General features: G+C 61.5%; 122 protein-coding genes and 1 riboswitch (1 of these 123 running past the window's edge). Of the genes, 72 read left to right on the plus strand and 50 right to left on the minus strand.

Annotated features, from left to right (window positions below):
• The 6 genes from AC13C2_RS02775 to AC13C2_RS02800 form a co-directional block, all read left to right on the plus strand.
• Positions 1-141: EF-Tu C-terminal domain-related protein (locus AC13C2_RS02775; protein WP_480723619.1), on the plus strand; the 141-nt coding region annotated here is incomplete at its 5' end.
• 131 nt (positions 142-272) lie between these two features.
• Positions 273-1,244 (plus strand): CorA family divalent cation transporter, encoded by a 972-nt coding sequence (locus AC13C2_RS02780; protein WP_482885884.1) that lies wholly within the window; start codon positions 273-275, stop codon positions 1,242-1,244.
• Between the two features lie 191 nt (positions 1,245-1,435).
• On the plus strand, positions 1,436-1,744 hold the full coding sequence (gene rpsJ / locus AC13C2_RS02785; protein ID WP_055681395.1) for a 30S ribosomal protein S10: 309 nt from the start codon (positions 1,436-1,438) through the stop codon (positions 1,742-1,744).
• Positions 1,745-1,757: 13 nt separating this feature from the next.
• Positions 1,758-2,630: a 50S ribosomal protein L3 gene (gene rplC, locus AC13C2_RS02790; protein WP_482885885.1), complete on the plus strand. Its 873-nt coding sequence runs from the start codon at positions 1,758-1,760 to the stop codon at positions 2,628-2,630.
• Positions 2,627-3,244, plus strand: a complete 618-nt coding sequence (rplD, locus tag AC13C2_RS02795) for a 50S ribosomal protein L4 (RefSeq protein WP_339647254.1) — start codon at positions 2,627-2,629, stop codon at positions 3,242-3,244. Before rplC ends, rplD begins: the two co-directional genes overlap by 4 nt.
• Complete coding sequence (locus AC13C2_RS02800) at positions 3,241-3,525, plus strand: 50S ribosomal protein L23 (protein WP_339647251.1); 285 nt, start codon at positions 3,241-3,243, stop codon at positions 3,523-3,525. The genes rplD and AC13C2_RS02800 overlap by 4 nt, the downstream gene beginning before the upstream one ends.
• A gap of 55 nt (positions 3,526-3,580) precedes the next feature.
• Here AC13C2_RS02800 and AC13C2_RS02805 read toward each other — a convergent pair whose 3' ends face one another.
• Positions 3,581-4,648 (minus strand): RelA/SpoT domain-containing protein, encoded by a 1,068-nt coding sequence (locus tag AC13C2_RS02805; protein WP_482885886.1) that lies wholly within the window; start codon positions 4,646-4,648, stop codon positions 3,581-3,583.
• A 348-nt stretch (positions 4,649-4,996) separates the two neighbouring features.
• On the opposite strand from AC13C2_RS02805, the gene rplB reads away from it, so the two are divergent.
• From rplB to AC13C2_RS02835, 6 genes are all read left to right on the plus strand, one after another.
• A complete protein-coding gene (gene rplB / locus AC13C2_RS02810; RefSeq protein ID WP_092764367.1) occupies positions 4,997-5,839 on the plus strand; it encodes a 50S ribosomal protein L2 in 843 nt (280 codons plus the stop codon).
• A 1-nt stretch (position 5,840) separates the two neighbouring features.
• Positions 5,841-6,119, plus strand: a complete 279-nt coding sequence (rpsS, locus tag AC13C2_RS02815; protein ID WP_092764370.1) for a 30S ribosomal protein S19 — start codon at positions 5,841-5,843, stop codon at positions 6,117-6,119.
• A gap of 3 nt (positions 6,120-6,122) precedes the next feature.
• A complete protein-coding gene (rplV, locus tag AC13C2_RS02820) occupies positions 6,123-6,503 on the plus strand; it encodes a 50S ribosomal protein L22 (protein ID WP_092764372.1) in 381 nt (126 codons plus the stop codon).
• Entirely contained in the window at positions 6,503-7,240 is a 738-nt protein-coding gene (gene rpsC, locus AC13C2_RS02825; RefSeq protein ID WP_092764374.1) for a 30S ribosomal protein S3, read from the plus strand. Before rplV ends, rpsC begins: the two co-directional genes overlap by 1 nt.
• A gap of 12 nt (positions 7,241-7,252) precedes the next feature.
• Positions 7,253-7,666, plus strand: a complete 414-nt coding sequence (rplP, locus tag AC13C2_RS02830) for a 50S ribosomal protein L16 (protein ID WP_092764377.1) — start codon at positions 7,253-7,255, stop codon at positions 7,664-7,666.
• 158 nt (positions 7,667-7,824) lie between these two features.
• Complete coding sequence (locus AC13C2_RS02835; RefSeq protein WP_092764379.1) at positions 7,825-8,445, plus strand: TIGR02466 family protein; 621 nt, start codon at positions 7,825-7,827, stop codon at positions 8,443-8,445.
• A 91-nt stretch (positions 8,446-8,536) separates the two neighbouring features.
• On the opposite strand, the gene AC13C2_RS02840 is transcribed toward AC13C2_RS02835, so the two are convergent.
• Positions 8,537-9,322, minus strand: a complete 786-nt coding sequence (locus tag AC13C2_RS02840) for a DUF4145 domain-containing protein (RefSeq protein ID WP_482885887.1) — start codon at positions 9,320-9,322, stop codon at positions 8,537-8,539.
• Positions 9,323-9,478: 156 nt separating this feature from the next.
• Here AC13C2_RS02840 and rpmC point away from each other — a divergent pair, with 156 nt between their 5' ends.
• From rpmC to rpmD, 11 genes are all read left to right on the plus strand, one after another.
• Positions 9,479-9,715 carry a 50S ribosomal protein L29 gene (gene rpmC / locus AC13C2_RS02845; protein WP_482885888.1) on the plus strand — a complete coding sequence of 79 codons (237 nt, stop codon included), beginning with the start codon at positions 9,479-9,481 and terminating at the stop codon, positions 9,713-9,715.
• A gap of 4 nt (positions 9,716-9,719) precedes the next feature.
• Positions 9,720-9,950: a 30S ribosomal protein S17 gene (gene rpsQ / locus AC13C2_RS02850; RefSeq protein ID WP_482885889.1), complete on the plus strand. Its 231-nt coding sequence runs from the start codon at positions 9,720-9,722 to the stop codon at positions 9,948-9,950.
• A gap of 99 nt (positions 9,951-10,049) precedes the next feature.
• Positions 10,050-10,418 (plus strand): 50S ribosomal protein L14, encoded by a 369-nt coding sequence (gene rplN / locus AC13C2_RS02855; protein WP_092764388.1) that lies wholly within the window; start codon positions 10,050-10,052, stop codon positions 10,416-10,418.
• Positions 10,418-10,723, plus strand: a complete 306-nt coding sequence (gene rplX / locus AC13C2_RS02860; protein ID WP_092764390.1) for a 50S ribosomal protein L24 — start codon at positions 10,418-10,420, stop codon at positions 10,721-10,723. The genes rplN and rplX overlap by 1 nt, the downstream gene beginning before the upstream one ends.
• Complete coding sequence (gene rplE / locus AC13C2_RS02865; RefSeq protein ID WP_092764392.1) at positions 10,723-11,286, plus strand: 50S ribosomal protein L5; 564 nt, start codon at positions 10,723-10,725, stop codon at positions 11,284-11,286. The genes rplX and rplE overlap by 1 nt, the downstream gene beginning before the upstream one ends.
• 10 nt (positions 11,287-11,296) lie before the next feature.
• The gene (gene rpsN, locus AC13C2_RS02870) at positions 11,297-11,602 is read left to right on the plus strand and encodes a 30S ribosomal protein S14 (protein ID WP_092764394.1); all 306 of its coding nucleotides are present in this window, start codon (positions 11,297-11,299) and stop codon (positions 11,600-11,602) included.
• A gap of 12 nt (positions 11,603-11,614) precedes the next feature.
• Complete coding sequence (rpsH, locus tag AC13C2_RS02875) at positions 11,615-12,007, plus strand: 30S ribosomal protein S8 (protein ID WP_482885890.1); 393 nt, start codon at positions 11,615-11,617, stop codon at positions 12,005-12,007.
• A 10-nt stretch (positions 12,008-12,017) separates the two neighbouring features.
• A complete protein-coding gene (rplF, locus tag AC13C2_RS02880; protein WP_092764398.1) occupies positions 12,018-12,551 on the plus strand; it encodes a 50S ribosomal protein L6 in 534 nt (177 codons plus the stop codon).
• 11 nt (positions 12,552-12,562) lie between these two features.
• Positions 12,563-12,922, plus strand: a complete 360-nt coding sequence (rplR, locus tag AC13C2_RS02885) for a 50S ribosomal protein L18 (RefSeq protein ID WP_092764400.1) — start codon at positions 12,563-12,565, stop codon at positions 12,920-12,922.
• Between the two features lie 107 nt (positions 12,923-13,029).
• Positions 13,030-13,617 carry a 30S ribosomal protein S5 gene (gene rpsE, locus AC13C2_RS02890; RefSeq protein ID WP_474521433.1) on the plus strand — a complete coding sequence of 196 codons (588 nt, stop codon included), beginning with the start codon at positions 13,030-13,032 and terminating at the stop codon, positions 13,615-13,617.
• A 3-nt stretch (positions 13,618-13,620) separates the two neighbouring features.
• On the plus strand, positions 13,621-13,809 hold the full coding sequence (gene rpmD, locus AC13C2_RS02895; RefSeq protein ID WP_092764404.1) for a 50S ribosomal protein L30: 189 nt from the start codon (positions 13,621-13,623) through the stop codon (positions 13,807-13,809).
• Between the two features lie 104 nt (positions 13,810-13,913).
• Here the strand turns inward: rpmD and AC13C2_RS02900 are convergent, their stop codons facing one another.
• The 3 genes from AC13C2_RS02900 to AC13C2_RS02910 all read right to left on the minus strand — a co-directional run bounded on the left by AC13C2_RS02900 (position 13,914) and on the right by AC13C2_RS02910 (position 15,325).
• Positions 13,914-14,579 (minus strand): hypothetical protein, encoded by a 666-nt coding sequence (locus AC13C2_RS02900; protein WP_482885891.1) that lies wholly within the window; start codon positions 14,577-14,579, stop codon positions 13,914-13,916.
• Between the two features lie 201 nt (positions 14,580-14,780).
• Entirely contained in the window at positions 14,781-15,173 is a 393-nt protein-coding gene (locus AC13C2_RS02905) for a group III truncated hemoglobin (protein WP_482885892.1), read from the minus strand.
• Positions 15,170-15,325, minus strand: a complete 156-nt coding sequence (locus AC13C2_RS02910; protein ID WP_482885893.1) for a hypothetical protein — start codon at positions 15,323-15,325, stop codon at positions 15,170-15,172. The genes AC13C2_RS02905 and AC13C2_RS02910 overlap by 4 nt, the downstream gene beginning before the upstream one ends.
• Before the next feature lie 80 nt (positions 15,326-15,405).
• On the opposite strand from AC13C2_RS02910, the gene AC13C2_RS02915 reads away from it, so the two are divergent.
• The gene (locus tag AC13C2_RS02915; protein ID WP_482885894.1) at positions 15,406-15,852 is read left to right on the plus strand and encodes an RrF2 family transcriptional regulator; all 447 of its coding nucleotides are present in this window, start codon (positions 15,406-15,408) and stop codon (positions 15,850-15,852) included.
• Here the strand turns inward: AC13C2_RS02915 and AC13C2_RS02920 are convergent.
• Positions 15,849-16,589, minus strand: a complete 741-nt coding sequence (locus AC13C2_RS02920; protein ID WP_482885895.1) for a vWA domain-containing protein — start codon at positions 16,587-16,589, stop codon at positions 15,849-15,851. The genes AC13C2_RS02915 and AC13C2_RS02920 overlap by 4 nt on opposite strands.
• 177 nt (positions 16,590-16,766) lie before the next feature.
• Here AC13C2_RS02920 and rplO point away from each other — a divergent pair, with 177 nt between their 5' ends.
• The 7 genes from rplO (at position 16,767) to rplQ (ending at position 22,020) form a co-directional block, all read left to right on the plus strand.
• The gene (rplO, locus tag AC13C2_RS02925) at positions 16,767-17,234 is read left to right on the plus strand and encodes a 50S ribosomal protein L15 (protein ID WP_092764414.1); all 468 of its coding nucleotides are present in this window, start codon (positions 16,767-16,769) and stop codon (positions 17,232-17,234) included.
• A gap of 117 nt (positions 17,235-17,351) precedes the next feature.
• On the plus strand, positions 17,352-18,710 hold the full coding sequence (secY, locus tag AC13C2_RS02930; protein ID WP_092764417.1) for a preprotein translocase subunit SecY: 1,359 nt from the start codon (positions 17,352-17,354) through the stop codon (positions 18,708-18,710).
• Positions 18,707-19,381 carry an adenylate kinase gene (locus tag AC13C2_RS02935; RefSeq protein ID WP_482885896.1) on the plus strand — a complete coding sequence of 225 codons (675 nt, stop codon included), beginning with the start codon at positions 18,707-18,709 and terminating at the stop codon, positions 19,379-19,381. Before secY ends, AC13C2_RS02935 begins: the two co-directional genes overlap by 4 nt.
• 166 nt (positions 19,382-19,547) lie before the next feature.
• Entirely contained in the window at positions 19,548-19,916 is a 369-nt protein-coding gene (gene rpsM / locus AC13C2_RS02940) for a 30S ribosomal protein S13 (protein WP_092764421.1), read from the plus strand.
• Between the two features lie 15 nt (positions 19,917-19,931).
• The gene (gene rpsK, locus AC13C2_RS02945; protein WP_092764424.1) at positions 19,932-20,327 is read left to right on the plus strand and encodes a 30S ribosomal protein S11; all 396 of its coding nucleotides are present in this window, start codon (positions 19,932-19,934) and stop codon (positions 20,325-20,327) included.
• Between the two features lie 118 nt (positions 20,328-20,445).
• Complete coding sequence (locus AC13C2_RS02950; RefSeq protein WP_092764426.1) at positions 20,446-21,462, plus strand: DNA-directed RNA polymerase subunit alpha; 1,017 nt, start codon at positions 20,446-20,448, stop codon at positions 21,460-21,462.
• A 138-nt stretch (positions 21,463-21,600) separates the two neighbouring features.
• Positions 21,601-22,020, plus strand: coding sequence for a 50S ribosomal protein L17 (gene rplQ / locus AC13C2_RS02955; protein ID WP_339640476.1), 420 nt, complete (start codon positions 21,601-21,603; stop codon positions 22,018-22,020).
• A gap of 68 nt (positions 22,021-22,088) precedes the next feature.
• Here rplQ and AC13C2_RS02960 read toward each other — a convergent pair whose 3' ends face one another.
• Entirely contained in the window at positions 22,089-22,274 is a 186-nt protein-coding gene (locus AC13C2_RS02960) for a hypothetical protein (protein WP_482885897.1), read from the minus strand.
• Between the two features lie 138 nt (positions 22,275-22,412).
• On the opposite strand from AC13C2_RS02960, the gene AC13C2_RS02965 reads away from it, so the two are divergent.
• The 12 genes from AC13C2_RS02965 (at position 22,413) to AC13C2_RS03020 (ending at position 32,869) form a co-directional block, all read left to right on the plus strand.
• A complete protein-coding gene (locus tag AC13C2_RS02965; protein WP_482885898.1) occupies positions 22,413-22,967 on the plus strand; it encodes a helix-turn-helix transcriptional regulator in 555 nt (184 codons plus the stop codon).
• Positions 22,968-23,041: 74 nt separating this feature from the next.
• Complete coding sequence (locus AC13C2_RS02970) at positions 23,042-23,629, plus strand: acyl-homoserine-lactone synthase (protein ID WP_092764434.1); 588 nt, start codon at positions 23,042-23,044, stop codon at positions 23,627-23,629.
• A gap of 72 nt (positions 23,630-23,701) precedes the next feature.
• The gene (locus AC13C2_RS02975; RefSeq protein ID WP_482885899.1) at positions 23,702-25,030 is read left to right on the plus strand and encodes a replication-associated recombination protein A; all 1,329 of its coding nucleotides are present in this window, start codon (positions 23,702-23,704) and stop codon (positions 25,028-25,030) included.
• Positions 25,031-25,061: 31 nt separating this feature from the next.
• Complete coding sequence (crcB, locus tag AC13C2_RS02980; protein ID WP_092764438.1) at positions 25,062-25,427, plus strand: fluoride efflux transporter CrcB; 366 nt, start codon at positions 25,062-25,064, stop codon at positions 25,425-25,427.
• Complete coding sequence (locus AC13C2_RS02985) at positions 25,424-26,464, plus strand: RluA family pseudouridine synthase (protein WP_482885900.1); 1,041 nt, start codon at positions 25,424-25,426, stop codon at positions 26,462-26,464. The genes crcB and AC13C2_RS02985 overlap by 4 nt, the downstream gene beginning before the upstream one ends.
• A 1-nt stretch (position 26,465) precedes the next feature.
• The gene (locus AC13C2_RS02990; protein WP_175495912.1) at positions 26,466-27,131 is read left to right on the plus strand and encodes an HAD-IA family hydrolase; all 666 of its coding nucleotides are present in this window, start codon (positions 26,466-26,468) and stop codon (positions 27,129-27,131) included.
• Entirely contained in the window at positions 27,128-27,838 is a 711-nt protein-coding gene (locus AC13C2_RS02995) for an ATP12 family chaperone protein (protein WP_482885901.1), read from the plus strand. Before AC13C2_RS02990 ends, AC13C2_RS02995 begins: the two co-directional genes overlap by 4 nt.
• A gap of 225 nt (positions 27,839-28,063) precedes the next feature.
• Positions 28,064-29,083, plus strand: coding sequence for an amino acid ABC transporter substrate-binding protein (locus AC13C2_RS03000; RefSeq protein WP_092764446.1), 1,020 nt, complete (start codon positions 28,064-28,066; stop codon positions 29,081-29,083).
• 150 nt (positions 29,084-29,233) lie between these two features.
• Positions 29,234-30,454, plus strand: a complete 1,221-nt coding sequence (locus AC13C2_RS03005) for an amino acid ABC transporter permease (protein WP_092764448.1) — start codon at positions 29,234-29,236, stop codon at positions 30,452-30,454.
• 1 nt (position 30,455) lies between these two features.
• Positions 30,456-31,754: an amino acid ABC transporter permease gene (locus tag AC13C2_RS03010; protein ID WP_092764450.1), complete on the plus strand. Its 1,299-nt coding sequence runs from the start codon at positions 30,456-30,458 to the stop codon at positions 31,752-31,754.
• A 41-nt stretch (positions 31,755-31,795) separates the two neighbouring features.
• Positions 31,796-32,545 carry an amino acid ABC transporter ATP-binding protein gene (locus AC13C2_RS03015; protein ID WP_092764740.1) on the plus strand — a complete coding sequence of 250 codons (750 nt, stop codon included), beginning with the start codon at positions 31,796-31,798 and terminating at the stop codon, positions 32,543-32,545.
• A gap of 30 nt (positions 32,546-32,575) precedes the next feature.
• Positions 32,576-32,869, plus strand: coding sequence for a hypothetical protein (locus tag AC13C2_RS03020; RefSeq protein WP_482885902.1), 294 nt, complete (start codon positions 32,576-32,578; stop codon positions 32,867-32,869).
• A 149-nt stretch (positions 32,870-33,018) separates the two neighbouring features.
• On the opposite strand, the gene AC13C2_RS03025 is transcribed toward AC13C2_RS03020, so the two are convergent.
• Positions 33,019-33,603: a DUF6151 family protein gene (locus AC13C2_RS03025; RefSeq protein ID WP_482885903.1), complete on the minus strand. Its 585-nt coding sequence runs from the start codon at positions 33,601-33,603 to the stop codon at positions 33,019-33,021.
• Positions 33,603-34,934, minus strand: a complete 1,332-nt coding sequence (phaZ, locus tag AC13C2_RS03030) for a polyhydroxyalkanoate depolymerase (protein WP_482885904.1) — start codon at positions 34,932-34,934, stop codon at positions 33,603-33,605. The genes AC13C2_RS03025 and phaZ overlap by 1 nt, the downstream gene beginning before the upstream one ends.
• 124 nt (positions 34,935-35,058) lie before the next feature.
• Between phaZ and AC13C2_RS03035 the strand changes: the two genes are divergently transcribed.
• From AC13C2_RS03035 to phaR, 3 genes are all read left to right on the plus strand, one after another.
• Entirely contained in the window at positions 35,059-36,900 is a 1,842-nt protein-coding gene (locus AC13C2_RS03035) for a PHA/PHB synthase family protein (protein ID WP_482885905.1), read from the plus strand.
• 152 nt (positions 36,901-37,052) lie between these two features.
• Entirely contained in the window at positions 37,053-37,496 is a 444-nt protein-coding gene (locus tag AC13C2_RS03040; protein ID WP_092764461.1) for a phasin family protein, read from the plus strand.
• Between the two features lie 124 nt (positions 37,497-37,620).
• Positions 37,621-38,193, plus strand: a complete 573-nt coding sequence (gene phaR / locus AC13C2_RS03045) for a polyhydroxyalkanoate synthesis repressor PhaR (RefSeq protein ID WP_092764463.1) — start codon at positions 37,621-37,623, stop codon at positions 38,191-38,193.
• 62 nt (positions 38,194-38,255) lie between these two features.
• Here the strand turns inward: phaR and AC13C2_RS03050 are convergent, their stop codons facing one another.
• Both AC13C2_RS03050 and AC13C2_RS03055 read right to left on the minus strand, forming a co-directional pair.
• Positions 38,256-39,485 carry an ABC transporter substrate-binding protein gene (locus AC13C2_RS03050; protein ID WP_482885906.1) on the minus strand — a complete coding sequence of 410 codons (1,230 nt, stop codon included), beginning with the start codon at positions 39,483-39,485 and terminating at the stop codon, positions 38,256-38,258.
• Positions 39,486-39,551: 66 nt separating this feature from the next.
• Complete coding sequence (locus AC13C2_RS03055) at positions 39,552-40,922, minus strand: aminotransferase (RefSeq protein WP_482885907.1); 1,371 nt, start codon at positions 40,920-40,922, stop codon at positions 39,552-39,554.
• A 207-nt stretch (positions 40,923-41,129) separates the two neighbouring features.
• Here AC13C2_RS03055 and otnK point away from each other — a divergent pair, with 207 nt between their 5' ends.
• A complete protein-coding gene (gene otnK, locus AC13C2_RS03060) occupies positions 41,130-42,401 on the plus strand; it encodes a 3-oxo-tetronate kinase (RefSeq protein WP_482885908.1) in 1,272 nt (423 codons plus the stop codon).
• A gap of 128 nt (positions 42,402-42,529) precedes the next feature.
• Here the strand turns inward: otnK and dtd are convergent, their stop codons facing one another.
• The 9 genes from dtd to AC13C2_RS03105 form a co-directional block, all read right to left on the minus strand.
• A complete protein-coding gene (gene dtd / locus AC13C2_RS03065) occupies positions 42,530-42,967 on the minus strand; it encodes a D-aminoacyl-tRNA deacylase (protein ID WP_339640492.1) in 438 nt (145 codons plus the stop codon).
• A gap of 10 nt (positions 42,968-42,977) precedes the next feature.
• Complete coding sequence (locus tag AC13C2_RS03070) at positions 42,978-43,859, minus strand: carbohydrate kinase family protein (protein WP_092764475.1); 882 nt, start codon at positions 43,857-43,859, stop codon at positions 42,978-42,980.
• Between the two features lie 26 nt (positions 43,860-43,885).
• Positions 43,886-44,911, minus strand: a complete 1,026-nt coding sequence (locus AC13C2_RS03075; protein ID WP_245737650.1) for a TFIIB-type zinc ribbon-containing protein — start codon at positions 44,909-44,911, stop codon at positions 43,886-43,888.
• 95 nt (positions 44,912-45,006) lie between these two features.
• Positions 45,007-45,552 carry a cytochrome b/b6 domain-containing protein gene (locus AC13C2_RS03080; protein WP_482885909.1) on the minus strand — a complete coding sequence of 182 codons (546 nt, stop codon included), beginning with the start codon at positions 45,550-45,552 and terminating at the stop codon, positions 45,007-45,009.
• 129 nt (positions 45,553-45,681) lie between these two features.
• On the minus strand, positions 45,682-46,791 hold the full coding sequence (locus tag AC13C2_RS03085) for an SPFH domain-containing protein (RefSeq protein WP_424337806.1): 1,110 nt from the start codon (positions 46,789-46,791) through the stop codon (positions 45,682-45,684).
• 164 nt (positions 46,792-46,955) lie between these two features.
• On the minus strand, positions 46,956-47,882 hold the full coding sequence (locus AC13C2_RS03090; protein WP_339640496.1) for a DUF2927 domain-containing protein: 927 nt from the start codon (positions 47,880-47,882) through the stop codon (positions 46,956-46,958).
• 29 nt (positions 47,883-47,911) lie between these two features.
• A complete protein-coding gene (locus AC13C2_RS03095) occupies positions 47,912-49,105 on the minus strand; it encodes a toxic anion resistance protein (RefSeq protein ID WP_482885910.1) in 1,194 nt (397 codons plus the stop codon).
• 3 nt (positions 49,106-49,108) lie between these two features.
• Positions 49,109-50,008: a 5-bromo-4-chloroindolyl phosphate hydrolysis family protein gene (locus AC13C2_RS03100; protein ID WP_339640498.1), complete on the minus strand. Its 900-nt coding sequence runs from the start codon at positions 50,006-50,008 to the stop codon at positions 49,109-49,111.
• 199 nt (positions 50,009-50,207) lie between these two features.
• Entirely contained in the window at positions 50,208-50,915 is a 708-nt protein-coding gene (locus tag AC13C2_RS03105) for a glutathione S-transferase N-terminal domain-containing protein (RefSeq protein WP_339640499.1), read from the minus strand.
• Positions 50,916-51,015: 100 nt separating this feature from the next.
• A riboswitch (SAM riboswitch) is annotated at positions 51,016-51,092 on the plus strand.
• Positions 51,093-51,144: 52 nt separating this feature from the next.
• Here AC13C2_RS03105 and metZ point away from each other — a divergent pair.
• From metZ to chrA, 4 genes are all read left to right on the plus strand, one after another.
• Complete coding sequence (metZ, locus tag AC13C2_RS03110) at positions 51,145-52,350, plus strand: O-succinylhomoserine sulfhydrylase (RefSeq protein WP_482885911.1); 1,206 nt, start codon at positions 51,145-51,147, stop codon at positions 52,348-52,350.
• A complete protein-coding gene (locus AC13C2_RS03115; RefSeq protein WP_092764493.1) occupies positions 52,347-52,826 on the plus strand; it encodes a GNAT family N-acetyltransferase in 480 nt (159 codons plus the stop codon). Before metZ ends, AC13C2_RS03115 begins: the two co-directional genes overlap by 4 nt.
• Positions 52,827-52,922: 96 nt before the next feature.
• Positions 52,923-53,963, plus strand: a complete 1,041-nt coding sequence (folE2, locus tag AC13C2_RS03120) for a GTP cyclohydrolase FolE2 (protein ID WP_092764518.1) — start codon at positions 52,923-52,925, stop codon at positions 53,961-53,963.
• A gap of 262 nt (positions 53,964-54,225) precedes the next feature.
• Positions 54,226-55,458 (plus strand): chromate efflux transporter, encoded by a 1,233-nt coding sequence (gene chrA, locus AC13C2_RS03125; protein ID WP_482885912.1) that lies wholly within the window; start codon positions 54,226-54,228, stop codon positions 55,456-55,458.
• Here chrA and glmM read toward each other — a convergent pair.
• From glmM to ilvC, 13 genes are all read right to left on the minus strand, one after another.
• Complete coding sequence (gene glmM / locus AC13C2_RS03130) at positions 55,455-56,798, minus strand: phosphoglucosamine mutase (protein WP_482885913.1); 1,344 nt, start codon at positions 56,796-56,798, stop codon at positions 55,455-55,457. The genes chrA and glmM overlap by 4 nt on opposite strands.
• On the minus strand, positions 56,779-57,771 hold the full coding sequence (gene folP / locus AC13C2_RS03135; RefSeq protein ID WP_424337812.1) for a dihydropteroate synthase: 993 nt from the start codon (positions 57,769-57,771) through the stop codon (positions 56,779-56,781). Before folP ends, glmM begins: the two co-directional genes overlap by 20 nt.
• Positions 57,771-58,712 carry a dihydroneopterin aldolase gene (locus tag AC13C2_RS03140; protein WP_092764526.1) on the minus strand — a complete coding sequence of 314 codons (942 nt, stop codon included), beginning with the start codon at positions 58,710-58,712 and terminating at the stop codon, positions 57,771-57,773. The genes folP and AC13C2_RS03140 overlap by 1 nt, the downstream gene beginning before the upstream one ends.
• Before the next feature lie 100 nt (positions 58,713-58,812).
• Positions 58,813-59,589, minus strand: coding sequence for a cell wall hydrolase (locus tag AC13C2_RS03145; RefSeq protein ID WP_482885914.1), 777 nt, complete (start codon positions 59,587-59,589; stop codon positions 58,813-58,815).
• A 107-nt stretch (positions 59,590-59,696) separates the two neighbouring features.
• On the minus strand, positions 59,697-62,228 hold the full coding sequence (locus AC13C2_RS03150; RefSeq protein ID WP_092764528.1) for a putative PEP-binding protein: 2,532 nt from the start codon (positions 62,226-62,228) through the stop codon (positions 59,697-59,699).
• A 184-nt stretch (positions 62,229-62,412) separates the two neighbouring features.
• Positions 62,413-64,635: a glycine--tRNA ligase subunit beta gene (glyS, locus tag AC13C2_RS03155; RefSeq protein WP_482885915.1), complete on the minus strand. Its 2,223-nt coding sequence runs from the start codon at positions 64,633-64,635 to the stop codon at positions 62,413-62,415.
• Between the two features lie 2 nt (positions 64,636-64,637).
• Positions 64,638-65,180, minus strand: a complete 543-nt coding sequence (locus tag AC13C2_RS03160) for a DUF6446 family protein (RefSeq protein WP_092764532.1) — start codon at positions 65,178-65,180, stop codon at positions 64,638-64,640.
• A gap of 80 nt (positions 65,181-65,260) precedes the next feature.
• On the minus strand, positions 65,261-65,521 hold the full coding sequence (locus AC13C2_RS03165; RefSeq protein WP_482885916.1) for an FkbM family methyltransferase: 261 nt from the start codon (positions 65,519-65,521) through the stop codon (positions 65,261-65,263).
• Between the two features lie 90 nt (positions 65,522-65,611).
• A complete protein-coding gene (locus AC13C2_RS03170) occupies positions 65,612-65,761 on the minus strand; it encodes a hypothetical protein (RefSeq protein ID WP_482885917.1) in 150 nt (49 codons plus the stop codon).
• Complete coding sequence (locus tag AC13C2_RS03175; protein ID WP_474521462.1) at positions 65,758-66,693, minus strand: glycine--tRNA ligase subunit alpha; 936 nt, start codon at positions 66,691-66,693, stop codon at positions 65,758-65,760. The genes AC13C2_RS03170 and AC13C2_RS03175 overlap by 4 nt, the downstream gene beginning before the upstream one ends.
• A 157-nt stretch (positions 66,694-66,850) precedes the next feature.
• Complete coding sequence (locus AC13C2_RS03180; protein ID WP_482885918.1) at positions 66,851-68,299, minus strand: TrkH family potassium uptake protein; 1,449 nt, start codon at positions 68,297-68,299, stop codon at positions 66,851-66,853.
• A 60-nt stretch (positions 68,300-68,359) separates the two neighbouring features.
• On the minus strand, positions 68,360-69,277 hold the full coding sequence (locus AC13C2_RS03185; protein ID WP_092764540.1) for a DMT family transporter: 918 nt from the start codon (positions 69,275-69,277) through the stop codon (positions 68,360-68,362).
• A 240-nt stretch (positions 69,278-69,517) separates the two neighbouring features.
• Positions 69,518-70,540, minus strand: coding sequence for a ketol-acid reductoisomerase (ilvC, locus tag AC13C2_RS03190; protein WP_339640514.1), 1,023 nt, complete (start codon positions 70,538-70,540; stop codon positions 69,518-69,520).
• 133 nt (positions 70,541-70,673) lie between these two features.
• Between ilvC and AC13C2_RS03195 the strand changes: the two genes are divergently transcribed.
• The 3 genes from AC13C2_RS03195 to AC13C2_RS03205 all read left to right on the plus strand — a co-directional run bounded on the left by AC13C2_RS03195 (position 70,674) and on the right by AC13C2_RS03205 (position 72,791).
• Positions 70,674-71,129: an Lrp/AsnC family transcriptional regulator gene (locus AC13C2_RS03195; protein ID WP_339640515.1), complete on the plus strand. Its 456-nt coding sequence runs from the start codon at positions 70,674-70,676 to the stop codon at positions 71,127-71,129.
• The gene (locus AC13C2_RS03200; RefSeq protein WP_339640516.1) at positions 71,126-71,584 is read left to right on the plus strand and encodes an Lrp/AsnC family transcriptional regulator; all 459 of its coding nucleotides are present in this window, start codon (positions 71,126-71,128) and stop codon (positions 71,582-71,584) included. The genes AC13C2_RS03195 and AC13C2_RS03200 overlap by 4 nt, the downstream gene beginning before the upstream one ends.
• 76 nt (positions 71,585-71,660) lie before the next feature.
• Positions 71,661-72,791: an aminotransferase class V-fold PLP-dependent enzyme gene (locus tag AC13C2_RS03205; protein WP_482885919.1), complete on the plus strand. Its 1,131-nt coding sequence runs from the start codon at positions 71,661-71,663 to the stop codon at positions 72,789-72,791.
• Positions 72,792-72,800: 9 nt separating this feature from the next.
• Here AC13C2_RS03205 and AC13C2_RS03210 read toward each other — a convergent pair whose 3' ends face one another.
• Positions 72,801-73,991 (minus strand): FAD-dependent monooxygenase, encoded by a 1,191-nt coding sequence (locus tag AC13C2_RS03210; RefSeq protein ID WP_092764747.1) that lies wholly within the window; start codon positions 73,989-73,991, stop codon positions 72,801-72,803.
• Between the two features lie 25 nt (positions 73,992-74,016).
• Positions 74,017-74,676, minus strand: coding sequence for a pyrimidine 5'-nucleotidase (locus tag AC13C2_RS03215; RefSeq protein ID WP_482885920.1), 660 nt, complete (start codon positions 74,674-74,676; stop codon positions 74,017-74,019).
• A 140-nt stretch (positions 74,677-74,816) separates the two neighbouring features.
• Here AC13C2_RS03215 and AC13C2_RS03220 point away from each other — a divergent pair, with 140 nt between their 5' ends.
• A complete protein-coding gene (locus AC13C2_RS03220) occupies positions 74,817-75,452 on the plus strand; it encodes a GntR family transcriptional regulator (protein ID WP_092764550.1) in 636 nt (211 codons plus the stop codon).
• A 67-nt stretch (positions 75,453-75,519) separates the two neighbouring features.
• Here the strand turns inward: AC13C2_RS03220 and AC13C2_RS03225 are convergent, their stop codons facing one another.
• Both AC13C2_RS03225 and carA read right to left on the minus strand, forming a co-directional pair.
• Positions 75,520-77,430: a glycosyltransferase family 2 protein gene (locus AC13C2_RS03225; RefSeq protein ID WP_482885921.1), complete on the minus strand. Its 1,911-nt coding sequence runs from the start codon at positions 77,428-77,430 to the stop codon at positions 75,520-75,522.
• 219 nt (positions 77,431-77,649) lie between these two features.
• Entirely contained in the window at positions 77,650-78,795 is a 1,146-nt protein-coding gene (gene carA, locus AC13C2_RS03230) for a glutamine-hydrolyzing carbamoyl-phosphate synthase small subunit (RefSeq protein WP_482885922.1), read from the minus strand.
• Between the two features lie 190 nt (positions 78,796-78,985).
• Between carA and AC13C2_RS03235 the strand changes: the two genes are divergently transcribed.
• The 4 genes from AC13C2_RS03235 (at position 78,986) to AC13C2_RS03250 (ending at position 83,557) form a co-directional block, all read left to right on the plus strand.
• Positions 78,986-79,438: a GatB/YqeY domain-containing protein gene (locus tag AC13C2_RS03235; RefSeq protein ID WP_092764556.1), complete on the plus strand. Its 453-nt coding sequence runs from the start codon at positions 78,986-78,988 to the stop codon at positions 79,436-79,438.
• Positions 79,439-79,516: 78 nt separating this feature from the next.
• Positions 79,517-80,632, plus strand: coding sequence for an AI-2E family transporter (locus AC13C2_RS03240; RefSeq protein ID WP_482885923.1), 1,116 nt, complete (start codon positions 79,517-79,519; stop codon positions 80,630-80,632).
• Complete coding sequence (locus AC13C2_RS03245; RefSeq protein WP_092764560.1) at positions 80,629-81,279, plus strand: P-loop NTPase family protein; 651 nt, start codon at positions 80,629-80,631, stop codon at positions 81,277-81,279. The genes AC13C2_RS03240 and AC13C2_RS03245 overlap by 4 nt, the downstream gene beginning before the upstream one ends.
• Before the next feature lie 79 nt (positions 81,280-81,358).
• On the plus strand, positions 81,359-83,557 hold the full coding sequence (locus tag AC13C2_RS03250) for an RNA degradosome polyphosphate kinase (RefSeq protein WP_482885924.1): 2,199 nt from the start codon (positions 81,359-81,361) through the stop codon (positions 83,555-83,557).
• Between the two features lie 94 nt (positions 83,558-83,651).
• Here the strand turns inward: AC13C2_RS03250 and AC13C2_RS03255 are convergent, their stop codons facing one another.
• The 3 genes from AC13C2_RS03255 to AC13C2_RS03265 all read right to left on the minus strand — a co-directional run bounded on the left by AC13C2_RS03255 (position 83,652) and on the right by AC13C2_RS03265 (position 86,672).
• Entirely contained in the window at positions 83,652-85,154 is a 1,503-nt protein-coding gene (locus AC13C2_RS03255) for a tripartite tricarboxylate transporter permease (RefSeq protein ID WP_482885925.1), read from the minus strand.
• Positions 85,151-85,633 carry a tripartite tricarboxylate transporter TctB family protein gene (locus tag AC13C2_RS03260; RefSeq protein WP_482885926.1) on the minus strand — a complete coding sequence of 161 codons (483 nt, stop codon included), beginning with the start codon at positions 85,631-85,633 and terminating at the stop codon, positions 85,151-85,153. The genes AC13C2_RS03255 and AC13C2_RS03260 overlap by 4 nt, the downstream gene beginning before the upstream one ends.
• 61 nt (positions 85,634-85,694) lie before the next feature.
• Positions 85,695-86,672, minus strand: a complete 978-nt coding sequence (locus AC13C2_RS03265; RefSeq protein ID WP_092764566.1) for a Bug family tripartite tricarboxylate transporter substrate binding protein — start codon at positions 86,670-86,672, stop codon at positions 85,695-85,697.
• Between the two features lie 186 nt (positions 86,673-86,858).
• On the opposite strand from AC13C2_RS03265, the gene AC13C2_RS03270 reads away from it, so the two are divergent.
• The 3 genes from AC13C2_RS03270 to AC13C2_RS03280 are packed head-to-tail and all read left to right on the plus strand — an operon-like array spanning position 86,859 to position 89,626.
• Positions 86,859-87,740: a LysR family transcriptional regulator gene (locus AC13C2_RS03270; protein ID WP_424337678.1), complete on the plus strand. Its 882-nt coding sequence runs from the start codon at positions 86,859-86,861 to the stop codon at positions 87,738-87,740.
• A 3-nt stretch (positions 87,741-87,743) separates the two neighbouring features.
• Entirely contained in the window at positions 87,744-88,487 is a 744-nt protein-coding gene (locus AC13C2_RS03275; RefSeq protein ID WP_092764570.1) for a sulfite exporter TauE/SafE family protein, read from the plus strand.
• Positions 88,487-89,626, plus strand: a complete 1,140-nt coding sequence (locus AC13C2_RS03280) for a mandelate racemase/muconate lactonizing enzyme family protein (RefSeq protein ID WP_482885927.1) — start codon at positions 88,487-88,489, stop codon at positions 89,624-89,626. Before AC13C2_RS03275 ends, AC13C2_RS03280 begins: the two co-directional genes overlap by 1 nt.
• Here the strand turns inward: AC13C2_RS03280 and AC13C2_RS03285 are convergent.
• From AC13C2_RS03285 to AC13C2_RS03315, 7 genes are read right to left on the minus strand one after another with little or no spacing between them, the layout of a single operon-like run.
• A complete protein-coding gene (locus AC13C2_RS03285; protein WP_482885928.1) occupies positions 89,623-90,288 on the minus strand; it encodes a fumarate hydratase C-terminal domain-containing protein in 666 nt (221 codons plus the stop codon). The genes AC13C2_RS03280 and AC13C2_RS03285 overlap by 4 nt on opposite strands.
• Positions 90,285-91,415 (minus strand): CaiB/BaiF CoA transferase family protein, encoded by a 1,131-nt coding sequence (locus AC13C2_RS03290; protein WP_482885929.1) that lies wholly within the window; start codon positions 91,413-91,415, stop codon positions 90,285-90,287. Before AC13C2_RS03290 ends, AC13C2_RS03285 begins: the two co-directional genes overlap by 4 nt.
• Positions 91,412-92,371 carry a fumarate hydratase gene (locus tag AC13C2_RS03295; protein ID WP_482885930.1) on the minus strand — a complete coding sequence of 320 codons (960 nt, stop codon included), beginning with the start codon at positions 92,369-92,371 and terminating at the stop codon, positions 91,412-91,414. Before AC13C2_RS03295 ends, AC13C2_RS03290 begins: the two co-directional genes overlap by 4 nt.
• Complete coding sequence (locus tag AC13C2_RS03300; protein ID WP_482885931.1) at positions 92,368-94,122, minus strand: L-aspartate oxidase; 1,755 nt, start codon at positions 94,120-94,122, stop codon at positions 92,368-92,370. Before AC13C2_RS03300 ends, AC13C2_RS03295 begins: the two co-directional genes overlap by 4 nt.
• Positions 94,122-94,463 (minus strand): succinate dehydrogenase, cytochrome b556 subunit, encoded by a 342-nt coding sequence (gene sdhC, locus AC13C2_RS03305; RefSeq protein WP_482885932.1) that lies wholly within the window; start codon positions 94,461-94,463, stop codon positions 94,122-94,124. The genes AC13C2_RS03300 and sdhC overlap by 1 nt, the downstream gene beginning before the upstream one ends.
• Positions 94,460-94,789 (minus strand): succinate dehydrogenase, encoded by a 330-nt coding sequence (locus AC13C2_RS03310; RefSeq protein WP_339641795.1) that lies wholly within the window; start codon positions 94,787-94,789, stop codon positions 94,460-94,462. Before AC13C2_RS03310 ends, sdhC begins: the two co-directional genes overlap by 4 nt.
• Positions 94,786-95,493: a succinate dehydrogenase/fumarate reductase iron-sulfur subunit gene (locus AC13C2_RS03315; protein WP_092764585.1), complete on the minus strand. Its 708-nt coding sequence runs from the start codon at positions 95,491-95,493 to the stop codon at positions 94,786-94,788. Before AC13C2_RS03315 ends, AC13C2_RS03310 begins: the two co-directional genes overlap by 4 nt.
• A gap of 187 nt (positions 95,494-95,680) precedes the next feature.
• On the opposite strand from AC13C2_RS03315, the gene AC13C2_RS03320 reads away from it, so the two are divergent.
• Both AC13C2_RS03320 and AC13C2_RS03325 read left to right on the plus strand, forming a co-directional pair.
• Positions 95,681-96,295, plus strand: coding sequence for a glutathione S-transferase family protein (locus AC13C2_RS03320; RefSeq protein ID WP_482885933.1), 615 nt, complete (start codon positions 95,681-95,683; stop codon positions 96,293-96,295).
• Between the two features lie 16 nt (positions 96,296-96,311).
• The gene (locus tag AC13C2_RS03325; RefSeq protein WP_482885934.1) at positions 96,312-97,115 is read left to right on the plus strand and encodes a nitroreductase family protein; all 804 of its coding nucleotides are present in this window, start codon (positions 96,312-96,314) and stop codon (positions 97,113-97,115) included.
• Here AC13C2_RS03325 and AC13C2_RS03330 read toward each other — a convergent pair.
• Together AC13C2_RS03330 and AC13C2_RS03335 are read right to left on the minus strand one after the other, a co-directional pair.
• A complete protein-coding gene (locus AC13C2_RS03330; RefSeq protein WP_482885935.1) occupies positions 97,112-98,713 on the minus strand; it encodes a thiamine pyrophosphate-binding protein in 1,602 nt (533 codons plus the stop codon). The genes AC13C2_RS03325 and AC13C2_RS03330 overlap by 4 nt on opposite strands.
• 510 nt (positions 98,714-99,223) lie before the next feature.
• On the minus strand, positions 99,224-99,907 hold the full coding sequence (locus AC13C2_RS03335) for a fumarylacetoacetate hydrolase family protein (RefSeq protein ID WP_474521477.1): 684 nt from the start codon (positions 99,905-99,907) through the stop codon (positions 99,224-99,226).
• A gap of 164 nt (positions 99,908-100,071) precedes the next feature.
• On the opposite strand from AC13C2_RS03335, the gene AC13C2_RS03340 reads away from it, so the two are divergent.
• From AC13C2_RS03340 to AC13C2_RS03370, 7 genes are all read left to right on the plus strand, one after another.
• Positions 100,072-100,764, plus strand: coding sequence for a FadR/GntR family transcriptional regulator (locus tag AC13C2_RS03340; RefSeq protein WP_092764596.1), 693 nt, complete (start codon positions 100,072-100,074; stop codon positions 100,762-100,764).
• Between the two features lie 85 nt (positions 100,765-100,849).
• Positions 100,850-101,824, plus strand: a complete 975-nt coding sequence (locus AC13C2_RS03345; protein ID WP_482885936.1) for an ABC transporter substrate-binding protein — start codon at positions 100,850-100,852, stop codon at positions 101,822-101,824.
• A gap of 74 nt (positions 101,825-101,898) precedes the next feature.
• Positions 101,899-102,660, plus strand: a complete 762-nt coding sequence (locus tag AC13C2_RS03350; protein ID WP_092764598.1) for an ABC transporter permease — start codon at positions 101,899-101,901, stop codon at positions 102,658-102,660.
• A complete protein-coding gene (locus tag AC13C2_RS03355) occupies positions 102,647-103,447 on the plus strand; it encodes an ABC transporter ATP-binding protein (RefSeq protein WP_482885937.1) in 801 nt (266 codons plus the stop codon). Before AC13C2_RS03350 ends, AC13C2_RS03355 begins: the two co-directional genes overlap by 14 nt.
• Positions 103,448-103,456: 9 nt before the next feature.
• Positions 103,457-104,209 carry an ABC transporter permease gene (locus tag AC13C2_RS03360; RefSeq protein WP_339641770.1) on the plus strand — a complete coding sequence of 251 codons (753 nt, stop codon included), beginning with the start codon at positions 103,457-103,459 and terminating at the stop codon, positions 104,207-104,209.
• A 27-nt stretch (positions 104,210-104,236) separates the two neighbouring features.
• On the plus strand, positions 104,237-105,769 hold the full coding sequence (locus AC13C2_RS03365; RefSeq protein WP_482885938.1) for an acyl--CoA ligase: 1,533 nt from the start codon (positions 104,237-104,239) through the stop codon (positions 105,767-105,769).
• Positions 105,766-106,746: a 2-dehydropantoate 2-reductase gene (locus AC13C2_RS03370; protein ID WP_482885939.1), complete on the plus strand. Its 981-nt coding sequence runs from the start codon at positions 105,766-105,768 to the stop codon at positions 106,744-106,746. Before AC13C2_RS03365 ends, AC13C2_RS03370 begins: the two co-directional genes overlap by 4 nt.
• Positions 106,747-106,789: 43 nt before the next feature.
• On the opposite strand, the gene AC13C2_RS03375 is transcribed toward AC13C2_RS03370, so the two are convergent.
• Positions 106,790-108,997 (minus strand): NADP-dependent isocitrate dehydrogenase, encoded by a 2,208-nt coding sequence (locus AC13C2_RS03375; RefSeq protein WP_424337676.1) that lies wholly within the window; start codon positions 108,995-108,997, stop codon positions 106,790-106,792.
• Between the two features lie 354 nt (positions 108,998-109,351).
• Here AC13C2_RS03375 and AC13C2_RS03380 point away from each other — a divergent pair, with 354 nt between their 5' ends.
• Positions 109,352-109,607 carry the start of a fumarylacetoacetate hydrolase family protein gene (locus AC13C2_RS03380; protein WP_424337675.1) on the plus strand. Its footprint extends 626 nt past the window's final position, so the window shows 256 of its 882 coding nt (coding positions 1-256); the start codon lies at positions 109,352-109,354; its stop codon lies beyond the right edge, outside the window.

Here is a 109,607-nt window from a genome sequence, read left to right on the forward strand (position 1 = left end):
GAGATGGTGATGCCGGGCGACAACGTATCCTTCGGGGTCGAGCTGATCGCGCCGATCGCGATGGAGCAGGGCCTGCGCTTCGCGATCCGCGAAGGCGGCCGCACGGTCGGCGCGGGCGTGGTGTCGAAGATTACCGAGTAATCGTCGGAACACCAGGACAACGCGATTGCGTCACCGACCCGATAACAAACGGCCGTCCCAAAAGGCGGCCGTTTTTCGCTGACGGCGATGACACTTGCGTCGCGCAGCCCTGATGGTAACGATCCACCCGCATGACAGCCCTGTACGGATATACTCTTTCCGCACCCCGCCGCGGGGAACGCCTTTCCGGCGCGGCGCTGGAATCCGCCTGTCTGTCCAGCGATCTGGCCTGGGCCCATCTGTCCGCGGAACCCGAAGATGTCGCCGACGCGCAGACCTGGCTTGCCCGCGTTCTTCCCGAACTCGACCCATCGACGGTGCAGGCCCTGACCGGAGCCGGGACACGGCCGCGTTCGGTCCATGTCGGGCAGGGCGCGATGATCCTGCTGCGCGATGTCCCCGATGACACCATCGAGGATGGCGGCGACATGCCGTCGCTGCGCCTGTATGTCGACGCACGGATGGTGATCAGCCTGTCACGTCGGCCAGTCGGCGCGCTGACCGTTCAGTCCGAAAGGATCGCTTCGGGAACGGGGGCCGTCACGACGGGCGCCTTCCTGCACGATCTTGTCGAAATCATCGCCGAGCGGATTGATACTACCGTCGACATTCTGACCCGCGCGACAGACACTCTGGAAGATGCGCTGGACGATGGTCGCCCGACCGAAGACGAACGTCAGGAAGCGACCCGGCTGCGCCGTGCGGTGCTGGGTCTGCGCCGTCACGTTTCCCCTCAACGCGACGCGCTGGAGGCGCTGCGCCTGTTGGACCTTGTGCCCAAAGGCGAACGGCGGCGTCTGGCCGAGTTGCACGACCGCCACGTCCGCGCGGTCGAGGAACTGGACCTGCTGATCCAGCGGCTTGTGCTGGCGCGCGAAGGCATTGCCGGATCGCAGGCCGAACGCCTGAACCGGCAGCTTTACATCCTGTCCATCGTGTCGGTCCTGTTTCTGCCGCTGGGGTTCCTGACCGGATTGATGGGTGTCAATCTGGGCGGCATTCCGGGGGCCGGAAGCCCCGTGGCGTTCTGGATATTCGTCGGGTTGCTTGCCGGGGTCTTCGGCGGGCTCGGACTGATCCTCTGGCGGATGCGCTGGCTTTAGAAAATAGGCAGGCGCGGGGGGTTGCGGTGCGACCCGACTCGGGCTATTCGCCGCGCTCCACGAACGGGGATGCGATGCGTCCCCCTGTTCGTATGGGTTCGACGAGGGGGCCGGGTGGTCCGATCTCCTCCTCTCAACTCAAATGACCGCCCCCCGGACTCCGGGACGTGGCGGCTTGTCAGGCGAATGACATGAAAAGCCAGAATATCCGTATCCGGCTCAAGGCGTTCGATTATCGCGTGCTGGATGCCAGCACTGCCGAGATCGTGGCCACGGCCAAGCGGACCGGCGCGCAGGTGCGCGGCCCGATCCCGCTCCCGAACAAGATCGAGAAGTTCACCGTCCTGCGCGGCCCGCATATCGACAAGAAGTCGCGCGACCAGTGGGAAATCCGCACGCACAAGCGGATGCTCGACATCGTTGACCCGACCCCGCAGACCGTGGACGCGCTGATGAAGCTCGACCTGGCCGCTGGCGTCGACGTCCAGATCTCGGTCTGAGGAGGGCACGACTATGCTGCGTTCCGGAGTGATCGCGAAGAAGGTGGGCATGACCCGCATCTTCCAGGAAGACGGGAAACAGATCCCCGTCACAGTGCTGCAACTCGATGGCCTTCAGGTCATCGGCCAACGCACGGATACATCGCATGGCTATACGGCCGTGCAACTGGGTGCCGGCGCCGCCAAGGCCAAGCGCACCAGCCAGGCGATGCGCGGCGTCTTCAAGGCCGCCAACGTCGAACCCAAGCGCAAGATCGTGGAATTCCGCGTCGATGCGGACGCCATGATCGAAGTGGGCGAGGAAATCATCGCCGACCATTACTTCGAAGGTCAGTTCGTCGACGTGTCGGGCACCTCGATCGGTAAGGGGTTTGCCGGTGCGATGAAGCGCTGGAACTTCGGCGGTTTGCGCGCCACGCACGGCGTGTCGATCAGCCACCGGTCGCACGGCTCCACCGGCCAGTGTCAGGACCCCGGCAAGGTGTTCAAGGGCAAGAAGATGGCCGGTCACATGGGGGCCGCCCGTGTCACCACGCAGAACCTGCAGGTCATCAAGACCGACACCGACCGTGGCCTGATCATGGTCAAGGGCGCCGTTCCCGGCTCCAAGGGCGGATGGGTTACGATCAAGGATGCGGTGAAGAAGCCGTTCCCCGAGAGTGCCATCGTTCCCGCCGCGCTGCTGTCTTCCAAGAAGGAAGCCCAGAAGGCCGCCGAGGAAGCTGCATCCGCCGCCGAAGCCGAAGCCAAGGCCGCCGAGGAGGCGCAGGCCGCCGAACAGGCCGCCGCCGAGGAAGCCGCGCTGAAAGCCGCGGAAGCTGAAATCTCCGACGAGTCCGCAGATACGGACAATTCGGACGCCGATAAGAAGGAAGATGACGCATGAAACTCGATGTCATCACCCTGGACGGCGGCAAAGCCGGTTCCGTCGAGCTGAGCGACGACATTTTCGGTCAGGAGCCGCGCCGCGACATCCTGTACCGGGTCGTCCGCTGGCAGCGGAACAAGGCGCAGGCCGGAACCCACAAGGTCAAAACCCGTACCGAGGTCAAGTATTCGACCAAGAAGATCGTTCGTCAGAAGGGGTCCGGCGGCGCACGCCACGGCTCCCGCAAGGCGCCGATCTTCCGCGGCGGCGGTGTCTACAAAGGCCCGACGCCTCGCAGCCATGGCCACGAGCTGACCAAGAAGGTCCGCAAGATGGGTCTGATGCACGCCCTGTCGTCCAAGGCGCAGGCGGGCAAGCTGGTCGTCCTCGACGAGCTGTCGGCCGCGGGCAAGACCGGTGCGCTGGCCCGGCAGGTCAAGGATCTGGGCTGGAAGCGCGCGCTGATCATCGACGGCGCGACCGTCAACGAGGATTTCGCGCAGGCCGCGCGCAACCTCGGCAACGTGGACGTTCTGCCGACGATGGGCGCGAACGTCATGGACATCCTCAAGCGTGATACGCTCGTTATCACCAAGGCGGGTGTCGAAGCTCTGGAGGCTCGGTTGAAATGAACACCTATGACGTGATCCGCAAACCGATCATCACCGAAAAGGCCACCATGGCGTCCGAAGCGGGCGCAGTGGTCTTCGAAGTGTCCATCGACGCGAACAAGCCGCAGATCAAATCGGCGGTCGAAGAACTGTTCGGCGTGAAGGTGAAGGCCGTGAATACGTCCATCACCAAGGGCAAGACCAAACGTTTCCGGGGCCAGATGGGCCGCCGCAAGGACGTGAAGAAAGCCTATGTCACGCTTGAGCCGGGCAACACGATCGACGTGACCACCGGGCTGTAAGGTTCGGTTTGAGTTGAGAGATCAGGAGGCCCCGCTGGAAACGGCGGGGCCTTTTCTATCCTACGTTGCCTTCTTCTTGAATGATCTGCACAAAATCCACAGGGTCGTTGAAATAGTTTCGGTAGGCTGAACGAAGCTGTTTAGGATTGTCAGACCGGACATATACCGCGTTGAGACTATCATCACTTGACTCAAGCTCACTCGCCTTCTCAATCGCTGCTGACGGGCTGCTGAACGGAAGAACGTCCAAAGCCAACCCTCCCCACTCATCGCGATAGATGTTTAGGACATTGTGTCTAGACAGCTTCTCCTCATCTTCGAATTGGCGAAGTACTTTCAATCGTCTCAAGATGCCCATATTGTTCTCGAGCGTCTGTAATTCAGATCGTAGACTTTGGTTTGAGCGGTCTGAATAGGCCTTACTTAGGTTCTCGTGTTGACGAGCAATTATCTCACTTGAGAGCGCGAAAAATCGCCCACGATCCGACTGATCCAATTCAAATTTTGTTTGCTCGCCATCCAAAAGGTCCGAAATTTCGACAGCTGTGGCCCAAGCGTGTTGCGCACGAGTGCGATACTGGATCTCAACTAGTAGACTATCCCACGGTTTTTTTGTTTGGCTTCGTTCGCTTCCACGTGGGAAGTGCCGGTACACATCATGAATACCACGATATCCTGTGAATTTGGGATGCTCGATGTAGTTGTACTTCTCTGGGTTGTCCTCGTGCCGTAGCTGATGTGCTACATTTCTCATTGTAGCAGTTGAGTGAATGTGGCTGCGGAAATCGACGAGTTCATCAATGTTATCGAAAATCATTCGGCAACCGGCAAAATCGTGCATGCTAGACACGTCGGAGATCAATAACTTCCCTTCTGAGTTTCGACGTTCCAGTTTGCCTAGAACCGTATTTCGCCGCTTTAGCCGTTGAGCAAATTCTACGGAATACGACTTCTTGTTGATGTGGCCCTTGAGCCATGCCTGAAAAGTATTGATCACGTATCCATGCGAAGCCCGCCAGCGATCAACAAGATCGAAGTCTTCAGTTGTCGCTCGGTTCTCAGATATCGCGATGCCTGCACGTTTGACAGCTGACTTGCTATTTGGAGGTTCAGGATATGCCATGTTCCAATGTTGCTGCGAAAGTTTGAGGATGCACAAGAGCTAGTGTTGGAGATAGCAATTTCTCTGGGGGCAACCCCTCCCAATGTCCGACCCAGATCACCCGTAGATCACCCGTAGATCACCCGTGCATCACCCCTGAAATCCGCCGTCCGGAAACTCCTTGCCGCCAACCCTTGACCCCACTCCCCACCCCTCCTAAACCGCCCCATCGGCAGGCCCCGGATTCGTCCGGGGCTTTGACGTTGTTCGCTCCGGTCCAGGCCTGCGCGGACAGATCACCGGGGACCTTCGGGGCCCTATACCTTCGGTGGGGAAACCCACCGTTATGCAAAACGGAAGACAGGTAACATGGCACTCAAGTCGTATAAGCCGACGACGCCGGGCCAGCGTGGGCTGGTTCTGATCGACCGTTCGGAGCTCTGGAAAGGCCGCCCGGTCAAGGCCCTCGTCGAGGGATTGACCAAGAATGGCGGACGGAACAACACCGGACGGATCACGATGCGCCGCAAGGGCGGGGGCGCCAAGCGTCTCTATCGGATCGTCGATTTCAAACGTAACAAACTGGACGTTCAGGCGAATGTCGAACGGATCGAGTACGATCCGAACCGGACCGCCTTCATCGCCCTGATCCGCTACACCGACGGGGAGCAGGCCTATATCCTGGCGCCCCAGCGTCTCGCGGTCGGCGATCGCGTCGTGGCCTCGGCCAAGGCCGACATCAAGCCCGGCAATGCGATGCCGTTTCAGGGCATGCCGATCGGTACGATCATCCACAACATCGAGCTGAAGCCCGGCAAGGGCGGTCAGATCGCACGCGCCGCGGGCACCTATGCCCAGTTCGTCGGTCGTGACGGTGGATATGCGCAGATCCGTCTGTCCTCGGGCGAGCTGCGTCTGGTGCGTCAGGAATGCATGGCGACGGTTGGCGCGGTCTCGAACCCCGACAACTCGAACCAGAACCTCGGTAAAGCGGGCCGCAACCGTCACAAGGGCATCCGCCCGTCCGTGCGCGGTGTGGTCATGAACCCGATCGACCACCCGCATGGTGGTGGTGAAGGCCGGACCTCGGGTGGTCGTCACCCGGTCACGCCCTGGGGCAAGCCGACAAAGGGTGCGCGCACCCGCAACAAGAACAAGGCGTCGTCGAAGCTGATCCTGAGATCGCGTCACGCCAAGAAGAAAGGCCGCTGATATGAGCCGTTCCGTATGGAAAGGGCCGTTTGTCGACGCCCACGTCCTGAAGAAGGCCGAAGTTGCCCGCGAAGGCGGCCGCAACGACGTGATCAAGATCTGGTCGCGCCGGTCCACCATCCTGCCGCAATTCGTCGGCCTCACCTTTGGCGTCTACAATGGCCACAAGCATATCCCGGTGAACATCACCGAGGACATGATCGGTCAGAAGTTCGGTGAGTATTCACCGACGCGGACCTACTACGGTCACGCCGCCGACAAAAAAGCCAAGAGGAAATAAGTCATGGGCAAGGAAAAAAATCCCCGCCGCGTGGCTGACAACGAAGCCATGGCCAAGTTGCGGTCGCTGCGCACCAGCCCGCAGAAGCTGAACCTCGTTGCCTCGATGATCCGTGGCAAGAAGGTCGAGAAGGCAATCGCCGATCTGACCTTCTCCAAGAAGCGGATCGCCATCGACGTGCGCAAGTGCCTCCAGTCGGCCATCGCCAACGCGGAAAACAACCATAACCTGGATGTTGACGCGCTGATCGTGGCCGAGTCCTGGGTCGGCAAGAACCTGACGATGAAGCGGGGCCGTCCGCGGGCCCGTGGCCGGTTCGGCAAGATCACCAAGCCGTTCGCGGAACTTACGATCATCGTTCGCCAGGTAGAGGAGCAAGCCTGATGGGTAACAAAGTCAACCCGATCGGCATGCGGCTTCAGGTCAATCGCACCTGGGACAGCCGTTGGTACGCCGACACGAAGGACTACGGCAATCTTCTGCTTGAGGACCTGCGTATGCGCGAGTTCATCGAGGAAGAGTGCAAGCAGGCCGGCATCAGCCGCGTCATCATCGAGCGTCCGCACAAGAAGTGCCGCGTGACGATCCATACGGCCCGTCCGGGTGTGATCATCGGCAAGAAGGGTGCGGACATCGAGGTGCTTCGCAAGAAGCTGGCCGCGTTGACCGACTCGGAACTGCACCTGAACATCGTCGAGGTCCGCAAGCCGGAACTGGACGCGGCTTTGGTTGGCGAAAGCATCGCCCAGCAGCTGGAGCGCCGGGTTTCGTTCCGCCGCGCCATGAAGCGTTCGGTGCAGAACGCCATGCGCATGGGGGCCCTGGGCATCCGTGTGAATCTGGCCGGTCGTCTCGGTGGTGCGGAAATCGCACGGACCGAGTGGTACCGTGAAGGTCGCGTGCCTCTGCACACACTGCGCGCCGACATCGACTATGCCGGCATCGAAGCCGTGACCCCCTATGGTATTATCGGGATCAAGGTGTGGATCTTTAAAGGCGAGATCATGGAGCACGACCCGTCGGCTCGTGATCGCAAAGCCCAGGAACTGCAGGACGGTCCTGCCCCCCGTGGCGCCGGAGGCCGTCGTGACGATCGCGGTCCCCGCGGTCCGCGCCGGTAAGGAGTAGAACCCATGTTGCAACCGAAACGGACGAAGTTCCGCAAGCAGTTCAAAGGCTCGATCAAGGGTGAAGCGAAGGGCGGGTCTGACCTGAACTTCGGCACCTACGGCCTGAAAGCGATCCAGCCGGAGCGTGTCACCGCGCGCCAGATCGAAGCCGCCCGCCGGGCCATGACGCGTCACATGAAGCGTCAGGGCCGGGTCTGGATCCGGATCTTCCCGGACGTGCCCGTCACGTCCAAACCCACCGAAGTCCGGATGGGTAAGGGTAAGGGTTCGGTCGATTACTGGGCCTGCAAGGTCAAGCCTGGCCGGATCATGTTCGAGATCGACGGCGTAAACGAAGCCACGGCGCGGGAAGCCCTGCGTCTGGCGGCGATGAAACTGCCGATCAAGACACGGACCGTGGTGCGGGAGGATTGGTAGCGCTTTGCGCTAACGATCTTTCCTGCGGGGTGTAGGCAGTTCGCTCGCAAACTTTCCGGACCCCAAGCCCTCGCAACTTACAGAACCCCCGCTGGACAACCGGCGGGGGTTTTTTCAATCTGACACCCGGTGTCCGCCCGTTCCCACGAGGTTTTCCGTTGCCCGATATCTCCTCCCTTTTCGTCACGCGCATCTACCGCGCGGCACTTTCAGAACATGCCCCAAAGATCGATCCGCAGGAGTTGGAAACATCTTGCCTGTCGATCGCCGAGGACGACGCGGCCGGGCAGGCGTGGTGCGAAGAGAACGACTTTCCCGGCTATACCAGCTACGCATCGCTGACCGACCTCGGCTGGCGGTTCCCGATCTTCAAAACGCTGGTCAAATCGCTGGACAGGCATGTCGCCGCCTTCGCCGAGGATCTGGAGTTCGATCTGGCGGGCAAGAAGCTGACGCTCGACTCGATGTGGATCAACATCCTGCCCTATGGCGGCATCCACACCGGGCACCTGCACCCGCATTCGGTGATCTCGGGCACGACCTATGTGGCGATGCCCAGTGACACGAGCGCCATCAAGTTCGAGGACCCGCGCCTGCCGATGATGATGGCGGCTCCGGTCCGGAAGACGGACGCGCGGCGCAAGCTGCGGACGTTTGCCTATGAAAAGCCGGAGGTGGGGGAGGTGCTGCTGTGGGAGTCGTGGCTGCGGCATGAGGTGCCGATGAACATGTCCGAGGAGGACCGGGTGTCGGTGAGTTTCAATTACGGGTGGGTGTGAGGCCCGATCCGCGAAGTGGCAAACGCTCCGGGGGAGCGTTTGAGGGCCGAACGGGCGGAGCCACGATAGTTGACCGACAGATCATCAAAGCTCACCCGCCAAATTCGCTGTTCCGGTTTTTGATGCTATCGCGAAGCTTCAATGCTAGTTCTTTGATGCGCTTGGAATCATTCTCATATAGTTGAACTAAAACATGAGACATAATTTCTATCGAGTCGTGATAGTCACCATGTCGAACGTCGTCTCCATGTGCGCCCAAATTTCCCACTTCTTTAAGAGCGAGAAACATCTCAGTGTAATCACCATCTTCTTTCGCCGCATATTCGATACGGCGATGTAGATCTATTCTCTTAGCCCCGCCATTCTTCTTTTCCTGTCTGGGGATCCCCATTTCATCAAGGAGAAGCTCGAGCGAGATGCGAAGGGCAGTAGCTGCAGATGAAACATCTGGCCAGAATAATGAGAAGCTTCGTCTTATTTCTTTTGCGACACGATGTGGGGTCTCACCGGGAATATGAAACAATAGTGGCGCTGGACTTATGCCATCAATGCCAAAGTCTTCGCCCCACTCCATTTCGCCATACTGCCCATAAAGAGGCAGTATAGACCCACGACCAATAGCGTGGGAAATCTCCCCGCAAGTTTTTGAGGTGCATTCTAGTTTAAAGACAAACCGGTACCTGATCCAGTCAGGATCCCAAGCCTCATGACCATGAGCGTCCTTCGAGTGCTTTGGTTCGATGCAGTCAAAACTGCCTTCGACGGGTTCGAGACGCCCATTCTCGCAGTTTGGGCAGATGTATGTCTCATATGGCTTACCGGTAAATCCGGGATCAGGTCTGTCGTTACTCTTAGCCATTTTTGCATGTCCAATCATTCTTCCGAATAGTAGTATCTAACATCACGTCTCGGTAGACACCCCCCCTTGCCAACCCCCCGCGCCTCGTCTATGCGGCCCCTTCTACCGTTGATCTCCACCGGAATCAGGGTCACCCGCGAGGGGCCCTCCGGTGATGTTGCAAAGGAACAGGCGATGAACGCCACTGAACTGCGGGGCAAGACCCCCGATGAGCTGCGCACCGAACTGACCAACCTGAAGAAAGAGGCGTTCAACCTCCGCTTTCAGGCTGCCACCAGCCAGCTAGAGAACACCGCGCGCGTGCGGACCGTCAAGCGTGGCATTGCCCGCGTGAATACCATTCTGAACCAGAAAGCGGCGGATGCCGCACACGCTGATACGCGCGCCTCTGGCGCGACCACGGAGGCCTGAGCCCATGCCCAAACGCATCCTCTCGGGCGTCGTGACGTCCTCGCAGAACGAGCAGACCGTCACGGTTTCGATCGAGCGTCGCTTCAAGCACCCGCTGCTGCACAAGACGGTTCGGAAGTCGAAGAAGTACCGCGCCCACGATGAAAACAACCAATATAGCGTTGGTGATATCGTGCGCATTCAGGAATGCCCGCCCCGGTCCAAGACCAAGCGGTGGGAGGTTATTGCCGAATAGGCAGTAACCCGCGGTCCGCCCGATGATGGGCGTGCCGAGACATAACGAAACCCTGGGGACCACGGCACGCATCGCCGCCCCAAAGGTCGGGAGAAACCAATGATCCAGATGCAAACCAACCTGGATGTAGCTGACAACAGCGGCGCTCGCCGTGTTCAGTGCATCAAGGTCCTGGGCGGGTCGCATCGCCGGTATGCCTCCGTGGGCGACATCATCGTGGTGTCGGTCAAGGAAGCCATCCCGCGCGGTCGCGTCAAGAAGGGGGACGTCCGCAAGGCCGTCGTCGTTCGCACCGCCAAGGAAGTCCGTCGTGACGACGGCACCGCCATCCGCTTCGACCGCAACGCGGCCGTGATCCTCAACAACAACAACGAGCCGATCGGCACCCGTATCTTCGGGCCGGTGGTTCGCGAGCTGCGCGCGAAGAACTTCATGAAGATCATCTCGCTCGCGCCGGAGGTGCTGTAATGGCTGCCAAACTCCGCAAGGGTGACAAGGTCATCGTGTTGTCGGGCCGTGACAAGGGCAAGGAAGGCGAGATCGTCTCCGTCGACCCCAAGGCCGGCAAGGCCGTCGTGGACGGTGTGAACATGGCCATTCGCCACACCCGTCAAAGCCAGGCGGCCCAGGGCGGCCGGATCCCCAAGTCGCTTCCGATCGACCTGTCGAACCTCGGCCTGCTGGACGCAAACGGCAAAGCCACCCGCGTCGGCTTCCGCATGGAAGACGACAAGAAGGTGCGCTTCGCCAAGACCACGGGAGACGTGATCTGATGCTGGACCAAGCCAACTACACCCCCCGGCTTCTCTCCGTTTATCGCGAGACCGTGCGTCCCGCGATGAAGGAAGAGTTCGGCTACAAGAACGACATGCAGATCCCGCGTCTGGACAAGATCGTCCTGAACATCGGCTGCGGTGCCGAAGCGGTGCGTGACAGCAAGAAGGCCAAATCGGCGCAGGACGACCTGACGACGATCGCCGGTCAGCAGGCTGTCATCACCAAGGCCAAGAAGTCGATCGCCGGTTTCCGCGTTCGTGAAGACATGCCTTTGGGCACGAAAGTCACGCTGCGCGGCGCCCGGATGTACGAATTCCTGGATCGTCTGATCACAGTCGCAATGCCCCGTATCCGGGACTTCCGCGGCGTGAACGGCAAGAGCTTCGATGGACGTGGCAACTACGCCATGGGCCTGAAGGAGCATATCGTGTTCCCCGAGATCAACTTCGACAAAGTCGACGAAGTCTGGGGCATGGACATCATCATCTGCACGACGTCGAAGACGGATGCAGAGGCGAAGGCGCTGCTCAAGGCCTTCAACATGCCGTTCAACAGCTGAGGACATAGACATGGCAAAAGTATCCATGATCGAGCGTCAGAAGAAGCGCGAGCGGCTGGTGAAGCAATACGCCAGCAAGCGCGCCTCTCTGAAAGAGATCGCCAACGACGAATCCAAGCCCATGGAGGAGCGGTTCAAGGCCCGGCTGAAACTGTCGGAACTGCCCCGCAACTCCTCGCCCGTTCGTCTCAACAATCGCTGCCAGCTGACCGGTCGCCCTCGGGCATATTACCGCAAGCTGAAGCTCAGCCGCATCATGCTGCGCGATCTGGCCAGCCAGGGGAAAATCCCCGGCATGGTCAAGTCCAGCTGGTAAGGGAGCACACACATGAATGATCCCATTGGTGATATGCTGACCCGCATCCGCAATGCGCAGATGCGTGGCAAGACCACCGTCATCACCCCCGCGTCCAAGTTGCGCGCTCACGTCCTCGATGTGCTGGCTGAAGAAGGCTATATTCGCGGATATGAGAGCAAGAGCGACCGCGCCGGTCACCCGACGCTGGAAATCTCGCTCAAGTATTATGAGGGCGTGCCGGTTATCCGCGAAGTGAAGCGGGTCTCCAAGCCGGGCCGCCGGGTCTATCTGGGCGTCGGCGATCTGCCGTCGGTCCGCCAGGGCCTTGGCGTTTCGATCGTGTCCACGTCCCGTGGCGTCATGTCTGATGCAAACGCACGCAACGCCAATGTCGGCGGCGAAGTGCTCTGCACAGTATTCTGAGGAGGGTATAATGTCTCGTATCGGCAAACGACCCGTCGACCTGCCTTCGGGCGTCGAAGCCTCGGTCTCGGGTCAGACCATTTCGGTCAAGGGTCCCAAGGGCACCCGCTCGTTCACCGCCACCGATGACGTGACCCTTTCGGTCGCGGACAACGGTGTCTCGGTGGAGCCGCGCGGCAAGTCCAAGCGCGCCCGCCAGCAATGGGGCATGTCCCGGACCATGGTGGCGAACCTCGTCACCGGCGTCTCGGACGGCTTCAAGAAAGAGCTGGAAATCACAGGCGTCGGCTATCGTGCCCAGATGCAGGGAAATACCCTGAAGCTGGCCCTCGGTTACAGCCATGACGTCAATTATGAAGTGCCCGAGGGCGTGACGGTGACTGCTCCCAAGCAGACCGAAATCACGGTCGAAGGCATCGATCAGCAACTCGTCGGTCAAGTCGCGGCCAACATCCGCGAGTATCGGAAGCCCGAGCCCTACAAGGGCAAGGGCATTCGCTACAAAGGCGAGTATATCTTCCGCAAGGAAGGCAAGAAGAAGTAAGGACCAGTCAGATGGCAAACAGCAAACGGGATCTGTTCCTCAAGCGCCGCCTGCGCGTCCGGAACAAGCTTCGCAAGATGGCTGCAGGGCGTCCGCGCCTTTCGGTTCATCGGTCGAACAAGAACATCATGGTGCAGGTGATCGACGACGTTCAGGGCAAGACGCTTGCGTCCGCCTCGACGCTCGAAAAGGACCTGGGCGTGGTCGGCAAGAACAACATCGACGCGGCGACCAAGGTCGGCACGGCGATTGCCGAACGGGCCAAGAAGGCGGGCGTCGAAGACGTCTACTTCGATCGTGGCGGCTTCCTTTTCCACGGAAAGGTGAAGGCTCTGGCCGAAGCCGCCCGCGAAGGTGGCCTGAAGTTCTAAGACAGTTGCAGGGGGCCTTTCATGGGCCCCCTCGATGATCCGGGGGTTTCATGCCCACCTGGATCGGAAATTTACGGGCGCTTGCCCAAGCTTGAAGGAATTGCTGCATGGCAGAACGTGACAACAGAGGCGGCGGCAGAGGCCGTGGCCGCGAGGAAACACCGGAATTCGCCGACCGTCTTGTGGCGATCAACCGCGTGTCCAAGACCGTCAAGGGCGGTAAGCGCTTCGGTTTTGCCGCGCTCGTCGTCGTCGGTGACCAAAAGGGCCGCGTCGGATTCGGCAAGGGCAAGGCCAAGGAGGTCCCCGAGGCCATCCGTAAAGCCACCGAGCAGGCCAAGCGCCAGATGATCCGCGTCGCCCTGCGCGACGGTCGCACGCTGCACCACGACATGGAAGGTCGCCACGGTGCCGGTCGCGTCGTGATGCGGACCGCCCCGGAAGGCACCGGTATCATCTCGGGTGGCCCGATGCGCGCCGTTTTCGAGATGCTGGGCATCAAGGACGTGGTGTCCAAATCGATCGGTTCGCAGAACCCCTACAACATGATCCGGGCAACGCTGGATGGTCTGACCAAGGAATCGAGCCCCCGGTCGGTCGCGCAGCGTCGCGGCAAGAAGGTCGCCGAAATCCTGCGCAAGGACGACGGCCCGAAGATCGACGGCGATCAAGCGCCCGTCGCAGAGGAGGCCTGATTCATGGCTAAAACAATCGTGGTCAAGCAGGTCGGCTCCCCGATCCGCCGCCCCGCCGACCAGCGCGCAACGCTGATCGGTCTGGGCCTGAACAAGATGCACCGCACACGCGAACTGGAAGATACGCCTTCCGTGCGCGGCATGGTCAACAAGATCTCGCATATGGTGAAGATCATCGAGGAGAAGGGCTGAGGCCTTTCTGGTCTGTGCTCCGGCATGAACCGCCCGTTAGAATGAAACGCCCCGGCCAGGTATGTCCGGGGCGTTTTTACGTCTATTGAGCGGACCGCAGCATGTCAGTCAGCAGGGGTCTCGACCGGCACGGGTTCGGTATAGATGACTTTGCCGATTGTCGTGTTCAGAGCGAGGTCCCTATGCTTCAGCAGGCCGTCGGCAATATAGAGGCGCGACACTTCGTAGGATCTGAGCTTGTTGGCGTCTTCAAGGTCGCGGACATAAATCACGGGTCCGTCCGCATCCTCCGGCGTTTCCATCCAGAAGTAGTCCGGGTTGGCGGTCCGTTCCATGTCCTGAAGGATGGCCAAAATCTTGTCGCTGTCGGTTACCCGATCCACGGAAAAGTAGCAGGCTCCTTCATAGCTGCCGAGTGCAACCGCGGTGACGGCACCCGCAATGAGCGTGACCGGTGCCGTCGCGATCGAGGCGAGGGTTGCGAGTATGCCAGATGCGCCGGACGCTATCGTAACAGTTTCGGTAACCGATCTGCCGGTGACCGCCCGATTCAGCAGCGACGACCCGGACTGGGTATGGATGAGCGAGTAGGACCCGACCGTTGCATTTGTCACATCGGCGCTCACCGGGACCGCGCCTGTGTCAGTCATCGTTGATGCAACCCTGCCGAAAAGCTTGCTGGGCTTGTAGTCGCAGACTGCGGCATGGCCGATGGATGGGGCGACCGCGATCAGCGCGGCCGTTACGGCAGCGGCGAATGACTTCTGCATGGGGCATCCTCGGAACAGGGTGTGGAATGAAGGCTCAGAAGGATACATAGACCGATTTCGCAGCGTTTTCAGTCTGTCTGGGTGTAGATGAGAATGGGCGGGCGGGAATGCGCCCAACGTTATGAGACGTTACCGCGTAGCGCAGCGGTTCGACGAGTGTCTGCATCGACACGGATCGCTTTGGAGATTTGAGCGCCCCGATTAGTCGGTCAGGATCGGCGGGCCATTCTGGTTGCGTTGCAGCAGGATGCCGGATCGCAGGCCACGCCCAATTCGATGGGCAAGGCGGCTCCAAGCGGCGGCCATATCGGCGGGGAGAGTGGCAAAAAGGGTGGCGTCGAACAATTCCAGCCAGCGGACGAAATGATGGGGCTCGATGTTGCCTGCCGCCATATGAACCTGCATCGGGTTGCCGGAATAGCCGCGCTCCTTGAAAATCGCGTTGCGCCAGAAGGCCGCGATCTTGGCGATATGTGTGTCCCAATCGGTGACATGGCTGGCAAATACCGGGCCGAGCAGGGGGTCAGCACGGACATCGCCATAGAACCGCTGCAGCACCCGGTCCACATCCGCAGGCGTCAGCGACTGGGTCATGCCAGGACGAGCCACAGGACCGCCAGTGCAACGGTGAGATAGATCAACATGTTGAGCATCGACCGCAACAGACCTTGGTCGCTTTCGGGGTCGATGCCCATGGCTTCGCAGATTTTCGTTCCGGGCCAGAGCAGTGCATTTACGATGACCATGACGGGCCCCTTATTGCGTAAAAATTATGCGTAATATATGCGCTCTTTTAATCCGCATTACAAATGCTAAATAAGGGGGCATGCAGCTAGATAAGTTCACCGATTATGCGTTGCGTGTCCTGATGGCCCTTACCGTTCGTGCGCCGGACCGGGTGCCTGCGTCAGAGATCGCGGCGGTCTATGGCCTGTCGGAGCATCACATTGCCAAGGTCGCTTCGGCATTGGTCAAGGCGGGGTTCGCGGTGTCGGAACGGGGTCGATCCGGGGGCCTGCAATTGGCCCGGGAGCCGTCGGAAATTACGGTCGGGCAGGTGGTTCGCGCGCTGAAGGCCGACACGCCGGTGGTGGAATGCATGGGCAGCGACAAATCCTGTCGCATCTTGCCAGCTTGTGGGCTGCGCACGCCTTTGCAAGAAGCGCGGGAGGCGTTTTTTGCCGCGCTCGATCCTTATACGCTTGAGGATATCACGGTTCGCCGCAGCACCATCCGGTTTCAGTTGTGGCCAAAGGCGGGGGCTGCGACCTAGCTGGGGGCCAGCATTACTGCCGGGGTCGATCCGCTTTTCGTCCTTGGTGCGGGTTGTATCTGTCCGATCAACGCGCACCCAAGCGTTTCCTGCAATGCCTCGACCAACTCCTCCACCGTCTGCGTCGAGACGAAGCGCCCGCCGGTCGCATCTGACAGGCATTTCGCCACGGTGTCGCCCTTGGGAATTTGCGAGGCTTCGGGATTGTTCCAGCTGAAGAAGTCGCTTTCCGCCTTATAGCCTATGACGTGGATTGTCAGATCGGCGGCGGTCGCGGCGAGAGTGCGACCCAAGGCGCAGGGGCGGCCGCCGCAGGTTTCGTTTCCGTCCGTCACCAGCACGACAATGGCCGGTTGCAGTCGATAGTTCAGAACCTCCGCCGCGCGCTGTACGGCCGCTGCCAGCGGCGTCAGGCCATTGGGTTCGAGCGCGTCGAGTTCGGCTTTCATCTGGGCTGCGGCGGCGTCGATGGGGGGAAAACGCAGACGGATGCCGTCGCAGGAGCCTTCGGGGCCGGGGCCATAGGTGACGAGACCGATGCGGCGGACCTTTTCGACATCGGGCATGACGCGGGCCATGGCGGCGCGGGCGTCGGTGATGCGGTTGGTCGCGCCGGTGTCGAATCCGATCTCGGCCATGGAGGCGGAACCGTCGAAGACCACCATCGCATCGGTCGCGCACGGGGCTTGTGCTGCGGCTGGCATGGTCAGGGCGAGGAACAGGAAGGCGGCACGCATGGGACGAGTGTGGCGTGGTCCGGCGCATCCGGCAAGCGTTTGCATCATGTCAGACGCTTGCATGAAGACGCGGCGGGGTGTAGGGCTGCGCGGTGTCCTGAGACACATCCGAGAATCAAGAAACGCCGTGTTCGTCCCACATCGCTTCGGGGGCGCTTCCGGCCAAGGAGAAGCGATATGAAACTCAACGATCTGCGCGACAACCCCGGCGCAACCAAGGCGCGCAAGCGCGTCGCCCGTGGCCCCGGTTCGGGCACCGGTAAGATGGGTGGCCGTGGTATCAAGGGCCAGAAATCCCGTTCGGGTGTGGCCATCAAGGGCTACGAGGGCGGTCAGATGCCGCTCTATCAACGTCTGCCCAAGCGCGGCTTCACCAAGCCGAATCGCAAGGAATTTGCCGTCGTCAACCTGTCCAAGCTTCAGGAATTCATCGACAACGGCAAGCTGGACGCTGCCAACATCACTGAAGAGACGCTGGTCACTTCGGGTGTGGTGCGCCGCAAGCTGGATGGTATCCGCCTGCTGGGCAAGGGCGAGCTGACCGCCAAAGCCGTCATCACAGTCACCGGTGCGTCCAAGGGCGCGGTCGAAGCGGTCGAAAAGGCGGGCGGATCGGTCACGCTTCCGGCAGTCGCTGCCGAGTGATGTCCTAAGATTGCTTGTAGGCGGGCGCAGGTCCGCTTACATGAATTCAAGTTTTCCTTGAACGCCGCCTGAGGGAAGACCCGACAGGCGGCGTTCTGCTATCCAAGAGGGGCTCGCATGGCTTCAGCCGCAGAGCAAATGGCCGCCAACATGAGCTGGGGCGCGTTCGGTAAAGCCAAAGAGCTTCGCCAACGTATCCTGTTCACGATCGGCCTGCTGATCATCTATCGTTTCGGAACCTATATTCCGGTTCCGGGCATCGACGCCGTAGCGCTGCGCGACTTTGTCGAGCAGGCGTCTCAGGGTCTGGGGGGCGTGCTGAACATGTTCACCGGCGGCGCGATCGGACGGATGGGGGTCTTCGCACTCGGGATCATGCCCTACATCAGCGCATCGATCATCATTCAGCTGATGACGGCGATGGTTCCGCAGCTGGAGCAGCTGAAGAAAGAAGGCGAGCAGGGTCGCAAGAAGATCAACCAGTATACCCGCTACGGCACCGTCGTGCTGGCGACATTGCAGGGGTATGGGCTGGCGGTATCGTTGCAATCGGGCAATCTGGTGCACACGCCGGGCTGGTTCTTCATCGCATCCAGCGTCATCACGCTGGTGGGTGGCACGATGTTCCTGATGTGGCTGGGCGAGCAGATCACTGCACGCGGCATCGGCAACGGCATCTCGCTGATCATTTTCGTGGGCATTGTGGCGGAATTGCCGGCAGCCTTCGCCCAGTTTTTCGCCTCCGGTCAGTCCGGCGCGCTGTCCACACCAGTGGTTCTGGGCGTGATCGTGATGCTGATCGCGACGCTTCTGTTCGTAGTGTTCATGGAGCGCAGCCTGCGAAAGATCCACATTCAATATCCGCGCCGACAGGTCGGGATGAAGGTCTATGACGGCGGCTCCAGCCACTTGCCGATCAAGGTCAACCCGGCGGGCGTGATCCCGGCGATCTTTGCGTCGTCGCTGCTGCTGCTGCCAACGACGATCAGTACCTTCTCGGGTCAGCAGTCTGGCCCGATCATGTCTACGATCCTGGCCTACTTCGGGCCGGGGCAGCCGCTCTATCTGCTGTTTTTCGGGGGTATGGTCATCTTTTTCACCTACTTTTATACTCACAATGTCGCCTTCAAGACCGATGATGTGGCCGACAACCTGAAGAACCAGAACGGGTTCATCCCCGGCATCCGACCAGGGCAGCGAACGGCGGAATATCTTGAATATGTCGTCAACCGCGTGCTGGTGCTGGGTGCAGGTTATCTGACGCTTGTCGTCCTGATCCCGGAAATGGTGCGCAGTCAGTTGGCGATCACGGCGTATTTCGGCGGCACCTCGATCCTGATCATCGTGTCGGTGGGCATGGACACGATCCAGCAGGTGCAGTCCCATCTTCTGGCCCATCAATATGAAGGGCTGATTGAAAAGAGTCAGCTGCGCGGGAAAAAGCGTGGTCGCAACAAGGGGGCTGCGCGTCGATGAATATCGTTCTTCTGGGACCGCCGGGTGCGGGCAAGGGCACGCAGGCCCGCATGCTGGAGGCCGAACGGGGCATGATCCAGTTGTCTACCGGTGACATGCTTCGGGCGGCCCGGTCGTCAGGCACCCCAATGGGCCGGAAGGTCGCCGCCATCATGGACGCTGGCGAGTTGGTCACGGACGAGATTGTCATCGGTCTGATCGAGGAAAGACTTGAAGGTGACCAGGGCGGTGGATTTATCTTCGACGGCTTTCCCCGGACATTACCACAGGCGGATGCCCTGGGCGAACTGCTGGCGAAGCATGGAACCACGCTGGATACAGTGATCGAAATGCGCGTAGATGACGAGGCGCTGGTCCAGCGGATCACGGCGCGTGCCACCTGCGGCAAGTGCGGCGAAGTCTATAACGACATCACCAAGCCGATTCCTGCGGATGGCAAATGCACGAATTGCAGGGCGTCCGATTTCAGACGCCGGGCGGACGACAATGCCGAAAGCCTGCGGACCCGGTTGATGGAATACTACAAGAAGACGTCGCCCCTGATTGGTTACTATTATGCCAAGGGCAATCTGGCGTCGGTGGACGGGTTGGGCGAGATCGACGCGGTCGCCGCAGAGGTCGCGCAGGCGCTGACCGAGGCCAGACCTGCCGACCTTGCAAAAACTTCTTGACAGGCGGGCATGCATCGCTTGACGCGCCCGTCAAGACTCCCTAAAGCGCAACTTCCACCGGGAATCCCGTGATTCCCGGTTTTCTGTTTGGCCCCGCAAAACAGCGGCGGCCGTTGTGAAAAAAGGTTCTGGCAGTACGGAACCGCAACGATGAAGGAATATTTACTTGGCTCGTATCGCTGGCGTCAACATCCCCACGGGGAAGCGCGTTCCTGTCGCGCTGACATACATCACGGGCATCGGCCCGTCCAAGGCGCGTGAAATCATCGAGGCCACCGGCATCGACGCTTCCCGCCGCATCAACGAGTTGTCGGACGCTGAAGTGCTGTCCATCCGTGAATATATCGACGCCAACCTGACCGTCGAAGGCGATCTGCGCCGCGACACCCAGATGAACATCAAGCGTCTGATGGACCTGGGCTGCTACCGCGGCCTGCGTCATCGCCGGAACCTGCCCGTTCGCGGTCAGCGCACCCACACAAACGCACGCACGCGCAAAGGCCCCGCAAAGGCCATCGCCGGCAAGAAGAAGTAAGGGAGCGCATAGGCAATGGCACGTGAAGCAACTCGTCGCGCCCCCAAGCGCAAGGAACGCAAGAACATCGCCGCTGGTGTGGCGCATGTGAACTCGTCGTTCAACAACACCAAGATCCTGATCTCCGACGTTCAGGGTAATGCCATCAGCTGGTCGTCGGCTGGCACCTGTGGCTTCAAGGGTTCGCGCAAGTCGACGCCCTATGCCGCTCAGATGGCCGCCGAAGATGCTGCCCGCAAGGCGCAAGAACACGGGCTGAAGACCCTTGAAGTCGAGGTTCAGGGCCCCGGTGGCGGTCGCGAATCCGCGCTGCGTGCGCTGGCGGCTGCCGGCCTGCAGATCACTGCGATCCGCGACGTCACGCCCATGGCGCACAACGGTGTACGTCCGCCGAAGCGCCGCCGCGTCTGACGCGACTTAACGAACAGGGCAGGGGGCGCATATCGCGGTCCCTGTTTCGCCGTATATTTACCTCGGGGTTTCTGCGCCAACCGCCCCGGCGCAGGACGGAATTGGAGGGACAGGGCACATGATCCACAAGAATTGGCAAGAACTCATCAAGCCGTCGCAGCTTGACGTTCGTCCGGGGAACAACCCCGCCCGTCAGGCCACCGTCGTGGCCGAACCGCTCGAGCGTGGTTTCGGTCTGACGATGGGCAACGCGCTGCGGCGCGTCCTGATGTCGTCGCTGCAGGGCGCAGCCATCACGTCGGTCCAGATCGACAACGTCCTGCACGAGTTTTCGTCGGTATCGGGCGTCCGTGAGGATGTTACCGATATCGTCCTGAACCTGAAGGGCGTCAGCCTGAAGATGGACGTCGAGGGGCCCAAGCGCGTCTCGATCTCGGCCAAAGGCCCGATGGTCGTCACCGCCGGTGACATCAGCGAGACCAACGGTATCGAGGTTCTGAACCGCGATCACGTCATCTGTCACCTCGACGATGGCGCGGACCTCTACATGGAGCTGACGGTGAATACCGGCAAAGGCTACGTGTCCGCCGACAAGAACAAGCCGGAAGACGCGCCCATCGGTCTGATCCCGATCGATGCGATCTATTCGCCGGTCAAGAAGGTGTCCTACGAAGTGCAGCCGACCCGCGAAGGTCAGGTGCTCGACTATGACAAGCTGACTCTGAAGCTGGAAACCGATGGCTCGCTGGCTCCCGACGATGCGGTCGCATATGCGGCCCGCATTCTTCAGGACCAGTTGCAGATCTTCGTGAACTTCGACGAGCCCGAGGCCGCCCGCGGCGCCGAGGCCGCCGACGATCTGGAGTTCAACCCGCTTCTGCTGAAGAAGGTCGACGAACTGGAGCTTTCGGTCCGGTCCGCCAACTGCCTGAAGAACGACAATATCGTCTACATCGGCGATCTGATCCAGAAGACCGAAGCCGAAATGTTGCGCACGCCGAACTTCGGCCGCAAATCCTTGAACGAGATCAAGGAAGTGCTGTCGGGCATGGGGCTGCATCTGGGAATGGATATCGTCGATTGGCCGCCAGAGAATATCGAGGACCTGGCCAAGAAGTTCGAAAACGAGTTTTGAGTTCGATGCCCCCGAAAGGGGGCGTCTACGACAAATGCCCGCAATTGGCGGGGAAGATCGGGCAAATGCCCCAAGGTGAGGGACCCGCCACGCAGGGGACCCCGGACAAAGTATAAAGACTAGCTACGGAGAAAACCCATGCGCCACGCCCGCGGATACCGCCGCCTTAACCGTACCCATGAACACCGCAAGGCGATGTTCGCCAACATGGCCGGATCGTTGATCGAGCACGAGCAGATCAAGACGACCCTGCCGAAAGCCAAGGAATTGCGCCCCATCATCGAAAAGATGGTGACGCTGGCCGGACGTGGCGATTTGCACGCCCGTCGTCTGCTGCGCTCGCGCCTCAAGGAAGACCGTCATCTGGCCAAGCTGATGGATATCCTCGGACCGCGCTACAAAGATCGCCAGGGTGGATACGTCCGCATTCTGAAGGCCGGTTTCCGGTATGGCGACATGGCCCCGATGGCCATCATCGAATTCGTCGAACGTGACGTCGATGCCAAGGGCGCCGCAGATCGCGCCCGCGTCGAAGCGGAAGACGCCGCCGGGGCCTGATCCTGACCGATATGACATCCTGAAGGCCCCGCCCGATCCGGCGGGGCCTTTTTCGTTTGTCGCCCTCATCACGAGGTGCGCAGTCCTCCGGCTGCCGTTTCGATATCCGCTCCGGTTTGCAGGTCGGAGATCAGACGCTCAAGCTCGTCTTCATCGATCCGCGTCGTTCCCAGAAATTCCAACAGATCGACGCGAGCTTTTGCGTTGAGTTTTAGAACACGCACGAAAAGACGGGGATTCATCTGTTTGTTCATAATACATTAACCAATTTCACCGTTTAAATGGGTTCAAGATACAGTTGACGATGAATTTCTCAACCATTCTAAAAAGACATGCTCGAGAGACGACGCCTCATGGTTCGCTATTTGCAGAGATTGGAACAGCTTGCCCCCATGGGGTACACTGCCGGTATCCATATCCGCTTTGCATCGCCACTGTATCTCCGCAGCACATACCCCAAAGCGTGGCAGGATCTTTATGCCGCCAACAACTACTCGCTTCGCGACCCCCTTGTGTTCTGGGGTGTCAGCAAGTCCGGGCAGATTCGTTGGAGCGAGATCAATTTGCCCGACCCCTTCGGCGTCATGAAACTGGCAGCCGAGCACGGGTTGACCTTTGGCGCCGTGTGTAGCTGCGGCAAGATCACATCCCGCACGATCGTGGGGGTGGCTCGTTCGGATCGGGAGTTTACCGACGCCGAAATCACCGAGATCGCGTCCATTGCCGACGCCCTCCACGAAGTCACAGAGCCGCCCGAGGACCTGACCCCCGCCATGATCGAGGCGCTGCGCCTTGTGGGTGCGGGCGTCCGCCACACGACCGCCGCCGCGGAGATCGGAATTTCGGAAAGCGCGCTGACGGCACGCCTTTCGTCCGCCCGGGATAAACTGGGCGTAAAGACCACGGCCGAGGCACTAAGAATGGCGAGAGAGTTCAGGCTGATCTAGCAGCCCATCCCACAGAGCGAGCATTCCACGGTCCCCTGGTGTCAACGACAACCCGGCAGAGGAAGATATTGTCCATGCAAGTTACCACTCTCTCGTTCCAGAACCTCCACACTTACGGCCCGCTGTTCGCCGACTTGCTGCGCGCGCGCCACAGGACCTTCATCGAGCAGGCCCAATGGGACCTGCCGCAGGCAGACGGAATGGAATTCGATCAATACGACACGCCAGCCAGCCGTTGGGTCGCGGTCCATGAATACGGTCGCATCCTTGCGGGTGTCCGCCTGACGCCGACGACGCATCGCTGCGGCATCTACAGCTACATGATCCGCGATGCCCAGAACGGGCTGCTCGACACCATTCCGACAGACCTTCTTTATGACGAGGCACCGGTCGCTGATAATGTCTGGGAGTCCAGTCGGGTATTCGTCTGCGACGATGTTCCCGCCAAGCTCCGGGTGCGCGTGCAGATGCAGCTAATCGCCGAAATGGTCCGCGCGGGCCGGGAACTCGGTGCGACGTCGGTTCTTGGACTGATCCCGGCGACGTCGCCGCGGCTGGCCCGGCGCGTCGGGCTGGATTGCGTGGCGGCGGGGCCGGTGCTGGACATCGGCGGGTCGGAATCCGTCTGCGTCAACATCTCGATGGCGACCAAGATGCACTGACCGGCGTCTTGCTGCACCGAACGTGAAGCGCGGCGGCTTTATCCGCCGCGCTCGACAGACTACATCATCGTCATGACCGACCTTTTCGACAGCCCTTCGGACAAGTCCGCCGTGCAATCCACGGCCAAGCCCGCCCGCCCCGCGCCGCTGGCCGACCGTTTGCGGCCTGCAACGCTGGATGACGTGATAGGGCAGGACCATCTGCTGGGGCCAGACGGAGCGTTGAGCGTAATGCTGAACGGCGCGATGCCCAGCCTGATCCTCTGGGGGCCGCCGGGTGTCGGCAAGACCACGATCGCGCGACTGCTGGCCGACCGGACCGGCCTTCACTTTGTACAGATCAGCGCGATCTTCACCGGTGTGGCCGATCTGCGGAAGGTGTTCGAGACGGCGCGGAACCGCCGTGCCAACGGCACCGGCACGCTTCTGTTTGTCGATGAGATCCATCGTTTCAACAAGGCGCAGCAGGACGGCTTTCTGCCGCATATGGAAGACGGGACGATCACGCTGGTCGGGGCCACCACCGAAAACCCGTCATTCGAATTGAACGCCGCGCTTATGTCGCGGGCGCAGGTTCTGACGCTGCAAAGGCTGACCCTGCGCGATATGGAGCTGATGACCCAACGCGCCGAGGCGGAGTTGGGCACAAAACTGCCGCTGGATGGGCCCGCCCGTGAGGCGCTCCAGGAAATGGCCGACGGCGACGGGCGCGCGTTGTTGAACCTGGTAGAGCAGGTGGCCGCATGGGGGGCGAAAACGCCCATCGACCGCGATACGCTTGCAAAGCGGCTGCAACGGCGTGCGGCGCAATATGACAAATCGGGCGACAGCCACTACAACCTGATTTCAGCGCTGCACAAATCGGTTCGCGGGTCCGACCCCGATGCGGCACTCTATTGGCTGGCACGGATGCTGAAGGGCGGCGAGGATCCGCGCTACCTGATGCGCCGGATCACTCGCATGGCGGTCGAGGATGTCGGGCTTGCCGACCCGCAGGCGCAGGCGTTCTGCTTGCAGGCGTGGGAGACATATGAGCGGCTGGGATCGCCGGAGGGCGAGCAATCGCTGGGCAACGCAGTCGTGTATCTGGCGCTCGCACCGAAATCGAATGCGGGATACGCCGCGTTCAAGGCTGCGATGAAACAGGCCGGAGAAACCGGGTCCGAGCCGCCGCCCAAACACATCCTGAACGCGCCGACCCGGATGATGAAGGAACAGGGATATGGCGCAGGCTATGCTTATGACCACGATCAGGCGGATGGGTTTTCGGGCCAGAACTATTTCCCCGATGGCATGAAGAGACCCGTGTACTACGTTCCCGTGGATCGCGGGTTCGAGCGGGAGCTGGGACGTCGCGTCGATTGGCTGGTCGACCAGCGCGCCAAGCGTGGCAAAGGTTGACAGTCGTGCGCCGGGGGCAGACAGGACCGCGATGACTTTCTCGCTTTTCTCTGTCGCGCTCGGGGGCGCGCTTGGCGCGTCGTTGCGCTTTCTCGTCGCCACTGCGCTGATCCGCGACGGGTTTCCGGTCGCCATCCTGTCGGTGAACGTTCTGGGCAGCCTTCTGATGGGTCTGGCGGTTATCGTGCTCGATCGGCTTGGCCTGACGAGCTGGCAGCCGTTCCTGCTGATCGGCGTCCTGGGCGGTTTCACGACGTTTTCGGCGTTTTCTCTGGAGACGATCATTCTGATCGAGCGCGGCCTGCCGGGGCAGGCCCTACTTTACGTCCTGCTGTCGGTTGGCTTTTCGCTTCTGGCCCTGATGACGGGCCTCATCATTGCAAGGAGCCTGACATGAGCGGCGTCCAGACTATTACTGTGGCCGCGGGCGAGGGGGATCAACGGCTGGACCGCTGGCTCAAGCGACGCTTTCCGCAGCTCAATCAGGGCAATGTCGAAAAGGCGTGTCGCAAGGGCGAAATCCGCGTGGATGGCGGACGGGTCAAGGCCAACAGCCGTGTGCAGGAAGGTCAGGAGGTGCGGGTGCCGCCGTTGCCCGAGGACCGTGCGCCTGCAGCACCCCGCCGCGACAAGGTGACGGCAGCCGATGCCGAGATGATCCGCTCCTGCGTAATCTACCGCGACGATCATATCATCGCCCTGAACAAGCCGCCCGGTCTGGCGTCGCAGGGTGGCTCGGGTCAGACGCGGCATGTCGACGGGCTGGGCGATGCCCTGCGTTTCGACAGCGACGAACAGCCCCGGCTGGTGCATCGACTGGACAAGGATACGTCCGGCATCATGCTGATGGCGCGTAACCGGTTGACCGCGGCACAACTCTCCGAGGCGTTCCGCGACCGCGAGACGCGCAAGATCTACTGGGCCGCGGTCGCGGGCACCCCGCATCCAAGGATGGGCACAGTACGGTATGCGCTGGTCAAGGCGGGCGGCGGGGGCGACGGCGGTGAAAAGATGCGGACGGTCCACCCGGACGAGGTCGACGACATCCCCGGCGCGAAACGTGCGGTGACGGACTATGCCGTGCTCGACACTTTGGGGTCGCGGGGCGCGTGGCTGGCGCTGGTGCCGGTCACCGGGCGCACCCACCAGTTGCGCGTCCATATGGCCGAGATGGGGCATCCCATCGTCGGCGACGGCAAATACGGCGGATCCGGGCAAGAGAACCAGGGCGATGGCTGGGGGGCAAGTTTCGGCGGCGAGATCAGCAAGAAACTGCACCTGCACGCCCGTCATCTGTCGCTGACCCATCCGATCACGGGTGCCCGGCTGAGCCTTACGGCCCCGCTGCCCGATCACATGGAGCGGACGTGGAAGATGATGGGCTGGGACGGCCTGGATGTGCCGCTCGATCCCTTTGCCGACGAAGAGGCCTGACATGCTCGTCCTGTTCGATGTGGACGGAACACTTGTCGACACCGATGCGCAGATTGGCGGCATCATGATTTCCGCTTTCGAGGCGGCGGGATTGCCACCGCCCAGCCTGGCGCAGGTCGTCGAAACTATCGGCTTGTCGCTGCCCGAAATGGTAGAACACCTGGCGGCGCAATCCACAGTCACGATCACGATCGATTGCTGTGCGAAGATCGTCGCCGGGTATCGGTTGCGCTTTGCCGACGCGCTGGCCCGCAAGGAAGAACCGCCGGTATTTCCCAATACGGAGACAACGCTCCTGCGGCTGAGGCGGGCTGGCATGACGCTTGGCATCGCCACCGGAAAGTCGCGGCTCGGTGTGGACTATGTTCTGGACGCGATGGACTGGCGCGGGCATTTTCAAACGGTGCAATGCGCAGACGACAATCCCTCCAAGCCCGATCCGACGATGGTGGAGAAGGCCCTGGCCGCAACCGGCACCGACCGGACCCAGGCCGTTCTGGTCGGCGATACATCGTTCGACATGGAAATGGCTGCGGCCTGCGGCGTTCGGGCGATCGGTGTCGCATGGGGGTACCACCGACCGGAGCGTCTGCTATCGGCCGGGGCAGAGACTGTCGTGGACGATTTCGAGACACTCGGGACCCTGTTGCTGGAGTCGAACAGATGAGCGAATGGAAGGCGAAACGATTCTGGAAAACTGCCGAGGTCGAGGTCCTGGACGGTGGGTTCACTGTCCGGCTCGACGGTCGTCCGGTGCGGACCCCGCTCAAGACGCAGATCACGATGCCGACCCGCGCGCTGGCGCAGGGTGTCGCACAGGAATGGCAGGCGCAGGGCGATGTCATCGACCCTTTGTCGATGCCATTGATGCGCGCAGTGAACGCAACGCTGGACAAGGTCGTGCCGCAGCAGGCCGAAGTGGCGCAGAACCTTGGCGATTACGGCGGATCGGACTTGTTGTGCTACCGTGCCGCCGGACCCGAGTCGCTGGTGGCACGGCAAGCGGCGGCTTGGGACCCGATGCTGGACTGGGCTGACGAACGCTTCGGTGCCAGGTTGATCGTAACACAAGGCGTTATCCCGGTCGATCAGCCCGCCAATGCGACCGAGGCATTGCGGGCGCACGTCGCGGCGCTCACCCCTTGGGAGCTGACGGCCCTGTCGGAATTCGTGACCCTGACCGGCAGCCTGATTCTCGGACTTGCCGCGATGGACGGACACACAGCGGACGATATCTGGCCACGCAGTCGCGTCGACGAGGACTGGCAAGCCGAGCAATGGGGTGTGGACGAAGAAGAGGCGACCCGTATCGCCCTCAAACGTGCGGCGTTCCTGCAAGCCGGTGAATACCTCGGGCTTCTTCGGGCCGGTTAAACTCTTGTTGGCGTGTCATCGGGCGTTGACCTTAGGGAAACGTTCATTCCTTGAGCAAATGCATCCTTTCGCGGCATCCTCCCTTGACGTTTGACCCTTCATCTAGTCTCAATTGCGCTAGTGGGGAGGGTGAACATCCTCACATCAAAACCAGCCGCGCCGATGAAACGGTGCGGTGCCGGGCGGGTTTTAGGCCGCTCGGTTCATCAGGAAGAGGTTTAACTCATGAAGAATTCCGTAATTCTCGGCACGCTGGCTGTCGCCGGTCTGGCCGCAGCCGGCGCTTCGGCTGCAACGCTGGATGACGTCAAGGCTCGCGGTACGCTGAACTGCGGCGTCACCACCGGCGTTCCCGGCTTTGCCGAGCCGGATGCCAATGGTGTGTGGCAAGGTTTCGATGTGGCCGTCTGCCGCGCCGTCGCTGCCGCCGTCCTGGGCGACGCCGAGGCCGTTACCTTCGTGCCCACGACCGGCAAGACGCGCTTCACCGCGCTGGCCTCGGGCGAAATCGACGTGCTGGCCCGGAACACGACCTGGACCTTCTCGCGCGATACTGACCTGAAGTTCGACTTCGTCGGTGTGAACTACTACGACGGTCAGGGTTTCATGGTTCCGACCGCATTGGGTGTGGCGTCGGCCAAAGAACTGGACGGCGCGACCGTCTGCATTCAGACCGGCACCACGACCGAATTGAACCTGGCCGACTATTTCCGGGTTAATGGCATGTCCTATGAGCCTGTTCCGATCGAAACCGGGGCAGAAGCCGTCCAGCAGTTCCTGGCCGGTGCCTGCGACGTCTATACGACCGACGCCTCGGCGCTTGCCGCCCAGCGTGCCGGTTTCGCGAATCCGGACGATTATGTCGTGCTGCCCGAGATCGTTTCGAAAGAGCCGCTCGGCCCTCTCGTGCGTCACGGCGACAGCGAGTGGGCGGACATCGTCCGCTGGACGCTGAACGCGCTGATTTCGGCCGAAGAGCTGGGCGTCACCAAGGAGAACGTCGAGCAGATGGCCTCGGCCCCTGGCGACAACCCGGAAATCAACCGTATGCTAGGCACCGAAGGTGAACTGGGCGCAATGATCGGTCTGAGCAGCTCCTGGGCGAAGGACGCGATCGCGGCCGTCGGCAACTACGGCGAAGTGTTCGATGAGAACATCGGTGAGTCTACGCCGATCGGCCTGCAGCGCGGCCTGAACGCGCAGTACAAGGACGGCGGCCTGATTTATTCGCCGCCCTTCCGCTAAAAACATCGGGGAAGGGCGCGGAGCGATCCGCGCCCTTCTTCCATCAACAACAATAATCTCACGGGTAAGGAGCGGCCTTTTTGGGTCCGGTCCGGGGCAAGAAGGCGAAATCGCCCTGTCCTGATACCCTACGGGACACGGGGAAAGCTAATGACCACGATGACGGACCCGCCCAAGGCGGACGGCTTCCGCTTTGGGCAGCTGATCAATGACACGCGATACCGGTCCTACACGTTCCAGTTTATCGCCATCGTTCTTCTGTTCCTGTTCTTCGGCTGGCTGATCAACAACGCGATGAACAACCCGGTGCTGCAACAGGTCGGCATCGACTTCGGCTTCCTGGCGGACCCGGCCGGATATGACATCAATCAGAAGCCGATCGAATACACCAGTCAGAGCACGCACCTGCGCGCTGCACTGGTCGGGGGCATCAATACTCTGATCGTGGCCGTACTTGCCTGTATCACGGCGACTATATTCGGTGTTATCGCGGGCGTTCTTCGCCTGTCGAACAACTGGATCATCTCCAAACTGATGGCGATATACGTCGAGATGTTCCGGAACATCCCGGTGCTGATCTGGATCATCATCATCTTTACCGTCGCGGCGAACACTTTCCCCGCGATTCAGGATTACCGTGGTGACAACCCCACCAATACGCCGCTTCTGGGAATGTTCGCCTTTACCAACCAAGGCGTTTTCATACCCAGTCTCGTCTTCGATGGCGCAGGGGGCTGGATTGTCTTTGCCGTGCTTGCCGCATCGATCCTGGGAATTTTCGCGCTGCGTGGTTATGCCCGGAAAAAGCTGTACGACGAAGGCAAGTTGGTCAAGATCCTATGGCCGTCCATCGCATTGCTGCTCGTGCCGGTGGCGCTGGCCTATTTCCTGCTGGGGCAGCCCATCTCGGTGGAAAACCCGGTCATGGGGCGCTTCCGCTTTGAAGGGGGCTTCCTGCTGCGCCCATCGCTGATCGCACTGTGGTTCGCCCTGTCGATCTATACCGGCGCATTCATCGCCGAGAACGTCCGCGCGGGCATCCTCGCCATCTCCAGCGGCCAGACGGAAGCCGCCGCGGCACTGGGGCTGCGACCCGGCCGCATCATGTCACTGGTCGTTTTGCCGCAGGCGCTGCGCGTCATCATCCCGCCGCTGATCTCGCAGTATCTGAACATCACCAAGAACACGTCGCTGGCGATTGCGGTCGGCTATATGGATCTTACCGGCACATTGGGCGGCATCACGCTGAACCAGACCGGACGGGCGCTGGAAAGCATCCTGCTGCTGATGGCTTTCTACCTCAGCTTCAGCCTGATTATTTCGGCAGTGATGAACGTCTACAACAATTCCGTCAAACTGAAGGAGCGATGACATGAGCGATACCCACGCCCAATCCGTTGCCTTCGTGCGCGACACTGAAATCCCGCCGTCCCCGCCACCCGCGCGCGAAACGGGGGCTATCAAATGGGTGCGCGAAAACCTGTTCTCGGGGCCGATGAACTCGATTCTGACAATTCTGGGGTTGCTGATCGCCTTCTGGCTGCTGTCAGGCCTGATCCCATGGGTCGTGAATGGCACATGGACGGGCAACGATATCCGGGAATGCCGCGAGATCCTGCAAGGGTCGGGCGGGGGGTGCTTTGCTGTCGTTGCCGAACGTTGGCCGCAATTGCTGTTCGGGTTCCAATACCCCGACTATCTGCGGTGGCGCCCATCGCTGGCGTTCGTCCTGTTGTTCCTGGCCGTGCCGCCGATGCTGTTCATCATGTTCCTGCCGCGCTGGACGCTGGCATTGTCAGCGGTCTATCCATTCCTGGCCTATTGGCTGATCTGGGGCGGTACGATCCTGACACCGATCTTCATCGCGCTCGCGGTGCTGTTCGGCTATTTCACATTTGCCAAAATCGAAAAGCGTGGCTTCGTGACAGGGTTGCTGGCCGGCATCGTCGTGGCCGCCGCGATCATCTGGGTCGGAGGCCTGGTGGCTGGCGAATTTTCGCGGTTCGGTCGTCTGGAAGCAGTGGAAAGCCGGGCGATGGGGGGCTTCATGCTCAACCTGATACTGGGCATCGTCTGCGTGTCGCTCTCGATCCCATTCGGCATTCTGCTGGCTCTCGGGCGGCAATCGCGTCTGCCGATCGTCAAAGGCTTCTGCGTTGTCTTCATCGAGTTCGTGCGCGGTGTGCCACTGATCACGCTGTTGTTCGTGGCGAACGTCGTGCTGGCATACTTCCTGCCACCCAATGCGAACTTCGACCTGATCCTGCGGGTGATCATCATGATCACGATGTTCTCATCGGCCTATATCGCCGAAGTGATCCGGGGCGGCCTGGCCGCCTTGCCCAAGGGACAATACGAGGCTGGCGACAGTCTGGGGCTGGACTATGCTCAGTCGATGCGGCTGATCATCCTGCCACAGGCGATGAAGATCTCCATTCCGGGCATCGTCAATGTCGCGGTCGGCCTGTTCAAGGACACGACACTCGTCTCGGTCATTTCGATGTTCGACCTGGTCGGCATGATCCGCGGACCGATCCTGTCATCGACCGACTGGGCCGGTGTCTATTGGGAACTGTGGGCCGCGGCCTGTATCCTGTTCTTCACCGTCTGCTACGGCATTTCGCAATATTCGCAGTGGCTCGAGCGCCAGCTGCGGACCGATCATCACTGAGGATTTCCGACATGGCTATGACAGATACCAACCCGAGCGCCATGACCGTCTCCGACGAGGTGGCCATTGAAATCAAGAACATGAACAAGTGGTACGGCAGTTTCCACGTGCTGCGCGATATTGACCTGACCGTGCAGCGCGGCGAACGGATCGTGATCTGCGGACCGTCCGGTTCGGGAAAGTCGACGCTGATCCGGTGCATCAATGCCCTGGAGGAACATCAGCAGGGCAGCATCATCGTCGATGGCACGCCGCTGTCGTCGGACCTGAAGAATATCGACAAGATCCGGTCCGAGGTCGGCATGTGCTTCCAGCACTTCAATCTGTTTCCGCATCTGACGATCCTGGAAAACTGCACGCTCGCGCCGATCTGGGTTCGCAAGACTCCCAAGAAGGAAGCCGAAGAGACGGCGATGTATTTCCTCGAAAAGGTGAAGATTCCCGATCAGGCCAACAAGTATCCCGGTCAGTTGTCGGGCGGTCAGCAGCAGCGTGTCGCGATCGCCCGGAGCCTGTGCATGAAGCCCCGCATCATGCTGTTCGATGAGCCGACATCGGCGCTGGACCCCGAGATGATCAAGGAAGTTCTGGACACGATGATCCAGCTTGCCGAGGAGGGGATGACGATGCTGTGCGTGACACACGAAATGGGCTTTGCCCGGCAGGTCGCGAACCGCGTTATCTTCATGGATGCCGGTCAGATCGTGGAGCAGAACGAGCCGGAGAGCTTCTTCCTGAACCCGCAGAACGAGCGCACCAAGCTGTTCCTGAGCCAGATCCTGGGTCACTGATCCGTGTAAAATCGGATGTATTACGACTGTATGGCAGAGCGTATTACCTGCGTATTACAGTTCTTTCTGTCAGGTATTGAACACCCCGGTCATTTGGCCGGGGTGTTTTCCGGATTGATGGGAACAGATCATTCTGTTTCAGGCGGCGTTTCCGCAGGCGCGTTCTTTTTCGCTTCGATCTTTTGGGCCATCTTCTTTTCCGCCGGGGTCCGGGGGGCAGGGACGGTGATCCCTTCCTCGCGCATGCGATCAAGGAACTTGTCCGAGAACGTTGCCCAATATCGCTCCGGTGGGATCGCCTCGATGACAAGTTTGATCCAGTAGATCGTCAATCCCGCCACTTCGTCGAAGATCGTGACGTTATCGGTTGTGCGGCACTGTGGAAGGATATCGGCAGTTACGATCTGAGTCCCCCGGAGAAGAGTGGCATTCTGGAGTGCGTAAGTCCGCTCGTTGCCGAGTAGTATGTCCGGCTACTTCCTGACCGCCATCAGCGCCGCGGCGCGTTCTTCTCGGGTCAGGAGCTTCGGCTCACGGGCCGGCGCGCCGTCGTCTCCGAAAAACGGCGTCCCGCGCCATTCACCCGAAAGGTTCTTGGCCGCCATGCGCGACACCATGCGACTGACCATGCGGACCATGCCCTTGTGGGTCTGTTTTCCACCGGGGCCGGGAATGAAGGCCTCGGCCATGATCCTGCCGACGTCATCGGGCTGGTCCAGCCGGTCGGCGTTCATGCCGACATGCACCAGCCGCTGCCTGAGCGGCGTGTGGAACAACGGAGTGCCGCAGCAGGTCGCATACCAGCGCAACGCGCCCCTTGGAGTGTGGCGGAAGACGCGGAGATTTTCGCCGCCCTGCTGAATGCGCACGCGATCCTGCGTGGTTTGCAGGATGTCGACCTTTTCCGGGTCGGCCAGTCCAAGGTGCGTATAGGCCGAGCGGCAATCGGCGCAGTGGCAGAGGATACGCGTGTAGGCGGCGGGAGATATGTCGTACAATTCGCCCCGGAGTTGTCCGCATATGCACGCGAAACCGAGGGTTTTGCCCCCCGTCGCCATCAGATGGCGATTGTTCCGTTGGTGTCGAGCGTTTCGGGCATGTCGTCTTTGATCGCCTGGACGGCCTTGAGCTTCGGCTTGCGACGGACAGGTTTGCTGATGCCCGAGTTGGCGTCGATGAAGTCCAGGACCAGGGGCCGGATGTTTCGCCGCCAGCTGCCCCCCGCGAAGATGCCGTAATGCCCGGCGTCAGGTTCGATGTAGCTGGCCTTCTTGTCGTCCGGCAGGCCGGTCAGCATATCGAGCGCAGCGACGCATTGGCCCGGAGCCGAGATGTCGTCCTTGCCGCCTTCGACCGTCTTGACCGCGACCGAGGTAATCTTGCCGATGTCGACCTGATGGCCGTCGACGACAAAGCGGTTCTGCGCGATCTCCAGTCCCTTGAAGATACGTTCGACCGTGGAGAGATAGAATTCGGCGGTCATGTCCATGACCGAGAGATATTCGTCATAGAACTTGTTGTGCTTGTCGTGGTCCGACGCCGTGCCGTTCGCGACGGCGATGATCTGATCGCGCATCGCCTGCCCGTGCTTTTCGGCGTTCATCGAGATGAAGGACGAAAGTTGCAGCAGACCCGGATAGACCTTGCGACCGACGCCCGCATACAGGAAGCCGACGCGTTGAATCATGCTATGTTCCAACTGGCCCATCGTCACGCGGCGGCCGAAGTCGGTGACGTCGGTGGCGGCGGCGTCCGGGTCGATCGGCCCGCCGATCAGTGTCAGGGTGCGGGGCTGGGCATCCGGGTCCTGTTCTGCCAGCAGCGCGGTCGCGGCCAGCGTCAGGGGGGCGGGCTGGCAAACGGCGATAACGTTGATATCCGGGCCGAGCGCCTTCATGAAATCCACGAGGTAGAGAGTATAATCCTCGACGTCGAACTTGCCGGCGCTGACAGGGATGTCGCGGGCATTGTGCCAGTCGGTGATCCAGACGTCGGCGTCAGGCAGCAAAGACGTGACGGTCGAGCGCAGCAGCGTGGCGTAGTGGCCGGACATCGGTGCCACAAGCAGAATTCTGCGCTGCATCGCATCGCGACCCTGAACCTTGAAATGGATCAGATCGCCGAAATCGCCCTTGACCGTTGTTTCCACTTCGACCGGGTGGTCGAGTTGGTCGTCACCCGGAATGGCGGCAAGGTTCCAGTCGGGTTTTACATTCATGCGTCCGAAGCTGCGCTCGGTCACTTCGCCCCAGGCGGCGAGCATCTTGAACATCGGAAGCGGCATAAGCGCGGTCGCAGGATAGCTGCCCATGGTCCGGGCCGTCGCACCCAGCCAGGCATTCGTGTTTCGGAGCGTTTCCATCATGTCGTAGGCAGCCATGTAGCGCATTCGTGGAACTCCTGTCTGGCGGGCCGGGACAGGCCGTGCCATTCGCTTTAGAACTTGGGTTTTTCAGGTATAGTGAACCCATATATTACTTAGCAGTTGCAGCATGGCGACGGGAAGGCAAGCAATGTCGGATGGCGATCGCGCGAATGCGCACGGACGTGACGAGACCGACACGGGTGCGGACGCACAGACTGAAGCCCTGTCGCGGCTGAACGCGAATCTGGAACGAATTGATGAATTGACCAAAAGGCTGGTCGGCGCGCTCGCGGCCAAGCGCAAATCGGACCAGGGTCTGCAGGGTCCGGGGCCCGAGCTTTATGCCAAGGCGATGGCGGCCTACTGGGCCGAAATGGCGTCGAATCCCGGCAAGCTGATCGAACGGCAGGTCGGCTATTGGGGGCAGGCATTGCGCCATGCGTTCGAAGCACAAACAGCGCTGACGTCGGGCAAGCCCGTGCCCGCGCCCGATGGCCAGCCCGAGGACCGCCGGTTCGCCAACAGGATGTGGTCCGAGCATCCGTACTTCAATTTCGTCAAGCAGCAGTATCAGATCAGCGCCGCCGCCATAAAGGACACGGTTCACGATCTGGAAGGGCTGGACCGGGCCGACAAGCAACGGGTGGAGTTCTTCAGCCAGCAAATTGTCGACCTGTTCGCGCCCACCAACTTTCTGGCGACGAACCCCGAAGCCATGCAGAAGGCCGTCGATACCGAGGGCGATTCACTAGTGAAGGGACTGGAGAACCTGGTCCGGGACATCGAAGCGAACGAGGGCGACTGGCTGGTCACCCTGTCGGACCCGGAAGCGTTTCAGGTCGGGGCCAACATCGCCACCAGCGAGGGCAGCGTCGTCTTCCGCAACCGGATGTTCGAGCTGATCCAATATGCACCGACCACCGAGACGGTGCACAAGACGCCGATTGTCCTGTTTCCGCCGTGGATCAATAAATTCTACATCCTTGACCTGAAACCGGCGAATTCGCTGATCAAATGGATCGTGGATCAGGGGTATACGCTGTTCGTGGTCAGCTGGGTGAATCCGGACGAGAGTTATTCGGACGTCGGTTTCGATACATATGTCGATGAGGGGTTCCTCACGGCCGTCGACGTCGCAAAAGAGATCACGGGTGAAGCAGCAGTCAACGCCATCGGGTATTGCATCGCGGGCACTACGCTAGCAGCCACGCTGGCGCTGATGTCGCGGCGCGGCGATACCTCCATCAAGTCCGCGACTTTCCTGACGACGCTGGCCGACTTTTCCGATCCGGGCGAGATGGGCGTCTTTCTGGATTCCGATTTCATCGACGGGATCGAGCGGGAGTCCAGGGCCAAGGGCTATCTCGACAAGTTTTTCATGGGGCGGACGTTCAGTTATCTGCGGTCGCGCGATCTGGTCTATGGCCCCGCTATCAAGAGCTACATGCTGGGCGAGGCGCCGCCGGCCTTTGATCTGCTGTACTGGAACGGCGACGGCACCAACCTTCCGGGCCCTTTCGTGACGGAATATCTGCGCAAGCTCTGCGTGCGGAACGAACTGGCCAGCACGGGCTTCGACCTGCTGGGCCAGTCCGGCCTGACGCTGGGCGACGTATCGGTGCCGCTGTGCGACATCGCCTGCGAAACGGATCACATCGCGCATTGGCGTGGTGCCTGGCAGACGGCGGCGCAGTTCGGGTCCAAGGACAAGACATTCATCCTGTCGCAATCGGGGCATATCGCAGGCATCGTGAACCCGCCTGCGCGCAACAAATATGGCCATTACGTGAACGAAGTTGCGGCCGACACCCCCGACGAATGGCTAGAGGGCGCGACCTTCCACGAAGGCAGCTGGTGGCCGCGCTGGGAGAAGTGGCTGCGGGGCAGGTCCGGTAAGAAGATCGCGGCCCGTGCCCCCGGTGGCGAGGATCACCCGGTGCTGGACGCGGCCCCCGGAAAATACGTTCTGCCCGAACGCAAATCTGCTTAATCAGCGGAAATTGGCGCAGGCGTGAAAAAATCATGCTGCGGTGCAGAAAAAAACTTGCAATGCCGCACTGCAGCATCTATCTGTCTCTCAGCCGATGAGGAACCGGCCCGATGGTCGGGCAGACCTCTCGACATAGGGATGAGGATTATATCATGACCAAGACGCAAGATTTCACCAAGTACATGACTGACATGATGGGGTCGTTCCCCGTTGACACTTCGGCCATGAGCGAAGCCTTCAAGACCCAGGCCGCTTTCGCCGAGAAAATGTCCAAGGTTGCACTTCAGGCTGCCGAGCAGTCCGCCGAGATCAGCCACAAGTGGACCCGCGAGACCCTGAACAAGATGGCGCCCGTCGCTTCGATCAAGGACGAGCCTGCCGATTACGCCAAGTCGGTCACCGACTTCGCTTCTGCCTCTGCTGAAGTCGCTGCCGAGAACATGGCTGCCTTCGCCGAGATCGCCAAGAAGGTTCAGATGGAAACCGTCGAACTGATGATGGCCGCCGGTAAGGAAGCCCAGGAAGACGCGACCGCCGCCGTCAAGAAGGCCTCGGCCGACGTGACGACTGCCACGAAGAAAGCCACCTCGAAGTAAGAGGTCGATCGACCGGGAAACTGGACGATATTGGGGGGGAGCCATAGGGCTTCCCCCTTTTTGTTTGCCCTTTCGGCGTGGTGCGGCGTAGGCTGTTCTGCACTGCAACAATGGGGGGTCGGACATGGCGGACGAATCGAAGCCGCTGCTGATCAAGCGCTACGCCAGCCGTCGGCTGTATAACACCGAGACCAGCGACTATGTGACGCTTGAAGACATCGCCGGGTTCATCCGGGCGGGGCGCGAGGTCAAGATCGTTGACCTGAAATCGGGCGCAGAACTAACGCGATCCTATCTGCTCCAGATCATTGCGGAACATGAGAGCAAGGGCGAATCGGTATTGCCACTGGGCGTTCTGACCGATCTCGTGCGCAGTTATACCGGCACCGCCCAAAGCGTTGTTCCCGAGTTTCTGGCTTCCAGTTTCGAGATGTTGCGGTCCGGTCAGTCCAAGCTGATCGAGAATATGACCACGATCAATCCGATGGCACAGATGCCGGGCTTCAAGGCCATGCAGGAACAGCAGGCCGCCTTCTTCAAGGCGATGACCGGACGCTGGGCTGAAGGCGAAGGCCCGACCGATCAGGCAGCCGCTGCCCCCGATGCGGATGCGGAAAGTCAATCCAAGGAAGAGCTGGACGCCATCCGAAAGCAGTTGGCTGACATGCAGGCGACGCTGGCCAAGATGAACAAGTAACCGGATACATGACAGTATCGGAAGGGGGCTGGCGCCCCCTTGTTCATGCCTGACAGCAGGCTTTATTGCGCCAGGACGTAGCGTTCCATCAGCAACCGCACTGGGCCGGTCTCGCCGTCGCCGACCAGTCGGATCGCCACGGTATAGCTGCCGGGCAAAAGCCGCGAGACGAGGAAGCTGTCCAGACCGTCCGGCCCGTCGTCGTTTTCTCCGATGCGCCGCCCGACACGGTCGAACAGAACGACTTCGGGGTCGAGGCCGTTGCCGATGACTTCGGTCAGCAGAAGGCCGCCTGCAGGCAGCTCGAGCCGGTACCACGTCGCGTCAGACGAAGTCTGGATCTCTTGCAGGATAGCTGTGTCGAGCGTGCCCAGATCTGTGATCGTCACGCTGTCACCCGCCGTCGGTGCGAATTCGGCGGCGTTCAGACGGCGCAGGCGATCGGCGGCGGGATCAAAGGTTTCCAGCCCGACGGTGATCGGGTTTTCGTTGCCGTTCAGATCCTCGATTTCGATGCAATAGTCACCAGGCTCCAGCCTCTGGGTCAGGTCGATTCGGGAGTTCAGTCCATCGAAATCGTCGTTCTCGGCCAGGACGTTGTGCCGGGCATCAAGCAGGCGGATCAGGGGGTCGCCGTATTCGCTGCTTGCGGTGACAGATATCGGCGTCGCCTCAGCCAAGGTGAAGCCATAGGCGGGCGTGGACCCTGCCGTGTTCGATGCGGACAGGCCTTCCGTCAGGCCTGGGATGTCGAGATCAGTGCCCAACGATGCAGTGTCGGGTTCGAAGCACCCCGCACCGGTGCCGCCGGAATCGATCGGCGCAGCGGCTGAGGGAATGGCGGGCGTGCCAAAGTCCTGATCGCCGCGGCCCAGTTTGACCGAAACATCCGTGACGCCCGATTCATAGCTGCGCGCGGCAAGGCAATAGGTGCCCTCGGCAAGTGTTGTCTGCACCGATGCGCCGAAATCGCCGGCGGAATCGTCGTCGGCGGCGACTTCGACCCCGGCGGCATCATAGACCGAGATATAGGGATCGCCTGCCGGGATGGCGCTGACATCGATCCGCACGTCGGTGTCCTGCGAGAGGGTGAACATCCGCACCAGATGGCCCGCGATGGGCACCTGACCTTCGGTATCGAAAATGTCGTCCGCGATGGTCAGGTCAGACGCGGCTTCCTCCCCGCCGACCCATTCGCCCACCAGTGATATCCCGCCGCAGATCGGCGACTGGGCCAGCGCGGGTCCGGAGAGGGCAATCAGAAGGGTGATGCCTGCGAGAATGCGTTTCATGAAATCCCTCCGAAAATTATGACGTTCCGCAACGGTAGGGGGCCGCTGCCACAAGGGCAACGGCGATCACGCCACGTCGGCGAACACCTGATCCAGCGCGGCAGAGAGCTTGTCGAACATTTCGTCCATCTGCGCGTCGGTCATGATGAAGGGCGGGCACAGCACGATGGATTGACCCAGTGGACGGCACAACAGGCCGTGATCGCCGCAGGTATTGGCGATGCGTTCCGACACCGACAGTTCCGATTCAAACGGCGTCTTGCTGGACTTGTCGCGCACCGCTTCCAGTGCGCCCATCATCCCGCGACCCCGCCATTCGCCGATGTGATCGTGTTGCGCCAGCCTGGCCAACCCGGTCTCGAACCGGGGGATCAGGCGATGGACGTTTTCGAGTAGCCCGCCGTTCAGCACGAGGTCGATGGACGCCAGCGCAATGGCGCAGCCGACCGGATGGCCCGATGCGGTGAAGCCGTGCGGAAACTCCTCAATGATGTCGGTCGCGCGTTGCAGACGGTCGGACAGGTCAGGGCCGAGGATCACCGCCCCCATCGGAAAATAACCTGCCGTCAGCGCCTTGGAGGATATGATAGCATCGGGCACGAAGCCGTAACTTTCGCAGCCCCAGACCGACCCGGTGCGCCCGAATCCAGTGATGACCTCGTCCGCGATGATGGGGATATTGTGCGCCCGCAGAACCGGCAGGATCGCGTCGAAATAGCCCTCCACCGGGGGGATTACGCCGCCTGCACCCTGCACGGGTTCGGCAAAGAACCCGGCGATGGTATCGGCCCCTTCGTTCGCGATCAGTTCTTCCAGTTCGGCCACCAGCCGGGCGAGGAAGTCGGCCTCGCTCTCACCCGGCTGACCTTCGCGCCAGTAGTGCGGGCAGGTCAGGTGCAGGAAGCCGGGCAGGGGCAGGCCGAAAACGGAGTTATAGGGCTTGCCGGTCATCGACGCGCTGACCGCCGTTACGCCGTGATAGGCGTTGACGCGGGTGATGATCTTGCGCGCGTTCGGGCGGCCTTCGCTGGCATGCATGAACCACAGCATCTTGACCATGGTATCGTTCGCCTCGGACCCGGAATTGGTATAGAATACCTTGCCGCTCTCGAAGGGTGAAACCTCGACCAGCGTTTCCGAAAGCATCACCGCCTGATCGGACATCCGTCCGAAAAATGCATGGTATCCGGGAAACCGGGCGTACTGGTCCTGCGCGGCCTTGATCAATCCGGGGTCGTCGAAGCCCGCGATCATGTTCCACAGACCGGAATTCGCATCCAGATATCGCCGGCCTTGGGTATCGAAGACATACGGCCCTTCGCCATGGGTCAGAACGGTTGTGCCGCGCGCTTCGATGGACGGCAGGTCGGTAAACCCGAAGAAGCTGTTCTGCTTGGCGCGGGCGTCCCAGGAATTGGGGCGTGTGGTATCGGACATGATAAACCTCGTGCGTGTCGCGGCGACGCTACGCTTGTCCCGATGCGCCGTCCATCGGGGACTTGGGCCGCGACCGCAGGGTGTGTCGCGACGAACGGGCGCGACCTTCCTGCATCACATGCCGGGCAAAAATACCGGGCGGTCCTGCCCCGTCCTTTCAATACCTTGTCCCTGCGGGGCACTGTGCACGCAGGGGGCGATCCGATCATGAGCAACACGTTTTTCGGCGCAATTGCGGACGATTTCACCGGGGCCACCGATCTGGCCGCGATGCTGTCGCGTGCCGGTGTTCCGGTCACCCTGCGGATCGGCTTGCCGGAGGGTCCCGTGGCAAACGAGACCGCGACCGCATTCGAAGTCATCGCCCTCAAGATTCGCACCGTGCCGCCCGAGGATGCCGTGGCCGAGGCGCGCGCCGCACTGCGCTGGCTGCGGGCGCGGGGGGCGAAGCGCATTTTCTGGAAGTACTGTTCGACCTTCGACAGCACGCCACGCGGCAACATCGGTCCGGTTGCCGATGCGCTGATGTCGGATTTGAAAATCGACCGGACGGTGCACTGTCCTGCCTTTCCGGAAAACGGGAGGCGGGTATTCATGGGCAATCTGTTCGTGAATGACATGCCGTTGAGCGAAAGCCCGATGAAGGATCATCCGCTGACTCCGATGCGCGACTCAAATCTGATGCGTCTGCTTGCGCCGCAGATAAAGCGCCAAACCGGACTGGTGACCTTTCCGACCGTCCGCCGGGGCGCCGAAGCCGTTCGCGATGCCATGGCGACGCTGTCCGGCCATGTCGTTCTGGATGCGGTGGAGGATTGCGATTTGGCCACTCTGGCCGAGGCGCTTCACGATATTCCGTTGATCTGCGGTGGATCTGCCATCGCGCAGCCGCTGCCAGCCCTGTGGCGAAACACCGGAACCATTGGACAGACGGCGACCGCGCCATTGCCCAAAGTGACAGGTGGGCAGATCGTGCTGTCGGGGTCATGTTCGGCGATGACGCGGGCGCAGGTCGGCGTTTATCTGAAGGGCGCGGCCGGGTATCGTCTGGACCCGCTAGAATTGGCCCAGGGCAATCTGGCCGATGCACGTGCCTGGCTCAAGATGCAGGACCCGAATGCGCCCAAGATCGTCTTCGCCACGGCCGAGCCAAAATCCGTGGCGGCGGCGCAAGACCGGCTGGGCGTGGCGAGGGCGGGGGCCTTGGTCGAGGACGCACTGGCGCAACTGGCTATCGACGCCCGCAATATGGGCGTGTCCCGGATCGTGGTCGCAGGCGGCGAAACAAGCGGTGCGGTGACGCGCGCGCTGAATGTCGACCGCCTGACCATCGGGCCTGAGGTCGCGCCGGGCGTGCCCTGGTGCTTTACCGGCAATGGACTGGCACTGGCACTGAAGTCCGGAAACTTCGGGGCCGAGTCGTTTTTCAACGACGCCTTCGAAATGCTGGAGCATGGAGTTGCGTCTGCGACGGGCTGACGAGAAGCTTCCCATACGATATGCGATTACACGCGCCACAGAATGCCGGTGATGCCGCGTCAGTTCTGTGTTTGACCGCCTGCGCCTCCGATCGCTTCGAAATTCAGGGCGTGGCGGCGCCGGGCATCCTAGCGTTCCATCGGAACGGTAACGGGACCGTCATTGACCAGATGCACCGCCATATCCGCCCCGAAACGTCCGGTCTCGACATGAATGCCCGTGGCGCGCAGGGCGGAAACGAAATGCTCGTAGAGCCGTTCACCTTCGTCCGGCGGGGCTGCGGCGGAGAAACCGGGGCGATTGCCGCGTGAGGTATCGGCGGCCAGAGTGAACTGACTGACAACCAGCGCGCCGCCGCCGGTTTCGAGCAGCGAGCGGTTCATGCGGCCGTTGTCGTCACGAAAGATCCGCAGTTTGGCGACACGCTCGGCCAGAGCCTTGGCATTTGGCTCGGCATCGCCCTGCATTGCGCAGACCAGAACCAACACGCCCGGTCCGATGCGACCAACGGTGTCACCTGCAATGTCGACGCGGGCTTCGGTGACACGCTGGACGATTGCTTTCATCGGGGCGGCTTCACAATTCCGATGCCCAGGGCGGGTTGGCCCCGGCCCGAGACACGGTAATCGCGGCGGCGGCGACGCCCAGTTCCAGCGCGGCGCGCAGGTCGCCGTCCGACGGGGCCTGCTTGCCCAAAACACCCGCACGATGCAGCCCGGCGAGGAAGCCCGCATTGAACGTATCACCCGCACCGACGGTATCGACGACCTCCACCCTGTGGGCGGGGACACGGACCTCTGCCTCGCGGGTGATCGCACGCACGCCCGCCGCGCCTTCTGTCAGGCACAGGATGCGTGCCCCCGCGTCCAGAACCTCGTCGGGCGTCATGCCCAGCCAGTCGATGTCGACATCCGACAGCTTGACCACATCCGCCACGGCCAGAAGCCGGTCGAGACGGGCGCGGAAGACCTGGGCATCGCGGATGAAGCCGGGGCGGATGTTCGGGTCGATCATGACCGGAAGATGCGCATTCGTGAGGGTCAACGCTTCATACGCCCGCGCGCAGGGTTCCACCGCAAGGCTGATGCCGCCGATGAACAGCGCGGTGATGCCGCCCATGTCCGGCGCATTCTCGGGCGATAGCATGCGGCCCGCAGTGCCTTCGTCATAGAACGCGTATTCGGCGTGGCCATCGGTCAGCGTCACGAAAGCCAGTGTCGTGGGCCGGTCGCTGATCGCGGCGCGGTTTTGGACGTTGGACGCCGACAGCGCGTCAGACAGACGCACGCCGAACAGGTCCGACGACAGGCCGGTGTGCAGGGCGACCGGCGCGCCAAGACGACCCAATGCGATCGCGGTATTGAAGACCGCGCCCCCGGTCGCAGGGTAGAACCCCGGTCCATCGGAGGTTTCGCGGGGCAGCATGTCGATCAGGGCTTCGCCCGCACAAAGGATCATCGGCTTGGTCTTCCTGTTGGGGTTGCCTACTTGGACTGGGCCGCGATGTAGCCCACGATTGCCGCCACGATCAACGCGGCAATGGTGGCGAATGCGATCTTCCATTTGGAATAGGGCCGTTCGCCCTGCACCCGCCCGGTCTGGCCGTTGACCACGAAGCGATAGGATTGGCCGCTGTATTTATAGGCTGCGACCCAGACCGGCAGCAGGACATGCTTGAAGGTGACGTCCGACATGCGTGTGTCAATCCGGTCAATTCGCTGCTGGTCGCCGCCGATGTCCATTCTTACGTCACGGGCGATGACAGCATCCATATGGGCGCGGGCCTCGGTCAATCCGTCTTCCAGCGTTATGCGATAGGCTTCGGCCCGGAACCCGGCCAGGTATTGCGGCGCATAGGGCGAGAGGGCGGACATGTCCCAGGGCTGCAGGCCGTCGGTATGACTCTTTGGCAGCGATGATGAGGCGAGGATGACGACGTCGTCGAAAAACCGTGCAACCCGTCCCCGGCGCGGGCTCCAACGGATCCTGGGCACCTGAACGCGGGTCGGCTTGCCATCCCGCATCACCGTCTGCGTGACGTAATAGGTGTCGCCGCGTTGCCCGGAATAGCTGCTCTCGGTCTGGGCATCGAACGTCCAGAAGGGGACATAGACGCCTGTCATCCTGCGTCCCTTGCGGGCGTATTTCTGCAAACCGTTGGGCGCAAACCACAGGCTGCCCAGCCAGTCATTCATCGCGACATGCGCCTGTCGCTCCTCGAATGCAAAGGGGATCACGGCGGCGGGTTTGATATGGCGGTTGATCCCGGTGCCGGTCACTATGGGAGTCGCGCAGAACGGACACTCGGCGGCATGGATGGCGGGGTCGAATTCGATCTGCGCGCCGCAGTTGGGACAATCGAGGACGCGCGTCTCCTCCTGTTCGGCACCGTCCGCATTCAGACCGCGTTCGATGGCGATCTCGCGGATCGTGTCTCGTAACTGGGGCAGGGGTGTCGTGTTGCCACAATAGTCGCAGATCATCTGGTTGTTACCGGGATCGAACCGCATGTCGCTGCCGCAATTATCGCAGGGGAAGCGATGTTCCTCGGTCTTTGGAACTTCGGGCGGCCGCGGTGGGGTGTCGCGACGAACGGTCGGGATTTTCACAGAAACCTCTGCATCATTTTGGGCACCATGATCCGCAGCGCATTGTCGTGCAGCGCATAGTGTCGCCAGATATGATAGAGCGCGTGGAAGCCGACAACGACAGCGAGCGCGTAGAATTCCAGCGAATGCAGCGTTCCGACCCAGGCATTCGCGTCCGGCAGGCCCAAAGGCGGCGCAATCGGCAGAATGGTCCCGGCGAGCAATACACGACTGGCGGTCAGGCCCAGCAGAAACCCGGTGAAGGCAACCCCGAACAGGCCCCATATGAGAGTCAGATGCAATGGTCTATGAATCCGCCGCGCTGCCCCCCGTAGTTTGGGTCCGGGACGGGAGGCGAGACCCTGTACCAGAAAAGACGCAGTCCAGATCAGGCATATCGTCACGAACACCAGCCCGAATACGGAATGCAGGGTCACGGCCCAATCGCCCCACCGCGCCACATCGCGAGGTTGCACCAGCAAGAACCAAATCAAGAACGGCAGAACGGACCAATGAAGAACCTTCAGCCATGTGCGCCGGGCGGGGAGGGATATGCGTTTCATCGCGGTTGCTGCACTGACTTCAGAGGGGCGAGGAGCCAGCCCCTCGCGCTCCCCGGAATATTTTCAGAGCAAAGACTGGAGACAGGTTCTGTATGACAGTGAAGCGAGAACGTCGGTCCTGTATCGTCATCACGCACCGGGCGGGGGTGGGGGCATGACCGTGAAAAGCTGCGCCAGCTCGTCCACGTCATCGGCCGTTTTCCAGCCGTCCTGACCCTGGGTCCAGACCATCGTTTCGCGCTTGACCTCACCCTCGGCGACCATGCGGCCCAGTCGTGCCTTGCTGAACGGGCCCTTGGTCTTTCCGCCTTCGGCGATATGCCAGACATGTTCTACGGGCGGCGGTGGCGGCGGCGGAGCGGCCGGGGCCTGCGCCGGTCGCGCGCCCCAGGGGCCCGATTGCATCATATTACCCATCGCCATGCCCATTCCGGCACCAAGACCCATGCCCATCCCCGAATTCGGCGTCGTCGCGGCGTCCTGCATCGCCTCGGCGGTGGCATATTGCTGATACTTGTTCAGATCGCCCAGCACGCCCATCGAGGTGCGCTTGTCCAGGGCCTCCTCGACCGCGGGCGGAAGCGAGATGTTCTCGACATAGAGTTCCGGCACGACCAACCCGTATTCTGCTGTGGTCGCGCTGATCTGTTCGGCGATGATGCGGCCCAGATCGTCGGTGTTCGCCGCCATGTCGAGAACGGGAATGCGACTGCCGGCAAGCGCGCGCGATGCGGATTGCACGATCATGTTGCGGATCTGGAACTGGATCTCGTCGCGGGTGAACTCACCGTCGGTGCCGACGATTTCGGTCAGGAAGCGGCCCGGATCGGCGATCTTGATGGCATAGGTGCCGAAGGCGCGCAGGCGGACGGGACCGAATTCCGGGTCGCGCAGGGTAATCGGGTTCTTGGTGCCCCACTTCAGGTCCGTCATCCGCGTGGTCGAGACGAAATAGATCTCGGATTTGAAGGGCGATTTGAAACCGTGATCCCAATGCTGCAACGACGTCATGACCGGCATGTTGTTGGTTTCCAACATATACAGACCGGGCAGGAACACGTCGGCCAGCTGACCTTCGTGGACAAAGACGGCGGCCTGACCTTCGCGGACCGTCAGTTTGGCACCATACTTGATTTCATTTCCCTGCCGTTCGAACCGATAGACGAGGGTGTCACGGGTGTCGTCCGTCCATTCGATGACGTCGATGAACTGGCCGGAGAGGAAATCGAGGATGGACATGAAGTGTTCCTTCGGAAGGGTCGGTCTGTATGATCCAGATGGGGATTATGGTCTCTGGTTCCATACCCGACTTCGGGCAGAGCGGCGCGATAAAATCCGCGACAGGACCATATGACCCGACCGCATGACCGAAACCGGGAGGTATGCGAAAAGCCTTCCGGACATCAGACCGGGTCCGAGCCGACAAGCTGCGCCGCGATTCGCTGGACGATGGGGCGTGCTTCCTCGGCCGTCATGCCGACGCGCAACCGACGATCATACAAAATCTTGAGCAGCAGTTCGTCGTGCCTTGTGAGAAGCGCAAATTCCTCGTCGTCGTTGAAGATCGACGGGCGCACCTGTGGGTTGTCGTTTGCGAGGCCCAGGCCCTGGACGATTTCCTCCTGATAGCACGACTGCCGGAACAGGTTGGGATGTTCGGATCGTACCAGGGCAATGGCCGAGACATAGGCATTCGGCTGATCTGAGGACGACGAGGCATAGACCGCGCAATAGGTATTGCGGTTCAGCGATGTGATGTCCCGTACGGTCTGTCGCGACAGGCCCGGTTCTGCGGCCATGATCTGCGGACCGAGCTTGCGCTGTTCGTCGATCGAGGCGACGAAGACGTGAAAGTTCCCGTTGCTGGCCACGACATCGATGGGGTGCCCGGCCGCCCGGCGCAAGCGGCGGACATAGGCTTCGATCCGCCTGCGATCCGCCTCTTTCACGGCGTCCGGAACCGAGGCTCCGAAGTGCAGTTCAATGCGAACGGGCTTTTCCCACCGTCGCAATTGCGCCCGGCTTTGCTGCGCCACATACCGCCCGCCCATCTGGGTATATTCGGAAAACAGGGCGATCCGTTCGAAGTTGCGGGCCAGGTCCGCAGCACTGAACGGGGTCCCGGCACCGCCGTCCTGACGCAGCAGGCCTTGTGCAACGAGCCGCTGCTCCAGCCGCGCATAAAACAGGGACAGTGCCCTGCTTTCTTCCGATTGGCCAACAGTCAGTGCAGCGACCGCAACAGGTGCCGCGGGCGGTCGGATCGACGTTTCCGGCCCGGCGGATGTATCAAGCGACGACTCGCAGGCGGTCACTGCAAGTACCATCATCAGGGCCGGCAAGAGGCGAAGACCGTTCATCAGGAGTTCGGAACCGCAGAGCCTGCGGTGTCACCGACCTTGTCCTTGCGCGCGCTGGCAGAAGCGAGCGTCGTGCGAAGTTCCTTTTCCATCTGCTCCAGCTCTTTCTCGGCCTCGGCGCGGCGGGCCTTGCCTTCGTCGGCAATCTGCAGGCTTTCCTCGATGGTAGCGACCAGATCCTCGTTGGCCTGACGGACGGCGGCAATGTCGAAGACGCCGCGCTCCATCTCGGTGCGGACGACCTTGTTGGCATCGCGCAGGTTCCGGGCGTTCGCGGTCAGCAACTCGTTGGTAAGGTCGTTTGCATCGCGGACGGCTTCGGCCGCCTCGCGGGAGCGTTGGATGGTGACCGCCTGCGCCAGCTGAGTTTCCCAAAGCGGCACGGTATTCACGAGGGTGGAATTGATCTTGGTGACAAGGCTTTTATCGTTTTCCTGCACCAGCCGGATCGACGGCAGCGATTGCATCGTCACCTGCCGGGTCAGTTTCAGGTCGTGCACCCGGCGTTCGAGATCGTCGCGCGCGGCACGCAGGTCGCGCAGTTCCTGCGACCCGATCATCTTGTCATCCTCGGGCAGGGCCTCGACCTGGGTTTCCTTTGCCGGGATGGTTGTGGCGTCCAGATCGGCGAGCTTGGCTTCGCCCGCGCTGATGTACAGCCCCAGCTCCTCATAGAAATCGAGCGTCTTTTCATAGAGCTTGTCCAGGGATTTGATGTCCTTGAGCAGTACATGCTCGTGCTTGAGCAGGTCATCGGTCACCTTATCGATCTGGCCTTGCACGTTCTCGAACTTGGCGATGAAATTCGAGAACGGTGCAGCCCGGCCCAACAGCTTCTCCCACCACGACCGCTTGCGGCGCACGTCCAGTTCCGACACGGAAAACCCGCGAATTGTGGACACGATGTTGCGCAGACTGTCGCCTGCCGGGCCGACGTCCTTGTTCTTCACATCCGCCAGCATGGCCTGCGAGATCTGCTGCAACTCGGTCTGCGCGTTCGACCCGAAACTGATGATCGACTGGGTGTTGGTCATGTCCAGCTCGTCCATGCGACGGCGGATTTCGGCGGCAACCGGCGCGTCGGCCTTCTCCAGCGGCACGATCTCCGTACCCGGCTCGGGCAGGGCGACGGCGGCAACCTGATCGATTTCGGCTGTAATTTCAGCGGCCTTCTGGCGGGTAACGGTATCCATGTATCAGTCTCCGGTTGGCAGGCCGTCCGCTTTCAGACGGTCCCGCAGAACTTCGATCTCGACATCCAGATCGGTGCGGTCCGAGATCAGCAGCGTTTCGCGTTTGGCCTCGATCCCGCGCTCCAGATCGTCGAGCAGGTTGAAATAATCCGCTTTCACATCGGCATCCTTGCGGGCGGCATAGAGGTCGGCGAACTTCACCGTCGCGTCGCGCGCGCCCATCAGGTAGACGCCCAGGAATTTGCGCGCCGAGGTCAGATCGCGGGGGTCGTCCTCGACCGTGCGGAACATCTCGCGGGCCTTGGCCGACAGGCTGGCGACACGGGCCGTGGCCTCGCGATCGCGGGCGCGCAACACGGCGTCGTTCATCGCGGTCAGGTGCTTTTCCGCCTCGGCAATGGACCGGGCGACCCGTTCAGTCTGGAAAGTATCGACGCCTTCCATTCCCTTGTCGGACATCGGGTCCAAACCGAACGATACGATGTGCAAGACAGCCGCCACGATGCCATACGCCAGTCCGGACAACAGCCCCGACAGGCCGGACGCGGTGGCCAATGCGACGCCGATGCCCAGTACCACTGCGCCGAAAATCTTGCGAGGCACCGCAGGGCGGCGGGCGATGCGGCGTTCGGCCCAGGCGGCCTCGGCCTTCAGGCCTTCGCGGGTCAGCACGGCACCGCCGAAAATCGCGGCGGCCGCGGCAAGGTTCATCGCCAGGCCAACCGGTCCGGGTTGCCCAAACGCGAAAATCACGGGGATCACGGACAAGGCCATCAAAATGGTCGTGCGGGCTCGTCCCTTCAGCGGCGATTTCAGGATCGGCGCGGGTGACGTCGTGATTTTGCCTCGTGCATCCGTCTTTTGCCCCGTGGGACTGAATTCACCGCCGAACCGTTGCGCCATACCTAAAGCCCCCCGCCGTCGAGCATCCCGACGCCCGCCAGGGCGACCAGAACCGCAAGCGCGGCGAAGGCGATCTTCTGTAGTCCCGGCGAACCCATTCGCGTCTTCCCCCAACCCCTGCCGACAAAAAATGAGGCAGTATCACAGTATGACAAGTGACCCCACCTGTGCCAGTGCCACATCCGGCGAATGTCCGCCGTCAGCCCTTTTGCCTGAAAAGAAGATCATGAGATGCAGTTTGCTTGCGCAGATCGCCCCTCAGATCGGCACGAAGCGCGCGACCGGCCTGTACCGCGGGGCGGTCGCCAACCTCGGCCAGCCAGCGTGCCAGATGCGGCTTGTCGTCCAGCGTCTGTTGCTGACCTTCCCATAGCGAGACCCAGCCCCAGAGGCTCATGTCGGCAATGGAGTAGAAATCTCCGGCGACATAGCGGTTGTCCGACAACTGCGTATCCAGCACCCGATACAGCCGCGCGACTTCATTGCGATACCGGTCCTTGGCATAGGGCAGGTCATTTGGCGGGTCCATCGCGGGCGCGTATTTCAGGAAGTGATGCGCCTGACCGGCCATCGGGCCGACGCCGCCCATCTGCCACATCAGCCACTGATCGACGGCGATGCGCTCGCGCTCCGTCTCGCCGCAGAACCTGCCGTGCTTGCGGGCCAGATACTGCAGGATCGCGCCACTCTCGAAGATCGGGATCGGCGCGCCATCCGGGCCATCCGGGTCGATGATGGCGGGCATCCGGTTGTTCGGGCTTATGGCAAGGAATTCCGGCTTGAACTGGTCGCCCGCACCGATATTCACGAGGTTCAGGTTATACGGCAGGTCGAATTCGTGCAGTGCGATAGATACTTTCCAGCCGTTGGGCGTCGGCCAGAAATACAATTCGATGGGTGCGGTCATTGGCGCGTCCTTCAACGGTTCGTGGCAGGTTCGGTCCGATATACGGCGTTTGCAAGCCCTGGTGCGAAGCCGGCTTGAAACCATCGGCGATATTGCGGTAATCCGGCCAGGAGGGGATTTGAACCAGCTTGCGGCCCTCGCGAAATATTCCGCTAAAGAGGTCAGGGGCGCGCGCGAAGCGTCCTCCTCCGAACATCTGGTGCCTGTCAAAGCCCCGAAGGAGGCCGCCATGAAAGATACTCCGCCCGTGTCAAACACGCGCAAGCGCAAATCCCGCACCAATGCCGTCCACGCCGGCACCCGTCGCAGCCAGTATGGAGAGGTCTCCGAAGCGATCTTCCTGACCCAGGGGTTTGTCTACGACACAGCCGAAGATGCCGAAGCGCGTTTTCTGGATGCCGGGCGCGAGGAGTTCATCTACGCGCGCTACGGAAACCCGACCGTCGCCATGTTCGAGGACCGGATCGCCGCGCTGGAAGGGACGGAAGATGCGTTCGCCTGCGCCTCCGGCATGGCCGCCGTAAACGGTGCGATGATGGCTATTCTGAAGGCGGGTGACCACGTCGTCGCGGCCCGCGCCTTGTTCGGATCTTGCCTGTATATCCTCGACGATGTGCTGCGGCGCTTCGGGGTGGAGGTGACGCTGATCGACGGCACCGATATTGACGCCTGGGCTGCGGCCATCCGCCCGGACACAAGGGTCGCTTTCTTCGAGACCATTTCCAACCCGACGCTGGAGGTCATCGACATCGCCGCCGTCGCCGACCTGGCCCATGCCGTCGGCGCGCTGGTCGTGGTCGACAACGTGTTTGCCACGCCGACCTATTCGCGGGCGATGGAGCTGGGTGCCGACGTGATCGTGTATTCAACCACAAAGCATATCGACGGGCAGGGTCGTTGTCTGGGCGGAGTGATCTGCGGCACGCGCGATTTCGTGCGCGGTGTGGCCGAACCCTATATGAAGCACACGGGCGGAAGCATGTCGCCCTTCACCGCCTGGGTGATGCTGAAGGGGCTGGAGCATCTTGATCTGCGGGTCCGCGCCCAGACCGGGACGGCGACGCAAATCGCCACTGCGCTGGAGGGTCATCCCAAATTGTCCCGTGTGATCTATCCGCACCTGCCGTCGCATCCGCAATACGACGTCGCCCTGCGCCAGATGGACGAAGGCGGCACCATGGTGGCGTTCGATCTGACCGGCGGCAAGGATGCGGCCTACCGGTTTCTGAACGCGCTCGATATCATCATCATTTCGAACAATCTGGGCGATGCGAAATCCATCGCTACACCGCCCGCGACGACCACGCACCAACGATTGCCCGACGACCAGAAGGCCGCGCTGGGCATCACGCCCGGCCTGATCCGCCTGTCGTGTGGGCTGGAGGACAGCGGCGACCTGATTGCCGACATTCTGGAAGCATTGGACGCGGCATGATGGCCGTGCGCGAAATTCGCCGGGGCCGGGCGGACGACATCCCCGCGCTGATCGACATCCTCTGGCGCGGCATGCACGAGGGTGCCGTGCCTCGGTATTCAGCGCAACAGTGCAGAGCCTGGATGCCGGTTCGGCAGACGCCCGAAAGCTATGCCATCCGGCTGGCCGGGCAGGCGGTATTCGTGGCCGAACTGGACGGCGTGCCGACCGGGTTCATGACGTTGCGCGGGGATGGCTGCGTCGACTTTGCCTATGTCGTGCCCGAGGCGCGGGGAACAGGCACCGCCGACGCGCTTTTGGCGATGCTGGTGAACCATGCGCGCATCAGTGGCATCGGCACACTGACGGCGCGTGCAAGCGACATGGCCCGCCCGTTCTTTGCGCGCCACGGCTGGACGGCCATCGCATCTGCCCCTCAGGTGCGCGATGGCGTGATGACCCCCGCGACCGATATGACCCTGCCACTTGCGGCATGATCGCCCGCAGGGTGGCTTCCTCAGGGCAGACAAGCCTTGCTATCCTGCATAAAATACCCACATAGCCGTCTGAGCGCGAACCGAAGGGAGGGGCATATGACTGTCCACGCACCGGATATTGAACGCCAGCCGACCGAAGCTGAAGCCCAGGCCGCAATGGCCTTGCTGAAACGATACGCTGCAAGCGGGCAGAAGCCCGATATCGACGATCATCCGCATCTCTCGACCAGCTATCCGCAGATTGTAACGGATGACGCCTATCGCGCGACCTTGCCGGATTTGCAGAATGGTCCCGCCACGCTGATCCGGGGTTCGGATCGCCGGATACAGCATGTCGGCATCTCGAACTTCCGCCTGCCGATGCAGATCGCGACTCGCGACGGCCCACATCTGGCGCAGGTCTCGGTCACCGGCACGGTGTCGCTGGAGGCAGGGCGCAAGGGCATCAATATGTCGCGCATCATGCGGTCGTTCTATGCCCATGCGGAAACGCAGGTAGGGTTCGATGTCGTGGACGCGGTGCTGGCCGGCTACCGCGACGATCTGGACAGCCTCGATGCCCGCCTGTTGCTGACGTTCGACCTGCCGCTGAAGGTCGAAAGTCTGCGGTCCGGCTTGACCGGTTGGCAGTATTACAATGTATCCATGGAAGTCGCTCAGACGGGCGGGACCCGTCGTCGTGTGCTGCACCTCGATTACGTTTATTCCTCGACTTGCCCCTGTTCGCTGGAGTTGTCGGAACACGCCCGCCGCACCCGCAATCAGCTTGCGACGCCGCATTCGCAACGCTCCGTCGCCCGGCTTTCCGTCGAAGTCACAGGCGATACAAGCGTCGAAGACCTTATCGAGATGTGCCGTCGTCAGGTGCCCACTGAAACGCAGGTGATGGTCAAGCGCGAGGACGAACAGGCCTTTGCCGAACTGAACGCCGCCAACCCGATTTTCGTCGAAGACGCGGTCCGGCTGTTTTCCGAAGGGCTGACCGAGCTGCCTGGCGTCGGAGACTTCCGCATTGCCGCCAGCCATCAGGAGAGCCTTCACAGCCATGACGCCGTGTCGGTTCTGACCCAGGGTGAAATGTTCGCCGCCGATACCCTGGACCCGCACCTGTTCGGAACGCTGATCCACGCGGGTTAGCCCCGCTTGACGCACGCGCCCTGTGCATGGTTTGAATCCAGACAGGGGCCGCGCATACCCGTCCGAGGCTTCGGCCCAAGTCGCGCATCCTTGACGTCGTTCATTCGGAGGATGCCCCCTTGGCCGACATATTCATTGTGCTCCCGAAGCCAATGTCGATTTTGTCCAGCACGGTCGTGATTCCGGGCGTCTCTGCTCCGTCCGAGCCCGAAGTTGCGCGGGATCCGATCGCTGATCGGTTGATGGGTCAGCAAGTGCCGGTATGACTCCCGGCTGGCCCGAGATGACGCGCGCCTTCGGGCGCATCGGGGTTCTGTCCTTTGGCGGCCCGGCGGCACAGATCGCCCTGATGCATCACGAACTGGTCGAGGAGCGGGTCTGGCTGGACGAAGATACCTTCCTGCGTGGCCTTGGCTTCTGCACGCTTCTGCCGGGCCCCGAGGCGATGCAGCTTGCGACCTATGCCGGGTGGCGTCTGCGCGGCACGGCGGGGGGACTTCTGGCTGGAGTTCTGTTCGTCCTGCAGGGCGCGCTGGTGATGGTCGCCTTGTCCGCGCTCTACCTTGGCTATGGTCGGCTGCCGCTGGTCGAGGCCGCGTTTCTCGGCATCAAGGCTGCGGCATTGGCCATCGTTGCGGGTGCGCTCTGGAAGCTCCGGGCCAAAGCCCTGAAAGGTCCGCTGGCCCTGGCTATCGCGACTTCGGCTTTCGTCGCGCTGTTCTTCTTCGCGGTGCCGTTCTGGATCGTGCTGGGCTCGGCCCTGGTGCTCGGGTTCGCTGTGCCGTCGGGCAAGACCGGATCCATGCCACCGCCCGCCCAGGCCGGCACTCTGCGGACCATCGTCACATGGCTGGCGATCTGGTGGCTGCCGCTGCTGACCGTGCTGTGGCTGGCCCCAGGATCGGTTCCGGCACAGGCCGGGCTGTTCTTCAGCTGGCTGGCCACGGTCAGCTTCGGTGGAGCCTATGCAGTGCTGGCAGCCCTCGCGCAGACGGCGGTGGAAACGAACGGATGGCTGCGACCGGATCAGATGGTCGACGGGCTTGGACTGGCGGAAACGACGCCCGGCCCTCTGATCCTGGTGACACTCTTTACGGGTTGGCTGGGTGGCGCGCAGGTCGGTGTCGGCACGGCGATCGCGACGGCGCTGGTGACACTCTGGGCGACGTTCACGCCGTGCTTCCTGTGGATATTCGCAGGTGCCCCGCATCTGGAGCGACTGACCGCCAATCCCCGACTGCGCGGCGCACTCGATATGGTATCGGCGGCGGTGGCGGGGGTCATCGCAAACCTGTCGGTCTGGTTCGCGGTCCATATCCTGTTCACTGATGTGCGGAATTCTTCTCCGCCCGTGCCATTGCCAGGATCGCTGGATGGGCGCGCGCTGATGCTGGCACTTCTGGCCTTCGTCTGGCTGCTGGTCCTGAAGCGTGGACTGCCGGAGACGCTGGCACTGGCCGCGCTGGCGGGGGCCGCACTGTTCCTGTTTGTCTAGATTGCCGCGCGCACCGCATCGGCCACATCATCGACGACACGGTTCAGCAGGCCATCGTCTTCCGCTTCGGCCATCACGCGGATCAACGGCTCGGTCCCCGACGCACGGATCAACAGACGTCCGCTGCCGTTCAGCGCGGCTTCGGCGGCGGCAATCGCAGTCTTGACGCGCGCGGTCTCCAACGGCGTGGCTCCGGCATCGTAGCGCACGTTCTCCAGCCGCTGCGGCACCGGGACGAAACTGTGCATCAGATCGGTCGCGGGCAGACCGGTGCGCACCATCTCGGCCAGAAACTGCAGCGCGGCGATCAAGCCGTCGCCGGTGGTCGTGTGGTCCGTCATGACGATGTGCCCCGATTGTTCGCCCCCCAGGTTGTAGCCGCCTGACCGCATCGCCTCGACCACGTGCCGGTCTCCGACTTTGGTGCGCAACAGGCGCAGACCCTTGTCGTCCAGATATCGTTCCAGGCCCAGGTTGGACATGACCGTGGCCACAAGCGCGTTGCCGTTCAGCCGTCCCTCGGCGGCCCAACGGGTGGCGAACAGCGCCATCAGCTGATCGCCATCCGCCACGTTTCCTTGGGCATCCAGGATCATCACCCTGTCGGCATCGCCGTCCAGCGCGATACCCACATCTGCATCATGTGCGACGACGGCCTGCGCGCAGGTGTCGGTCTGCGTCGATCCGCAGTCGAGGTTGATGTTGCGTCCGTTCGGCGCAACGCCGATGGGAATCACGGTCGCACCCAGTTCCGACAGGACGTCGGGCGCGGCGCGATAGGCGGCCCCATTGGCGCAATCGATCACCACGCGCAGCCCTTCCAGCGACATACCGGACGGAATGGTGGTCTTGGCGTATTCGACATAACGTCCGCGCCCGTCTTCGATGCGCTTGGCGCGCCCGATGCTGGGTGCCTCGGCCAGATCCACGCCATCTTTGACCATACGTTCGATCTCGGCTTCGGCCTCGTCGGACAACTTGAAGCCATCGGGGCCGAAGAACTTAATTCCGTTGTCGTCTGCCGGATTGTGGCTGGCGCTGATCATGACGCCCAGATCGGCGCGCATCGACCGCGCCAACAGACCCACGGCGGGCGTCGGCACCGGCCCCAGCAGCAGCACATTCATGCCCGTCGAGGTAAGTCCCGCTGTCAGCGCGTTTTCCAGCATATAGCCCGATTGCCGCGTGTCCTTGCCGATCACAACGCGGTGGGCGGCATATCCCGTCCCCTCGCGCCGGAAATACCGGCCCGCCGCGGCCCCGAGGCGCAGTGCCATCTCGGCTGTCATGTTGCCTTGGTTGGCGCGTCCGCGCACGCCGTCAGTTCCAAACAGGGCCATCGTAACCTCCCACTTCGCGCCACAGTGCGATGCCTTGCGCCACCGCCGTCACATCGTGAACCCGGTGCATCTGGACGCCTTGTGCCACGGCAGCGAGGGTAACCGCCAGAGTGCCCGGCATCCGATCCGCGGCCTGCGGCGCGCTGCCGATTGCGCCGATGAACCGTTTGCGCGATGCGCCCAGCAGAATCGGAAGACCCAGTCCGTGGAACAGTGCGATGCGGCGCAGCAGGTCAAGGTTGTGGTCCTGCGTCTTGCCGAATCCGATCCCCGGATCGACCATGATCCGGTCACGCGGAATGCCTGCCGCCACCGCTGCGTCGACCCGAGATGCCAGGGCGTCATACACATCCAGTGCCACATCGGCATATCGCGGATCGTCCTGCATCGTCTCGGGCGCGCCCTGCGCGTGCATCAGGCAGACCGCCGCGCCAGACGCGGCGATCGTGGCCACCATGTCGGCGTCGAAGGTCATCGCAGACACGTCGTTGACCAGCACCGCGCCCGCCGCCACAGCGGCTTTCGCCACCGGGGCCTTGCGCGTGTCGATGGACAGGGCGCGTCCGCGCAGGGCCGCGATCACCGGGTGGACCCGCTCGATTTCCACAGCGGCCGAGACCTCCGCCGCGCCGGGCCGGGTGCTTTCACCCCCGATGTCGAGAATGTCCGCCCGCGACATTGCATCGGCCTGCGTGCGCGCCGCATCGGGATGCACAAAGAGACCGCCATCGGAAAAGCTGTCGGGCGTGACGTTCAGAATGCCCATGATCGACGGGCGATCCATCGGGATGCCACACAGGGGCGGGCGCGGCGCGATCAGCGGGGCCAGTTCGGCCTCGGGCAGGTCGCCGACCGGGACAATCACGGGTCGGCGGTCACGTTCGCAGATCTCGACCCTGTCAAACCGCATCCAGCCACCGGCAAGACGCGGACCATCCGATATCGTTGCAGGCAAGGGCCGCAGATAGCGCATCAGATCGCGTCCAGCGTCACCGCCTGACGTTCAATCGCAGCGGTGGGGGCATCTGGCGTGACAAGCTCCACCGCGCCGAATGTCTGCGCGAACCACCGCGCCAGGCTGGGCGCGTCGAAACCGTCCGGTCCCTCGGTCGCATCCAGCACCAGCCGTGAGGGGGCCCAGACCGTCAATCCGGCGTGACGCATCGACCAGTCCAGTTCGGTCCGGCTGTCGACGACCACGCAGCGACGGTCGCGGGCCGCCAAGCGCCATGCAGCCTGTTCCAGTGCCAAAAGCGCGATGCGGCGTCCGGCCATCGGCTGATCCGTCGCGGGCGGCACGAAGTCGAGGCTGGCGACCAACACCGTCGGCACCGGATCTGCGGCCAGACGGTCCAGAAGTGCGGGCAAAGCGGCATCGTCCTGTGCACCCGGCGGTAACAGGACCACGCGGGGCCGGGGAGTATCGTCGGACAGGTCGATGGCGGGCGATTGCGACCGCGAACGGACAATTTCCACACCCAGAAGATGCGGCCCGCGGTCCAGCTTTTCGATCCGCACGAAGACACGGGCGGCGCGGTCGTGCTGCAGGACGCGCGCGGCCAGCCGTTCGGCCAGCGTTTCCAGCAGGTTCATGCGCTCTGCGTCCAACACCGTATCGATCGCCTCGATCAGCGTGTCATAGCTCAGGATGCCATCGACATCGTCGCTGACGATGGCTTCGGTGTCGGGGATAACTTCCGCGACGATGTCGAAGCGCACCCGTTGCGTGATGCCGCGTTCCAGCTGGAATGCACCGATCTCGACCTCGCGGATATGATCGCGCAGGGAAATGCGGTCCAGCGGCAGTCCTGTCGCGCGCGCCCGGTCCAGCGGGGCGGCGAAGGCAAGGCGCAGAGCTTCCTGCTCGGACTCAGTATCGCTGGCTGGGGCATGCGGGACGGAACGGACGGACATGGCGGACCTCGCGATCGGAGCAGACAGGGCGTCCCCCTCAGACCACGGCAGGCGCGCGGACGAAAGCCCCGGCGTGTGCCGGAGGGTCCGGAGGCGACCTTCAGGCGTCAGGACCCTGTCTGTGGAAAATGTGCCGCCCGACCTTGACCGTACGCGGATAGGCAGCTGCCCAGTAAGGGTCTACATAATCGGCGTGGTAGAGCGTTGCATTGCGGGTAAGCAGACGTGGAGCGCCATCGATCAGACGCCGGGCAACCCGCCCTGCCTTGTCCCATGCCTTGGGTTCGGTGACCCGTTCGGGGATACCATCACAGGTATAGCTGAACTGACATGCGTTCAGTTTTCCCGTGCCTTGATTGACGACCTCGCAGATCGTGTCCGGATACCGCTTGGAATCGACGCGGTTCAGAACGACTTCGGCCACGGCAACCTGACCGTCCAGCGGCTCGCCCCTGGCTTCGAAATAGATCGCCTCGGTCAGGCAACGCCATTGCGCATCGCCGGTGGCCGGGGGCGTATCAACGAGTGCGGTATCGTTTTGAACACCGGGGTCGCGGTTTTCATCGCGCAATCGTGCCTTTCCCTGTTGCGACAAAGGCTGCGCCGCTCGCACCAGTTCTGTGTCCGGCGCATCCCGCGTCAAGCTGGCGAGGCGGCTGAACCCCCGCATTTCCACCCCGCCGGCCATCGACATGGCCAGCGATTGCGCCTGCGCAGCCTGCGTGGTGGCCAGGATCAACCCGACGCAGACGAACAACAGGCCCGTAAGGGCCTTTTTCCAGATCATCGACAATTCGTACCCCTGAACCGTTTCATCCCGCGCAAGGCCTACACGGCTCGCGTTAGCGAAGCGTGAATCCGGCGCTTGTTGCGTCATGGGGGGAATTGGGACCGGCAACGATGATGCGCAATGCGACCGGTCGCCTTCGCTACGTCACGGCACCAGAGTCCGCGGTATCTTGCCGTTGCGGGCAAATTTCGGCGTCAATCCGCCTTTTTCGCTGCGAGTATCGTGGCTTGTGCTGCGGCCAGCTTGGCGACTGGCACACGGAACGGAGAACAGCTGACATAGTCGAACCCTGCAAAGCGGCAGAAGGCGATCGATTCGGGGTTGCCGCCATGTTCGCCGCACAGCCCCAGGATCACCTTTGGGTTCGCCTTGCGACCGCGTGAGGCCCCCAGCAGCAGCAACTCGCCCACGCCCTCGACGTCCAGCGTTCCGAAGGGGTCTTCCGGGTAGACGCCTTCGTTGACATAGGCCGACATGAACCGGCCAGCATCGTCGCGGGACAACCCATAGGTCATCTGCGTCAGATCATTGGTTCCGAAGCTGAGGAACGCTGCCTGTTCAGCAATTTCCCCGGCCCGCAAGGCCGCGCGCGGCGTTTCCACCATGACGCCAAGGTCATAGTCGAAATCAACGCCGGTTTCGTCACGCACCTTTGCCGCCACCCCGTCCAGCCGACGCTTGACCAGTTCGACTTCGCGTCGCGCGGTTACCAGCGGGATCATGATTTCGGGCCGCACGTCCACACCCTTGGCCAAGGCGGCGACCGTCGCTTCGAAAATGGCGCGGGCCTGCATTTCATAGATTTCGGGCAGGGCAATGCCCAACCGTACGCCGCGCATGCCCAGCATGGGGTTGTATTCCTGCATCGACTCGATCCGGGCTTTTACCTCCGACAGAGGCCGGTCCAACGCCTCGGCCAAAGATCTGATGCCGTCGGTTTCATTCGGCAGAAATTCATGCAGCGGCGGATCCAGCAAGCGGATGCAGACCGGCAGGCCAGACATAAGGCTGAACAAAGCGGTGAAATCGTCGCGCTGCATCGGCAGAAGGCGATCCAGGGCGGCGGCGCGATCGGCCCCCGTTTCAGCGAAGATCATCTCGCGCATGACGGTCAGGCGTCCGCTTTCGAAGAACATATGCTCCGTCCGGCACAGGCCGATACCGTCGACGCCAAATGTGCGCGACAAAGTTGCGTCGGCTACCGTGTCGGCGTTGACCCGGATGCCGATGTCCCGGACATCATCCGACCAGGCCATCAGGTCGCCAAAGGCCCCGTTCAGCGCCGGTTCGGTGGTGGCGACGCGACCTTCCATCACTTCGCCGGTGGAACCGTCGATCGTGATCTCATCGCCTTCGCGCAGCACACGTCCGTCGGCCAGGATCACGCGACGCTTTTTATGGCTGACGTGCAGTCCGATGGCGCCGGTAACGCAGGGCAGGCCCAGACCGCGTGCGATGACGGCTGCGTGACTGGTCGTGCCGCCGCGTTCTGTCAGCACCGCATCGGCGGCATGCATGCCGCGTACGTCGTCGGGCGAAGTTTCACGCCGAACCAGAATGCAGGCCTCGTCGCGCGATTGCGCAGCCTGCGCGGCCGCACTGTCGAATACGATCCGACCGGCCGCGGCTCCGGGCGAGGCGGCGATACCGCGCGCCAGAACAACACGTTCAGCCCCGGGATCGACCTGTCGATGCAGCAGGCGCGACAGCGTATCGGGCGACACCCGCAGCAACGCCTCGGACCGCGGAATGATTCCATCGCGAGCAAGCGCGGCGGCTATGGCGACCGACGCACGGGCCTCGCGCGGGCAGCGCACGGCGTCCAGAACGGCCAGACGACCCTGGTCGATAGTGAATTCGACCTGCATTTCCTCGCGCAGACGCTTGCGACAGCGTGCCCCGACCTTCAGCAGTTCGCCATAGACCTCGGGCAGAAGATCTTCCAGCGAAGGCCCCCGCTCGTCTCGCGTCAGATAGATCGCCTTGTCGCTGTTGCGCAAATCACGTCGGCCCATGGCCTGACCCATATAGCGGCCCGTGACCTTCGGCTCGCCGGTGGCGGGGTTGACGAATTGCACGACGCCAGACCCCGATTGCCCCGGTCCCATGCCCTGCGCCATGCGTTGAACGACCAGACCCAGTCCGGCATCGCCGGGCGCGCCCTTGGCCTGTCGCAACAGACGGGCAGAGGTGCCATCCCAAGCGCGCGCCATCGAGCGCAGAACGGCGGCCAACTGATCGGCGATGGACTGCGGGAAGGGGTCGTCGATCTCTTCCTCGTAGATGATGCAGGCCTCGGACGGAGTCTTGGCGGCGTCAAAAGGTTCTTCGTCCAAGCGCATGACTTCAATGGCAAAAGACCGGATGAATCTCAGATAGAGCTTGTCGGCAGCGGCATGGCCAAGCGTCTTCGACAACCAACCGTGCGCGGCGTCGTTCATGCCGATGTTCAGCACCGCGTTCGGCCCGCCCCAGTCCGCCGCCTCGCTCGAAGAGCGGACGGACAGCAGCATCGGCTCGCCTTCGAACAGGCCGATCAGGGTGGCAAGGTCGGGCATCTGCCCTTCGGCGATTTCACGGACGGTGGCGAAGGGGATGGCAACAGTCTGCGGAACCGGCAGGTCCATACGGATAAGGCGTTGCAGGCACTTGGCACGGTTGCCATGCCGCGCGACCCGAATGTCGGCGGTGGGCGTGACCGGGGTGAAGCCGGGTATGTCGAGCATGGTCTCAACCTCGGACAAGTGTGCAGATGCAGCATAACTTAATGTTGCGCTGCAGCATAGCAAGTTTACGAGGCCGATCCTAAGATTTCCGTAACGTCTGCCTAGCCCTCGATACGTCGAAATGCCGGTGTGTTGCCGGTATGCCGTCGGGTATTACTCCGGTATTACCCGGAGCATACCATATTTACGCGCTGATCCGCGACAGGTCGGCAATCTTGGTGCAGGTGCGCACGATTTCCGACAGCATGTTCAGGCGATTCCGGCGCAGGATCGGAGTATCGGCATTGACCTGCACCGCCTCGAAAAACGCATCCACCGGCGCGCGCAGGTCGGCCAGCGCGGTCATGGCGACGGGGTAGTCCTCGGACGCCAGCGCCGCATCGATCTTCGGACGGGCAGCTTCGATGGCATCGAACAGCGCGCGCTCCTCGTCGGTCTCGGCCAGCTTGCGCTCGGCGCCGTAGCTGTATTCGACACCGTCCTGTTCTTCGGCCTGCGTCAGGATGTTTTTCGCCCGCCGGTAACCCTGCGTTAGGTTTTCCCCGTTATCGGTGGTCAGGAAGGCATTGAGGGCGCGGGCGCGGGCCACAAGGTCGGTCAGGTCGTCGGTCCGGTCGCCGGTCAGGCAGGCGTCGATGACATCGTGACGAATCCCCTCGTCGCGGAGGTGGACCTTGAGGCGGTCGTGGAGGAAGGCGAGGAGGTTTTCTCTGCGGAGGTTTTCTTCTTCGGAAAGTCGCGGTTCTATGCGGTCTTTCTCGTCGACTGGTTCGAGAATATCCAGTGGGTCACTCTTTGGATCGGGTAAACCGTCAGCGGCCGCGAGGACGGATTGCAAAGCGATCCGAGACCGCTTCCTTGCGTTCTCTTCAGAAGAAAGGAGTGCGGAATTAATAATTCGACCGAGAGGAAGCGACAGTTCCGACTGCAACACCAACCGAATAATCCCCAAAGCCGCCCGCCGCAGCGCATAGGGATCCTTCGATCCGGTCGGCTTCTCATCAATCGCCCAAAATCCGGCCAGCGTGTCGAGTTTGTCCGCCAGCGCCACGGCCACCGAGACTGGCGCGGTCGGCACGTCGTCGGACGGCCCGAGCGGCGAATAATGCTCCTGCGCGGCAGCGGCGACTTCCGGTGCTTCGCCTGCGGCTTGGGCGTAGTAGCGGCCCATCAGGCTCTGCAATTCGGGGAACTCGTAGACCATTTCCGACGACAGGTCGGCCTTGGCCAGGCGCGCGGCGCGCTCGGCCAGATCGGGGTCGGCGTCGACGGCGGGGGCGATTTCGCGGGCGAGGGCGGCGATGCGGTCGATGCGCTCGGCCTGGCTCCCCAGTTTGGCGTGGAAGGTGACATTGCCCAGCGCGTCGAGCCAGGGCGCAGCCCAATCGTCACCGCCCGATTTGGCAATGCGCAAGTCATTCTCCCAGAAGAACTTCGCATCGGTCAGGCGCGCGGACAGCACCTTGTTGTTGCCCGCAAGGATGGTCGCGCCGTGGTCTGCCGTTTCGCGGTTGGCGACGGTGATGAAGCGGACGATCTTGCCGGATTTGTCTTTGACCGAGAAGAACTTCTGATGCTCCTTCATCGAGGTCTGGAGCACTTCGGACGGCAGGTCGAGGTAATCGGCCCCGATCTCGCCCATCAACACGACGGGCCATTCGACCAGCCCCGCGACCTCGGCCAGCAGGCCCTTGTCCTCGACCACCTCCAGCCCGGCGGCGAAGGCCTGATTGGTGGCGTCCTGCCAGATGGCGTCGGCGCGTTCTTCGGACGAGAGAACCACTTTCGCGCGTTTCAGCTTGGCCTCGTAGTCGTCGAAGGATTTCACCGCGAAGCGGCCCGGCGCCATGAAGCGGTGACCTTCGGTCGTAACGCCCGAAACGATACCGTCGATGTCCAGCGGCACGATTTCCGCCCCGTCCTCGCGCACGAGAATGCACAGGATCGACCGCAGCGGGCGCACCCATTTCAGCGACCCGGTGCCCCAGCGCATGGATTTCGGCCAGGGGAAACCGCGCACCGCCGCCTCCAGCACCTCGGCCACGATTGCGGGCGCGGCACGGCCCGGTTTCGTGATCCGGGCCATATAGACCTGACCTTTCTTGTCGTTGGCCACGACAAGCTGGTCCTGCGTCAGTCCGGTGGAGCGCAGAAATCCGTCCAGCGCTTTTTCCGGAGCGCCGACCTTGGGGCCCTTGCGATCCTCGGTGGTGGTCGGACTTTCGTCGGTCAGCCCGTGGATCGACAGCGTCAGGCGACGCGGCGTGCAATGGGCGATGGCGCCCGCATAGGTCAGCCCGCCCTCGACCAGACCGTCGGTGACAAGGCGCTTGAGGTCGTCGGCGGCGCGGCGTTGCATACGCGCCGGAATCTCTTCGGAAAACAACTCGATCAGCAGGTCGGACATATCTAGAGGCTTCCCTCGATCAGCGGCTCGTAGGTTTCGCGGTCGGGGCAGGCCTCGCCCACCGGGGTGCCGTCGTAAGCCTTGCGGCCGCAATCGTTCAGTTCGTTCCAGGCCCAGCCGCGCCCGTCGCCGGTCAGCGCGACGACGCGATCCACCCCGTAGGCGACGTTCGGATAGGCCGTGTAGGCCACCGCTTCGCCCGAGGTCAGCAATTCGCCGACATAACCAGCGTCATAACAGTCGAACCAGTCGGGTGCGATGGTTGGGCCGGGGTCGGTCCGAAGGATTACCGGAATTTCCGCGCCCAGGGTGGAGACGTCCAGAAGGTGCTGGAAACAAGCGCGAAACCCCAAGGGGGAGGCGTTGGAGATGATCGCCTCCACGTTCTGGGCCGGCAGGGTCGTCAGTGCGCCGTCCGGTGACGCCAGCGTCAGGGTCACGGGGCCGTCGGCGGGGGCATAATAGCCGCGCGTCTGGGCATACCAGATACCGCCGCCGACAAGCAGCGAGGTGACGAGGATGGCGATGACGGCGAACTTGCCCATGTTGGTCCCTTCCGGGGTTGCGGCGGTCCGGGCGGGTTACAACGAGCCTTGGGCCGGGGCAAGCGCGAGGCAGGGTGCGGTCAGTGCCAGTCCATCTCGATCCTGGGGTGTGTGCGGAATCTGGCGGCTTGCCGGAGCGCATCCGTCCGGGCGGCGAGTTCGGGCAAACTGCGCTCATGGGTCTCGACAAAGATATGGTCGATCCGGTCGCAGACGGGGTCGTTCAGCAGGCGCTCCAGCAGGGCCACTTCGGAGCCTTCTATGTCGATCTTGAGGACACCGATGTCGGTATCGAGGCGCGCCGGGTCGGCATCGAAATCGACCCGGCGATAGAGGGGCACGGTGTCGTCGCGGTCACCTGCGGCGGCGTGGCGCGCCGTGGCGACGGAATATGTGCTGATATTTGCGCCCAGATCGATGCAGACCTGCCCTTACGCCGCTTTCACTGCGGCGTCGAACGCAGCCTGGACAACCGGCTTTCGCGCCGCCTGCCGCTTGCGGGCATAGCGCCGTCCCCTGGCACCCGGAAGCTTGCTTAGCGCAGAATAGAAGGCGACGCGCAGATTGCGTGCCAAGCTCATGCCGCGTCCTCGGTCCAGCCGCCCGCGCGGGTCAGAAGGAAGGCATCCGCGCAGGCCTTGGCCAGCGCCCGGACGCGCCCGATATAGGCCTGGCGTTCGGTGACCGAGATGACGCCGCGCGCATCCAGCAGGTTGAAGATATGGCTGGCCTTGATGCACTGGTCATAGGCCGGGTGAACCATGATGATGCGTTTGCCGGTCTTGGGGTCGTCGGCCGGTTGCGACAGGATTTCGGCGCAATGCGCCTCGGCCTCATCGAAGTGGCGCAGCAGGACGGCGGTGTCGGCTGTGTCGAAATTCCAGCGGGCGTATTCTTCCTCGGTCTGTTTGAAGATGTCGCCATATGTCAGCGCAATCGCGGCGGAGGGGTCGTTGAACGGCATGTCCATGACGTGATCGATGCCAAGCACATACATCGCCAGACGTTCCAGTCCGTAGGTCAGTTCGCCCGACACTGGATGGCAGTCGTGGCCGCCGACCTGCTGGAAATAGGTGAACTGGCTGACTTCCATACCGTCGCACCAGACCTCCCAGCCCAGCCCCCAGGCGCCCAGTGTCGGGCTTTCCCAGTCGTCTTCGACGAAACGGATATCGTGCAGACCGGCGTCGATGCCGATGGCCTGCAGCGAACCCAGATACAGTTCCTGCAGGTCTGGCGGGCTGGGTTTGATCAGAACCTGATACTGATAATAATGCTGCAATCTGTTCGGATTCTCGCCGTAACGCCCGTCGGTCGGGCGGCGCGATGGCTGCACATAGGCCGCGGCCCAGGGCCTTGGCCCAAGCGCGCGCAGTGTCGTGGCCGGGTGGAACGTGCCCGCGCCGACCTCCATGTCATAGGGTTGCAACATGGCGCAGCCCTTGGTCGCCCAGTAGGTCTGAAGCCGCAGGATGATCTCCTGAAAGCTGCGGGGGGCGTCATGCACGGTCATCTGGCGTCTCCGATCCGGTCGAAACCGCGTCTAAGCGGCATGATCAGGCCCGTCAACGCAGGGTGCAGACGCGATCGAAAGGCGCTGATCAGCAGCGCGGACCGAGATCTGCCCGCAAGAGACCCCGGCGGAGCATGTTCGGTTATGAATCCTGACGCTAGGCCGTCCAGAAGCGCCGCGTGAACAATACATAGACCACCATCAGCTCCAGCCGCCCGATCAGCATCGCGGCTGCCAGCAACCATTTCGCCGTGTCGCTCAGCGACGCGAAGGTGCCCGCAGGGCCGATAATGTCGCCCAGACCCGGCCCGATGTTGGCAACCGCCGTGGCCGCGCCCGAAACGCTGGTCACAAGGTCCAGCCCGGTCATCGCCAGTGCCACCGAAAAAACGCCCAGCGTCACGACGAAGAGCACGAAGAACGCCATGACCGAAGACAGCACGTCTTCCGACACCGCCACACCGTCATAGCGCGCCCGGAATATGCCGTGGGGTGAATGCACACGGCGGATCTGTGCCTTCACCGCCGCGAACAGGATCTGGTAGCGGAATATCTTGACCGAACAGGTCGTCGATCCGGCACAGCCGCCGATCAATCCGCTGAAGAAGAAGATGGCGATGATGAATCCGCCCCACTGCATATAGTCCACACTGGCATAGCCCGTCCCGGTCAGGATCGAGGCGATGTTGAACAAGGCTTCGCGTATGGCCTGTTCGATTGAAAAGTCGTCGAACAGGATCAGCGCACCTGCCACCGTCATCACCAGTGTCGCTGCCGTACCCAGGAAGGCCCGCACCTGACTGTTCGACAGGATCGGCCGACCCGACCCGTTCACCAGTTGCACATACAGGACGAAGGGCAGGGCCGAGGCCAGCATGAAGACCGTGGCGATGTATTCCGTCGGACCCTGAAACGTTGCGAAACTGGCATCGTAGTTGGCGAACCCGCCGGTAGACACAGTGGTCATCGCATGGACGATCGCATCGAACATGCCCATGCCCGCCGCGCCATAGGCCAGCGCACAGAGCACCGTGATCCCCAGGTAGATCGAGGATATGGTGGAACTGATCTGTGCCGCACGGGGCAGAACCTTGCCCATCGTATCGAAGGCCTCGGACCGGAAAATCTGCATGCCGCCGACGCGCAGTTCCGGCAGGAATACCATGGCAACGACGATGACGCCGATGCCGCCGAACCATTGCAGCAGCCCGCGCCAGAGCAGGATGCCCGCCGGCAGATCATCCAGACCCGTGATGACGGTCGAGCCGGTGGTGGTCAGGCCGGACATCGCCTCGAAGAAAGCATCCGTATAACTGAGATCGGAGGCTCCGATCATCAGCGGCAGGGCCGCGAAGACCGGCAGCATCAGCCAGACCGCGGTGGTCAGCAGGAACGTCTGTTGCAGCGACAGCCGGTCGCGCACCGCGTTTGCCGTCGCCAGCGAGATGCACATGCCGACAAGAATGGTGATCAGGCCGGATTCGACGAAGACCGGCCAATGGCCGTTCCCTTCGATGATATCGGCGATAAGCGGCAGCGCCATCGACGCGCCGAGGGCCATCAGCAAAAGGCCGATCACGTATCCGACGGGGCGCACGTCCAGCATTCAAGCGGTGTCCGCCGCCGGGACTGCGCTGTCAAGCGAGGCGCGTGCGATGGCGCGGCGTCAGAGGCGTTTGCGCCCACCCGATTGCGACACGGCGAGACCGCTGGCGATCAGCGCCAGCGCCAGATAGAACCGGCCGGGCAGATCTTCGGACAGGATCAGCGCGCCGAACAGCATCGACCAGACCGGCACCTGATAGTTCACCAGCGTCATGAACGACGGCCCGGCCGAGCGGATGACCTGTACCCGGAGCAGGACGGCGAAGGCCGTGGGCACCAGTCCCAGAAAGACGATCGCCGCCATGATGCCGGGGTCCGCCGCGCCCGGCGCGCCCTCGACCACAAACATCGTGGGCACCAGGACAACGGCCCCGACCCCCAGCGTCAGCGCCGACAGCCACATTCCGTCGATGGGTGGGCAGCGGCGCGTCAGGATCGAGCCGACGGCGTAACAAACCGTCGCGGCGATGCAGGCCAGCCGACCCAATGCCACCAGATCGCCGCCACCCGCCGCCGTTATGCCCGGCCCGAGCAGGACCAGAGCGCCCGTCAGACCCAGTGCAAAACCACTGCCCTTGCGCCACGTCAGCCGGTCGCCGGGCACCAGCCAATGCGCCAGCGGCAATACGAACAGCGGCAGAACCGCCATCGACAGGCCCGCGAAGGCCGAGGCGACGTATTGCTGACCCCACGACAGCAGAAGAAAGGGAATCGCCGTGGTCAGCAGGCCCAGCATCACGATGTATCCGGCCAGCAGGCCCGACCATCGCGGCATCGGTCGGCCCATCATCACCACCAGCGACAGCAGCGCCACAGCCCCCAGAGTCGTGCGCGCCGTGGCAACCGTGACCGGACCGTAGCCGCGCAGGGCGATGGACACGACCATGAACGTGCCACCCCAAATCAGCCCGAGGGCGATGACCGAAGCATAGTTGCCGAGGGTCGGTTGCGAAACGGGGGTGTCGGTCGTGCTTGCCATGATCGCGGACCTAGCCTTTGGGCAGGCGGTTGGACAGGGTATGCGGCTCGGCCGCGCATGATCGCCATGCTTCAGTTGCGATCATTAGCGCCAGGGAACCTCATTTCGCCGGAGCTTGAGCATACACACGATGCGAGCAGCCGGGGATACTGGCAGACGCGGGTCCATACAGATCAGGCCCCGCCAGTAAAGAGAAAGGCCACCCTGAGGCGGCCTTTCGTCAGTCATGACTTACAGATATCAGTTGCGCGCTTTGTCGACCATCTTGCCGGCTGAAATCCACGGCATCATGCCGCGCAGCTTTTCGCCCGTCTCTTCGATCTGATGCTCGTCGTTCAGGCGGCGTGTGGCCTTGAACGAAGGTTGTCCGACCATGTTTTCGGCCATGAAGTCGCGGACGAACTTGCCGGTCTGGATGTCGGTCAGAACCTCTTTCATGCGCTTCTTGGTCTCGTCGTAGGGCAGGATGCGCGGGCCGCTGACGTATTCGCCATACTCGGCCGTGTTCGAGATCGAGTAGTTCATGTTAGCGATGCCGCCTTCGTAAATCAGATCGACGATCAGCTTCACTTCGTGCAGGCATTCGAAATAGGCCATCTCCGGGGCATAACCGGCCTCTACCAGCGTCTCGAAGCCCATGCGGATCAGCTCGACCAGACCACCGCACAGCACGGCCTGCTCGCCGAACAGGTCAGTTTCGCATTCCTCGCGGAAGTTGGTCTCGATGATGCCGGAGCGTCCGCCCCCGATGGCCGAGCAATACGACAGGCCGATTTCCAGCGCGCGACCGGAGGCATCGTTGTCGACGGCGACAAGGCAGGGCACGCCGCCGCCCTTGACGTATTCGCCCCGCACGGTGTGGCCGGGGCCCTTGGGCGCCATCATGATGACGTCGACGCCGGGCTTGGGCTCGATCAGGCCGAAGTGGACGTTCAGGCCGTGGGCGAAGGCGATGGCCGCGCCGTCCTTGAGGTTGTCATGGACGTGGTTCTTGTAGGTCTGGGCCTGCAATTCGTCGGGCATGGTGAACATGATCAGGTCGCACCAGGCGGCGGCCTCTTCAATGCCCATGACCTTCAGGCCTTCGCCTTCGGCCTTGGCGCGTGAGGGGGAGCCTTCGCGCAGGGCGACGACGACGTTCTTCGCGCCAGAATCGCGCAGATTGAGCGCATGGGCGTGGCCCTGGCTGCCATAGCCGAGGATGGCGACCTTCATGTCCTTGATCAGGTTAACGTCGCAGTCGCGGTCATAGTAAACGCGCATCGGGAGTCCTCCGTGGGGTGTATCTGGCGGGAGGGATAGCGGCGTGGATGGGGGAAGCCGAGAAGGGTTCCTTGGAAATTTTGGCAAATTTTTGCGATAGTCATTCGTCAATCAATCAAATATCGTGTTTTTCATGTTAGACGATATTGACCGCCATCTTTTGCGCCAATGGCAGGCCGATCCCGATCTGACGGCGACCGATCTTGCCGCCATCCTCGGGTTGCCCGCGGCCCGCGTGTCCCGCCGCATCGACCGATTGCGGGAAACGGGCGTGCTGCGCGGTGTGCATGGTGTGATCGACTGGGGTGCGCTGGGATATGCGGTCGAAGTCAGCCTTCGGATCCAGCTCGACAAGACCGTGCCGGGGGCCTTCGACCGTTTCATGGATGCCGCCCGCAAAGTGCCGGAGGTGACGCAGATGCAGACATTTCTGGGCCGTGTCGACCTGCGCCTGACGGTGATCGCGCGCGATATGGGACATTGGCAGACGCTGTATCGCGACCGGATTCTGACCTTGCCGCATATCGCCGAAATCGAGGCCCTGATGCATGTCGCGAACGTCAAGACCGACCAGAGCCTGCCGATATGACAGACCTTATCGACGCTACCGACCGCGCGATCCTGCGCGTGGTGCAGACCAATGCCACACTGTCTGCCGGGGCCGTGGGCCGGGCCGTGGGCCTGTCGCAACCGGCGGCGTGGCGGCGGCTGCGGCGGCTGCGCGATGCGGGCATCCTGCGGGGGCGGGAGTTGTCGTTCGATATGGAAAAGCTGGGCTTCGGGGTGACGGTCTTCCTTGGGATCAAGCTGGCCACCAAGGGTCGCGTCTCGCTGGAAGATTTCGAACGGGCGGTTGCTGCCATTCCCGAAGTGCGGCGCGTCGAACATGTCTTGGGCCGCTATGATTATCGTCTGCGGATCACCGCCCGCGATCTGGCCGATTTCGAGCGTGTCCTGCGCAGGCGGGTGATGGCCCTGCCCGGTGTCGGCGAAGTGGAGGCGAATGTCCTGCTGTCCGAGGAACGCCTGCCGGGGCCGCTTTGACGGGGTGTCGACAGGCGCATTGAAGGTCCGCGCCCGACATGAAACACTCTTGCGAAATCATTGGCGGAGACGACGCATGGCCCTTCTAGACACGGTCGACCCACAGGGTCTGGACGAATTTTCCGTGGTGTTCACCGACCGCTCGCTGAATTCCATGTCAGCCGGCTTTCAGCAGGTCATGCGCGATCTGCATGCCGGTCTGACCGAGGTCTACAATGCCGAACACCTGGCTATCATCCCCGGTGGCGGCACCTTCGGGATGGAAGCGGTCGCCCGGCAGTTCGGGCAGGGGGCCAAGGCCCTCATCGTTCGCAACGGATGGTTCAGCTATCGCTGGTCGCAGATCATCGAGACCGGAGCCTTCAGCGAGGGGACCGAGGTTCTGAAAGCGCGCCAGTCCGGCAATGACAGCCGCAGCCCCTTCGCGCCTGCCCCGATCGAGGAGGTCACGGCCCGCATCCGCGAAACCCGCCCTGATATCGTTTTCGCACCGCACGTTGAAACCAGCGCGGGCGTGATCCTGCCCGACGATTACGTCAAGGCGCTGTCGGACGCGGCGCATGAGGTGGGTGCGCTGATGGTTCTGGACTGCATCGCGTCAGGATGTATCTGGGTCGACATGGCGGAAACCGGCGTCGACGTGCTGCTGTCCGCGCCGCAGAAGGGGTGGAGCGCATCGCCCTGCGCCGGGCTGGTTCTGATGTCCGACGCCGCATACGCCCGCGTCATGGCGACCACCTCCGACAGTTTCGCCATCGACCTGAAGAAATGGACGCAGATCATGGAGGCCTATCTGGCGGGCGGCCACGCCTATCACGCCACGATGCCCACCGACGCCCTGCGCGTGTTTCGCGACACGCTGTTCGAGACGCGCGCGTATGGCTTTGCCCGGCTGAAGTCGGCGCAGTGGGAGTTGGGCACAAAGGTCCGCGAAATGTTAGCCGCCAAGGGTGTGCCGTCTGTTGCCGCCGAAGGCTTCGGTGCGCCGGGCGTGATTGTCAGCTATGCTCCGTCCGAGGAAATCAAAACCGGCAAGGCCTTCGCCGCCCACGGCATGCAGATTGCGGCGGGCGTGCCGCTGCAATGCGATGAACCGGCGGATTTCTCGACGTTCCGCATCGGTCTGTTCGGTTTGGACAAGCTGATGGATGTGGACGCGACAGTCGGGCGGCTGAAACGGGTCGTGGACCAGGTCTTTCCGGATTGAGATGTGCTTTCAGTCCGTGCCTGACCCCAGCCCCATACGCATCGTTGCGCGCCGTAGCGGGGCCAGGTCGTGCAACAGGGCAAGTCCCTTGCCGCGCAGGGCCTGAACAGGGGCCAGCCCTGCGATGGAGCTGCGGTTGAGCAGGTCGATCCCGGCCATGCGGAACGCGACATCCGCCCGCCGCGACCGGGCGTAAGCATCCAGCATTCCATCCGACCCGATTTCGGATGTGCCACCAAGATCGCGCAGGGCGGCCACATCCTTGAGAGATGTGTTCAGACCCTGCGCCCCGATCGGAGGCATCGCATGCGCGGCCTCGGCAGCCAGGGCGAACCGGCGCGCGGTCCAACGTTCGGCCAAAGCGGAGGTGATCGGCCAGGCGGCGCGGTCGGACAGCACACGCAGCGGCCCCATGACATCTGCGGACCGGTCCTGCACCTGTGCCGTGAAGGCGTCATCGTCCATTGCCATCCGATTTGCCTGCTGTGCCGCGTCGTCCATCCAGACAACGGATGAGCGGTGCATCCCGTCCCGATCCGGAAGCGGCACCAGAGTGAATGGCCCGCCGGTGCGATGCACTTCGATCGACACGTCGCCGTGCGACCGGTCGTGCCCGACGACGAAGACGAGGGCGGTCTGGCCGTAATCGACGCGGCGCACCCCGATCCCGGCCATGCGGCGCAACGGACTGTTCTTGCCATCGCAGGCCAGCACCAACCGCGCCGTCAACCGGCTTCCGTCGGACAGCGTGACGCGCGCGCCGGACGTGCGCTGCAACAGCCCGGTCACCGACCTGCCGAACCGGGTTTCGACGGTGTCCAGTGCCATGACCCGCGAGAGAAGGGCATCGCGCAGGGCCCAGTTGGGGACGTTCCAGCCGAATGGCCTGTCGGACAGGTCGCGGGCCTCGAAGTCGCGGCTCACGGGGGCCGCGCCCGCCGCATCGACGATCCGCATGGTCCAGAGCGGTGTCGCCGAGGCGGTCAGCCCATCCCAGGCACCCGCAGTCGCGAGCAGATCGCGGGCCGGTTGCAACAGCGCCGTCGTTCGCAGGTCGGCACCGGCGTCCGCTTCGCCGGTGACCGGTGGGGCGGGGTCGATCAAGGTGACCCGGTGCCCTTCGGTGCCCAGTACGCAGGCCGCCGCCAGGCCCGCGGGGCCCGCGCCCGCGATTACGATATCGGTGTCGAAAAGCGTCATGGGCAACATCTAGAGCGCGGGGGCATCACGTTCCAGTGGCCACGATAGCGCGCAGAAAGGCCGTCAGGTCGGGCGCGTGATGATGGATATGCGCGCCCGGAGCCCGCTCTGGTCCGACGTGCACCGTGACCAGGCCCAGTTCGTGCGGAACGGACAGGTTGCGGGCGCTGTCCTCGAACATGGCGCTGCGCATCGGGTCCAGCCTGTCCCGCGCGAAGACCGTTTCGAAGGCCGCGCGGTCGGGTTTCGGATGGTGGTCCGCGTGTTCGATGCCATGCACCGCATCCCACATTCCCGACAAGCCACGGGCGGCCAGCACCTTTTCGGCATAGGGCGCGGTGCCGTTGGTATAGATCACGCGTCTGCCGGGCAGGGCGGCGAGCGCGGCACGCAGGTCCGGGTCGGGGCGCAGCACGGAAAAGTCGATGTCATGCACATGGGCCAGAAACGGGGCGGGATCGGCACCATGCTCCCGCATCAGTCCGGCCAGCGTGGTGCCGTGATCGTGCCACCAGCGTCGCCGCAACGCGTCGGCCTGGGCAAGGTCGACGCCCAGTTCGGTCACGATCCATTGCGCCATCCGCGCCTCAATCTGCGGAAACAGGGGGAAGGTCGGCGGATAGAGCGTTTCGTCAAGGTCGAAGACCCAGGTGGTCACGTGATCGAAAGCGGAGGCGAGCGACATGCAGCGGGTGTGACCGGGGGGCGGACCGGGGTCAAGGTCGAGATGACGTCGTGCCGCTGTCCATTGTCCGTTCTGCCTGTCGGCTTGGTTGTCTGTGGCCGATGGCGAGTCTAGCCTGTGGCGCAACAGGGGAGCCGACCATGGGGCAGATCGCTCAGAAGGATGCGCATGCGCTGATCCTGGACGCCATCGACCGGGGTGATTTCCAGCCCGGCGACCGTCTGGTGGAAAGCGAGTTGGCAGATCGGTTTGGCGTCTCCCGGACGCCGGTCCGCGAAGCATTGCAGCGTCTGGAAACGCAATCGGTTCTGGTCCGGGATGGTCGATCCCTGATGGTGGCGACGCTGAACCATGATCAGATGGCGGAGTTATATGCCGTGCGGACCGAACTGGAGGCATTGGCCGCCCGATTGGCAGCACAACATGCCGCCCGTGAGGAAATTCGCGTGCTGCAGCGGATGGTGGACGAGGATGCGGCTTTGCTGGGCGATGCACGGGCTTTGGCGCGGGCGAACCGGCGGTTTCATGGGCAGATCCATCTGGCGTCACATAATCGCTATCTGGTTCAGCAACTGGGGTCGGTGCACCGCTCAATGGCGCTGATGGCAACGACTTCGCTGGCGGTGGAGGGGCGCGGCGCGGCGGCCCTTACGGAACATCTGGCGATCGTCGACGCCATCAAAGCCCGCGACGGCGATGCGGCGGCCGATGCGGTACGCGACCATCTCAGCCGTGCGTTCGAGACGCGCCTTCAGGAAGAAGCGCGGCGCATGTGATCCGAAGGGGCCGGGCCGCTTGCAAACCTGTATGTCGTCAGCCCGATCCGGGGACGTTCGCCGGACGTCAGGCAATCCGCGTCACTCGACCGCTGTTCCGTGTGAGGTGCCCTGCGTCGGTCAAGGCCAGGCTGTCTTCCAATGTTCCGATATCGCCCTGATCTACACCTCCGAACCCGCCATGCGCGGTCTTGTCCCAGTGAAAGGGTCGCAGGACGATTTCGGTAAGAGCCTTGAGAATGGCGATACTTGCTAAGGGAAAGTATAGCTCCATTGTTGGAATCCAGCGGCGCAGGCGACGGTGGTGAAGCGTGGAGCAGGCGATCCAGGACAGGGTGATCGACAGGACGGTTGCGGACGCCATGATCGTGCCAAGCGCAATCGCGCCGTTTCCCGGCAGCCAGTCGCTGATCGGATGCGGGATGCCGAACAGCATGATGATCGTCGACCAGAGGACGGGCAGCAGGACCGCGTTCAGGATCGATCCGAGAAACAACAGATGAAATCCGAAAAAGCGGCGCGGCCCGATGTCTTTCCAAAGCCGGGCCGGACGCCGCGAATGCACCGCCCAGGTCAGAATATAGCCCTTCATCCAGCGCGACCTCTGCTTGATCCAGGCGAACGGCGAGGCGTTCGCCTCCTCCAGTGTGGTCGTCTGGATGATTTCCGTGCGATATCCCATGCGCGCCAGCCGGACCCCGAGGTCTGCATCTTCGGTGACGTTATGCGCATCCCATGCGCCGACCCGTTCCAGAGCGGAGCGCCGGAAAAACAGCGTCGTTCCCCCCAGCGGTACAACCAGACCAAGGCGGGCGATGCCCGGCAGGATCAGCCGGAACCAGTTGGCATATTCGATGGTGAAGCAGCGGGACATCCAGTTTCGCGTCGGATTGTAATAATCCAGCAATCCCTGCAGGCAGGCGACGCGGGCGGGCGCAGCCCTGAAACGTGCGGCGACGGTCAGCAGCTGGTCTGCCGCCGGGGCATCCTCGGCGTCGTAGATGCCGACGATGGTCCCGCGGGCGAAAGTCAGGGCGTAGTTCATGGCCCGCGGTTTGGTGCGCGGATGACCATCCGGCACCGGAATGACCCGCATCCAGACCGGCAGGTCGGCCCGGTTGAGCGCGGCGCGCGTCTGCGCGTCGTCAGCCTCGACCACGAGGCAGATGTCCAGAAGTTCTCTTGGGTAGTCGAGGCGGGCCAGACGTTTGGTCAAGGGCGCTGCGATATCCGGCTCCTGGTGAAGAGGGACGAGGATGGTGATGCAGGGCAGCTTGCGCGCCGATTGCTCGGCCGGTCTGATGGAGTTGAAACCCATGGGTTTTCGCCGCATGGCCAGCGCAGCGGCGACCCGGAGGCCGAGATTGGCGGACATGACCATCAAGGCGAGCGCAGTCGCGATGCGGAGGGCACCAGTCGGCCAGACCAGCGTGGCCAACAACACCGACAACAGGAAAATCGCCAGTATCGCAGCCCCCGGCCGGGAGCCCCACAGGCGACAACTCAGCCCTTCAGGAACGCGACATTCGGCGGACCGGGCCAACGATGCACCGTGAACCTGATGCATGCGTGCGTCCAGCGCGCCATCGGTAACAACCGCGAAAAGGCAGGACCCGAAGCTTTCGGGCAGAGCCGCGCGCAGATCGTCGAGCGCTTCGGGCCGAGAGGTCGCGATCAGGGTCCGTCCGCCGACACGGTCCCAGGGAAGCGCCCGAAATGTTAATGCGACCTGTAACGGAAGTGACCGGGCCAGCGCGTCGATGGCTGGACAGTCTTGTGGCGCGGGTCCGGCACGCCCGAGGCCACGCTGGCGACCGAGCGCATCGGCCAAAACCTCATCGTCAACCAGACCGCGCCGCAGCAGGACATCGCCCAGCCGTGCAGATAACCTGCGTTGAAGAATCAGCGCGTGAGCCAGATCGGAGCCGTTGATCGCCCCCATTTCGAGCAGGATCTCACCCAATTTGGGTCGCCGCACATAAGCCTGTCGCCGGAAGCCTGGCCTACAGGCAAGGCCTGCCGCCGGTCTGACCGAGGCGAAAGACCGCAGCGGGGGAGCAGCCGGATCGCCTGGATCGACGGATGTACGTAGAGCGGCAGATGCAGTGGACGTGGCCATGGAATACCCGGAACTCGATCCGGGGTATCCTTCGCAGCCAAGTCTTAAATGTTTGTTAACAAACGAACGTCCTGATCTTCAGACAGGCCGTGCATCCATCGCGGCGGCGAAATCATCGAACAGATAGGCACTGTCATGCGGGCCGGGGCTGGCTTCGGGATGATATTGCACCGAGAAGACCGGCTTGCCCGACAGGCGGATGCCGCAATTCGACCCATCGAACAGCGAGACATGGGTCTCCTCGACGCCATCCGGCAGGCTTTGCGAATCGACGGTGAAGCCGTGGTTCATGGATGTGATCTCGACCTTGCCGTCGACGCGCCGCTGAACCGGGTGGTTCGCGCCGTGGTGGCCGTGGTTCATCTTGACCGTTCTGGCCCCCAAGGCCATTGCAAGCATCTGATGGCCCAGGCAAATTCCGAATACTGGTATTCCCGATGCGACCATTTCGCGGATCATCGGTACGGCATATTCACCGGTCGCGGCGGGATCGCCCGGACCGTTCGACAGGAACACGCCGTCGGGCGAGAGGGCCTTGACCTCCTCGGCCGTGGCGGTCGCGGGCAGGACCGTGACGTCGCAGCCGACAGATGCCAGAGACCGCAGGATGTTGCGTTTGGCCCCGAAGTCGATCGCCACGACCTTGTGACGCGGCGCATCCAATGTGCCGAAACCGTCGGGCCAGGCCCATTTCGTCTGATCCCAGCGATAGGACTGGGCGCAGGTGACTTCGCCCGCCAGATCCATACCCTCCAGACCTGCAAAGCCGCGCGCCCGCGCCACCAGATCCTCGATATCGAAATTACCTTCCGGATCATGCGCCAGCGCGACATGCGGCGCGCCCTGCTGCCGGATCGCACGAGTCAGGCGGCGGGTGTCGACGCCGCCCATTCCGATGCGCCCGGCAGAGGTCAGCCAGCTTTCGAGATCGTTGGTCGCGCGCCAGTTCGACGGGTCGGTCGGGTCCCATTTGACGATCATTCCGGCCGCTGCGGGCTGTGCCGTTTCGTCGTCGTCGGGTGTGGTGCCGGTGTTGCCGATATGCGGGAAAGTGAAGGTCACGACCTGTCCGGCATAGCTGGGGTCGGTCATGATCTCCTGATAGCCGGTCATGGCGGTGTTGAAACACAACTCGGCCACGGCAACGCCAGTCGCGCCGAATCCGCGACCCTTGAAGATCGTGCCGTCGGCAAGGGCGAGACAGGCGGTCGGGGTCTGGGGCATGGAATACTCCGGATTGGCAGGGATGAGGCAGGCATCGGGCAAACTCGCCGGGTTCTAGGGAGCGTGCGGCGGGCGGTCAACCTCTGGCGGGTGACGTTTCGGAAAAGGATTTACGATCCCGGAAAGGTTTGCCGGGACGCCCGGCTTGGTTTATCTGTCCGCGCCTCAGGCAACGGCACAGGGTGTTCGGATGGAATTGCGGGAACGACTGGGCATGCGCCTGAAAGAGGCGATGCGTGACAAGGATGCGAGACGGGTCGGGACGCTGCGGCTGATCAACGCCGCGATCAAGGATCAGGACATCGCCCTGCGCGCCGAGGGTCGCACCGTCGGCGATGCCGAGGCGACGGCGATCATGGCCAAGATGGTCAAACAGCGTCAGGAATCGGCCCGCGCGTATGAAGAGGGTGGACGACTGGAGCTGGCGGAAGCCGAGCTTGAGGAAATCGGCATCATCGAGGAATTCCTGCCCAAGCGCCTGTCGGATGCCGAAGTCGAGGCCGCCGTTGCCGCAGCCATTTCCGAGACGGGTGCCACATCGGTGCGCGACATGGGCAAGGTCATGGGCGTGCTGAAGGCAAAATATCCCGGTCAGATCGACTTTGGGGCGGTCGGTCCGTTGGTCAAGAACCGATTGAATTAGGGCGCGCCCCTGAGCCTGCGCGGCTTGAACCGGCGGGGCGGGACGGGCATCTAGGACGGGCAAACGCGAGGGACGACCATGGCGCTGCCCATTCGGCAACAGATAACCTATTGGGGCGTGGCGCTGGCCGTCCTGCTTGTCCTGATGTGGTATCTGGGGCCGGTTCTGTTGCCGTTTCTGGTGGGGGCGGCGATTGCCTATATCCTCGATCCGCTGGCGGACAGGCTGGAGAAGCTGGGCCTGCCGCGCGTCGTTGCGACGACCGTGATCACTTTGATCGGCCTGACCGTGCTGGTGATCGCCGTCGCCTTCCTGATCCCGATGCTGGTGCAACAGACCAATGCTCTGGTGCGTGTCGCCCCGGATTACTTCGCCGCCCTTCGGGCCTGGCTGACCGCGCGGTTTCCCGACATGGTTGCCGAAGGCGGCATCATTCAAACGGCGCTGGTTGACATGGGAGAGGCGATACGGTCCCGCGGCGGAGAGCTGGCGCAGCAGGTGTTGGGCTATATCTTCGGTGTCGTGAATGCGGTGGTTTTCATCGTCGTCGTTCCCGTCGTCGCATTCTATTTGCTGCTGGACTGGGACAACATGGTCGCGCGCATTGACGAGATGCTGCCCCGTGAACACGTTGGCCGCATCCGCCGCATCGCCAGCGAAATCGACGCAACGCTGGCCAGTTTCGTACGTGGTCAGCTGACTGTCTGCCTGATTCTGGGCACGTATTATTCAGTCGGCCTGATGCTGGTCGGGCTGCAATTCGGGCTGGTGGTGGGCGCGATTGCCGGGCTGATCACGTTCATTCCCTATGTCGGTGCACTGATCGGCGGCGGCCTTGCCATCGGTCTGGCGCTGTTCCAGTTCTGGGGCGATTGGGCGTCGATCGGGCTGGTGGCGGCGATCTTCGTCTCCGGCCAGTTTCTGGAAGGCAATATCCTGACGCCGAAGCTGGTCGGCAGTTCGGTCGGGCTGCATCCCGTATGGCTGCTGTTCGCCCTTGCGGCCTTTGGCTCGATCTATGGGTTCGTGGGCATGCTGATCGCGGTGCCGGTCGCCGCGGCGCTGGGCGTCGTGGCGCGCCACGGGATCGCCGAATACAAGTCCAGCCTGCTCTATCAGGGCAATCCTCCGGACCCCGAGCCGCAACTCTCCGTGCCCCGTGACGCAGACCGGACGTCAACGGGCGAACAATGACCCAGCTGAGTATCTCGCTGCCACGGTTGGACGCGCGGGGGCGGGATGATTTCATGATCTCGACATCGAATGCGACGGCGCTGGCGCTGCTGGACAGCTGGCCGGACTGGCCGGACCGCAGGCTAGCGTTGATCGGGCCCGAAGGGTGCGGCAAGTCGCATCTGGCGCAGATCTGGGCCGGCGACACCGGCGCGACAACCCTGCCTGCCACCGGACTTCGGGCTGCACAGGCTCCTGATCTGGCGAAAGGACCGCTGGTGATCGAGGATGCAGACCGGGGCGTCGACGAGGAGGCGTTGTTCCATCTGTGGAACGCCTGCGCGCAGACCGGCCATGGCCTGTTGCTGACAGGGCGGACGCCGCCATCGGATTGGCCGGTGAAGCTGCCAGATCTGAAAAGCCGCTTGTCGTCGCTGACGCCCGCGCCCATTGACGACCCGGACGATACCTTGTTGTCGGTGGTGTTGCTCAAGCTGTTCGCGGACCGGCAGTTGCAGGTTAAACCCGCGCTGATCGGCTTTCTGCTGCCCCGGATGGAGCGCAGCTTTGCCGCAGCACGCGCCTTGGTCGACCGTCTGGACGCGCAATCGCTGGAACGCGGCGTGCCTCTGAACCAGGCGCTGGCCCGCGATCTGCTGGACGGCTGAGGCGGGGGCTGCTGGACACCCGACCCAGGCCCGCCTAGCCTGTCGACTTTCCGGTACAAAGCGAAACCAGACGCCCGCCATGACAGCGATTCCCCCAGCCGACTTCCTGAATGCACCGATTCCCGATCCCATCGATCTGGACGAGGCACGCCGGACCACTCCGAAACGGTTTTTCAACCGCGAACGCAGTTGGCTGGCGTTCAACTGGCGTGTGCTGGAGGAGGCCGAGAACCCGCGTGTTCCTCTGCTGGAACGCCTGCGGTTCCTGTCGATTTCGGCGGCGAACCTCGATGAGTTCTATACCGTCCGTGTCGCCGGTCTGCGCGAGTTGGCGCGCGCCGGAAACCGCACACCCGCCGCCGATGGACGCACACCTGCCGAGCAACTGGTGATGATCGACGAGGATGCAGGCCGCCTGCTGGCGCATCAGCAGTTCGTCTGGAAAGCCATCCGCACCGAGATGGAAGGGGAAGGTCTTTCCCTTCTGGCCGCAGCCGACCTGACCGGGGCGGAACGTCGTGACATGGCGAAGCTGTTTCTGAACAGCGTATTTCCCATCGTCTCGCCGCTGGCCATCGACCCGGCGCACCCGTTTCCGTTTCTGCCAAACGAAGGTTTCGCACTTGCGGTCGAATTGCAGCGTACCTCCGACGGACGGACGCTGCGCGCGCTGTTGCCGATCCCGACACAGATCGATCGTTTCTTGCGTCTGGAGGGGGCCGGTGCCGCGGACGCCCCCCATGCAATCCGGTTCCTGCCTTTGGAAGAGCTGCTGCTGTTGCAGATCGAACAGATATTTCCGGGCTATTCCCTCAAGGGTCATTGCGCATTTCGTGTGCTGCGCGACAGCGATCTGGAGGTCGAGGAGGAGGCCGAAGATCTGGTGCGGGAATTCGAGACCGCGCTCAAGCGGCGTCGCCGTGGCGATGTGATCCGCCTGAAGATGACGGCCAACGCGCCCGCCGACCTGCGCCGCGAGATCGTCGAGGAAATCGGCATTGACGAAAACGAAGTAATCGACGTCGACGGGCTGATCGGCCTTGCCGCGCTCAAGGAGTTAGTTGTCGACGACCGCAAGGACCTGCTGTGGCCCAGTTTCACGCCGCGCGTTCCCGAACGTGTGCAGGACCACGATGGCGACATGTTCGCGGCGGTCCGGCAGAAGGACATGCTGCTGCACCACCCCTATGAGACCTTTGACATGGTCGTCCGCTTCCTGACGCAGGCGGCCAACGATCCGAATGTCCTGGCCATCAAGCAGACGCTGTATCGCACATCGCGCGACAGCCCTATCGTCGCCGCCCTGTGCGAGGCGGCCGAGCAGGGAAAGACCGTCACCGCGCTGGTCGAGTTGAAGGCCCGCTTCGACGAGGCCGCGAACATCCGGCAATCCCGTCGTCTGGAGCGGGCAGGCGCGCATGTCGTCTATGGGTTCACCCGGATGAAAACACACGCCAAGATCAGCACGGTCGTGCGCCGTGAGGGCGACAGGCTGGTGACCTATACACACTTTGGCACCGGAAATTATCACCCGATGACGGCGCGCATCTATACCGACCTGTCGCTGTTCACCTGCTCTGCGGCACTTGGACGGGATGCGACCAAGGTCTTCAACTACATCTCGGGCTATGCGCCACCGGATGGACTGGAAAGCCTGTCGATTTCGCCCAGCCAGATGAAAGATCATCTGCTGACCTCGATCGCCGCCGAGGCCGACCATGCGCGTGCCGGACGCCCGGCAGTCATCTGGGCCAAGATGAATTCGGTGATCGAGCCGGATATCATCGACGCGCTTTATGCGGCGTCGCAGGCGGGCGTGCGCATCGATCTGGTCATCCGTGGTATCTGCGGTATCCGTCCTGGTGTTCGCGGTCTGTCGGAAAATATCCGTGTGAAATCTGTCGTCGGGCGCTTTCTGGAACATTCGCGCATCGTCTGTTTCGGCAACGGGCACGGTCTTCCGGCCAAGAAAGCAAGGGTTTACATCAGTTCCGCAGACTGGATGGGCCGTAACCTGAACCGCCGGGTCGAGACGCTGGTCGAATGCGTGAACCCGACGGTCAAGGCGCAGATCGTCAGTCAGATCATGGCCGCGAATCTGGCGGATGTGGCGCAAAGCTGGGTTCTGGGGGCGGAAGGGGCCTGGACGCGTGCGGATCTGTCGACGCTGGTAAACCCGTTCAGCTGTCACCGTTTTTTCATGGAAAATCCGTCCCTGTCGGGGCGCGGATCGGCCGGGGCCAAAGACGTGCCGGAGTTGACCCACTCCAGCGACTAGCTCCGACCCTCAGGGACAGGATTTCCAAAGCATATGGTCCATGCCTGGCAGCCCGCATCCGTCAGAAACATAAGCGGGATTGGGTGACCACAGCTTAGATGTTCTTCTTCTTGAGGTCCTTCGTGGCACGGATGCCCGCACGAACGATGGCAACCATGGTCAGCAGGGTCAGCGCCCAGAAGAACCATGTGATCGGACCGCGGAACAGGATGTCTGGCGAATTGCCCGACATCAGCATCGCCTGACGGAAATTGTTTTCCAGAAGCGGGCCCAGGATGAATGCGATCAGGAACGGTGCCGCCGGAATGTCGTTGCGCAGCATTACAAAACCGACCCAGCCCATCACAAACATCACCCCGACGTCGAAGATGTTATTGTTCACCGCGAACACGCCATAGATGCATAGGACAAGAACGCCGGGAAACAGGACGCCGCGCGGAATGTCGGCCACATACTTGAAGCCACGAATGGCGACGGAGCCGATCATGAGCAGGAAGACCGAGCTGACGATCAGGCCGATGAACAGCCCGTAGATGATATCGACGTTCAGGATGAACATCATCGGGCCGGGTTGCAGGCCATGCACCATGAACGCACCAATGATGATCGCTGTAATCACGTCGCCCGGTATGCCGAGCGCGAGCAGCGGGATCAGGGTGGCCCCTGCAACGCCGTTGTTGCCAGCCTCCGAGGCGGCCACGCCTTCCAGCTCGCCCTTGCCGAAATTTTCCTTCACCGGCGATTTGCGCCGTGCCTCGCTATAGGACAGGAAGGCCGCCGGGGCCGCCCCGATGCCCGGAATCGAGCCGAGGAACACGCCGATGAAGCTGCCTCGCACGATGGATTTGAAGCATCGTCTGTACTCGGCGAAGGTCACGGAATTTTTGCCCAGACTGCGGGTCTTGCCGACATGCGGCTTCGGTTCCCAGACCATCGACAATACTTCGGGGATGGCGAACAGACCGATCAGCACGGCAATGAAATTCAGACCACCCATCAGGTTCGGATCGCCAAAAGTGAAACGGTTGGTGCCGTAGACCAGATCAAGCCCGACGGTGGCCAGAAGCAAGCCCAGCATCGCCGACAGCGCCCCGCGCAACAAGCTGTTGCCCGAAACGCCCGCAATGATCGTCAGCGAGAACAGGATCAGGGTGAAAAATTCCGGCGGTCCGAAGTTGAGTGCGAAGGAGGCCAGCCAGCCCGCGAACAGGATCAGCGCGAGGTTGGAAACCAGATCCGCCGTGCAGGAGGCCCACAGTGCCATGCCCAGCGCCTTGCCTGCCTGACCCTTTTCGGCCATCGGGTAGCCGTCGAGCACCGTGGCACTGGAGGCAGGCGTGCCCGGAGTCTTGATCAGGATGGCCGGGATACTGCCTCCGAAGATGCCGCCCTTGTAGACACCCAGCAGCAGCAGGATGGCGGTGATCGCCTCCATCGAGAAGGTGAATGGCAAGGTCAGCGCGACCGCCATAGTTGCGGACATGCCCGGAATAGCACCCGCAATGGTACCAATCAGAACGCCGAGAAACAGCGCCGCAAAGGCCTCTAGATTGCCGACCAGCGACAGCCCGGCGGCGATATTGTCCAGAAAATTCATGGAAGTCTCACATAATCGCCCTGCGGTATGGCGACGCTGGCGACATGGGCAAAGAAAGCATAGAGCGCCAGTGGCACGAGGACGGCACAGATGAGTGCGGTTTTCGGATGCGAACTGCGGATCAGGGCGGCGGTCGCAACGAAGATCAGCATCGATGTCCAGACCATGCCCAGACGAGGCAGGGCAAACATGGTGATGACCATGATTGCGCCCATGAACGCCAGTCGCCTGTATCCGCCGGGAATGTCGTTCGGTTCATGTGTCAGGTTTTCCGAAGAATAAAAGCCCGTAACCACGAGGCCCAGTCCGATCAGGACTGTCATCCCGCTTAGAATGTAGGGCCAGAAGACTGGCGATAGCACGATATTGCGCACATTACTGGGTGACGAGACCCATGTCGGAATGACGATCAGAATAATGATTGCGGACACCAGCAGCGCCGCAAGGCCGATCACGGTTTGTCTGTGAATGCTTTGCATATCCCGACCTTCTGCAACAAAATGGCGCGCGGAAGCCTCCGCGCGCCTTGCCGATCCAGGATTAACCTTCGATCCGCATGCCGAGTCTGTCGACCAGCGCCTTGAAGGTGCTGTACTGACCGCGAATGAAATCGTTGGCCTCTTCCGGGCTCATCACGTTGATGATAGATCCGACGGCCTCCATGCGGGACACGAACTCTTCGTCGTTGGCTGCGGCCTGCATCCATTCGCCCCATTTGGCGGCGATGTCATCGGGCAAATCCTTGGGACCTGCGATCCCGGTCCAGCCAACCAGCTGTTCCAGCTCGGGCTTGCCCAGATCGGCCGCGGTCGGCGCGTCGAAGCCCACGACAGGTTCGGCCGTGGTGACCATCAACGGTTTCAGCTGGCCGTTGGCCACGAAGCTCGCCAGGGCCGAGGAGTTGGTGCACAGGAACGTCGCTGTCCCCGCCAACACGGCCGTTGCCGCGGCGCCGCCACCATCCATCGGGATATGCGTGACCTGATTGACGGGATCCTCGATGCCGAATGCATCCATGACCATGACGCCACCGAGATGCAGGCCGGAACCTACGCCAGATGACGAAAAGCTGACCCCGCCTTCGCGTGCCTTGGCAACCAGATCGTCCATCGAGTTGATGTCGGAGTCGGCTGCGACGGCACAGGCGAATGGGTTGATTTCATAGACAGTCACATACCGGAAATCATCCAGCGTATAGGGCAGGGTCGCCTTCATCGCGGGGTTTACGGAGTGCGACCCGACACGGGTGAATACCATCGTATAGCCATCGGGCTTGGCATTCATCGCGGCGACCGAACCGGTTGCGCCCCCCGCGCCGGTTACGTTTGCCATGATAAGCGGCTTGCCGACGGCATTGCCGAGGGGTTCCGCGATCGTGCGCGCGGAAATGTCGGTAGCTCCCCCTGCGCCGAACGGGATAATCATGTTGATCGGACGGTCAGGGTATTCCGCCGCGGACGCCACAGTGGCTAGTCCCAGGACGACAGCGCCCAAAGCACTGAATTTCGAAAATTTCATAGTTTCCTCCCAAAAACTTCTGGCTGCTGAACTTCAGCCTCCCTTACCGACAAGTCCAGCGACATGCCGATCCTTGACAAATCCTATTGGTAAGACATTCTTGTATAAAGCGGCAATTGATTACAATTACCGAAAGCTAAACTAACAGTAAACGTGTCGCACATGTCTATCCGGATGCTCAAGACTTTGATTGCCGTCGAGGAAAACGGCACATTCAGTGCTGCGGGCGACGCAGTTTTTGTCACCCACGCCGCAGTTAGCCAACAGATGAAGGCGTTGGAGCAGGAATGGGGCGTCGCCCTGTTCGATCGCACCCGGCGGACACCTGAATTGACCCCCGTGGGCCGCGCCATTGTCACCCGCGCCCGCGAGATTGTGGCCGCTTACGATAATCTCCTTCCCTCGATACTGGGTGATGACGGCCTGCGCGGGAACCTGTCGCTGGGCAGCGTGCCAACAGGTCTGACGAGTCTGATCCCATTTGCCATCACTTCGATCAAGGCGCGCTTTCCGGATCTGCATATCGGCGTGACACCGGGGCAAACCAAGGAGCTGCTGATTGAACTGGAACGTGGAATGCTGGATGCGGCGGTGATTACCAAGCCGCATGTCGTACCCCGAAATATGCGATGGGCACCAATTAGTATGGAGCCGATGGAACTGCTGACGTCAATCAATGTCAAATCTGACGATCCGTTCGAAATTCTGGCCACACATCCCTACCTCCGCTTCACCCGCAAGGCGCTGCTGAGCGATTTCATCGACAATTGGCTGCAAGTGAAGGGGATCATGGTGAAGGACACGATGGAGCTGGAAAATCTGGAGATCATTCTGAGCATGGTCCATGCCGATCTTGGCGTCTCCATTGTCCCGCATCGAAGCGTGCTGCCACCGAACCCCCTGCCGGTAAGGCATATTCCCTTGGGTGATGACGCGCCAGTGCGCGAACTTGGGCTGATGTCACTGGCCAACACTGTGAAATTGCGGGTCCTTCAAGAAGTAGAAACCGAGCTGTTGAATGCGGTCAAAGTGGGTCGGTTTGATCCATTTCCACAGGCAACGAGCTAGGTCATGACCCTGGAATTCTTTGCGATCCTCGCCCTGGGTGCCGCATCGGGCGGTTTTATGAACGGGCTGGCTGGGTTTGGTACTGCTCTGTTTGCATTGGGCTTTTGGCTGCAGATCATGCCCCCCGCGCAAGCGGTGTCCATCGTGGTGGTCATGTCGGTCATCGCAGGCCTGCAAGGGGTCTGGTTGGTACGCGCATCGATCATGGATCAGCCACGTCGTCTCATGCGCTTCGTGCTGCCCGCGTTGGTCGGTGTCCCGCTGGGTGTTGCAGCTCTGTCGGTCCTGCAGCCGAATATGCTGAAGCTGATCATCGCCGGATTTCTGATCCTTTACGGCGGCTTCTTCACCCTGCGGTCGTCCCTGCCAAAGCTGGAGCGTCCGACGCCGGTGGTCGACGTCTTGATCGGATTTTCGGGAGGTGTTCTGGGCGGTGCGGCGTCCCTGTCGGGTGCGCTGCCGACGATGTGGTGCGCCATGCGACCCTGGACAAAATCCGAGACGCGGGCGGTGCTGCAACCGTTCAACGTGGTGGTGCTGGGCGTTGCCGCTTTGGTCTTCGCAGTCAAGGGCACATACACTGTGCAGACGCTGACCTACATCGCGATGGCTCTGCCGGTGACAATGATCTTTGCGCAGATTGGCATCACGGTCTTCAAGCGACTTACGGATGACCAGTTCCGCCGATTGCTGATCGCGATGATGCTGGTTTCGGGGTTGATCCTGATGGCGCGGGAAATTTTGTGATGACTTGCGTGATCGAACGTGTCGAAGCGGTCTGTTTTCGCGTTCCCGTTAAGGTGCCGGTGGCAACCTCGTTCGGGGTGATGCGTGATCGTCCGGCGGTTTTCGTCAAGCTGACGGCCCAAGACGGCGTGTTCGGGTGGGGAGAGATTTTCGCCAACTGGCCCGCCGCAGCCGCAGAACACCGCGCACAGCTTTTGGTGCAGGACATTTGCGATCTGGTGGTGGGTGCGCGCGTCAACAAGGCGGGGGACTTTTTTGACCGCCTCACCGAGCAGACCCATATCCGTGCGTTGCAATCGGGCGAATGGGGACCTTTCCGGCAAGTGATCGCGGGACTGGATATCGCCCTGCATGATATGTTTGCGCGTCGTGACGGCTTGTCGGTGGCGCGGTTCCTGAACAAGGATGCCGCAGATGCCGTTCCAACTTATGCCAGCGGCATCGCGATTGGCGCCGCGCCTGAGTTGACCGCGCGGGCCCGCGCGGCAGGGCATGACGCGTTTAAGGTCAAGATCGGCTTTGACGGCAGGCGCGACCTTAACGCGCTGCACACGATGGCTGAGACGTTGCACACGGGTGAGCAGTTGATGGCCGATGTCAATCAGGCGTGGTCCGTCAAGGAGGCGTTGTCTTATGCCGCCCAGATCGACGCGATGGGTCTGGGTTGGCTTGAGGAACCGGTTCGTGCCGACTTGCCGACCGCAGATTGGGCCGAGCTGGCAGCGGGGTTCAAGACTCCGTTGGCGGGTGGCGAAAACATTGCCGGCCATACGGAGTTCGTCGCCGCAATCTCCGCGCGGCATCTGTCGGTGGTTCAGCCCGATATCGTAAAATGGGGCGGCCTGAGCGGCTGCGCGTCCGTCGCCCGCAATGTCCGTGATGCGGGGCTGCGCTATTGCCCGCATTTCCTGGGTGGCGGCATCGGGCTAATTGCCTCGGGTCATCTGCTGGCGGCGGTTGGCGGGGACGGGATGCTTGAAGTCGACGTGAACCCCAACCCCTTGCGCGACGCATTTGATGCGGCAGGGGTGCAGGGCAGCGGATTGTTCGCAATCAGCGAGGCACCGGGGCTAGGCGTCGAACAGCTGCCCGAAGAGCTGGCTCAATACCAGACACTGACCCTGGAGGCGCGGGTCTAGATCACCTCGTCGCTGCGATCGTCAGTCTCGCCATATCTCTTGAGCGTTGCGGGCCGGGTCCCTTCGTAGACGCGCTCCAGATTCTTCGCGACCTTGGCGTTTTCGCGCTCGAACAGGCAATCGCCGTTCTTGTCGGAGGCGACAATGAACGGGCCCATGTTGTTGCATTTGATCACCCACATGGCCTGGGCCAACCCCAGTTCCTCGTTCCAGTGGACCGCCTCGACCTTCTCCACTCCGCGCCCCAAAAGCGCGCCGGTGCCATAGCCCACTGTCGAGAGGTAGATCGCGCCGTTGGGGACGAAGAAGGCTTTGTAGTCTTTCGACGTCATGCCGCCCTTGCCGATGATCAGCTTGGCACCGGATTTCGCCATCCATTCAGGCAGCCATTTGGCGAAGCGGAACGACGCCGTGGCGGTCACCGCCCCCATCTCGAAGGTGCCGCCAGGGTTGATCCGCGCGGCGGGGGAGCAGTGGAAGTTTGCCGCCGAGTCGCGCGGCAACTCCATCGGAATGTTGGCCTTGTCCTCCAGCGCGCGTTTGTAAACGCCCTCGCGAGCCGTATACATCAGGCCGTCCAGATAGACGATGTCGCCAAGACGCAGATCGTCAAGCGCCTCTTGCGTGGGCGTAGTGCTGAGGCGAATTTTACGCGGGCTCATTGTGCGGCCTCCGATAACAGGATTTCGGCGGTGTCGCGCCCGAACGTCGGGGCGGGCTTAAGCTGGACGGGTGCCCAGGGGGCGCGGAAGCTGAGGCCGGGCACACGGACGGTCTGGTCCAGTTCCGGCACGGGAAGATCGTGCCAGCACGGAGAGTTCTTCATTTGTGGTTGCGCCAAAGCCGCGCCCAGATCGAGGACGGGACCGGCGGGCACATCTGCCTCAGCCAGCAAAGTGTCCCAGTGGGCGACGGTCATGGTGGCAAAAACGCGCTTCAGCGTATCCGCTACGGTCTGAGCGTCGGCTTGCGCCAATTCCGGCCGCCCAAGTGCACGGCACAGTCGGTCCGTTTGCGCGACCGTGTTGGCGGTGACGACCAATTGCCCCTCGGCGCAATCAAACCGGCCGGAGAAAGGCGAGTCCGAGAACGCGCGATTGCCGTCCAGCCCGCGCAGCGCCCCGGTGGTCTGGTGGTTGACCGCATATGCGCCCATCAGGTTGGTCATCGCGTCAAGCATGGAGACGTGAAGCTCTTGCGGCACCGACGGCTGTTTCGCGCGTTGCAAAAGGGCCGCGAGAATGGCCGCAACAAGGGATTGGCCTGCGACGTAGTCCACGATCGGGATGCCAACCCGCAGCGGACCGCTTTCGGGGCTGCCGGTCATGGCCATCAACCCGCTGACGCCCTGCAAGATATGATCATAAGCGGGGCGGGAGGCGAGGGGGCCGTCCGGACCGTAGCCCGACAGGCCTGCATAGATCAGATCGGACTTGTGCGTCGTGGTGGCGTCGAAGCCCAGACCGAGACGCTCTGCCACGCCGGGACGGAAATTCTGCACCAGCACATCCGCCTGCGCGACCAGTGATAGCGCGGCATCCAGGCCCTCCGTGGTCTTCAGATCCAGCACCACGGATTTTTTTCCTGAATTCTGGCTGAGGAAGGATGCGCCAAGCCCTGCGTCGCGCATCGCCTTCGTGCCACCATGCCCGCGCACGAAATCGTCGCCACCGGGGCGTTCGACGCGGATCACTTCGGCCCCCATCAACGCCAGTTGACCAGTGGCATACGGCCCCGCCAGAACATGGGTAAGGTCGAGGATTCTTATGTCTGCAAGCGGTCCGCTCATTCCGCGGCTTCCAATGCAGGGGCGTCCCATTCGACCGTTTCGCGGCGTTGGTAGACGGTGAACCAGTCGGGGTCGGTGCGGTATTCCACTCGTCCGTCCGCATGGACCCGCGCGACCGCGCGGCGCGATGACAGACAGAAGGCGTGGACGGACATCTGCATGCCGCCCGTGTGGCAATAGCCGACTTCGATGTTGCAATCGACCACCATCGACTTGCCGACGAAACCCATTGCGCCCATGCCGATGGAGTTGCCGAGTTCCTTGAACTCCCGCTCCAGCTCTGCGATTTTCGGATCGGAATTCTCGCTGCCCACCGTGCGCAGGCAGGCGGCGCGCTTGCCCAGAACCATGCAGGTGTCCTTGCAGCCGCCAAGCCCGATACCGATGATGGCAGGCTGGCAGGCAAGCCCACGCTTGCCGAAGGCGACAAGGCTGTCGAGGTAGAACCGCTTGATCCCTTCGATCCCGTCCGACGGGAACAGCATCCGGTAGTCCGTGCCGAACAACCCGCCCTTGTGAACGGTGATCAGGTCAATCCACTCACCACCCGGCTCGTAGCCATATTCAATCTCGGGTGCGCCAATGCCCACATTGTTGTTGTGGTCCGTACGCCAGAGCGGATGCACGCGGTTCGGGCGCAGGGGCACACCGTTGGTGGCGTTTGCGGTGGCCCGGCGCAGGGCGGCTTCCAACGCAATCGGACCGCCTTCGATCTGAGTCTCGTTGCCCATTTTCACGTACCAGCGCGGGGTGCCGGTATCGCCGCACATCGCGCGGCGGTCTTCCTTGGCGGCCTCGTAATTTTCCAGCATCGCCTGCAACACGAAGGACGAAAGATCGCCGTCCTCGACCTCTGCTGCGGCTTGCAGCCCGTCCAGATAATCCTGGGGAATTTCGATGGCGGCCTTGTCCATCAGAGTCTCGGCGGTTTTCTGGATGATGTCGATCGGGATCATTCTGCGGCCTCCACCAGTGATATGGGTTCGCCTTCCGGCAAGATGGTTTCGCCGGGGCGAACAATTGTAAACTTCACGTCCTCGCGACTGACGCCGAGTTCCGCGCCAGTCTGCCTTGCAACGGTAAAATAGCTGCTCTCCATCGAGCCGCTCTCGGGGAAATCTTCGCGAAAATGCGCCCCGCGGGAATTTTCGCGGGCAAGACCCGCCTCGGTTATGACTTCGGAAATTTCGCACAGCGACGCCATGTTCAGCCAGTCGTGCCATGTCAGATTGAAGGCGAGGTTGTCGCCCGAGATGCCGGTCTTCAACAGTTCGGCCTGAATGTCGGCGATACGGGCCTGGCCGCGCCGCATGCCGGTTTCGGTGCGCATGACACCGACATCTTCCCACATCGCTTCCTGTAGCTTGTCGCGGAGCGGCTGGATCGGGGCGATCCTGTTCGACAGAGGACGCAATGCGCGGGCGACTTCGGCCTCCAGCACGGCTTCGTCAGGGTCGCGCAAGGCGCCCATGTTGCGAATGTCCGCCCCCATCACATCGCCCGCCACGCCGCCGTAAACGGTCGAGTTCGCCACCCCGTTGCCGCCCAAGCGATTGGAGCCATGCGCCCCGCCCGCATCTTCGCCCGCCACGTACAGGCCTTCCATCGCGGTGCGGGTGTCCGGATCCACGATGACCCCGCCCATGAAGTAATGTGCGGTCGGCACGACCTCGACCTTACCTGCGGCCAGGTCGAAACCGCTGTCGGCGCAGCGTTTGACCATGCCGGGGAATTTGGCGCGGACATTGTCAGGGCCAAGGTGAGACATGGAGATGTAAACGCCGCCGTTCGCGGTCGTGTTGGACTTGCGCATTTCCGCATAGATACCACGGCTGACCACATCGCGGGTCGCGCGTTCGCCTTTGGCGTCGTAGTCGAACATGAAACGGTTCTCGGCCCCGTTCAGCAACCGCCCACCCGCGCCACGCAGTCCTTCCTCCAGCACAGTGCCGGTCATCTTGGTATGGTCGCCCGCCAGCAATCCGGTCGGATGGAACTGCACCATTTCCATGTCGCGCAGCGGCAGGCCCGCCCGCAAAGCCATGGCCAGACCGTCCATCGTCTTGTCGCCACTGGGGGTGTGATATTTATACATGGTCGGCCCGCCGCCGGTGCCCATAAGAACGGTCTTGGCGCGCACGAAACGGAATTTTCCGGTGCGCATGTCAATCATCAGAACACCTGCAAGCGCGCTGCCGTCCTTGGTCGGGATCAGGCCGATGGCGCGGTGTTCCTGCAATTTCTCGACAGGGCGGGCGAGGATCTGCTCCATCAGCCGGTTGATGATCTCGATGCCGGTCAGGTCGCCTTTGTGGACGGTGCGGTCTGCCGTCTGACCCGCGAAGGCCTTCTGGTGCAGGGAGCCGTCGGGATTGCGGTCGAAGAAGCAGCCGATTTCGTTTTCCAGCTCGCGAATGCGCACAACGGCCTGTTCGCAAAGTTTCCAGGCCATGTCCTGATCGGGCAGCCATTTGCCGCCCTGGATCGTATCCATGAAATGCCGCTCGACCGTATCGCCGCCACCTAGGGCCACGTTGTAGCCGCCCTGGACCATACGGGTGCAGCCGCATTTGCCGATCAGACCTTTGACGGCGATCGTGATCTTCGTTCCAGCCGGTGCGCTCTGTTGCGCATGAAGGGCGGCGAACATCCCCGCACCGCCAGTGCCGAGGATCAGGATGTCGGTGTCATGCCTCTCGATCTGCATCAGATTGCTCTCAGAAAGAAGACGCCTGCCACCAGCGTCGAGGCGGCAACCGCGCTTGCAGCCGCAGTTTTCTGGCCCGATGTCCAGGGCAGCCATTCCAGCGCCATAAGGCGCAATCCGCCGAACATGTGGACGGACAGCAGGAAGACGAGGCCGAATTCCGCGAATTTCACGATGCCCAGATCGGTCCAGCGCAGGAGGCCATCCAGCGTTTCGGGCGCGGTCAACGCATAAGACAACACCCAGAAATGCAGCGGCAGGAACAGGGCCAGCGCCACGCCCGAGATACGGTGGAGCAGAAATGCCACCCAAAGCGTGTGGGCCCGGTATCCGCGTATCATGTGGCCGTGACTCCATAGACAGCCTGCATCCCGAGGATCAGGAGCAGGGCGAGGACGGCCCAGGCGGCAGCATTCAAGGCCGTTCCACGAAGGCCCGCCCATTCAAACAGCACTGTGCGCAGACCAATCGCTGCATGGATCGAGACCGCGACGACGAATGTGCCATAAAACAGGAACCACAGGACGCTGCCCTGGGTTCGGCCAAGGATTTCCGCAGCCGATAGCCCGCCCTGGATCGCGTAGATCATCACCGCGATGTGCATCAGCACCAGCGGGGCCATGATCAGTGCGGAAATGCGCTGCACCATGTAGAGCCTGAATGTCATCTTGCGCGTCTCCTGAAGAAATTGCGGGCGGTTTCGCGCTTCAGTCCCGCAATGGCGTTCATCGGGTTCAACTCGTTCGGACAATGCACCGCGCAACTGCCCTGACTGTGACAATTGTGGCAGCCGCCCACGCCGGACACCGCATCGAGGATGGCCTGTTTGCCCGCGTCCTTGCTGTCGTTATAGACGCTCCACGCCCTTTGTAGCGCGGCCGGACCGAGGTAGTCGGGATTGCCGGCGACCGTATCACAGGCGGCATAACAGACGGAGCAGTTGATGCATTCGATGCCCGCATTGACCTCGACACGTCCTGCGCTGGCCGGGTCAATCGCCTCGATCGGATCGTGGCGGGTTTGGGTCGGGTGGTGCAGGCCTTCAGCGGCGACCCATTTATCGAAAAACGGGTCCATGTCGGTGGCCAGATCCTTGATCACCGGCAGATTGCGCAAGGGTGCGATTTCCATGTGGCCGTCGACCAACACCTTCTTGACATGCGTGCGGCAGGTCCAGCGCGGGGTGCCGTTCACCATCATTGCACAAGAACCGCACATGCCCACGCGGCAAGCGTAGCGATAGCTCAGCGTCGGGTCTGCGTGTTGCTGAATCCAGGCAACTACATCGAGGACGGTCTGGTTCTCTTCCATCTTCACATCAAAGGATTGAAAAGACCCGGCAGCCGCACCGCGCCAGACAGAAACAGACATCTGGTGCTTATCCGCCAAACTGCAGCTCCTTCGGATGGAAAGTCAGTGGACAATGGATATAGGTGAAGGTTTTTCTAACACAAAGGAATAAATTCTTACCCATTGTGTAATTAATAATTACAATTATGCGGTCTTCCCAAAGACCGCCCCACCGCTATTGTCGGGCTTGGAACAAGGGGGAAACGGGATGTTCACGCTCTATTATGCCAAGGGCACAGCGGCTTTGCCGGTTCACATCGCTCTTGAAGAAGCCGGTGCAGAATATGAGTTGCGGCTGCTGGATTTCACAGCGAAAGACCATCTTCAGCCGGACTATCTGAATGTTAATCCAAAGGGGCGCGTGCCCGCCTTGGTCACGGACAATGGCATCCTGACCGAGGCACCTGCATTGCTGGCCTATATCGGTCAGACCTATTCTGCTGCGAATCTGATTCCGTCGACGCCGTTCGGGTTTGCACAGGCGCAGGAGTTTAACCTGTATATCGCTGCGACCGTTCATGTCGCCCATGCGCACAAGATGCGCGGCGCACGCTGGTCGGACGACACGGCGTCCCACGATGCCATGCGGATGAAAGTCGCGGAGAATATGACCGGCTGTGCGGAGTTTATTGAGAACCGTTACCTTAAAGGACCTTGGGTCCTGGGCGAGCAATACTCAGTCTGCGACCCGTATCTGTTCTTGGTGACGCGGTGGCTGAAAGGGGATGGCGTGGATGAAAGTGCCTTCCCGAATATTCTGGCGCACCGTGCACGAATGGAAGCGCGTCCTGCTGTGCAGGCCGCCCTGAAATTCCATGAGTGATCCACTTCGCGACGGTTTGAACGCGCGCTTTTCCGATGCGCCCGACGTGCCGGAATCTTTGTGTGGCAATATGGTTTTGCAAGGGATCGCAGGGCGCGGCTCATGCAGGGCGTTTCGTCCGGACCCGGTGCCTGTGGAGGTCATGGAAGTGTTAAGTGCGGTGGCCCTGTCGTCGCCGTCCAAAAGCGACCTGCAACAGCGTGACGTCGTGATTGTCGATGATCCCGATCTCAGAGCGCAACTGCTGGAGCTTGTATCTGCCCAAGCCTGGATTGCAGGCGTGCCAAGTCTGGTGGTTTTCTGCGCAAATAACCGCCGTCAGCGGCAACTGCACGATATGCAGGGGTTAGGGTTCGCAAACGACCACCTGGACGCATTTTTCAACGCCAGCCTGGACGCAGGCATCGCCCTGGCAAGTTTTGTTATCGCAGCGGAAGCGGCGGGCCTGGGCTGTTGCCCCATCAGCACGATCCGCAATCACGCGCCGGCGGTAAGCGACCTGCTGGGGCTACCGGATCATGTCTTTCCCGTCGCCGCGCTTGCGTTGGGCTATCCAGCCAAAGTTCCGCAGATCAGCCCCAGATTGCCGCTTCGTGCGACCGTGCATCTGGACAGGTTCCGCGAGACATCAGACTACGATGTGCAGGAGTATGACGCGCATCGCGCGCAGGTGCAGCCATACAAGACGCAGCGAAGCCCAGAGCGTTACGGGACCAGCGACGCTTATACATGGTCGATGGACAAAGCGCGTCAATACAGTCTGCCCGAACGGGTCGACTTTGCCCGGTTCATAAAAACCAAGGGCTTCAAGCTTGACTAATGCGCTGTCCCGCTGGGGGCGGGCAGGCCCTCGATCAGGACGTTGACGCAAGCAGGCTTGCCGCTTTGCACCGCGCGATCCAGCGCAGCATCCAGGTCGGCCAGGTCGGTTACAAACTCTCCGTGCGCGCCCAGGCCTTTCGCCGCCTCGTCATATCGGGCACCGCTCAAGTCGCAGCCGATCAGGCGGTCTGGGCCGTAATCGCGCAGCTGGATCTGATGCTCGGCATTCCAGCGTTCGTCATTTCCGATGACTACGATATAGGGCTTTCCAACACGGGCGGCGGTCTCGAACTCGGCAAAGTGGAAGCCGACGGTGCCGTCGCCCATCAAAGCGAAAACTGTGGCATCCGGCATCGCGCATTTAGCTCCGAGGCCATAGCAGAGTCCGCCGCCAATCGCACCGGATATGCCGTTGATCACTCTGTGATCGGCATGCGTGGCGGCCTGCGCCCACTGGCCGAACTCGCCACCGTCGCAGATGACAATCGAGCGTTCAGCCTTGCCGATCTGGCGTTGAACCGCAGCGCACAGCTGGGCGGGGGTGATTTTGCCCGACGGCACGTTGTTTTCTGCACTGAAGCCGCGGGCGGCGACAAGATTTGCGACCTCTCGGCGCCAAGCGTCGTGGCCACCTTGGCCAGATCCAGCCAAAACGTCGATGCTGTCGCGAGGATCGGCCGCAAAACATGCATTCAGGCGGGTACCAAGATTGCGGTGGGCGCGATCACGCTCAGTCGCGTCCGCCTGGATCACCATCCATTTGCAGGCGGGGTCAACACCGTTGTTTCCGCCGAAGCCAAGCGTGAAGTCGATGCGTTTTCCCAATACGACGATCAGGTCGGCCTGGCCCAACGCTTTTGCGACATTCCCCAAAGCCGGATCTTTCAGCCCGCGCGGGCTTTCCATGGCGATCGTGGGCGCGCCCAAAGCGCTTTCCAGCGCGGCCAGTTGGCCGGGATTGCGGGTCTCGCTCATGGCGGGGCCACACAGGACCAGCGGGCGCTGAGATTTGGCAACAGCCTGCGCGATGGCGCGCGCGTCAGATGCGGACAAGGGCATCGGTTCCCTGGTCGGCGCGGCAGGAACCACGCCGCCTGAGGCATCGGCTTCGACCAGATCGAAGGGCAGGGCCATGTGTACGGGCCCGGACCGGCCCGACATGGCGGTGCGCAGGGCACGGACAGTGTCGATGCCGAAATCCGTCGCGCGCTTGGGTCGGAAAGACAGCTTGGTCACAGGGGCCGTCATCGGAACCTGATCCAGCTCCTGAAACGCGCCCCAGCCGTCTTGACCGATCGGCGAGTCGCCGGTGAGCAGCAGGACAGGGGTTTCCGATTCCGAGCAGGTGAAAAGTGGGCCCAGAGCGTTCGCCGCCCCCGCTCCGGCTGTCACCATGGCCATGCCGACTGTCCCTGTCAGTTGGGCATATGCCTCCGCCATGAAGACGGCGGCGGCCTCGTGGCGTGTATGAATGATCTCGATCCCGGCATCGAAGCAGGCATCATAGATCGGCATAATCTGATTGCCCGACAGCGAAAATATACGAGTGACGCCCGCTCTCGACAGCGTTTGAACCAGAAGGTCTGCGCCTCTCATGATGTCCGTTCCTTGATTGAGACGCTTGGGATCATCCGTGCGTATCCGCTCGCTGACCTCCAGCGTTTGTCCGGGTAATGGCCGAATGCATGCAGGAATAACCAGATCAGGCGGTCTGTCATCCTATCCTGCCCGTCGTGAAGGTTCGCCATGACCTGTTGCTTGTCAAGCGGCCATTCCAAAGAGGTATTCCACGTAACAGATACGATCAGCGGCACTGTTTTTCCTGAGATGGCTCTGCATGCCGACAGATTTCGGCGAAGCATGACCATCATCCTACGCAGGATATGAGATCGGAACATCTACCTCACGTTGACGAAAGATGTGTTCACGGCGGCATGACGCATCAACGTGTAATTGTGGTTCGGTGCGCCGGAAACTGGCCGGGCCATTACGCGTGGCGCACCGATGCAAGCGAGCCTCCAGTCTTACAGGTGCAAGCAGCAACCCTTTACGTTACGGCGCCCGCAGCCACAGTCCAGTTCCGGCTGCGAGCCGATGCGTCAAGGGCTAGACAACCTTGACCGTCAGGTCGGCCAGGCCTTCAATTGTGACAACCATCGTGTCGCCCCGCGCAACGGGTCCCACGCCAGAGGGCGTACCCGACATGATGACATCTCCAGGGGCCAGTTCGAAATTCTCGGACAGATAAGAAATCATCTCCGGCACCTTCCAGATCATCTGATTCATGTCACCGGTCTGCCGGACCTCGCCATTGACCAACAATTCGATTTTGCCGCTGTCCAGATGCCCGGTATCTGCAACAGGCTGCAACGGCCCAACTGGTGCGGAATGCTCAAAGGCTTTGCCGATTTCCCAGGGGCGCCCCATCTTCTTGGCCAGTCCCTGAAGATCGCGTTGCGTCATATCGAGTGCCGGCGCGTAGCCCCACACGTGATCAAGCGCATCTTCAACCGTGATGTTCGTGCCGCCGGACTTTAGTGCGACGAGCAGCTCGACCTCATGATGCACGTCGCTGCTTTGCGCGGGATAAGGGAAGATGCCCGTAGCGTCCAAGTTGTTTGGGTTCTTCTGAAAGAAAAAAGGCGGGTCACGATCGGGATCATGCCCCATTTCGATGGCGTGGGCCGCGTAATTTCGACCAATGCAATAGACGCGACGAACAGGAAAAGCCCCGCCCCCAACAACGGGGATGGAGGCAATCGGAGGCGGTGTAATAACAAATTCAGTCACTTATGTTCTCCCTGGTCAAAGCGATCATGCCACTGATAGTCGGGGAGCGTGGGCAGATCAATCCCAACCAATATAATATGTGTTGATTTAAGCGCACCAACAGGTAATGGTTTGTGCAGGTGAAGCGGAATCATTCGTGAATTGGTCAACCAGCAGGGGGATACGTGCTCAACGCCAGCAAACTCGTAAAACGCGATCCATCGCTCGAGCTTTTGCGAACTTTCATTGCAGATGGTGGGTATGCGTCGGGCGATCGCCTGCCAGCGGAACGCGAGTTGACCGAGCGTCTTGCCCTGACCCGAACAGAACTGCGCAAGGCACTGGACACGCTTGAACGTGAAGGCGCAGTTTGGCGGCACGTAGGGAAGGGGACTTTTCTTGCCGAGGAAGATGCGGCGGCCGCTTCATCGGATGAAATTGTCGACCTGGGTCGTAAGTTAACTCCATTCCGGATGATGCGATCCCGATTGGTAATCGAACCTGCGATTGCGCGAGAGGCGGCGATCAATGCATCGGGTGATGACCTGCGATTGATGGAAAGAGCGATGAATCGCACAAGGGATGCCACCACCTGGGCCGAATACGAAGAGCAGGACGATCTGCTGCACCACCATGTTGCAACCGCCAGTGATAACCTGCTTCTCGTTGCGCTGTTTGAAAAGTTGAATCTGGTGCGGAGAGCCGTTTCCTGGGGAAGTGTTGTGCGCTCAAGTGTACGGCCATCGCCAACCCACACAAGCTTTGCAGAGCACGATGCAATCGTGGCAGCGATCGCCGCCCGGGATGCTGATGCCGCACATGATGCAATGCGGACCCACTTGCGTTCGGTTTCGGACCGTCTTTTCAAGGACGCATAGCAACTAAATACAGATCGAGGACAAGCTTCAAACGGCGCCACCCCGGCAAGAATAATCAAGATTAGAGTTCACTGGGAGGAGAACCATGAAACATTTTGTCAAGAAATTCGCGCAAACTGCGCTGGCTGTTCCATTGGCTGTTGCCATGACGTTTACAGCAGCACAGGCCGAGCCAATCAAGATTGCGCTTGCTGAAACACCGTCGGATGAATTGGCCGCTTTCTTCGTCGCCCTGGAACGGGCCAAGGCAAATGGCCTCGAATATGAATGGACCGCGTTTTCAGATGAAGAGCTGGCTATCCAGGCAATCCTGAGCGGCCAGATGGATATCGGCTTCGGCACGCCCTATTCCGCAATGCAGCGCAGCCGTGCACCGCTCCGTATCATCTTTCAGCTTTCCAAGCTGAAATTCTTCCCCGTCGCCGTCGAAGAATACACCGAACTCAACCAGCTTGATGGTCAGCCGATCATGCTGCATTCGCGTGGCGGCGGCACTGACTCCATCGCCAATGTTATTGAAAGCCGGTTGGATATGAAGTTTGGAGAGCGGTCTTACGTACCAGGATCTTCCAATCGGGTTGTGGCAATGCTTGCCGGTCAAGCGCAGGCTACGATCCTTGATCTGTCAAACAAGAACAAGATCATCGCAGAGGCTGGCGACCGTTTTAACGTGTTGCCCATGTTCGATGTCGATGCCAGCGATGAGGCGCTGTTTGCTAATCTCGACTGGATTCAGGAAAACAGCGAGCAGGTGAATATTCTTGTCGCAGCCTTGGTCAGCGTTTGGCAGGATATGGCAGAGGATCCGACGATAATCAGCCGCGAAACCAATCCCGATGGCCCTATCGGTCAGCTTCCTGGCGAGATATTGGCCACGCTTGACGACTTTTACACCGAAGCGGTGGAAGGTGGTTTGTATGACCCCAATGGTGGCGGTCGTACCGCGGCAATGGCCGACCTCGAATGGTATTCAGCGTCCGGGCAGCTGGACGGCGATCCTGCCGAAATGAATATCGAGGATTTCTGGTATCTTGCTCCATTGGATGCCGTAGCGAAGTAACCTGACCGCTGTCACTGGCATTTCAATTTGTCGGTGACAGCTCCTTACTCGCCTTTGCAGTCCTCCGAGGTGTCATGAAACATCGATCGCTCCTTTTGAAAGTCCTCTCCGCGCTCTTGGTTTTCGGCGCGTGGGAAATTGCGGGCCGTATCCCCGTCAGCTATGCCTTTCCTACGTTCATTGAATCTATGACCGCACTGGCTCGCATGACATTCGATGGCAGCATATTCGTGGCTTACGCCGAAACGCTGAAACCCTTGATTACAGGTGTTGCAATATCGACCGTTCTTGGCATCGGCTTTGGTCTTTGGATCGGCTTGAGTACACGGTTCGAATGGCTGTTTTCTCCTATATTCATTGTGATGCAGGCTGCCCCACTTGCGGCCTTGATCCCGCTATTGGTCATGGTCTACGGGATTGGGCTGACGTCGAAGGTATTCGTTGTCTGCATCATGTCCATGCCTGTAATCGTGCTGAGCACCAGCAGTGCCGTGCGAAATACACCTGCGTCGATGAAAGAAATGGCAAAGTCGTTTCTAGCAAAGGATCGACATATTCTGCTGAAGATCATTATTCCCGCAGCCAGTCCGGTGATTTTTTCTGGTCTTCGCCTGGGTGTGTCTGCCGGATTCATCGGTGCAATCCTCGCCGAGTTGAAAATCACCCCGACCGGTGTCGGTGACATCATATCCTACAGTCGCTCTATCGCCGATTATCCCAGCATGTATGCGGCCATCTTTTCTATTATTCTACTCGCTGTCCTGTTTCTGAATCTGCTGGAAAAAACAGAAAATATTCTCTTCAAAGGAAATGATCGTGGTTATGTCTCAGACTGAGAGTGCCTTCGCCGACGCGCAATCGCTGGAACAGGACATCGCCGTTTCAGTGCACGGTGTATCCAAAAACTATGGCGCAGTCGAAGCGCTCAAGAATATGTCACTCGATTTTCCACGCGGGCAACTGACCTCTCTCCTCGGACCATCCGGCTGTGGCAAAACTACACTTCTGAAGATCATTGCTGGCCTGCTAAAGTCTGATACCGGAAAGATTATCGTCAACGGCAAACCCGTAACCGGTCCAGGTCCAAACCGTGCCTTTGTCTTTCAGGATTTCGCATTGCTGCCCTGGGCCAGTGTCATGCGCAATGTGGCATTCGGGTTGGAATTGCGTGGCGTAGCGAAATCGGAACGTGAGGACAAGGCGGCCAAGTATATCAACGACGTTGGACTCGCAGGGTTTGAAGGAGCGTATCCTCACGAGCTTTCGGGAGGTATGCGTCAACGTGTCGGCCTTGCTCGCGCCCTTTCGGTTGATGCAAATGTGTTACTGCTGGACGAGCCGTTTTCAGCCGTTGATGAACAGACCCGGCGCAAGTTCCAGGAAGATTTGCTGGCACTTGTTGCGAATGAGAACAAAACATTCATTTTTGTCACCCACTCTATCGAAGAAGCGGTCTACTGTTCCGACCAAATCGCCTTGCTATTACCGCGGCCAAGCCGCGTTCACGAGATTATACGTCCAAATATCAATCGTTCCATAGGGGTCGAAAGTATTCGTCGGGCCCCTGAATACCTTGATATCGTGGATCAGATATGGGCGTCACTGCGCGCTTATGTGGAATAGGGGGCTCAAGTGTGGTTCAAGGGATATAAGCTTCCAAATATGTCATCCCTGCTTATATGGGGTCTACTTTGGGAAATTACCGGTCAGTTGGAGCTGACGTTCTTTGTCCCGCCACTGTCGGAGGTTTTTGTAACGCTGTTCAATATCATCGGCACGCCTGCTTTTACCAAAGCACTATATGAAACCGCTGTTGCGTTCCTTGGTGGAGTTTTCTTTGCTATCGTAATTGGCATTCCCATCGGAATTTTCATGGGTCGCAGCCGTCTACTGGATGAGTTGCTGCTGCCCTGGGTGAATATTTTTGTCAGCGCACCACTGACTGCGCTGGTTCCCGTGCTCATGGTATTATTTGGGTTTGGGCTAAAATCGATCATCATCACTACGACACTATTTGGCATATGGATCATTATCCTGAACACCCGCGCAGGTGTACGTCAGATCAACCGGTCCCTGATTGAAATGTCCACCAGCTTTGGTGCGTCACCTATGGATGCCTTCACGAAAGTCTATTTCTGGGCCGCCTTGCCGGAAATTCTTGGTGGAGTGCGGATTGGAGTTATCCGCGCCGTTAAGGGCGTTATTATCGGGCAGCTTCTGATATCAATCGTTGGCTTTGGCGCATTGTTTGAACTTTATGCTTCGAATTTTCTGATGTCGCATTTCTGGGCAGTACTTATCGTGCTGTTCGCACTGGCATTTACCATTTCCGAATTCCTGGGTTATCTGGAAAGGAAAGTGTCATATTATGCTGCAAGCCGATGATCAGATCCATTGAAGCGGGGTTTTGAAATGTCAGCGACCCTGCATTCACTTCTTGCGTCTCATGATGCTGACCTTCCTGCTATCGGCGCGCCTGACCGCGATTGGCTGACCTACGGGGGGCTGCGGGCGTTAGGTGATCAAATCACCGGCCAGCTGCGCGCAGCCGGGATCGGCGCGGATGACCGTGTCGCGATCGTGTTGCCGAACGGACCAGAGATGGCGACAGCCTTTGTGACCGTCGCGCAAGCGGCCATTACCGCGCCGCTGAACCCGGCCTACCGACTGGATGAATACGCATTCTATCTTACGGATCTGAAGGCCAAAGCATTGGTCGCGCAGGCAGGCGACGATGGCCCTGCGGTGCGGGCCGCACAGGACTGCGGGGTCGGCATATTACGGTTGCATGCTGATCCAAGCGATCCGGCGGGGGTCTTCCACCTTGTGCCCGACGCTGCGGCAGATATCCCTGCCGCAGCGGGGTCGCCGGGACCGGATAGCACCGCGCTGATCCTGCACACGTCTGGCACGACATCGAGACCCAAGATCGTACCCTTGTCACAGTCAAACCTTGTCGCATCTGCCCGCAACATTCAGACGTCTCTTGCACTGACATCGGTCGATCGCTGCCTGAACGTGATGCCACTGTTCCATATACACGGGCTGATCGCGGCAGTGTCTGCATCGCTGGCCTCGGGTGCATCCGTTTGGTGCGCCCCCGGCTTTGACGCGCTGAAATTTTTCGGCTGGATGAAAACGGCAACGCCAACGTGGTACACGGCCGTTCCGACAATGCACCAGGCGATCCTGTCACGTGCGGCGCGGAACGCCGACATCATAGCGACCACACCGTTGCGGTTTCTGCGATCGTCGTCAGCCTCGCTTCCCGCGCAGGTAATGACGGCACTGGCCGATACGTTCAACGCCCCGGTGATCGAGGCCTATGGCATGACAGAAGCCACGCATCAGATGACCAGCAACCCTCTGGCACGCGGGGCGCAGATCCCCGGATCGGTTGGCATCGCAGCCGGACCTGTGGTGCGCATCGCCCATGAGGCCGAGAACCGGATCATCGATGGCACCGGCGAGGTCGTGATCTCGGGGGCGAATGTCACATCGGGCTACGAAAGCAACCCGGACGCGAATGCAAAGAATTTCTTCATCGCCGACGACACGCGTTGGTTTCGCACAGGGGATCAGGGGGCGATTGATGATGCCGGGTATCTGCATCTGACAGGACGCTTGAAGGAAATCATCAATCGCGGCGGCGAAAAGATCAGCCCGCTCGAAGTCGATGGTATCTTGCTTGATCACCCGGCAGTGGCCCAGGTCGTCACCTTCGCCATCCCCCACGCTAAGTTGGGTGAGGACGTCGCAGCAGCGGTCGTCCTTGTCGAGGGGCAGAGGGCCACTGACACCGATATCCGCAGCTTTGCCGCTGAACGGCTTGCCGATTTCAAAGTGCCGCGCCACGTCATCATTCTGGATGAAATCCCAAAGGGGGCGACGGGCAAGATGCAGCGTATCGGTTTGGCCGAAAAGCTTGGGCTTGCCACAACATGAAGGTCTGCATTTTCGGGGCGGGTGCCATCGGTGGTTACCTGGGCGCGAAACTGGCGCTGGCCGGTGCGGATGTCAGTCTTGTTGCGCGCGGACCGCATCTTGCTGCAATGCAGGACAAAGGGCTGACGCTGCTGGAGCACGGGGCCGACCCGGTGACGGTGCCAATTACGGCCAGCGATGATCCCGAGAAACTCGGGCCACAGGATTATGTTGTCGTCACGCTGAAGGCGCACTCCGTTCCGCCTGTCGTTCCGTTGATGAAGCCGCTGCTGGGGCCTGACAGCACGGTTGTAAGTGGCGTTAACGGTGTCCCTTGGTGGTATTTCCACAAAATCGGCGGCCCGCTTGAAGGAACGCGTTTGACGTCTGTCGATCCGGGAAACGCGCAGTGGGACGGTATCGGACCTGACAACGTATTGGGCTGCGTGGTCTACCCTGCGGCAGAGGTGAGTGAACCCGGTACAGTCCGCCATATCGAAGGTAACAGGTTTTCACTGGGCGAACCTGACGGCAGCAAGTCGGACCGCGCAGTGGCCCTGTCACAATTGCTGACCAACGCCGGACTGAAGGCACCCGTTCGCCCAAAGCTGCGCGATGAGATTTGGGTCAAGCTATGGGGTAATCTGTCGTTCAACCCGATCTCGGCCCTGACCGACTCCACGCTGGATGTGCTGTGCACCGATCCCGGAACACGCGCCGTGGCGCGCGCCATGATGGTGGAGGCGCAGACGATTGCTGAAATCCTGGGCGTGAAATTCCCTATCGACGTTGACCGCCGATTGGATGGCGGGGCCGCGGTCGGTTCGCACCGCACATCGATGCTGCAAGACCTTGATGCGGGTCGCCCGATGGAAATCGACGCACTGGTGGGGTCTGTCAAAGAATTGGGAATGTTGACCGGCACGCCCACACCGACGCTTGATACGGTATTGGCGCTGGTGAAACTCCGGGCGCGTTCAGCTGGATTATACACTTGAGAAGAAGCCCCGCCAAATTACTCTGGCGGGGTCGTGTATCAGTTCACCCGATGATGTCGTTCAGCGTAGCGGAGGGGCGCATGACCGCCGCAGTTTTCGCGGCATCCGTGTTGTAATAACCGCCCGTATCGACCGCACGTCCCTGCACGGCGGCAAAATCGGCCACAATTTTTTCCTCGCTATCGGCCAGTGCCTTGGCGAGCGGTTCAAATGCAGTTGCCATTTCAGGGTCTTCAGTCTGTGCCGCCAACGCCTGCGCCCAGTAGAGCGCAAAATAGAAATGGCTGTCCCGGTTGTCAGGTTGGCCAACCTTGCGGCCAGGTGACTTGTCATTGTCCAGAATGCCTTGGGTTGCGGCATCGACGGCCTTGCCCAGAACCATTGCCTTGGGGTTGTCCTTTACCTGTGCAAGGTACTTCAGGCTTTCCCCCAGCGCGCAGAACTCACCCAGTGAATCCCACCGCAGATGGTTTTCTTCAACCAACTGCTGGACATGTTTCGGTGCCGATCCACCTGCACCGGTCTCAAACAGTCCGCCGCCCTGCATCAGCTTGACGATCGACAGCATCTTGGCCGATGTGCCCAGTTCAAGGATCGGGAACAGGTCAGTCAAGTAGTCGCGCAATACGTTGCCCGTGACCGCAATCGATGTATCGCCCTTGCGGATTGTATCGAACGACAGGGCCGTGGCTTCACGCGGGGCCAGGATCAGGAACTTGTCTGCAACACCAGCCTTATCAAGCAGAGGTTTTACGTATTTCAGCAGTTCGGCGTCATGTGCGCGTGACGCGTCCAGCCAAAAGATCGCCTGACATTCTTCCAGCGCCTGCCGGTCGATTGCCAACTGCACCCAGTCTTCGATTGGAGCCTGCCGCGTCGAAGCGGAGCGCCAGATGTCGCCCGCCTCGACCTCGTGTTCGTGCAGTACATCGCCAGACTCGAGAACCATGCGGACAGTGCCAGCCTCTGGCATCTCGAACGTGGTGGGGTGCGACCCATACTCCTCGGCCTTCTGCGCCATAAGGCCGACATTCTGAACTGTACCGGCGGTGGACGGATCCAGCGCGCCGTTGGACTTACAGTTCTTGATCGCCTCGTCATAGACTGCGGCGTAAGAGCTGTCGGGGATCACGCAATTGGTGTCCGATTCAGACCCGTCAGGTCCCCAGCCCTTGCCGCCCGCCCGGATCAGCGCCGGTATCGATGCGTCGATGATCACATCAGACGGAACGTGCAGGTTGGTGATGCCTTTGTCTGAATTGACCATGTATAATGGTGGGTTGTCAGCAATGGCTTCCTCAATTGCCTTCTGTATTTCTGTGGCTTTCGGCGATGTCGCCACTACGTCCAGCAAAGCGCCAAGGCCCGAGTTCGGGTTGACACCGGCCGCTGCCAGATCATCGCCATATTGATCGAAGACAGGTTTCAGGAACGCTTTAACCGCATGTCCGAAAATGATCGGGTCCGACACCTTCATCATCGTGGCCTTGAGGTGGATGGAAAACAGGACACCAGCCGCCTTGGTCGCGGCAACCTGATCCAGCAAGAATGCATCCAGTGCCTTTGCCGACATGAACGTCGCATCTACAACGGTGCCGGCAGGATAGGACACGCTGTCCTTCAGGACCGTTACGCTGCCATCCTTGGCCACCAGTTCGATCCGCACGGTCGCCGCCTCGGTCAGCGTCGCGGATTTCTCGTTCGACCGGAAATCGTCGGCTGACATGGTGGAAACAGTCGTCTTGCTGTCGGCGGACCACGCTCCCATCCGATGCGGGTTGGCCTGCGCATAGTTTTTGACGGCCACAGCCGCGCGGCGATCAGAGTTACCTTCCCGCAGGACAGGGTTCACAGCCGATCCCTTGATCGCGTCATATCGTGCGCGGATGGCATTTTCGGCGTCGGTCGCGGGATTTTCCGGATAATCCGGAAGGTCGTAACCCTGCGATTGCAGTTCAGTGACCGCGGCAACCAGCTGCGGAACAGATGCAGAGATATTGGGCAGCTTGATGACGTTCGCCTCGGGCGTTTTCACCAGTTGACCCAAGTGTGCAAGATCGTCTGTCTGGCGCTGTTCCTCGGTCAGGTTTTCGGGGAACGTCGCGATGATGCGCCCGGCCAGTGAAATGTCGCGCGTCCCGACAGTAACGTTCGCCTCTGACGCAAACCGCTGAACGATGGGCAGAAAGGACGCAGAAGCCAATTCCGGGGCCTCATCAACTTTGGTGTATACGATGTCAGGATTATCCATGGGCTGTCGTCCTCCTCAGCTTTGATCTGTTGGGTATCGCCTTATCCAGCAGCCTCACCAAGGTCCACACAAAGCGGTCGCCTTTATGACTGTGCCGACGTTTGACGAGGCCCGTACCGCAGAACTTCCCCAGCCTGGACGGAGGTTTCGGAATCAAGGGCAGGGCCTGGGACTGCCTTTTATCCATCGTTGGCCTTGAGATGGCAACGAAGCCCGACCTTGGCTTATCGCAACATGACGCCTGTCTTACTGGCAACCTGCGCCACCAATACACGCCCGCAAAATGAATCGATACTTACTCATGAATACCTATACTGCGGACAAAATATCATCGCACTGACAAGGATCATGCACATGAAATATATGGTGGGCGAGACGGCGAACGGTGCCGCCGTGTTTGCGGTCACAGGTGACGAAGCCATTAATCTTACGGCATTGGACCCTGCGGTCGGCAATGATCTGAAGGCGCTGATCGCCGCTCCCGCGCTCGCAAGGTCAGTGGCTGTAAAAATGAGGGGTGCATCCCGCGTCCCGGTCGCATCGATCACCCCTGCCTTGCCCGTTGCCGATCCGGGCAAGATCATCTGTCTGGGTCTGAACTATACTGATC

Source organism: Jannaschia sp. L-14R (assembly GCF_056857695.1).

Excerpts from the sequence above, each read along its gene's own strand:
- AC13C2_RS02780 (WP_482885884.1), top strand. The coding sequence starts at position 273 with ATGACAGCCCTGTACGGATATACTCTTTCCGCACCCCGCCGCGGGGAA.
- rpsJ (WP_055681395.1), top strand. The coding sequence starts at position 1,436 with ATGAAAAGCCAGAATATCCGTATCCGGCTCAAGGCGTTCGATTATCGC.
- rplC (WP_482885885.1), top strand. The coding sequence starts at position 1,758 with ATGCTGCGTTCCGGAGTGATCGCGAAGAAGGTGGGCATGACCCGCATC.
- rplD (WP_339647254.1), top strand. The coding sequence starts at position 2,627 with ATGAAACTCGATGTCATCACCCTGGACGGCGGCAAAGCCGGTTCCGTC.
- AC13C2_RS02800 (WP_339647251.1), top strand. The coding sequence starts at position 3,241 with ATGAACACCTATGACGTGATCCGCAAACCGATCATCACCGAAAAGGCC.
- AC13C2_RS02805 (WP_482885886.1), bottom strand. The coding sequence starts at position 4,648 with ATGGCATATCCTGAACCTCCAAATAGCAAGTCAGCTGTCAAACGTGCA.
- rplB (WP_092764367.1), top strand. The coding sequence starts at position 4,997 with ATGGCACTCAAGTCGTATAAGCCGACGACGCCGGGCCAGCGTGGGCTG.
- rpsS (WP_092764370.1), top strand. The coding sequence starts at position 5,841 with ATGAGCCGTTCCGTATGGAAAGGGCCGTTTGTCGACGCCCACGTCCTG.
- rplV (WP_092764372.1), top strand. The coding sequence starts at position 6,123 with ATGGGCAAGGAAAAAAATCCCCGCCGCGTGGCTGACAACGAAGCCATG.
- rpsC (WP_092764374.1), top strand. The coding sequence starts at position 6,503 with ATGGGTAACAAAGTCAACCCGATCGGCATGCGGCTTCAGGTCAATCGC.
- rplP (WP_092764377.1), top strand. The coding sequence starts at position 7,253 with ATGTTGCAACCGAAACGGACGAAGTTCCGCAAGCAGTTCAAAGGCTCG.
- AC13C2_RS02840 (WP_482885887.1), bottom strand. The coding sequence starts at position 9,322 with ATGATTGGACATGCAAAAATGGCTAAGAGTAACGACAGACCTGATCCC.
- rpmC (WP_482885888.1), top strand. The coding sequence starts at position 9,479 with ATGAACGCCACTGAACTGCGGGGCAAGACCCCCGATGAGCTGCGCACC.
- rpsQ (WP_482885889.1), top strand. The coding sequence starts at position 9,720 with ATGCCCAAACGCATCCTCTCGGGCGTCGTGACGTCCTCGCAGAACGAG.
- rplN (WP_092764388.1), top strand. The coding sequence starts at position 10,050 with ATGATCCAGATGCAAACCAACCTGGATGTAGCTGACAACAGCGGCGCT.
- rplX (WP_092764390.1), top strand. The coding sequence starts at position 10,418 with ATGGCTGCCAAACTCCGCAAGGGTGACAAGGTCATCGTGTTGTCGGGC.
- rplE (WP_092764392.1), top strand. The coding sequence starts at position 10,723 with ATGCTGGACCAAGCCAACTACACCCCCCGGCTTCTCTCCGTTTATCGC.
- rpsN (WP_092764394.1), top strand. The coding sequence starts at position 11,297 with ATGGCAAAAGTATCCATGATCGAGCGTCAGAAGAAGCGCGAGCGGCTG.
- rpsH (WP_482885890.1), top strand. The coding sequence starts at position 11,615 with ATGAATGATCCCATTGGTGATATGCTGACCCGCATCCGCAATGCGCAG.
- rplF (WP_092764398.1), top strand. The coding sequence starts at position 12,018 with ATGTCTCGTATCGGCAAACGACCCGTCGACCTGCCTTCGGGCGTCGAA.
- rplR (WP_092764400.1), top strand. The coding sequence starts at position 12,563 with ATGGCAAACAGCAAACGGGATCTGTTCCTCAAGCGCCGCCTGCGCGTC.
- rpsE (WP_474521433.1), top strand. The coding sequence starts at position 13,030 with ATGGCAGAACGTGACAACAGAGGCGGCGGCAGAGGCCGTGGCCGCGAG.
- rpmD (WP_092764404.1), top strand. The coding sequence starts at position 13,621 with ATGGCTAAAACAATCGTGGTCAAGCAGGTCGGCTCCCCGATCCGCCGC.
- AC13C2_RS02900 (WP_482885891.1), bottom strand. The coding sequence starts at position 14,579 with ATGCAGAAGTCATTCGCCGCTGCCGTAACGGCCGCGCTGATCGCGGTC.
- AC13C2_RS02905 (WP_482885892.1), bottom strand. The coding sequence starts at position 15,173 with ATGACCCAGTCGCTGACGCCTGCGGATGTGGACCGGGTGCTGCAGCGG.
- AC13C2_RS02910 (WP_482885893.1), bottom strand. The coding sequence starts at position 15,325 with ATGGTCATCGTAAATGCACTGCTCTGGCCCGGAACGAAAATCTGCGAA.
- AC13C2_RS02915 (WP_482885894.1), top strand. The coding sequence starts at position 15,406 with ATGCAGCTAGATAAGTTCACCGATTATGCGTTGCGTGTCCTGATGGCC.
- AC13C2_RS02920 (WP_482885895.1), bottom strand. The coding sequence starts at position 16,589 with ATGCGTGCCGCCTTCCTGTTCCTCGCCCTGACCATGCCAGCCGCAGCA.
- rplO (WP_092764414.1), top strand. The coding sequence starts at position 16,767 with ATGAAACTCAACGATCTGCGCGACAACCCCGGCGCAACCAAGGCGCGC.
- secY (WP_092764417.1), top strand. The coding sequence starts at position 17,352 with ATGGCTTCAGCCGCAGAGCAAATGGCCGCCAACATGAGCTGGGGCGCG.
- AC13C2_RS02935 (WP_482885896.1), top strand. The coding sequence starts at position 18,707 with ATGAATATCGTTCTTCTGGGACCGCCGGGTGCGGGCAAGGGCACGCAG.
- rpsK (WP_092764424.1), top strand. The coding sequence starts at position 19,932 with ATGGCACGTGAAGCAACTCGTCGCGCCCCCAAGCGCAAGGAACGCAAG.
- AC13C2_RS02950 (WP_092764426.1), top strand. The coding sequence starts at position 20,446 with ATGATCCACAAGAATTGGCAAGAACTCATCAAGCCGTCGCAGCTTGAC.
- rplQ (WP_339640476.1), top strand. The coding sequence starts at position 21,601 with ATGCGCCACGCCCGCGGATACCGCCGCCTTAACCGTACCCATGAACAC.
- AC13C2_RS02960 (WP_482885897.1), bottom strand. The coding sequence starts at position 22,274 with ATGAACAAACAGATGAATCCCCGTCTTTTCGTGCGTGTTCTAAAACTC.
- AC13C2_RS02965 (WP_482885898.1), top strand. The coding sequence starts at position 22,413 with ATGGGGTACACTGCCGGTATCCATATCCGCTTTGCATCGCCACTGTAT.
- AC13C2_RS02970 (WP_092764434.1), top strand. The coding sequence starts at position 23,042 with ATGCAAGTTACCACTCTCTCGTTCCAGAACCTCCACACTTACGGCCCG.
- AC13C2_RS02975 (WP_482885899.1), top strand. The coding sequence starts at position 23,702 with ATGACCGACCTTTTCGACAGCCCTTCGGACAAGTCCGCCGTGCAATCC.
- crcB (WP_092764438.1), top strand. The coding sequence starts at position 25,062 with ATGACTTTCTCGCTTTTCTCTGTCGCGCTCGGGGGCGCGCTTGGCGCG.
- AC13C2_RS02985 (WP_482885900.1), top strand. The coding sequence starts at position 25,424 with ATGAGCGGCGTCCAGACTATTACTGTGGCCGCGGGCGAGGGGGATCAA.
- AC13C2_RS02990 (WP_175495912.1), top strand. The coding sequence starts at position 26,466 with ATGCTCGTCCTGTTCGATGTGGACGGAACACTTGTCGACACCGATGCG.
- AC13C2_RS02995 (WP_482885901.1), top strand. The coding sequence starts at position 27,128 with ATGAGCGAATGGAAGGCGAAACGATTCTGGAAAACTGCCGAGGTCGAG.
- AC13C2_RS03000 (WP_092764446.1), top strand. The coding sequence starts at position 28,064 with ATGAAGAATTCCGTAATTCTCGGCACGCTGGCTGTCGCCGGTCTGGCC.
- AC13C2_RS03005 (WP_092764448.1), top strand. The coding sequence starts at position 29,234 with ATGACCACGATGACGGACCCGCCCAAGGCGGACGGCTTCCGCTTTGGG.
- AC13C2_RS03010 (WP_092764450.1), top strand. The coding sequence starts at position 30,456 with ATGAGCGATACCCACGCCCAATCCGTTGCCTTCGTGCGCGACACTGAA.
- AC13C2_RS03015 (WP_092764740.1), top strand. The coding sequence starts at position 31,796 with ATGACCGTCTCCGACGAGGTGGCCATTGAAATCAAGAACATGAACAAG.
- AC13C2_RS03020 (WP_482885902.1), top strand. The coding sequence starts at position 32,576 with ATGGCAGAGCGTATTACCTGCGTATTACAGTTCTTTCTGTCAGGTATT.
- AC13C2_RS03025 (WP_482885903.1), bottom strand. The coding sequence starts at position 33,603 with ATGGCGACGGGGGGCAAAACCCTCGGTTTCGCGTGCATATGCGGACAA.
- phaZ (WP_482885904.1), bottom strand. The coding sequence starts at position 34,934 with ATGCGCTACATGGCTGCCTACGACATGATGGAAACGCTCCGAAACACG.
- AC13C2_RS03035 (WP_482885905.1), top strand. The coding sequence starts at position 35,059 with ATGTCGGATGGCGATCGCGCGAATGCGCACGGACGTGACGAGACCGAC.
- AC13C2_RS03040 (WP_092764461.1), top strand. The coding sequence starts at position 37,053 with ATGACCAAGACGCAAGATTTCACCAAGTACATGACTGACATGATGGGG.
- phaR (WP_092764463.1), top strand. The coding sequence starts at position 37,621 with ATGGCGGACGAATCGAAGCCGCTGCTGATCAAGCGCTACGCCAGCCGT.
- AC13C2_RS03050 (WP_482885906.1), bottom strand. The coding sequence starts at position 39,485 with ATGAAACGCATTCTCGCAGGCATCACCCTTCTGATTGCCCTCTCCGGA.
- AC13C2_RS03055 (WP_482885907.1), bottom strand. The coding sequence starts at position 40,922 with ATGTCCGATACCACACGCCCCAATTCCTGGGACGCCCGCGCCAAGCAG.
- otnK (WP_482885908.1), top strand. The coding sequence starts at position 41,130 with ATGAGCAACACGTTTTTCGGCGCAATTGCGGACGATTTCACCGGGGCC.
- dtd (WP_339640492.1), bottom strand. The coding sequence starts at position 42,967 with ATGAAAGCAATCGTCCAGCGTGTCACCGAAGCCCGCGTCGACATTGCA.
- AC13C2_RS03070 (WP_092764475.1), bottom strand. The coding sequence starts at position 43,859 with ATGATCCTTTGTGCGGGCGAAGCCCTGATCGACATGCTGCCCCGCGAA.
- AC13C2_RS03075 (WP_245737650.1), bottom strand. The coding sequence starts at position 44,911 with ATGCGGTTCGATCCCGGTAACAACCAGATGATCTGCGACTATTGTGGC.
- AC13C2_RS03080 (WP_482885909.1), bottom strand. The coding sequence starts at position 45,552 with ATGAAACGCATATCCCTCCCCGCCCGGCGCACATGGCTGAAGGTTCTT.
- AC13C2_RS03085 (WP_424337806.1), bottom strand. The coding sequence starts at position 46,791 with ATGTCCATCCTCGATTTCCTCTCCGGCCAGTTCATCGACGTCATCGAA.
- AC13C2_RS03090 (WP_339640496.1), bottom strand. The coding sequence starts at position 47,882 with ATGATGGTACTTGCAGTGACCGCCTGCGAGTCGTCGCTTGATACATCC.
- AC13C2_RS03095 (WP_482885910.1), bottom strand. The coding sequence starts at position 49,105 with ATGGATACCGTTACCCGCCAGAAGGCCGCTGAAATTACAGCCGAAATC.
- AC13C2_RS03100 (WP_339640498.1), bottom strand. The coding sequence starts at position 50,008 with ATGGCGCAACGGTTCGGCGGTGAATTCAGTCCCACGGGGCAAAAGACG.
- AC13C2_RS03105 (WP_339640499.1), bottom strand. The coding sequence starts at position 50,915 with ATGACCGCACCCATCGAATTGTATTTCTGGCCGACGCCCAACGGCTGG.
- metZ (WP_482885911.1), top strand. The coding sequence starts at position 51,145 with ATGAAAGATACTCCGCCCGTGTCAAACACGCGCAAGCGCAAATCCCGC.
- AC13C2_RS03115 (WP_092764493.1), top strand. The coding sequence starts at position 52,347 with ATGATGGCCGTGCGCGAAATTCGCCGGGGCCGGGCGGACGACATCCCC.
- folE2 (WP_092764518.1), top strand. The coding sequence starts at position 52,923 with ATGACTGTCCACGCACCGGATATTGAACGCCAGCCGACCGAAGCTGAA.
- chrA (WP_482885912.1), top strand. The coding sequence starts at position 54,226 with ATGACTCCCGGCTGGCCCGAGATGACGCGCGCCTTCGGGCGCATCGGG.
- glmM (WP_482885913.1), bottom strand. The coding sequence starts at position 56,798 with ATGGCCCTGTTTGGAACTGACGGCGTGCGCGGACGCGCCAACCAAGGC.
- folP (WP_424337812.1), bottom strand. The coding sequence starts at position 57,771 with ATGCGCTATCTGCGGCCCTTGCCTGCAACGATATCGGATGGTCCGCGT.
- AC13C2_RS03140 (WP_092764526.1), bottom strand. The coding sequence starts at position 58,712 with ATGTCCGTCCGTTCCGTCCCGCATGCCCCAGCCAGCGATACTGAGTCC.
- AC13C2_RS03145 (WP_482885914.1), bottom strand. The coding sequence starts at position 59,589 with ATGACGCAACAAGCGCCGGATTCACGCTTCGCTAACGCGAGCCGTGTA.
- AC13C2_RS03150 (WP_092764528.1), bottom strand. The coding sequence starts at position 62,228 with ATGCTCGACATACCCGGCTTCACCCCGGTCACGCCCACCGCCGACATT.
- glyS (WP_482885915.1), bottom strand. The coding sequence starts at position 64,635 with ATGTCCGACCTGCTGATCGAGTTGTTTTCCGAAGAGATTCCGGCGCGT.
- AC13C2_RS03160 (WP_092764532.1), bottom strand. The coding sequence starts at position 65,180 with ATGGGCAAGTTCGCCGTCATCGCCATCCTCGTCACCTCGCTGCTTGTC.
- AC13C2_RS03170 (WP_482885917.1), bottom strand. The coding sequence starts at position 65,761 with ATGAGCTTGGCACGCAATCTGCGCGTCGCCTTCTATTCTGCGCTAAGC.
- AC13C2_RS03175 (WP_474521462.1), bottom strand. The coding sequence starts at position 66,693 with ATGACCGTGCATGACGCCCCCCGCAGCTTTCAGGAGATCATCCTGCGG.
- AC13C2_RS03180 (WP_482885918.1), bottom strand. The coding sequence starts at position 68,299 with ATGCTGGACGTGCGCCCCGTCGGATACGTGATCGGCCTTTTGCTGATG.
- AC13C2_RS03185 (WP_092764540.1), bottom strand. The coding sequence starts at position 69,277 with ATGGCAAGCACGACCGACACCCCCGTTTCGCAACCGACCCTCGGCAAC.
- ilvC (WP_339640514.1), bottom strand. The coding sequence starts at position 70,540 with ATGCGCGTTTACTATGACCGCGACTGCGACGTTAACCTGATCAAGGAC.
- AC13C2_RS03195 (WP_339640515.1), top strand. The coding sequence starts at position 70,674 with ATGTTAGACGATATTGACCGCCATCTTTTGCGCCAATGGCAGGCCGAT.
- AC13C2_RS03200 (WP_339640516.1), top strand. The coding sequence starts at position 71,126 with ATGACAGACCTTATCGACGCTACCGACCGCGCGATCCTGCGCGTGGTG.
- AC13C2_RS03205 (WP_482885919.1), top strand. The coding sequence starts at position 71,661 with ATGGCCCTTCTAGACACGGTCGACCCACAGGGTCTGGACGAATTTTCC.
- AC13C2_RS03210 (WP_092764747.1), bottom strand. The coding sequence starts at position 73,991 with ATGACGCTTTTCGACACCGATATCGTAATCGCGGGCGCGGGCCCCGCG.
- AC13C2_RS03215 (WP_482885920.1), bottom strand. The coding sequence starts at position 74,676 with ATGTCGCTCGCCTCCGCTTTCGATCACGTGACCACCTGGGTCTTCGAC.
- AC13C2_RS03220 (WP_092764550.1), top strand. The coding sequence starts at position 74,817 with ATGGGGCAGATCGCTCAGAAGGATGCGCATGCGCTGATCCTGGACGCC.
- carA (WP_482885922.1), bottom strand. The coding sequence starts at position 78,795 with ATGCCCCAGACCCCGACCGCCTGTCTCGCCCTTGCCGACGGCACGATC.
- AC13C2_RS03235 (WP_092764556.1), top strand. The coding sequence starts at position 78,986 with ATGGAATTGCGGGAACGACTGGGCATGCGCCTGAAAGAGGCGATGCGT.
- AC13C2_RS03240 (WP_482885923.1), top strand. The coding sequence starts at position 79,517 with ATGGCGCTGCCCATTCGGCAACAGATAACCTATTGGGGCGTGGCGCTG.
- AC13C2_RS03245 (WP_092764560.1), top strand. The coding sequence starts at position 80,629 with ATGACCCAGCTGAGTATCTCGCTGCCACGGTTGGACGCGCGGGGGCGG.
- AC13C2_RS03250 (WP_482885924.1), top strand. The coding sequence starts at position 81,359 with ATGACAGCGATTCCCCCAGCCGACTTCCTGAATGCACCGATTCCCGAT.
- AC13C2_RS03255 (WP_482885925.1), bottom strand. The coding sequence starts at position 85,154 with ATGAATTTTCTGGACAATATCGCCGCCGGGCTGTCGCTGGTCGGCAAT.
- AC13C2_RS03260 (WP_482885926.1), bottom strand. The coding sequence starts at position 85,633 with ATGCAAAGCATTCACAGACAAACCGTGATCGGCCTTGCGGCGCTGCTG.
- AC13C2_RS03265 (WP_092764566.1), bottom strand. The coding sequence starts at position 86,672 with ATGAAATTTTCGAAATTCAGTGCTTTGGGCGCTGTCGTCCTGGGACTA.
- AC13C2_RS03275 (WP_092764570.1), top strand. The coding sequence starts at position 87,744 with ATGACCCTGGAATTCTTTGCGATCCTCGCCCTGGGTGCCGCATCGGGC.
- AC13C2_RS03280 (WP_482885927.1), top strand. The coding sequence starts at position 88,487 with ATGACTTGCGTGATCGAACGTGTCGAAGCGGTCTGTTTTCGCGTTCCC.
- AC13C2_RS03285 (WP_482885928.1), bottom strand. The coding sequence starts at position 90,288 with ATGAGCCCGCGTAAAATTCGCCTCAGCACTACGCCCACGCAAGAGGCG.
- AC13C2_RS03290 (WP_482885929.1), bottom strand. The coding sequence starts at position 91,415 with ATGAGCGGACCGCTTGCAGACATAAGAATCCTCGACCTTACCCATGTT.
- AC13C2_RS03295 (WP_482885930.1), bottom strand. The coding sequence starts at position 92,371 with ATGATCCCGATCGACATCATCCAGAAAACCGCCGAGACTCTGATGGAC.
- AC13C2_RS03300 (WP_482885931.1), bottom strand. The coding sequence starts at position 94,122 with ATGCAGATCGAGAGGCATGACACCGACATCCTGATCCTCGGCACTGGC.
- sdhC (WP_482885932.1), bottom strand. The coding sequence starts at position 94,463 with ATGATACGCGGATACCGGGCCCACACGCTTTGGGTGGCATTTCTGCTC.
- AC13C2_RS03310 (WP_339641795.1), bottom strand. The coding sequence starts at position 94,789 with ATGACATTCAGGCTCTACATGGTGCAGCGCATTTCCGCACTGATCATG.
- AC13C2_RS03315 (WP_092764585.1), bottom strand. The coding sequence starts at position 95,493 with ATGTCTGTTTCTGTCTGGCGCGGTGCGGCTGCCGGGTCTTTTCAATCC.
- AC13C2_RS03320 (WP_482885933.1), top strand. The coding sequence starts at position 95,681 with ATGTTCACGCTCTATTATGCCAAGGGCACAGCGGCTTTGCCGGTTCAC.
- AC13C2_RS03330 (WP_482885935.1), bottom strand. The coding sequence starts at position 98,713 with ATGAGAGGCGCAGACCTTCTGGTTCAAACGCTGTCGAGAGCGGGCGTC.
- AC13C2_RS03345 (WP_482885936.1), top strand. The coding sequence starts at position 100,850 with ATGAAACATTTTGTCAAGAAATTCGCGCAAACTGCGCTGGCTGTTCCA.
- AC13C2_RS03350 (WP_092764598.1), top strand. The coding sequence starts at position 101,899 with ATGAAACATCGATCGCTCCTTTTGAAAGTCCTCTCCGCGCTCTTGGTT.
- AC13C2_RS03355 (WP_482885937.1), top strand. The coding sequence starts at position 102,647 with ATGTCTCAGACTGAGAGTGCCTTCGCCGACGCGCAATCGCTGGAACAG.
- AC13C2_RS03365 (WP_482885938.1), top strand. The coding sequence starts at position 104,237 with ATGTCAGCGACCCTGCATTCACTTCTTGCGTCTCATGATGCTGACCTT.
- AC13C2_RS03370 (WP_482885939.1), top strand. The coding sequence starts at position 105,766 with ATGAAGGTCTGCATTTTCGGGGCGGGTGCCATCGGTGGTTACCTGGGC.
- AC13C2_RS03375 (WP_424337676.1), bottom strand. The coding sequence starts at position 108,997 with ATGGATAATCCTGACATCGTATACACCAAAGTTGATGAGGCCCCGGAA.